Source organism: Vibrio sp. R15-SG3-ISO1B (assembly GCF_059833835.1).
Genome location: NZ_JCBDGG010000031.1, coordinates 1 through 115,343, shown reverse-complemented (window position 1 = coordinate 115,343; position 115,343 = coordinate 1). Strand labels below are relative to the sequence as shown.

General features: G+C 48.2%; 102 protein-coding genes and 3 tRNA genes (1 of these 105 running past the window's edge). 29 read left to right on the top strand and 76 right to left on the bottom strand.

Features of this window, described 5'->3' with window-relative positions; all coding sequences use genetic code 11:
* The 14 genes from ptsG to yceD all read right to left on the bottom strand — a co-directional run.
* A protein-coding gene (gene ptsG / locus AC6R0S_RS09480; RefSeq protein ID WP_500630298.1) for a PTS glucose transporter subunit IIBC crosses the window boundary here: on the bottom strand, positions 1 to 825 show its 5' portion. 606 nt of this gene lie to the left of the window's left edge; 825 of the gene's 1,431 nt are visible here — the first part of the coding sequence; its start codon is at positions 823 to 825; its stop codon lies off the left edge, out of view.
* A 444-nt stretch (positions 826 to 1,269) separates the two neighbouring features.
* Complete coding sequence (locus AC6R0S_RS09475; RefSeq protein ID WP_500626110.1) at positions 1,270 to 2,037, bottom strand: TatD family hydrolase; 768 nt, start codon at positions 2,035 to 2,037, stop codon at positions 1,270 to 1,272.
* Positions 2,028 to 2,990 (bottom strand): DNA polymerase III subunit delta', encoded by a 963-nt coding sequence (gene holB, locus AC6R0S_RS09470; protein ID WP_500632681.1) that lies wholly within the window; start codon positions 2,988 to 2,990, stop codon positions 2,028 to 2,030. The genes AC6R0S_RS09475 and holB overlap by 10 nt, the downstream gene beginning before the upstream one ends.
* A gap of 1 nt (position 2,991) precedes the next feature.
* Entirely contained in the window at positions 2,992 to 3,642 is a 651-nt protein-coding gene (tmk, locus tag AC6R0S_RS09465) for a dTMP kinase (RefSeq protein ID WP_500632682.1), read from the bottom strand.
* Entirely contained in the window at positions 3,639 to 4,655 is a 1,017-nt protein-coding gene (gene mltG / locus AC6R0S_RS09460) for an endolytic transglycosylase MltG (protein ID WP_334552531.1), read from the bottom strand. The genes tmk and mltG overlap by 4 nt, the downstream gene beginning before the upstream one ends.
* Positions 4,652 to 5,455: an aminodeoxychorismate lyase gene (gene pabC / locus AC6R0S_RS09455; RefSeq protein ID WP_500637782.1), complete on the bottom strand. Its 804-nt coding sequence runs from the start codon at positions 5,453 to 5,455 to the stop codon at positions 4,652 to 4,654. The genes mltG and pabC overlap by 4 nt, the downstream gene beginning before the upstream one ends.
* An 84-nt stretch (positions 5,456 to 5,539) precedes the next feature.
* Positions 5,540 to 6,784: a beta-ketoacyl-ACP synthase II gene (gene fabF / locus AC6R0S_RS09450; RefSeq protein ID WP_500637781.1), complete on the bottom strand. Its 1,245-nt coding sequence runs from the start codon at positions 6,782 to 6,784 to the stop codon at positions 5,540 to 5,542.
* 91 nt (positions 6,785 to 6,875) lie between these two features.
* Positions 6,876 to 7,109 (bottom strand): acyl carrier protein, encoded by a 234-nt coding sequence (gene acpP, locus AC6R0S_RS09445; protein WP_004406112.1) that lies wholly within the window; start codon positions 7,107 to 7,109, stop codon positions 6,876 to 6,878.
* A 305-nt stretch (positions 7,110 to 7,414) separates the two neighbouring features.
* Positions 7,415 to 8,149, bottom strand: coding sequence for a 3-oxoacyl-ACP reductase FabG (gene fabG, locus AC6R0S_RS09440; protein WP_334552782.1), 735 nt, complete (start codon positions 8,147 to 8,149; stop codon positions 7,415 to 7,417).
* Positions 8,150 to 8,175: 26 nt separating this feature from the next.
* Positions 8,176 to 9,102: an ACP S-malonyltransferase gene (gene fabD, locus AC6R0S_RS09435; RefSeq protein ID WP_500626105.1), complete on the bottom strand. Its 927-nt coding sequence runs from the start codon at positions 9,100 to 9,102 to the stop codon at positions 8,176 to 8,178.
* 107 nt (positions 9,103 to 9,209) lie between these two features.
* Complete coding sequence (locus tag AC6R0S_RS09430; protein ID WP_334552535.1) at positions 9,210 to 10,190, bottom strand: beta-ketoacyl-ACP synthase III; 981 nt, start codon at positions 10,188 to 10,190, stop codon at positions 9,210 to 9,212.
* Between the two features lie 5 nt (positions 10,191 to 10,195).
* A complete protein-coding gene (gene plsX / locus AC6R0S_RS09425; RefSeq protein WP_334552536.1) occupies positions 10,196 to 11,236 on the bottom strand; it encodes a phosphate acyltransferase PlsX in 1,041 nt (346 codons plus the stop codon).
* A 9-nt stretch (positions 11,237 to 11,245) separates the two neighbouring features.
* The gene (gene rpmF, locus AC6R0S_RS09420; RefSeq protein WP_014232495.1) at positions 11,246 to 11,416 is read right to left on the bottom strand and encodes a 50S ribosomal protein L32; all 171 of its coding nucleotides are present in this window, start codon (positions 11,414 to 11,416) and stop codon (positions 11,246 to 11,248) included.
* A 48-nt stretch (positions 11,417 to 11,464) separates the two neighbouring features.
* Complete coding sequence (gene yceD, locus AC6R0S_RS09415) at positions 11,465 to 11,989, bottom strand: 23S rRNA accumulation protein YceD (protein ID WP_500637780.1); 525 nt, start codon at positions 11,987 to 11,989, stop codon at positions 11,465 to 11,467.
* Positions 11,990 to 12,138: 149 nt separating this feature from the next.
* Here yceD and AC6R0S_RS09410 point away from each other — a divergent pair, with 149 nt between their 5' ends.
* Positions 12,139 to 12,720 carry a Maf family protein gene (locus AC6R0S_RS09410; protein WP_500637779.1) on the top strand — a complete coding sequence of 194 codons (582 nt, stop codon included), beginning with the start codon at positions 12,139 to 12,141 and terminating at the stop codon, positions 12,718 to 12,720.
* A gap of 46 nt (positions 12,721 to 12,766) precedes the next feature.
* Here the strand turns inward: AC6R0S_RS09410 and rluC are convergent, their stop codons facing one another.
* Positions 12,767 to 13,708: a 23S rRNA pseudouridine(955/2504/2580) synthase RluC gene (gene rluC, locus AC6R0S_RS09405; RefSeq protein WP_500637778.1), complete on the bottom strand. Its 942-nt coding sequence runs from the start codon at positions 13,706 to 13,708 to the stop codon at positions 12,767 to 12,769.
* Positions 13,709 to 14,279: 571 nt separating this feature from the next.
* Between rluC and rne the strand changes: the two genes are divergently transcribed.
* A complete protein-coding gene (gene rne / locus AC6R0S_RS09400) occupies positions 14,280 to 17,324 on the top strand; it encodes a ribonuclease E (RefSeq protein WP_500632686.1) in 3,045 nt (1,014 codons plus the stop codon).
* A 258-nt stretch (positions 17,325 to 17,582) separates the two neighbouring features.
* The gene (locus tag AC6R0S_RS09395) at positions 17,583 to 19,142 is read left to right on the top strand and encodes a SulP family inorganic anion transporter (RefSeq protein WP_334552541.1); all 1,560 of its coding nucleotides are present in this window, start codon (positions 17,583 to 17,585) and stop codon (positions 19,140 to 19,142) included.
* Positions 19,143 to 19,215: 73 nt separating this feature from the next.
* Here AC6R0S_RS09395 and rnd read toward each other — a convergent pair whose 3' ends face one another.
* The 8 genes from rnd to AC6R0S_RS09355 all read right to left on the bottom strand — a co-directional run bounded on the left by rnd (position 19,216) and on the right by AC6R0S_RS09355 (position 26,963).
* Complete coding sequence (gene rnd / locus AC6R0S_RS09390) at positions 19,216 to 20,331, bottom strand: ribonuclease D (RefSeq protein ID WP_500637777.1); 1,116 nt, start codon at positions 20,329 to 20,331, stop codon at positions 19,216 to 19,218.
* Positions 20,332 to 20,441: 110 nt separating this feature from the next.
* A complete protein-coding gene (fadD, locus tag AC6R0S_RS09385; protein ID WP_334552543.1) occupies positions 20,442 to 22,133 on the bottom strand; it encodes a long-chain-fatty-acid--CoA ligase FadD in 1,692 nt (563 codons plus the stop codon).
* 108 nt (positions 22,134 to 22,241) lie between these two features.
* Entirely contained in the window at positions 22,242 to 23,099 is an 858-nt protein-coding gene (locus AC6R0S_RS09380) for an alpha/beta fold hydrolase (protein ID WP_500637776.1), read from the bottom strand.
* On the bottom strand, positions 23,096 to 23,632 hold the full coding sequence (locus AC6R0S_RS09375; RefSeq protein WP_500630312.1) for a Slp family lipoprotein: 537 nt from the start codon (positions 23,630 to 23,632) through the stop codon (positions 23,096 to 23,098). Before AC6R0S_RS09375 ends, AC6R0S_RS09380 begins: the two co-directional genes overlap by 4 nt.
* A gap of 32 nt (positions 23,633 to 23,664) precedes the next feature.
* On the bottom strand, positions 23,665 to 23,967 hold the full coding sequence (locus AC6R0S_RS09370; protein WP_500637775.1) for a chromosome partitioning protein ParA: 303 nt from the start codon (positions 23,965 to 23,967) through the stop codon (positions 23,665 to 23,667).
* A gap of 25 nt (positions 23,968 to 23,992) precedes the next feature.
* Complete coding sequence (gene tsaB, locus AC6R0S_RS09365) at positions 23,993 to 24,709, bottom strand: tRNA (adenosine(37)-N6)-threonylcarbamoyltransferase complex dimerization subunit type 1 TsaB (protein WP_500637774.1); 717 nt, start codon at positions 24,707 to 24,709, stop codon at positions 23,993 to 23,995.
* Between the two features lie 23 nt (positions 24,710 to 24,732).
* Positions 24,733 to 26,649 (bottom strand): DNA repair helicase YoaA, encoded by a 1,917-nt coding sequence (yoaA, locus tag AC6R0S_RS09360; RefSeq protein WP_500630315.1) that lies wholly within the window; start codon positions 26,647 to 26,649, stop codon positions 24,733 to 24,735.
* A 113-nt stretch (positions 26,650 to 26,762) separates the two neighbouring features.
* The gene (locus AC6R0S_RS09355; RefSeq protein WP_500630316.1) at positions 26,763 to 26,963 is read right to left on the bottom strand and encodes a hypothetical protein; all 201 of its coding nucleotides are present in this window, start codon (positions 26,961 to 26,963) and stop codon (positions 26,763 to 26,765) included.
* Positions 26,964 to 27,229: 266 nt separating this feature from the next.
* On the opposite strand from AC6R0S_RS09355, the gene purU reads away from it, so the two are divergent.
* Positions 27,230 to 28,063, top strand: coding sequence for a formyltetrahydrofolate deformylase (gene purU, locus AC6R0S_RS09350; protein ID WP_487901103.1), 834 nt, complete (start codon positions 27,230 to 27,232; stop codon positions 28,061 to 28,063).
* Positions 28,064 to 28,131: 68 nt separating this feature from the next.
* Here the strand turns inward: purU and AC6R0S_RS09345 are convergent, their stop codons facing one another.
* Positions 28,132 to 30,135 (bottom strand): FAD-dependent oxidoreductase, encoded by a 2,004-nt coding sequence (locus AC6R0S_RS09345; RefSeq protein WP_500637788.1) that lies wholly within the window; start codon positions 30,133 to 30,135, stop codon positions 28,132 to 28,134.
* A gap of 199 nt (positions 30,136 to 30,334) precedes the next feature.
* Between AC6R0S_RS09345 and sppA the strand changes: the two genes are divergently transcribed.
* The gene (sppA, locus tag AC6R0S_RS09340) at positions 30,335 to 32,185 is read left to right on the top strand and encodes a signal peptide peptidase SppA (protein ID WP_500637773.1); all 1,851 of its coding nucleotides are present in this window, start codon (positions 30,335 to 30,337) and stop codon (positions 32,183 to 32,185) included.
* Between the two features lie 115 nt (positions 32,186 to 32,300).
* A complete protein-coding gene (gene ansA, locus AC6R0S_RS09335; RefSeq protein ID WP_334552553.1) occupies positions 32,301 to 33,317 on the top strand; it encodes an asparaginase in 1,017 nt (338 codons plus the stop codon).
* Positions 33,318 to 33,407: 90 nt separating this feature from the next.
* On the opposite strand, the gene serS is transcribed toward ansA, so the two are convergent.
* The 4 genes from serS to AC6R0S_RS09315 all read right to left on the bottom strand — a co-directional run bounded on the left by serS (position 33,408) and on the right by AC6R0S_RS09315 (position 37,440).
* The gene (serS, locus tag AC6R0S_RS09330) at positions 33,408 to 34,715 is read right to left on the bottom strand and encodes a serine--tRNA ligase (RefSeq protein ID WP_334552554.1); all 1,308 of its coding nucleotides are present in this window, start codon (positions 34,713 to 34,715) and stop codon (positions 33,408 to 33,410) included.
* 115 nt (positions 34,716 to 34,830) lie between these two features.
* Positions 34,831 to 36,177, bottom strand: coding sequence for a replication-associated recombination protein A (locus tag AC6R0S_RS09325; RefSeq protein ID WP_500637787.1), 1,347 nt, complete (start codon positions 36,175 to 36,177; stop codon positions 34,831 to 34,833).
* A gap of 2 nt (positions 36,178 to 36,179) precedes the next feature.
* A complete protein-coding gene (lolA, locus tag AC6R0S_RS09320; protein ID WP_500630318.1) occupies positions 36,180 to 36,776 on the bottom strand; it encodes an outer membrane lipoprotein periplasmic chaperone LolA in 597 nt (198 codons plus the stop codon).
* A gap of 58 nt (positions 36,777 to 36,834) precedes the next feature.
* Positions 36,835 to 37,440 (bottom strand): SEC-C metal-binding domain-containing protein, encoded by a 606-nt coding sequence (locus tag AC6R0S_RS09315; RefSeq protein ID WP_500630319.1) that lies wholly within the window; start codon positions 37,438 to 37,440, stop codon positions 36,835 to 36,837.
* 104 nt (positions 37,441 to 37,544) lie between these two features.
* On the opposite strand from AC6R0S_RS09315, the gene dusC reads away from it, so the two are divergent.
* The gene (dusC, locus tag AC6R0S_RS09310) at positions 37,545 to 38,504 is read left to right on the top strand and encodes a tRNA dihydrouridine(16) synthase DusC (RefSeq protein WP_500630320.1); all 960 of its coding nucleotides are present in this window, start codon (positions 37,545 to 37,547) and stop codon (positions 38,502 to 38,504) included.
* Positions 38,505 to 38,532: 28 nt separating this feature from the next.
* On the opposite strand, the gene AC6R0S_RS09305 is transcribed toward dusC, so the two are convergent.
* From AC6R0S_RS09305 to cysB, 5 genes are all read right to left on the bottom strand, one after another.
* Entirely contained in the window at positions 38,533 to 39,327 is a 795-nt protein-coding gene (locus tag AC6R0S_RS09305) for an ABC transporter ATP-binding protein (protein ID WP_334552559.1), read from the bottom strand.
* Positions 39,324 to 40,265 carry an ABC transporter permease gene (locus AC6R0S_RS09300; RefSeq protein WP_334552560.1) on the bottom strand — a complete coding sequence of 314 codons (942 nt, stop codon included), beginning with the start codon at positions 40,263 to 40,265 and terminating at the stop codon, positions 39,324 to 39,326. Before AC6R0S_RS09300 ends, AC6R0S_RS09305 begins: the two co-directional genes overlap by 4 nt.
* 77 nt (positions 40,266 to 40,342) lie before the next feature.
* Positions 40,343 to 41,308 carry an ABC transporter substrate-binding protein gene (locus AC6R0S_RS09295; protein ID WP_334552561.1) on the bottom strand — a complete coding sequence of 322 codons (966 nt, stop codon included), beginning with the start codon at positions 41,306 to 41,308 and terminating at the stop codon, positions 40,343 to 40,345.
* A 179-nt stretch (positions 41,309 to 41,487) separates the two neighbouring features.
* On the bottom strand, positions 41,488 to 42,714 hold the full coding sequence (locus AC6R0S_RS09290) for a methyltransferase (protein ID WP_500632691.1): 1,227 nt from the start codon (positions 42,712 to 42,714) through the stop codon (positions 41,488 to 41,490).
* Complete coding sequence (cysB, locus tag AC6R0S_RS09285) at positions 42,714 to 43,688, bottom strand: HTH-type transcriptional regulator CysB (protein ID WP_334552562.1); 975 nt, start codon at positions 43,686 to 43,688, stop codon at positions 42,714 to 42,716. Before cysB ends, AC6R0S_RS09290 begins: the two co-directional genes overlap by 1 nt.
* Positions 43,689 to 43,982: 294 nt before the next feature.
* Here cysB and AC6R0S_RS09280 point away from each other — a divergent pair, with 294 nt between their 5' ends.
* Positions 43,983 to 44,744 (top strand): DNA repair protein, encoded by a 762-nt coding sequence (locus tag AC6R0S_RS09280; RefSeq protein WP_334552563.1) that lies wholly within the window; start codon positions 43,983 to 43,985, stop codon positions 44,742 to 44,744.
* Between the two features lie 65 nt (positions 44,745 to 44,809).
* On the top strand, positions 44,810 to 45,589 hold the full coding sequence (gene miaE, locus AC6R0S_RS09275) for a tRNA isopentenyl-2-thiomethyl-A-37 hydroxylase MiaE (RefSeq protein ID WP_500637772.1): 780 nt from the start codon (positions 44,810 to 44,812) through the stop codon (positions 45,587 to 45,589).
* A gap of 56 nt (positions 45,590 to 45,645) precedes the next feature.
* On the opposite strand, the gene pyrF is transcribed toward miaE, so the two are convergent.
* The 13 genes from pyrF to tig all read right to left on the bottom strand — a co-directional run bounded on the left by pyrF (position 45,646) and on the right by tig (position 60,198).
* Positions 45,646 to 46,341: an orotidine-5'-phosphate decarboxylase gene (pyrF, locus tag AC6R0S_RS09270; protein WP_500637771.1), complete on the bottom strand. Its 696-nt coding sequence runs from the start codon at positions 46,339 to 46,341 to the stop codon at positions 45,646 to 45,648.
* Between the two features lie 69 nt (positions 46,342 to 46,410).
* Positions 46,411 to 47,580, bottom strand: coding sequence for a lipopolysaccharide assembly protein LapB (gene lapB / locus AC6R0S_RS09265; RefSeq protein ID WP_334552566.1), 1,170 nt, complete (start codon positions 47,578 to 47,580; stop codon positions 46,411 to 46,413).
* A 32-nt stretch (positions 47,581 to 47,612) separates the two neighbouring features.
* Positions 47,613 to 47,891, bottom strand: a complete 279-nt coding sequence (locus AC6R0S_RS09260; protein WP_500630323.1) for a lipopolysaccharide assembly protein LapA domain-containing protein — start codon at positions 47,889 to 47,891, stop codon at positions 47,613 to 47,615.
* A gap of 160 nt (positions 47,892 to 48,051) precedes the next feature.
* Positions 48,052 to 48,333: an integration host factor subunit beta gene (ihfB, locus tag AC6R0S_RS09255; protein WP_011080796.1), complete on the bottom strand. Its 282-nt coding sequence runs from the start codon at positions 48,331 to 48,333 to the stop codon at positions 48,052 to 48,054.
* Positions 48,334 to 48,537: 204 nt separating this feature from the next.
* Positions 48,538 to 50,208, bottom strand: coding sequence for a 30S ribosomal protein S1 (rpsA, locus tag AC6R0S_RS09250; RefSeq protein WP_334552568.1), 1,671 nt, complete (start codon positions 50,206 to 50,208; stop codon positions 48,538 to 48,540).
* Positions 50,209 to 50,311: 103 nt separating this feature from the next.
* Complete coding sequence (gene cmk / locus AC6R0S_RS09245) at positions 50,312 to 50,992, bottom strand: (d)CMP kinase (protein ID WP_334552569.1); 681 nt, start codon at positions 50,990 to 50,992, stop codon at positions 50,312 to 50,314.
* A gap of 329 nt (positions 50,993 to 51,321) precedes the next feature.
* Positions 51,322 to 51,654: a ComEA family DNA-binding protein gene (locus AC6R0S_RS09240; RefSeq protein ID WP_500637770.1), complete on the bottom strand. Its 333-nt coding sequence runs from the start codon at positions 51,652 to 51,654 to the stop codon at positions 51,322 to 51,324.
* Between the two features lie 160 nt (positions 51,655 to 51,814).
* The gene (gene ppiD, locus AC6R0S_RS09235) at positions 51,815 to 53,674 is read right to left on the bottom strand and encodes a peptidylprolyl isomerase (protein ID WP_500630324.1); all 1,860 of its coding nucleotides are present in this window, start codon (positions 53,672 to 53,674) and stop codon (positions 51,815 to 51,817) included.
* A 177-nt stretch (positions 53,675 to 53,851) separates the two neighbouring features.
* The gene (hbs, locus tag AC6R0S_RS09230; RefSeq protein ID WP_334552786.1) at positions 53,852 to 54,130 is read right to left on the bottom strand and encodes a non-specific DNA-binding protein Hbs; all 279 of its coding nucleotides are present in this window, start codon (positions 54,128 to 54,130) and stop codon (positions 53,852 to 53,854) included.
* 194 nt (positions 54,131 to 54,324) lie between these two features.
* Positions 54,325 to 56,670, bottom strand: a complete 2,346-nt coding sequence (lon, locus tag AC6R0S_RS09225) for an endopeptidase La (RefSeq protein ID WP_500630052.1) — start codon at positions 56,668 to 56,670, stop codon at positions 54,325 to 54,327.
* A gap of 129 nt (positions 56,671 to 56,799) precedes the next feature.
* Positions 56,800 to 58,083: an ATP-dependent protease ATP-binding subunit ClpX gene (gene clpX / locus AC6R0S_RS09220; RefSeq protein WP_334552573.1), complete on the bottom strand. Its 1,284-nt coding sequence runs from the start codon at positions 58,081 to 58,083 to the stop codon at positions 56,800 to 56,802.
* 82 nt (positions 58,084 to 58,165) lie between these two features.
* A complete protein-coding gene (gene clpP / locus AC6R0S_RS09215) occupies positions 58,166 to 58,792 on the bottom strand; it encodes an ATP-dependent Clp endopeptidase proteolytic subunit ClpP (protein ID WP_045975254.1) in 627 nt (208 codons plus the stop codon).
* A gap of 104 nt (positions 58,793 to 58,896) precedes the next feature.
* Positions 58,897 to 60,198: a trigger factor gene (gene tig, locus AC6R0S_RS09210; RefSeq protein ID WP_500626083.1), complete on the bottom strand. Its 1,302-nt coding sequence runs from the start codon at positions 60,196 to 60,198 to the stop codon at positions 58,897 to 58,899.
* Between the two features lie 535 nt (positions 60,199 to 60,733).
* Between tig and AC6R0S_RS09205 the strand changes: the two genes are divergently transcribed.
* Both AC6R0S_RS09205 and AC6R0S_RS09200 read left to right on the top strand, forming a co-directional pair.
* Positions 60,734 to 62,521 carry a sensor histidine kinase gene (locus AC6R0S_RS09205; protein ID WP_500633713.1) on the top strand — a complete coding sequence of 596 codons (1,788 nt, stop codon included), beginning with the start codon at positions 60,734 to 60,736 and terminating at the stop codon, positions 62,519 to 62,521.
* A complete protein-coding gene (locus AC6R0S_RS09200) occupies positions 62,521 to 63,870 on the top strand; it encodes a sigma-54-dependent transcriptional regulator (protein WP_500633712.1) in 1,350 nt (449 codons plus the stop codon). Before AC6R0S_RS09205 ends, AC6R0S_RS09200 begins: the two co-directional genes overlap by 1 nt.
* 48 nt (positions 63,871 to 63,918) lie before the next feature.
* On the opposite strand, the gene AC6R0S_RS09195 is transcribed toward AC6R0S_RS09200, so the two are convergent.
* From AC6R0S_RS09195 to AC6R0S_RS09115, 17 genes are all read right to left on the bottom strand, one after another.
* Positions 63,919 to 65,280 (bottom strand): TRAP transporter large permease, encoded by a 1,362-nt coding sequence (locus AC6R0S_RS09195; protein ID WP_500637769.1) that lies wholly within the window; start codon positions 65,278 to 65,280, stop codon positions 63,919 to 63,921.
* A gap of 3 nt (positions 65,281 to 65,283) precedes the next feature.
* On the bottom strand, positions 65,284 to 65,949 hold the full coding sequence (locus AC6R0S_RS09190; RefSeq protein WP_334552581.1) for a TRAP transporter small permease: 666 nt from the start codon (positions 65,947 to 65,949) through the stop codon (positions 65,284 to 65,286).
* Between the two features lie 91 nt (positions 65,950 to 66,040).
* Positions 66,041 to 67,036, bottom strand: a complete 996-nt coding sequence (locus tag AC6R0S_RS09185; RefSeq protein WP_500637768.1) for a TRAP transporter substrate-binding protein — start codon at positions 67,034 to 67,036, stop codon at positions 66,041 to 66,043.
* Positions 67,037 to 67,395: 359 nt separating this feature from the next.
* Positions 67,396 to 68,511: an ABC transporter ATP-binding protein gene (locus tag AC6R0S_RS09180; RefSeq protein ID WP_334568264.1), complete on the bottom strand. Its 1,116-nt coding sequence runs from the start codon at positions 68,509 to 68,511 to the stop codon at positions 67,396 to 67,398.
* Positions 68,512 to 68,516: 5 nt separating this feature from the next.
* Positions 68,517 to 69,374 carry a carbohydrate ABC transporter permease gene (locus AC6R0S_RS09175; RefSeq protein WP_334552587.1) on the bottom strand — a complete coding sequence of 286 codons (858 nt, stop codon included), beginning with the start codon at positions 69,372 to 69,374 and terminating at the stop codon, positions 68,517 to 68,519.
* The gene (locus AC6R0S_RS09170) at positions 69,371 to 70,294 is read right to left on the bottom strand and encodes a carbohydrate ABC transporter permease (RefSeq protein ID WP_500630328.1); all 924 of its coding nucleotides are present in this window, start codon (positions 70,292 to 70,294) and stop codon (positions 69,371 to 69,373) included. Before AC6R0S_RS09170 ends, AC6R0S_RS09175 begins: the two co-directional genes overlap by 4 nt.
* A 117-nt stretch (positions 70,295 to 70,411) precedes the next feature.
* Positions 70,412 to 71,662 carry an ABC transporter substrate-binding protein gene (locus AC6R0S_RS09165; protein ID WP_334552591.1) on the bottom strand — a complete coding sequence of 417 codons (1,251 nt, stop codon included), beginning with the start codon at positions 71,660 to 71,662 and terminating at the stop codon, positions 70,412 to 70,414.
* A gap of 144 nt (positions 71,663 to 71,806) precedes the next feature.
* Positions 71,807 to 73,255: an ATP-binding protein gene (locus AC6R0S_RS09160; protein WP_500637767.1), complete on the bottom strand. Its 1,449-nt coding sequence runs from the start codon at positions 73,253 to 73,255 to the stop codon at positions 71,807 to 71,809.
* 24 nt (positions 73,256 to 73,279) lie between these two features.
* Positions 73,280 to 74,008: a response regulator gene (locus AC6R0S_RS09155; RefSeq protein WP_500626076.1), complete on the bottom strand. Its 729-nt coding sequence runs from the start codon at positions 74,006 to 74,008 to the stop codon at positions 73,280 to 73,282.
* Between the two features lie 148 nt (positions 74,009 to 74,156).
* The gene (locus AC6R0S_RS09150; RefSeq protein WP_500637766.1) at positions 74,157 to 75,629 is read right to left on the bottom strand and encodes a protein adenylyltransferase SelO; all 1,473 of its coding nucleotides are present in this window, start codon (positions 75,627 to 75,629) and stop codon (positions 74,157 to 74,159) included.
* A gap of 527 nt (positions 75,630 to 76,156) precedes the next feature.
* Positions 76,157 to 76,765 carry a DUF2913 family protein gene (locus tag AC6R0S_RS09145; protein ID WP_334552598.1) on the bottom strand — a complete coding sequence of 203 codons (609 nt, stop codon included), beginning with the start codon at positions 76,763 to 76,765 and terminating at the stop codon, positions 76,157 to 76,159.
* A gap of 216 nt (positions 76,766 to 76,981) precedes the next feature.
* The gene (locus AC6R0S_RS09140) at positions 76,982 to 78,106 is read right to left on the bottom strand and encodes a M20 family metallopeptidase (RefSeq protein ID WP_500637765.1); all 1,125 of its coding nucleotides are present in this window, start codon (positions 78,104 to 78,106) and stop codon (positions 76,982 to 76,984) included.
* Between the two features lie 10 nt (positions 78,107 to 78,116).
* A complete protein-coding gene (locus AC6R0S_RS09135; protein ID WP_334552601.1) occupies positions 78,117 to 78,584 on the bottom strand; it encodes a YjiG family protein in 468 nt (155 codons plus the stop codon).
* Entirely contained in the window at positions 78,584 to 79,324 is a 741-nt protein-coding gene (locus AC6R0S_RS09130; protein WP_500637764.1) for a nucleoside recognition domain-containing protein, read from the bottom strand. Before AC6R0S_RS09130 ends, AC6R0S_RS09135 begins: the two co-directional genes overlap by 1 nt.
* 222 nt (positions 79,325 to 79,546) lie before the next feature.
* On the bottom strand, positions 79,547 to 80,629 hold the full coding sequence (locus AC6R0S_RS09125; protein ID WP_500637763.1) for a calcium/sodium antiporter: 1,083 nt from the start codon (positions 80,627 to 80,629) through the stop codon (positions 79,547 to 79,549).
* Between the two features lie 178 nt (positions 80,630 to 80,807).
* Entirely contained in the window at positions 80,808 to 81,161 is a 354-nt protein-coding gene (locus AC6R0S_RS09120; RefSeq protein WP_500637762.1) for a DUF1428 domain-containing protein, read from the bottom strand.
* Positions 81,162 to 81,349: 188 nt separating this feature from the next.
* Positions 81,350 to 81,426: transfer RNA gene (locus tag AC6R0S_RS09115), tRNA-Arg, on the bottom strand.
* A gap of 201 nt (positions 81,427 to 81,627) precedes the next feature.
* On the opposite strand from AC6R0S_RS09115, the gene folD reads away from it, so the two are divergent.
* Positions 81,628 to 82,485, top strand: a complete 858-nt coding sequence (gene folD / locus AC6R0S_RS09110; protein WP_487901080.1) for a bifunctional methylenetetrahydrofolate dehydrogenase/methenyltetrahydrofolate cyclohydrolase FolD — start codon at positions 81,628 to 81,630, stop codon at positions 82,483 to 82,485.
* Positions 82,486 to 82,503: 18 nt separating this feature from the next.
* On the opposite strand, the gene AC6R0S_RS09105 is transcribed toward folD, so the two are convergent.
* The 3 genes from AC6R0S_RS09105 to AC6R0S_RS09095 all read right to left on the bottom strand — a co-directional run bounded on the left by AC6R0S_RS09105 (position 82,504) and on the right by AC6R0S_RS09095 (position 85,064).
* A complete protein-coding gene (locus tag AC6R0S_RS09105; RefSeq protein ID WP_500632231.1) occupies positions 82,504 to 83,616 on the bottom strand; it encodes a GGDEF domain-containing protein in 1,113 nt (370 codons plus the stop codon).
* A 133-nt stretch (positions 83,617 to 83,749) separates the two neighbouring features.
* Complete coding sequence (locus tag AC6R0S_RS09100) at positions 83,750 to 84,736, bottom strand: lytic murein transglycosylase (protein WP_500632232.1); 987 nt, start codon at positions 84,734 to 84,736, stop codon at positions 83,750 to 83,752.
* Between the two features lie 37 nt (positions 84,737 to 84,773).
* Complete coding sequence (locus AC6R0S_RS09095; RefSeq protein WP_487901077.1) at positions 84,774 to 85,064, bottom strand: YcgL domain-containing protein; 291 nt, start codon at positions 85,062 to 85,064, stop codon at positions 84,774 to 84,776.
* Positions 85,065 to 85,174: 110 nt separating this feature from the next.
* Between AC6R0S_RS09095 and minC the strand changes: the two genes are divergently transcribed.
* The 3 genes from minC to minE are packed head-to-tail and all read left to right on the top strand — an operon-like array spanning position 85,175 to position 87,081.
* Positions 85,175 to 85,978 (top strand): septum site-determining protein MinC, encoded by an 804-nt coding sequence (gene minC, locus AC6R0S_RS09090; RefSeq protein ID WP_500632233.1) that lies wholly within the window; start codon positions 85,175 to 85,177, stop codon positions 85,976 to 85,978.
* A gap of 20 nt (positions 85,979 to 85,998) precedes the next feature.
* A complete protein-coding gene (minD, locus tag AC6R0S_RS09085) occupies positions 85,999 to 86,811 on the top strand; it encodes a septum site-determining protein MinD (RefSeq protein ID WP_500632234.1) in 813 nt (270 codons plus the stop codon).
* 6 nt (positions 86,812 to 86,817) lie between these two features.
* Positions 86,818 to 87,081, top strand: coding sequence for a cell division topological specificity factor MinE (minE, locus tag AC6R0S_RS09080; protein WP_334552630.1), 264 nt, complete (start codon positions 86,818 to 86,820; stop codon positions 87,079 to 87,081).
* A 199-nt stretch (positions 87,082 to 87,280) separates the two neighbouring features.
* Here the strand turns inward: minE and adhE are convergent, their stop codons facing one another.
* Complete coding sequence (gene adhE, locus AC6R0S_RS09075) at positions 87,281 to 89,983, bottom strand: bifunctional acetaldehyde-CoA/alcohol dehydrogenase (protein ID WP_500626054.1); 2,703 nt, start codon at positions 89,981 to 89,983, stop codon at positions 87,281 to 87,283.
* A gap of 625 nt (positions 89,984 to 90,608) precedes the next feature.
* Between adhE and AC6R0S_RS09070 the strand changes: the two genes are divergently transcribed.
* The gene (locus AC6R0S_RS09070; RefSeq protein WP_500629045.1) at positions 90,609 to 91,247 is read left to right on the top strand and encodes a YchE family NAAT transporter; all 639 of its coding nucleotides are present in this window, start codon (positions 90,609 to 90,611) and stop codon (positions 91,245 to 91,247) included.
* 106 nt (positions 91,248 to 91,353) lie between these two features.
* Positions 91,354 to 92,205: an ion transporter gene (locus tag AC6R0S_RS09065; RefSeq protein ID WP_500637761.1), complete on the top strand. Its 852-nt coding sequence runs from the start codon at positions 91,354 to 91,356 to the stop codon at positions 92,203 to 92,205.
* Between the two features lie 95 nt (positions 92,206 to 92,300).
* Here AC6R0S_RS09065 and asd read toward each other — a convergent pair whose 3' ends face one another.
* From asd to yejK, 3 genes are all read right to left on the bottom strand, one after another.
* A complete protein-coding gene (asd, locus tag AC6R0S_RS09060) occupies positions 92,301 to 93,413 on the bottom strand; it encodes an aspartate-semialdehyde dehydrogenase (RefSeq protein ID WP_334552638.1) in 1,113 nt (370 codons plus the stop codon).
* 322 nt (positions 93,414 to 93,735) lie between these two features.
* Positions 93,736 to 94,950 (bottom strand): Hpt domain-containing protein, encoded by a 1,215-nt coding sequence (locus AC6R0S_RS09055; RefSeq protein WP_500632236.1) that lies wholly within the window; start codon positions 94,948 to 94,950, stop codon positions 93,736 to 93,738.
* Between the two features lie 179 nt (positions 94,951 to 95,129).
* Complete coding sequence (gene yejK / locus AC6R0S_RS09050) at positions 95,130 to 96,128, bottom strand: nucleoid-associated protein YejK (protein ID WP_487901073.1); 999 nt, start codon at positions 96,126 to 96,128, stop codon at positions 95,130 to 95,132.
* An 83-nt stretch (positions 96,129 to 96,211) separates the two neighbouring features.
* On the opposite strand from yejK, the gene AC6R0S_RS09045 reads away from it, so the two are divergent.
* The 4 genes from AC6R0S_RS09045 to AC6R0S_RS09030 all read left to right on the top strand — a co-directional run bounded on the left by AC6R0S_RS09045 (position 96,212) and on the right by AC6R0S_RS09030 (position 99,524).
* A complete protein-coding gene (locus AC6R0S_RS09045; protein WP_334552646.1) occupies positions 96,212 to 96,436 on the top strand; it encodes a YejL family protein in 225 nt (74 codons plus the stop codon).
* A gap of 28 nt (positions 96,437 to 96,464) precedes the next feature.
* The gene (locus AC6R0S_RS09040) at positions 96,465 to 98,276 is read left to right on the top strand and encodes a DUF3413 domain-containing protein (protein WP_500632237.1); all 1,812 of its coding nucleotides are present in this window, start codon (positions 96,465 to 96,467) and stop codon (positions 98,274 to 98,276) included.
* Between the two features lie 51 nt (positions 98,277 to 98,327).
* Positions 98,328 to 98,404 (top strand) — tRNA-Pro (locus tag AC6R0S_RS09035).
* A gap of 118 nt (positions 98,405 to 98,522) precedes the next feature.
* Positions 98,523 to 99,524: a pectinesterase family protein gene (locus AC6R0S_RS09030; protein ID WP_500637760.1), complete on the top strand. Its 1,002-nt coding sequence runs from the start codon at positions 98,523 to 98,525 to the stop codon at positions 99,522 to 99,524.
* Positions 99,525 to 99,546: 22 nt separating this feature from the next.
* Here the strand turns inward: AC6R0S_RS09030 and AC6R0S_RS09025 are convergent, their stop codons facing one another.
* The 5 genes from AC6R0S_RS09025 to AC6R0S_RS09005 form a co-directional block, all read right to left on the bottom strand.
* Positions 99,547 to 101,214, bottom strand: coding sequence for a pectate lyase (locus AC6R0S_RS09025; RefSeq protein WP_500637759.1), 1,668 nt, complete (start codon positions 101,212 to 101,214; stop codon positions 99,547 to 99,549).
* A 94-nt stretch (positions 101,215 to 101,308) separates the two neighbouring features.
* Positions 101,309 to 102,592 carry an ABC transporter substrate-binding protein gene (locus tag AC6R0S_RS09020; RefSeq protein ID WP_500637758.1) on the bottom strand — a complete coding sequence of 428 codons (1,284 nt, stop codon included), beginning with the start codon at positions 102,590 to 102,592 and terminating at the stop codon, positions 101,309 to 101,311.
* Positions 102,593 to 102,609: 17 nt separating this feature from the next.
* The gene (locus AC6R0S_RS09015) at positions 102,610 to 103,746 is read right to left on the bottom strand and encodes an ABC transporter ATP-binding protein (RefSeq protein WP_500632241.1); all 1,137 of its coding nucleotides are present in this window, start codon (positions 103,744 to 103,746) and stop codon (positions 102,610 to 102,612) included.
* A 15-nt stretch (positions 103,747 to 103,761) separates the two neighbouring features.
* Positions 103,762 to 104,661 carry a carbohydrate ABC transporter permease gene (locus tag AC6R0S_RS09010; RefSeq protein ID WP_334552655.1) on the bottom strand — a complete coding sequence of 300 codons (900 nt, stop codon included), beginning with the start codon at positions 104,659 to 104,661 and terminating at the stop codon, positions 103,762 to 103,764.
* A gap of 2 nt (positions 104,662 to 104,663) precedes the next feature.
* On the bottom strand, positions 104,664 to 105,548 hold the full coding sequence (locus AC6R0S_RS09005; protein WP_334552657.1) for a carbohydrate ABC transporter permease: 885 nt from the start codon (positions 105,546 to 105,548) through the stop codon (positions 104,664 to 104,666).
* A 627-nt stretch (positions 105,549 to 106,175) separates the two neighbouring features.
* On the opposite strand from AC6R0S_RS09005, the gene AC6R0S_RS09000 reads away from it, so the two are divergent.
* The 7 genes from AC6R0S_RS09000 (at position 106,176) to AC6R0S_RS08970 (ending at position 113,297) form a co-directional block, all read left to right on the top strand.
* Positions 106,176 to 106,886 (top strand): oligogalacturonate-specific porin KdgM family protein, encoded by a 711-nt coding sequence (locus tag AC6R0S_RS09000; RefSeq protein ID WP_500632242.1) that lies wholly within the window; start codon positions 106,176 to 106,178, stop codon positions 106,884 to 106,886.
* Between the two features lie 75 nt (positions 106,887 to 106,961).
* A tRNA-Ser gene (locus tag AC6R0S_RS08995) sits at positions 106,962 to 107,052 on the top strand.
* Positions 107,053 to 107,143: 91 nt separating this feature from the next.
* Positions 107,144 to 108,424, top strand: coding sequence for a tyrosine-type recombinase/integrase (locus AC6R0S_RS08990; protein ID WP_500637757.1), 1,281 nt, complete (start codon positions 107,144 to 107,146; stop codon positions 108,422 to 108,424).
* A gap of 646 nt (positions 108,425 to 109,070) precedes the next feature.
* Positions 109,071 to 110,381 (top strand): hypothetical protein, encoded by a 1,311-nt coding sequence (locus tag AC6R0S_RS08985; RefSeq protein ID WP_500637756.1) that lies wholly within the window; start codon positions 109,071 to 109,073, stop codon positions 110,379 to 110,381.
* Between the two features lie 53 nt (positions 110,382 to 110,434).
* Positions 110,435 to 110,818: a hypothetical protein gene (locus AC6R0S_RS08980; protein WP_500637755.1), complete on the top strand. Its 384-nt coding sequence runs from the start codon at positions 110,435 to 110,437 to the stop codon at positions 110,816 to 110,818.
* A 42-nt stretch (positions 110,819 to 110,860) separates the two neighbouring features.
* Positions 110,861 to 111,553, top strand: coding sequence for a hypothetical protein (locus tag AC6R0S_RS08975; protein WP_500637754.1), 693 nt, complete (start codon positions 110,861 to 110,863; stop codon positions 111,551 to 111,553).
* 244 nt (positions 111,554 to 111,797) lie between these two features.
* On the top strand, positions 111,798 to 113,297 hold the full coding sequence (locus AC6R0S_RS08970) for a hypothetical protein (protein WP_500637753.1): 1,500 nt from the start codon (positions 111,798 to 111,800) through the stop codon (positions 113,295 to 113,297).
* Positions 113,298 to 113,382: 85 nt separating this feature from the next.
* Here the strand turns inward: AC6R0S_RS08970 and AC6R0S_RS08965 are convergent, their stop codons facing one another.
* Entirely contained in the window at positions 113,383 to 114,282 is a 900-nt protein-coding gene (locus AC6R0S_RS08965; RefSeq protein ID WP_500637752.1) for a hypothetical protein, read from the bottom strand.
* A 254-nt stretch (positions 114,283 to 114,536) separates the two neighbouring features.
* On the opposite strand from AC6R0S_RS08965, the gene AC6R0S_RS08960 reads away from it, so the two are divergent.
* On the top strand, positions 114,537 to 115,343 hold an 807-nt coding region (locus AC6R0S_RS08960; RefSeq protein ID WP_500637751.1), incomplete at its 3' end, for a DUF3987 domain-containing protein.

Here is a 115,343-nt window from a genome sequence, read left to right as displayed (position 1 = left end):
GCGGTTCTCTGGCTTAGCAGAGTGTGCAATCGCGATAGCCGCTGCTGGTAGACCGAACATCTTGAACATGTAGCCACCTGCAAGCTGACCGAAGCCATTACCTGCTGCGCGAGACGCTTCATCTGCCACTAGGTAACATGTCAGTACGCCGTTTTGAGTTTCACCTGCTGCGTTCACACATTGACCTGCTTCGAAGAAGAAAGGTACGTTCCACACGTGGTGTAGACCGAATGGGATCAATGAACGCTCAACGATACCGTAGATACCGAATGCAAGTTGTGGGTTTTGCTCTGCAGCCCAGTGAGAGAACGCACCGATCGCTGAACCAATTGGTGGCCAGATGATAGACAGTACGATACCCAGTGCGATAGCTGCAAAACCAGTGATGATTGGCACAGCACGCTTACCAGCGAAGAAGCCAAGGTACTCAGGCAATTGAATGCGGAAGAAGCGGTTAAACGCCCACGCAGCCACACCACCGACTAGGATACCACCGAGAACACCCGTATCGATTTTCTCAACGCCCATCACGCCAGCCATAACGCTTAGTGTTGCCGTCATGATGCCGTAACCAACGATAGCAGCAAGGCCCGCTACGCCGTCGTTGTTAGTGAAGCCTAGAGCGACACCCACTGCAAATAGCAGTGCCATCTGGCCAAATACTGAACCACCCGCTTGTTCCATTAGGTTTGATACAATCTCTGGAATGAAACCAAGGTTGGCAGCACCAACACCAAGTAGGATACCTGCAACAGGCAATACTGATACTGGTAGCATCAGTGATTTACCTACTTTTTGCAGGTTAGCAAAAAGATTCTTAAACATGTTTATGCTCCTGAAAAGTTATAAGAATTATCGGGCACTAACGGCACACCCCCGCAGCCTTAAATGTTAGCACCCAAAGAAAATGTAACCACATATGACAGTATATTTTCTGCCTCTAAATATATCTTGATGGTGAACAAACTTTCTAGCGCGTTACGAAAATAAGTTTCAAACTACTAGATAGATCACAGTAACGAAGCGCCAAACAAGGCCCTTATACCAACTTATCCCCATGAAAAATATGAAGTTTTTATTGCACAACATTAATTTTATGGCGTAAATAAAATAGAATAGATTGTTATTTTATGTAACAAAATTACATTTGAACAAATTTTGTCTCGCATCTTCAACAGATTTGGTGAACACTGGTTTGATGAGTCAGATACGTGACGCTTGTAACAAAAAAAAAGGGCGAGCGCCCCTTTTTTATACCGCCATTAATTTCTATCTTAAAAAAAGTTTTTTGAAGTTCGTCGTTGTGGCTGCGGCCACCTCATGTAGGCCGCAAGACTTAAGCTTCGCAATGTATGCGGCGACTTCAACCACATAGGCAGGTTCATTCTGTTGGCCGCGATGAGGGACCGGGGCCAAATAGGGAGAATCGGTCTCAATCAACAAGCGATCAAGTGGCAACGCTTTGACCACGTCTTTCAACTCCGTTGCTTGTCGAAACGTCACGATACCAGAGATGGAAATGTAAAAGCCTAACTCCATCGCTTGCTTAGCAAAGGTAAGATCTTCCGTAAAACAGTGGATGACACCACCGCATTTCTCTGCCTGTCCTGCTCTTAAAATAGCCAGAGTATCTTCTCGTGCGTTGCGCGTATGAATGATCAGCGGCTTATTCACATTGACCGCGAGCTCGACCTGCTGCTCAAAGCGCAGTTTTTGCAGGTCAGCGGTTTCAGGCTGATAGTGATAATCCAGGCCCGTTTCACCAATCGCGACCACTTTCGGATGACGAGCATATTCATGTAGGCGATCAAGGGCAAAGTCACTTTCGACGTCCAATGGATGAACCCCACACGACGCGTGTACGTTGTCATAAGGCTCAATCATAGCCAACATATCGGGAAACGAATCAAGCGTTACCCCCACCGAAAGCAACTCGGTGACGTTAGCAGCGTTGGCTTTCTCTATGACATCAGCCACATCATTATGTCGCTCTTGGTAATCAAGCTTATCCAGATGACAGTGCGAATCTACGAACATAATTCCTCTTTTAATGAGAACAACCAACTCATGATCAGTAACTCTGCGTTGAGCCCTGGGTGGTCACTCAGTTGATTAATAAGTTTAGTCAGTGATTGTGTATGTTGGTAGAGCTGCGCGTAAGACACTGTCTCAGCTACACGCTGACAGCCAGGTGTCATCGCCTCATCCCTCACTGAAAAATGAATTTTTTGTGCATCAGTCAGCAAGGTCCATAACCAGGGTAGAGACTCATCGGGCGCTTTCGCCAATTCCTTAGCAAGCTTCACCCCATCGTCTTGGCTGACCAAAAACGCAAGCAAGGCGGACTCTAGCTGCTGATACTGAGATTCCCCCCCCTGTTCAATAAACGCCAACGTATCGAGCGGGGAGTTCGCATGAATATGGGCGGCAAAGGCTGGCACCGCCTTTTGTGTGTGATGTGACAACCACTCTGCGACGTCGGTGGCACTCGGCGTATTGAGATACCATTGCTGGCAGCGACTGGTGATGGTGGCAAGCAGATGATTCTGACGGTGCGTCACCAAAAGGAACAGACAGTTTTCCCCTGGCTCTTCCAAGGTTTTGAGCAAAGCGTTCGAGGCGGACGTGTTCATTGCCTCAGCCGGCTCAATCACAAACAGTCGATAGCCACCAAGTTGGGACGATTCTTGTGCTAACCGGTTGCACTGCCGCACCTGTTCAACCGTGATCGCTTTGCCCTCTTTTTCAGGCACCACTCGATGAAAATCGGGATGGCTTTGCGATTGCATCAACTGGCAACCATGACAAAACCCACACGGCTCAGAATGGTCGTGTTGGCACATCACTGCTCTTGAGAGTCTGTCCACCAACTGCTCTGCCCCCATGCCACTCTGTGCAATCAACATCGAGGCGTTGGCAAAACGTTGGTGTTCGAGGCTCGATTTCCACTCCGCCCAAAGCGGTGTTAACCAAGGGTACAGCTCATTCATACTAGGCGACGCCTTGCTCAGTCTGAGCCTCTAGCCAGCCTTTCAACGCCGCAGAGATATCGGCAGCCACTTGCTCTATAGATTGCTCAGCATTGATGATCAGAACCGTTGCATCATGGCGCGCGATCTCAAGATAGCGTGCGCGAGTACGATCGAAAAAACTCATGTCCATTTTTTCAATTCTGTCGAGTTCACCTCGACCACGCGCTCGTTCAAGGCCTACTCGTGGGTCAATGTCTAAGTACAAGGTCAAATCGGGCTTAAAGTCGCCTAGTGTCGTCTGTTTGAGTGTAGACATCGTCTCAGCGGTAATCTGTCGGCCGCCACCCTGATAGGCTTGCGAGGACATATCATGACGATCACCCACCACCCACTCACCTTTTGCCAAGGCCGGCTTGATGACATTTTCCACCAGTTGGACACGCGCGGCATACATCAACAGCAGCTCCGTCATGTCTTGCAGCGCTTCACCCTCATGCTCTTGCTTGACCAAGTCACGTAACTTTTCAGCCAACGTGGTGCCACCGGGTTCGCGAGTTTGTTGAATCGAAGTAATGCCCGCCGCTTGTAACGTGGTCAATACGGCTTGAATCGCAGTGCTTTTACCCGCGCCTTCTAATCCTTCGATAACAATAAATTTTGCTTGTATCATTGTTTACTTCTTAACTGTTTTAAATAGGCTCGGACCGCGCGGTTGTGCTCAGCCAATGTTTTTGAAAACACATGACCGCCGGTTCCACTGGCGACAAAGTAGTAGTAATCCCCATTCTCAGGGTTGGTCGCCGCTGCGATAGAGGCTTCACCCGGCATCGCGATCGGCGTAGGTGGCAGACCAAAAATGACATAGGTGTTGTAAGGCGTGGGCGTACGAAGGTCTTTCTTACGTATGTTGCCGTCGTAGCTGTCGCCCATACCATAAATAACCGTCGGATCGGTTTGCAAACGCATACCTTTGTTGAGGCGATTAACAAACACTGACGCGACTCGCTCTCGCTCTTCTTCCACTGAGGTCTCTTTTTCAATGATAGAAGCAAGAATGAGGGCTTCATACGACGATTTCAATGGTAAATCACGCTGACGTTCTGCCCAGTGATAATCGAGCACCTGAGTGAGCTTACGCGATGCTCGCTCAAGAATATCCAACTCTGACGCTCCGAAGGTATAGTGGTAGGTTTCGGCTAAGAACATGCCTTCTAACTTCTCCACATCGAGTTCTAGCGCTTGGGCAATCTCCGCTTCCGTCATCTCTGTCGTATCATGCGTCAGATGCGGCGCTTGAGACAGCGCTTCACGCCACTCTTTGAACGTCGACCCTTCAACAAAGGTGATCGAAAACTGGTGCTCTTTACCCGACTTAAAAAGCAGCAACGCTTGACGTAGCGTCAGGCCAGGTTCCAACAGATAGGTGCCCGCTTTTACTTGAGTAAGCTCGGGATAAAAGCGTCGAACCAGCGGCGTTAAATCGCTCGGTTCGATAAGGTCGCTCTGAGTAAGGTCACTTAACACTCGCTGAAAGCTGGTACCGGTTTTAAGGGTAAAAATGCGTTCTTGTGTCATCGATAGGGGTTGATTGACGTACTCATTCACTTGGTTAGTGATGTAGCGGTAACCCGCAAAAGCAATCAACAATATAGCAATCAATAAATAGGTGATTTTCTTAATCACGAGGAAAGGTTCTCCTGAAATCGTCGAGTTTGTGGTCCAATGGTGAACATTTTATGCGAAATAGCGCTGACCGGTGCGACACCTAACAAAGCGTTGCAGATGAAGACCTCGTCGGCCTGTTCAATATCGCAGAGCGTGAATTGCCCCACTTCAATGTGCAATCCCATTGTCAATGCGCATTGAAGCACGCGCTCTCTCATTGTCCCCGCGACCCCCGCAAGAGTAAGGTCGGGGGTAAATAACGTGTCTTCGCGACACCAAAACAGGTTCGCCATCGTAGTTTCTATCACGAAGCCATCAATGTCGAGTGCCAAGCCATCTGCATAGCCTTGCTCGTCTAACTCTTGTTTGAGCAACACTTGCTCAAGTCGGTTGTTGTGTTTGTGACCAGCAAGGAGTGGGTTGTGGCCTAAACGCCGCTCGCACACGCCAAGTGCTACGCCATTCTGTTGCCATTGTTCATAATGGGCGGGAAATGGAAAGTGACTAATAGTAACATTGGGTGTCGTGACGTGCGCAGGGCTATATCCGCGCCCACCTTCTCCTCGGCTGACATGCAGCTTGAGACCGGCTTTCGCTGCAGGCAGTGACGCCTTCTCTAGCCATTGGCGCACTTGCTGCCAATCTGGGAACTCAATACCCAGCAAACGCAAGCACGCTTCCATTCTCGACACATGGGCTGACCACCCCTCAATCTGACCATGGCGAGTCAGTATGGTCGTAAAGCAGCCATCACCATATTGAAACGATCGATCACTTAGCGCGATTGAGTCCGCTCTCTGTCCATTGACCCAAAACATCCGTCCACCTTAGAAAACAAAACGGCTTAATACCGAAGCATTAAGCCGTTTTAACACAAATCATCCGACTACACGTAGCACGGTTTAGATCTTTTTGAACACCAACGAGCCGTTTGTACCACCAAAGCCGAATGAGTTACAAATCGCGTAATCCATCGATACTTCTTTCGCAGTGTGCGGCACAAGATCGATATCCTCTAACCCTTCTTCCGGGTTATCAAGGTTGATCGTCGGCGGCACAATTTGATCGCGCAAAGAGAGTACGGTAATGATGGCTTCTACTGAGCCCGCAGCACCCAACAAGTGACCTGTCATCGACTTGGTTGATGACACTTTGACTTGTTTCGCGCCCGATTCACCCAGTGCACGGCGGATGCCTTTCACTTCCGCGACGTCGCCTGCTGGCGTCGATGTACCGTGTGCATTCACGTAGCCAACTTGTGTGCCTTCGATACCCGCGTCACGCATGGCCGCTTCCATTGCCAATGCACCGCCTGAGCCATCTTCACTTGGCGAAGTCATGTGGTAAGCGTCACCTGACATACCAAAGCCAACCACTTCAGCGTAAATTTTCGCGCCACGCGCTTTCGCGTGTTCGTACTCTTCTAGCACCATCATGCCTGCGCCATCACCAAGAACAAAACCGTCACGGTCTTTGTCCCAAGGGCGAGAGGCTTTTTGAGGCGCATCATTACGAGTAGACAGTGCTTTCGCTGCACCAAAACCTGCCATACCAAGTGGGGTGGACGCTTTTTCTGAGCCACCCGCCACCATCGCTTCGCAATCGCCATACGCGATCATACGCGCTGCATGGCCGATGTTGTGCAGACCAGTTGTACACGCCGTCGAGATCGCAATATTTGGACCACGTAGACCACGCATAATTGATAAGTTACCCGCCACCATGTTAACAATGGTCGATGGGACGAAGAACGGACTCACTTTACGTGGACCTTTCTCGACCAATGCTGAGTGACCCGCTTCAATCAAGTCAAGGCCACCAATGCCTGAACCGATAGCGACGCCCACTCGTGCAGCGTTTTCTTCGTTAATTTCTAAGCCAGAGTCATCAAGAGCCTGAATACCCGCTGCGATACCGTACTGGATGAACAAGTCCATCTTACGTGCATCTTTCTTTGACATGTATTCTGTGCAATCAAAATCTTTGACTAGGCCTGCAAAACGAGTTGAGAAATTTTCAGTATCAAAGTGCTCGATATTGACGATACCACTTTGACCAGCTAGCAGGGCTTTCCAAGAGGATTCTACAGTGTTGCCTACCGGTGACAACATACCCATGCCAGTGACAACAACACGACGCTTGGACACGATTTTATTCTCCGGGTTTGAAATGATTCTATGGGAGGTATAGAAGAGTTGATAAAACACAGGCGGCCAGTTGGCCGCCTGAGAGAGGGGTTTACTGAGCGCTGTTTACGTAGTCGATTGCAGCTTGAACAGTAGTGATCTTCTCAGCTTCTTCGTCTGGAATCTCAGTGTCGAATTCTTCTTCTAGAGCCATTACTAGTTCAACAGTGTCTAGAGAATCGGCACCTAGGTCATCAACGAAAGAAGCTTCGTTTTTCACTTCTGCTTCGTCTACACCTAGCTGTTCAACAATGATTTTCTTTACGCGTTCTTCGATGTTGCTCATTTTTTCTTTTCCTTTACAGATTTCGCTCAATGCGATGATTCCGTAGTTTATTCGAACTATTGAAAGTTGCAAGTGGGACCTTGCTGGTCAAACCACAATTTTAGCGATTTTAACCGAAATTCAATACATTTTTGACTTAAATCATGCACAAATCTTGTGCACTTCGCTGCCAATAAACACTGACTATAGGCTATTTTTATGACATTAAATAGCCAATTTGGCGACATTGGGTACAAATTGAAGATTCAGCAAAGTTTCGAGTGATATTTGATGTAAAAGTTCACTTTCACTTGCTAAAGCCCAATTTAAACCATGTACATCCCGCCATTTACGTGCAAAGTTTCGCCGGTGATGTATGCCGCTTCTGGGGAAGCCAGAAATACCACTGCCGACGCAATCTCACGTGGGTCACCAAGACGACCCGCTGGGACGTTCGATAGTGTTGCCGCACGCTGATCGTCGTTCAATGCTTTGGTCATGTCTGTCTCAATAAAGCCAGGCGCCACAGTATTCACTGTGATGCCGCGAGACGCAACTTCACGTGCCATTGATTTAGTAAAACCAATCACGCCAGCTTTCGCTGCCGCGTAGTTAGCCTGACCTGCGTTACCCATAGTGCCAACCACAGAACCTACGTTGATGATACGGCCATGACGCTTTTTCATCATGCCGCGCAATACCGCTTTTGACATACGGAAAATCGGCGTGAGGTTGGTATCGATGATGTCGTTCCACTCATCGTCTTTCATACGCATCAGCAAGTTGTCACGTGTGATACCTGCGTTATTCACTAGGATGTCAATCGCACCAAACTCGTCATTAATGGTTTTCAGGGTTGACTCGATGGAGTTCACGTCTGTGACGTTTAACGCGAGTCCTTTACCTTTGTCCCCTAGGTATTCGCTGATCGCTGCCGCACCGCCTTCAGAGGTTGCAGTACCGATCACTGTCGCACCACGCTCAACCAATAGTTCAGCGATAGCACGGCCGATACCACGGCTAGCACCGGTAACCAGTGCGATTTTACCTTCAAGATTCATCATGTTTGTTGTTTCCTTTGAGTCGCTTATGACTTAGCTGCTTCGAGTGAAGCGACATCGTTAACGGCTGCGCCGCTAAGCGTTTTTACAATACGTTTCGTCAAGCCAGTCAATACTTTACCTGGGCCAAATTCTAACAGTGATTCGACGCCTTGCTCGCTCATGAGCTGAACACTTTCCGTCCAACGCACCGGGCTGTAAAGCTGACGCACCAGTGCTTCTTTGATTTTCGCAGGATCGGTCTCTGCCACGACATCCACGTTGTTGATGACGGGTAAAGACGGCGTCTTGAACTCGATCTCTTCTAGTGCAACCGCCAGTTTATCCGCCGCAGGCTTCATCAGAGCGCAGTGAGAAGGCACAGAGACAGGTAAAGGCAACGCACGCTTTGCGCCCGCTTCTTTACATAAGGCGCCCGCACGTTCCACCGCCGCTTTACTGCCGGCGATAACAACTTGACCTGGCGAGTTAAAGTTAACAGGAGAGACAACCTCGCCTTGCGCTGCGTCTTCACACGCTTGAGCAATCGCGGCATCGTCAAGACCGATAATTGCATACATAGCGCCCGTGCCCGCTGGTACCGCTTCTTGCATTAAGCGGCCGCGCAATTCAACCAGCTTGATCGCCTGCTGGAAATCAATCACACCTGCACACACAAGTGCAGAGTACTCACCTAAGCTGTGACCCGCTAGGTTGGCTGGCAGCTCTTGTCCTAGCTCTTGCCACACACGCCATACCGCAACCGACGAGGCTAGCAGCGCAGGCTGGGTGCGAAATGTCTGGTTAAGATCTTCCACTGGCCCATCTTGCACCAACGCCCAAAGATCGTAACCGAGTGCTTCTGAAGCCTCAGCAAACGTCGCTTTCACTACTGGGTATTGCTCGCCAAGTTCAGCCAACATGCCAACGGCTTGCGATCCTTGACCTGGAAATACGATAGCAAACTTGCTCATACTCTTTTCCTTAACTCAATTTCTTTTAAGACTTGATTCGGTTGCTCTTTCTGCTGTCAGAAAGAAAAGATGCCACTGCGGCATCTTCAATTTGAATTCTTGCGTGATTAAAACTTCACTAGGGCTGAACCCCATGTGAAGCCACCGCCAAAGGCTTCAAGCAGCAAGGTTTGCCCACGCTGAATACGCCCATCACGTACGGCTTCATCAAGTGCAGTCGGTACTGTCGCCGCAGAGGTGTTACCGTGCCTATCCAGTGTGACCACGACTTGATCCATCGACATCGCCAACTTCTTCGCGGTCGCAGAAATAATGCGAAGGTTCGCCTGATGTGGCACCAACCAATCCAGCTCGGTTTTATCCATGCCGTTTTGCTTGAGAGTTTCCGTCACGAGGCGAGACAACTGAGTCACCGCCACTTTGAAGACTTCATTACCCGCCATGTGCAACCAGCTATTGATGTCATCACTGTGCTCAAAGTCACTGCTGATTTCTTCACGGCGATTAGGGTATTTCAAGCTCAGTAGATCGCCAAAGCGACCGTCGGCATTAATGGTGGTCGACAAAATACCCGGCTCATCACTCGCGCCTACGATAACCGCACCAGCGGCATCACCAAACAAGATCACGGTCGAGCGATCACTCGGGTCACAGGTTTTGGATAACGCATCAGCGCCGATCACCAAGATGTGTTTGCAATGACCGGTTTTGATGTACTGATCGGCCACCGACAGTGCGTAAACAAAGCCGGAACACGCCGCAGCCATGTCAAACGCTGGGCAGTGTTTAATGCCAAGCAAAGCTTGCACCTGACAGGCCGCTGATGGAAATGCATGTGAACCACTGGTGGTCGCAACAAGAATCATGTCGATGTCGTTCTTGTCAATGCCTGCCATCTCGATAGCATTTTTCGCCGCTTGGTAACCCATATCTGCAACGGTTTCATTTTCCGCAGCAATACGACGCTCTTTAATACCCGTGCGAGCAACAATCCACTCATCACTTGTATCTACCATTTTCTCTAAGTCTGCGTTTGAACGCACCTGAGATGGCAGGTAGCTGCCAGTACCTAAAATTTTGCTATACATGAAGACTAGTAATGCCTCTCTTGGGGTTGCTGATCGAACAGAACCGTTTCCAAACGATCACTAATACGGCTTGGTACTTGTCGTTTGACCTCGTGTAGTGCTTCACCAATGGCATTGATGACCGCGTCTACATCAGCACTTCCATGGCTTTTTATGACAATGCCGCGCAATCCTAGCAAACTTGCGCCGTTATACTGGTCGGGGTTCAGGGTTTTTAGCTCATTAAATAAGCCAGAAAATAATTTTCTTGCAATCCAACCCTTTATAGATGAGGCCATCATGTGTGATTTCAACTTATCGATAAAGAGTTGCGCTGTCCCTTCACAGGTTTTGAGGCAGATATTGCCCACAAAACCATCACAAACGACAACATCCGCGGCATCGCGTAACAATTGGTTGCCTTCAATATAGCCGACAAAATTGACCGACTGAGTCTGAGAAAGCATTTCAGCGCAGCGTTTAACAAGATCATTACCTTTGATCTCTTCAGCGCCGATATTGAGAATAGCGACTCGTGGCGGTTTACCCAAGTATTGTTCGACTAACGCACTGCCCATCACCGCAAATTGAAACAGCGAATCGGCGTCACTCGAGACATTGGCACCTAAATCCAACATCCAGGTTTTACCGCCGGATGCCGTTGGCAACGCAGAAATTAACGCAGGACGTTCAATACCCGGTAAAAGCTTAAGCTTGAAGCGTGACAATGCCATTAACGCGCCGGTGTTGCCACCGCTGACACACGCATCCGCTTCAGCGTTGGATACCGCATCGATTGCCATCGCCATGGACGTATTCGCACTATTGCGCAGCGCTAGAGAAGGTTTTTCTGAGTTAGAAATGACTCGGTCACTGTGCACAACGCGTAACCGTGCGTTGGACTGAACACCAAGTTGGGAGAGTTGGGTTGTGATCATGTGCTGATCACCCAAGATGATCACTTTTAGCTCTGGGAAATGCGACAGTGCCTGCACGGCGGCAGGCACTGTAACGCGAGGACCGAAATCCCCGCCCATTGCATCAAGTGCAACGGTTATATTTTGCAAAGGTCAACCTTACTTGTTGATAACCTTCTTGCCGCGGTAGTAACCTTCAGCAGTCACGTTGTGACGTAGGTGAGTTTCACCTGAAGTTGCGTCAACAGAAAGTGCAGCTGTAGTTAGGGCATCGTGTGAACGACGCATACCACGCTTAGAACGTGTTTTACGGTTTTTTTGTACGGCCATTGACCCTACTCCTATGTTAGTTCTTAAAGTGTCTTGCTTACTAAAAAGTTAACGCTTTAAGCTTTTCAAAACATCGAATGGATTCGGCTTCTCTTCCACTACCTCTTCTGGAAGGTCACCAAACACCATGTTATCTGAATCAACGCTACAATCCGCTTCATCATGCATTGCTACTTGAGGCAAGTTGAGAATGAACTCGTCTTCAACTAACTGTATTAGGTCGACTTCACCGTACTCGTTCAGATCTACCAAATCGTACTCTTCCGGTGCGTCTTCTTCACTCTTCTCGCTATAGTATGGCGTGTAAGTGAATTCGACTTCGCACTCATGTGCGAAAACCTCATTACAGCGTTGACACTCTAAATCGACTTTGATGTTAGCTTTACCAGAGATAACAACAAGTCGCTGTTCATCCAACTCAAATGACAATGACACTTGAGCGTCGCGTTTAACGCCTTCGACCGATTCGCTTAAGCGCTTAAAAAGACTTTCTTGAATGATACCATCATAATCAAGACGCTTTTGAGCCGCTCTTGCGGGATCAACCGTTCGCGGTATTTTTACCTTTTGCATAGGGCGCGAATTCTATCTTCCAATTCATTTTGAGTCAAAGAAAAAGGAGAAAAAGTTGGACTTTTTTTCCTTTGCTCCACCAGGGCAATGATCTTAGCAAAAAGATCCTTTAAGCTCACCTAAATCAAACAAAACACTGATGATTTAAAATGTACTCTTACCCACTCGTCTTAGCGTCCACCTCTCCTTACCGTAAACTATTGTTGGAAAAACTCGGTCTCACGTTTAGCGCCATCGCACCAGACTGTGACGAAACGCCACTAAGAAACGAATCACCTCAAGCGTTAGTGGAACGTCTCGCAGTGGGTAAAGCGCAAGGTTGTTCACTATCGCAGCCGAGCCTTGTCATCGGTAGCGATCAAGTGTGTGTGATTGACGGCGAAATTGTTGGTAAGCCCCATACACGTGAGCGCGCCATTGAACAATTGCGTCGGCAAAGCGGCCGTGCGATCTGTTTTTACACCGGCGTTGCCTTATTCAACAGTGCCACCCAAGCGCTGCACACCCGCGTCGATACGTTTACCGTCCATTTTCGCACGCTGACCGAGCAGCAAATTGAGCACTATGTCGATAAAGAGCAACCCTTTTATTGCGCAGGGAGCTTTAAAAGTGAAGGGTTAGGTATTGCGCTGTTTGAGCGCTTAGAAGGCAAGGACCCCAACACCTTGGTCGGATTACCCTTGATTGATTTGGTTGATATGCTTGAGCAAGAGGGCGTATCCGTCCTTTAGACTGACACGCACTCTTGTTACTCATCACACGCAGGAACCACTGGGGTTAGGACCTTAGCCCGGCTAACGCCTTTTCAAGCTTTGGCTCCATCGGCGCGCTGATCTCCATCCAATCTTGCGTCTGCGGATGGACAAATTGGATCGTCGCCGCATGTAAAAACAGGCGATCCAAACCGACTTGCCCGGTATAGGCATCAAACCGGCGATCTCCATATCGGTCATCCCATGCGATAGGATGACCTGCATATTGGGTGTGCACACGGATCTGGTGAGTGCGCCCTGTAATTGGACTGGCCTGAATTAAGGTAGCCTGTTCAAACTCTTCGATTATTTTAAAGCGCGTCTCAGACGCTTTGCCATTGGGGTTGACGCGCACAATGCTGTTTACTTCGTTTTTCAACAGTGGCGCATTGACCACTTTGCAACTGCGCTTCCATTTCCCCATCACGAGAGCAAAGTAACGCTTTTTGACGGTTTTCTCTCTAAATTGCGCTTGCAGGTGACGCAGTGCTGACCGTTTTTTAGCCACAAGTAAAATCCCAGATGTGTCACGGTCGATACGGTGCACCAATTCCAAAAATCGAGCTTGGGGCCTCAATGCTCTCAACGCTTCAATCGCACCGAACTTCAAGCCACTGCCACCATGGACTGCGGTACCCGAGGGTTTATTGAGAATGAGTAAGTGATCATCTTCGAAAATGATCATCTGCTCTAGCTCCGCCACCTTACTCAGCTTTGTGCTTGGGGCAATGTCTTCGGTTTTTTCTTCGACCGTCACCGGCGGAATTCGAACCAAGTCACCCGCTTGCAGTTTGTACTCAGCTTTGACGCGTTTTTTGTTCACTCGTACTTCGCCTTTGCGCAAAATGCGGTAAACCACACTTTTCGGCAGGCTTTTGAGTTGGTTGCGCAAAAAGTTATCAATACGCTGACCAGCCATGTCGTCATCTATATCGACGAATTGGACTTTCGTTCTAATTTCGCTCATCGGGCTATTCTAACACTCTCATAACCGTGCTTGAAATCACATTTCCTCTGTAATTTAAACGCGGTTTTATCTCAAACAATGAGTCTCAGTTCTGCTACGGATACTTTTTAACCGTGGCATTTGCAAATCTGTATTAAAACCAAACTAATAACTTTAAATACAAGGTTTTATAAAAAACAAAATTTGATTTTTTAGCGTTTTATTATAAAGCAGATTGCTGTGTTTACTGGGTACTGCTATAGTTCACACCTGCAATAAATGATTTGGTTGCATTTTACACAAACCCAATCATCTTAGCGCAAGACGGTAAGTAGCCCGCTAATTTAGCAAAATGCAGCATACGGCGTAAGACATTTTCGACATTAGTAAAATTGTTGCCCTGCTTACTGCTCCATCATGTTTGAGTATCGACCGCTAATGATAGCGGCTTACACGCCAGCGCGTGTAAGACTGAAGTGCCCTGAGAGCATCCCTCCAGCCGGGAGGCTGCAACGACATAAGCCATGGGATCAGGCACCGTGATAGAGAAAAAAGGCAACAATATACAAAAGAATGACAACGAGATTTATCAATGAAAAGAATGTTAATTAACGCAACTCAAAAAGAAGAGTTGCGTGTTGCACTGGTTGATGGCCAGCGACTGTATGATCTAGATATCGAAAGTCCAGGACATGAATCAAAGAAAGCAAATATCTACAAAGGACGTATCACCCGCATCGAACCTAGTCTAGAGGCCGCCTTCGTTGACTACGGTGCAGAAAGACACGGTTTCCTCCCTCTCAAAGAAATTGCCCGCGAATACTTCCCTAACGGTTACACCTATCAAGGTCGTCCAAGCATTAAAGAAGTGCTAAAGGAAGGCCAAGAAGTGATCGTGCAGGTAGAGAAAGAAGAGCGTGGTAGTAAAGGCGCAGCCTTAACCACCTTTATCTCTCTTGCGGGTAGTTACCTTGTATTAATGCCAAACAACCCACGCGCGGGTGGTATTTCTCGACGCATTGAAGGCGACGAGCGTACTGAACTCAAAGCGGCATTGAGCACGCTTGAGCTCCCGCAAGGCATGGGACTGATTGTTCGCACCGCCGGTGTGGGCAAAAGTGCTGAAGAGCTGAAGTGGGACTTGAACGTTCTGCTTAACCATTGGGGTGCGATCAAACAAGCCTCTGATGCGAATCCAGCACCGTTCTTGATTCACCAAGAAAGTAACGTGATTGTCCGAGCGATTCGTGACTATTTGCGCCGCGATATTGGTGAAATCCTGATCGACAGCAACACCATTTACGAACGTGCACTTGAGCACATCCGTTTGGTGCGTCCTGACTTTGTCAATCGTGTGAAAAAGTACGATGGTGAAGTGCCACTGTTTAGCCACTACCAAATTGAAAGCCAGATAGAATCTGCCTTCCAACGCGAAGTGCGCCTGCCTTCAGGCGGTTCTATCGTTATTGACCCAACGGAAGCGTTGACGTCTATCGATATCAACTCGGCACGCGCCACCAAAGGCGGCGACATTGAAGAGACAGCGCTCAATACTAACCTAGAAGCGGCGGATGAGATCGCACGCCAATTGCGTTTACGTGATTTGGGTGGCCTGGTCGTTATCGACTTCATCGACATGACACCGGTGCGTCACCAGCGTGAAGTTGAAAACCGCCTTCGTGACGCGGTTCGTATGGACAGAGCGCGCGTGCAAATTGGTCGTATCTCTCGCTTTGGCTTGCTAGAAATGTCTCGTCAACGCCTAAGCCCGTCGCTTGCAGAAGCAAGCCACCATATTTGTCCTCGCTGTAGCGGTACAGGCGTGGTGCGTGATAACGAATCACTCGCCCTGTCAGTATTGCGCTTGATTGAAGAAGAAGCACTAAAAGACAACACTGCCCAAGTGTTGGCTGTAGTTCCTGTACCTATCGCTTCTTACTTGTTGAATGAAAAACGTCGCTCGGTTAACCACATCGAACGCATTCAAGAAGTTAAAATTACCGTGGTACCGAACTCTGACATGGAAACCCCTCACTTCGATGTGATTCGTGTACGTGAAGGTGAAGAGTTTGATCTGCTCTCTTATTTGCTACCACAAAAATTGGAAGCGATGAAGGAAGCAGAAAGCCGTGATGTTGCAGAAACAGAAGTGAAACCGAAGAAAATCGAAGAGCCTGCTCTTAAAGGATTTGCCTCGGCAACACCATCTGCACCAACGCCACCACCTGCTGCGCCAAAAGCGGTAGAGAAACCGGTTGAAGAGACTCCGGCTCAACCTGGCGTCGTTGCTCGCCTGTTTAAAGCACTGGCTGGCTTCTTGTTTGGTTCTAATAGCGAAGCAGAGAAGAAAGAAGAAAAACCAGTCGAAAGCGAGAAGAAAGACAACGCGAGTAACAACAATCGCAACCGTCGTGGTCGTAATGACAATCGCCGTCGTAACAACAATCGTGATGACAAACGCGATAACCGTGATGACCGCCGTCGCAATAGCAACCGTGATGACCGCCGTCGCAATAGCAACCGTGATGACAAGCGTCGCAATAACAATCGCGATGAAGTCGAAGCAACAGAAAGCAACGCGACCACTGAGCGTAAGAGCCAGAACCGCAAGCCAAAGCAAGATCGCCGCAATACCAAGCGCGATGATGCCACAAAAGGCAATGCGAAAGTTGCGGAAGAAGGATTGAAGCTTGCCGCTGATGCCCAGCAAACTGAGCCTACCAAAGCGCGTGAAGAGAAAACTGAAAAAGTGAAAGAGCGTCGCCAGCGCCGCAAACTCACCAAACAGGTTCGCGTGAAAGATCAACAAGCTCAGGCCCAAGCCGATGCCAATGCTCAAGAAGCAAAAGCTGAGGCGGTTGTTGAGTCCGTTGAACAGACGAACGACACAGCGAATGAACAAGCTGAACAGCCTAAGCAGCGCCGCAACCGCCGCTCACCGCGTCACTTACGTGCAAGTGGTCAGCGTCGTCGTCGTGGACGTGATCGTCGCCCTAACCCGTTCCGTTTGCGCAAAGGCGGTGTCGCGTCACCAGAAATGGCGATGGGTAAAGTGATGCCAAGCTACGGCATTACTAAACCAACTGCGAAGCCTAAAGTGGAAAAAGAGACCACAGAGGTAACAGTGACCCTTGGTGGATTTGCCTGCCCAGAAATGGCAATGGGTAAAGTGATCATTCGTCGCGAGCAACCTGTCCAGGCTCAAGCTGAGACCGTGCCTTCACCAGTGGAAGCCGAAGTGGTGAACGTCACTCCTGAAGCACCTAAAGCGGTCAAAGCCGAAACGGTAGAGGCTCCAGCGCCAGTTGAAGCCGTTGCAGACAAGGTGGTTGAAGAGACCGTCGCGACGGAATCAGCGCCAGCGGACGTCTCTGAGCTAGTGACCCCAGCTGTTGAACCCGTAGTTGAACAGGCAGAAGTCAAACCGGAACCGAAAGTAGTTAAGCCAGCGAAGGCTTCTCCTCTGAAAGGATTTGCTTCTGCGCCGATGGCTAAAGCCCCTGGCAGCGATGAAATGAAAGAGATTTCAGTGGTCGCCGCGCCTCTTCGTCAAGAGCGCTATCAGCCTAAAGGAGCCGGCAGTCAAGTCGCGCGCAACCAGGCAAGCGCAGCGATGGCAAAGCCACAAGGTTACTAATACAACCTTAATCCCTCAGTAAGACAGCCCCTTTTTGGGGCTGTTTTTTCTCTGTGATACACCCTCACTGTGTCACACACCACATGCTACACTCTAGTCATTATTGAACTTAATCACACTTTTAGGTAGCATTCGCGGTCACGAACTGAATTAACGTTTTAGCAACCCTTTCGATACCCATATCAAAAGTATCATCGCATTTTGCGCACTATGACGTCATTCAGACTAGGCCTAACTCATGAGCAGAACAAAATAAGTATGTTTGAATTTCCTCAATTTTCTAAGCACTCGGTGAAAAACGATGTGCTCTCTGGCCTAACGGTCGCCCTGGCTTTAGTCCCAGAAGCCGTCGCTTTCGCGTTTGTCGCCGGCGTTGACCCTATGGTTGGCCTGTACGCCGCCTTTATTGTTGGTTTAATTACGTCCATTTTTGGCGGTCGTCCAGGTATGATTTCAGGCGCGACGGGTGCCATGGCCGTGGTTATGGTTTCACTGGTTGCCAGTCATGGCGTACAGTATTTATTCGCTGCCATCATGCTTGCCGGCATCTTACAAGTCGCCGCGGGTATCTTTAAGCTAGGTAAATTTATTCGCATCGTACCTCACCCTGTGATGATCGGCTTTGTGAATGGATTGGCGATCGTTATCTTCCTCGCTCAGTTAGGCCAATTTAAAGCCCCGGATATCAACGGTATGCTGACTTGGCTACCACAAGGTCAAATGATGCTGATGTTGGGCTTAGTTGCGCTGACCATGGCCATCATCCATTTCTTGCCTAAAATCACTACAGCAGTGCCCTCTTCGCTCGTGGCCATCGTGACCGTCACCGCTTTGGTGGTGGGTTTAGACCTCGAAACACGTACCGTGGTTGACTTTCTTCGTACCATGTCTGGTGATGATGCTGCGACACTGGCGGGCTCACTGCCCACCTTCTCCATCCCTATGGTGCCGTTTACCCTTGAGACGCTGCAAATCATCCTACCCTACGCCATCATTTTAGCGGCGATTGGCCTGATCGAATCACTATTAACCCTGACGGTTCTCGATGAAATGACCAATACTCGCGGTCAATCTAACCGCGAATGTATCGGCCAAGGTATGGCGAACATGACTTGCTCCGTCTTTGGCGCGATGGGTGGTTGTGCCATGATTGGTCAATCGATGATTAACGTCAATTCGGGTGGTCGTGGCCGCCTTTCCGGTATTGTTGCTGCGGTTGCCTTGCTGATGTTTATTTTATTTGCGTCGGCTCTGATTGAGATGATTCCGCTGGCGGCTCTGGTTGGCGTCATGTTTATGGTTGTGATCGGTACCTTTGAATGGGCAACCTTCAAACTAGCACGCCGCGTACCAAAACAAGATTTCTTCGTGATTGTTCTCGTCACTGTGGTCACGGTATTAACTGACCTGGCCGTCGCCGTTGCGGTCGGTGTGATCGCTTCTGCCTTAATGTTTGCATGGCAGCACGCCAAACACATTTATGCTGATACGCGCATCAATGACGAGGGGTCAAAAGAGTACAAGATTCATGGTCCGGTGTTTTTTGGCTCTACCGCCAACTTCCTCGAGTTGTTTAACGCACAAGATGATCCAAGTGATGTGATCGTCGATTTTGCCGACTCTCGCGTCACTGACCACTCAGCGATTGAGGCCATTGAAACCTTGGCGGATCGCTACGCGACCGTCGGTAAGACATTGCACCTGCGCCATCTCAGTCCAGACTGCCGTAAGCTGCTACATAAAGCCGGTAGCTTAGTGGAAATCAATGTCAAAGAAGACCCAAGCTACAAGGTGGCCACCGACGTCTTAGCAGGCTAACGGTTCGCTTTTATCGATAGCACAGAAACAGTAAGGGCTTCCACTTGGAAGCCCTTTTTATTAACCGCGATGATTACATCAGTTGATTCAACTTTTCGCCCACTAAGGACTTACGCCATCCTTGCATCACGTCCGGTAAGGCCGCAGGATCTCGGTCTTTTTTCCACACCCAAGTGATGATCTGATTGAGCTGTTTTTTCGAGGCAATGAATTCAGTCGCCAGACCTGAGCTTTGTCCAGCGTGTTTAACTTCATCCTTTAGACGTTTAAACACCTGCTTGTAGCCTGGTAAATCCATCAAACGTTCAATTTTCTCTGGGTACTCGTCGACTGGCGTCATTTTGGCTTCTTTCACCAACGAAATGAGTCGCGTAGCATGACGTTGCACGGATCTTGGGTCCATGCCTTCTTGCTCCATACGCTGCTTGTTTTGCAAACCCAGTCTCGCGACGTTGAGCAAATCATTTTCTTTAAACACAAAGTTTAACGCTAAGTCACGACGCAGCGCTTCTTTATAACGCCAAGTGGCCAGAGGCTTCAATATGGCCAGCTCTTTAGGTTTCAGTTGCCATGCGCCCTTGATGTCTAAATAAGCGTTAGCTGGATCGATACTTTTGATTCGCTTTGCGGCCAGCATTTCGCTCTCCTGCTGCGCTGCGTCCCACCAGCCTGCTTGAGTCACTGCATCAAGCAGTTTTTCATACAGTGGCAAGAGGTAGAACACGTCTGCCGCCGCGTAGTCGAGTTGCTTATCTGAGAGTGGACGAGCTAACCAATCGGTGCGTGATTCACTTTTATCGAGCTCTACACCTAAGTAGTGATCAACCAGGGCAGCAAAGCCGGTTGACAGGCCATGGCCGAGAAACGCCGCCATCACTTGCGTGTCTACCATGGGAAACGGCAAGCAATCGAAGCTATTGTTAAACACTTCTAAATCTTCACCACAGGCGTGGAGCACTTTCAGCACCGAGCTGTCTTTGAGCAGAGCCACAAACTCACTCATGTCATCAATCACGGTTGGATCGATTAATGAGAGCTGCTCGCCATCGAACAGTTGTATCAGCCCTAGCTGCGGGTAGAAGGTGCGCGTTCTGACAAACTCGGTATCGAGCATCACTACATCCACCTGGCGTGCTTGCTGGCAGATAGAGTTTAGTTGTTGGGTATCGGTAATGATTTGGTAATTCACAAAGGTCTCGCTACGCCTATAGAGTGGCGTTCTAGTTGCGGCACATAAAAAATGCCGACCATGGTTATGTCGGCATTCTAACATCAAAGCTTACGATCTGCTTAGCGAGTTTAGCTATCGTGCTTGGCCAGATTCGCTTCGTTTTCCTCTCGCAGAACGCGACGTAAAATCTTACCAACGTTGGTTTTAGGTAAGTCTTCTCTAAACTCAACCAATTTTGGCACTTTATAGCCGGTCAGATGCTTACGACAGTGAGCAATCACTTCCTCTTTGGTGAGGCTTGGATCTCGCTTGACAACGTACACTTTGACCACTTCACCAGAGACATCGTGAGATTGTCCGATTGCCGCCACTTCCAGCACCTTGCCATGCAGAGCAACCACATCTTCTATCTCATTCGGGTAGACGTTGAAACCGGAGACCAGAATCATGTCTTTTTTACGATCGACAATATAAATCATGCCGTGCTCATCGAATTTGACGATGTCACCCGTTGATAACCAACCTTCGCTGTTGATCACCTCTTTAGTCGCTTCCGGACGCTGCCAGTAACCTTGCATCACTTGAGGGCCACGTACTTGTAGTTCTCCAACCTCGGTGGTTGGTAATACCTGTCCGGCATCATCCACAATACGCACTTCCGTTGAAGGAACAGGCAATCCAATCGCACCTGTGTAGTCTTTCAAATCGTAAGGGTTCCCCGTTACTAGCGGCGAGCATTCGGTCAGACCATAGCCTTCAAGTAAGTGAATGCCAGTTGTCTTCTTCCATTGGTCGGCAACCGCGCGCTGCACCGCCATGCCACCACCAACGGCGAGCTTAAGCTTGCTGAAATCAAGTTCGTGGAAATCTTCATTGCTCACCAAGGCATTGAACAAGGTGTTCACCCCAGTGATCGCGGTGAAAGGGTGCTTTTGCAACTCTTTGACAAAGCCTGGAATGTCTCTTGGGTTGGTGATCAACAGGTTCTGGCACCCCAGTTCAACAAACAGCAAACAGTTCACCGTCAGAGCGAATACGTGATACAGCGGCAGCGCTGTTACCACTAATTCACGCCCTTCTGTCAAGACAGGGCCGTAAGCACCTTTCGCCTGCAAAACGTTAGCAATCATATTGCGGTGGGTTAGGATTGCGCCTTTCGCCACCCCTGTCGTCCCGCCCGTGTATTGCAAGAATGCAATGTCATCCCCCGACATAAACGGCTTCACGTACTGTAGACGACGGCCTTTGTGGAGGGCTTTGCGCATCGAGATCGCCCCAGGCAAGTCATATTTTGGCACCATGCCTTTGACGTACTTAACGACAAAATCGACCAAGGTACCTTTCGCTCGAGGCAGCATTTGCCCAAGGCTCGTCAACACCACGTGCTTAACAGGCGTGTTCTCCACCACTTGCTCAAGCGTACTGGCAAAGTTGGAGACAATCACAATCGCTTTGGCACCAGAGTCATTGAGCTGATGCTCCAACTCACGTGGCGTGTAAAGCGGGTTAACGTTGACGGCGATCAGCCCAGCTCGCAATACACCAAACAGGGCGACCGGATATTGCAGCAAGTTTGGCATCATCAACGCGACGCGATCACCCTTTTGCAACTTAAGATCGTTTTGTAAATAGGCGGCAAACGCTCGGCTGCGTTCCTCCAATTTACGGAAGGTCATCACCGACCCCATATTCACAAAAGCAGGTTGATCCGCGTATTTTTGTACGGACTGCTCAAACATCTCAACCAGAGATGGATACTGGTCCGGGTTAATGTGCTCAGGTACATCGCTTGGATAGCGTGACAACCAAGGTTTATCCACGTTAATACTCCTCGAAAAAACAGCGTGCGCGCGCCGATATCGTTATGTTGTTATTGGCCTATTACAGCACAGGCGCAGCGCCCGCGCACGGAAGACTCAAACACTTGTTTAAATTTTGTTAACTAAGCCAAAAATTAGGTCAGATACTCTAGAAGGATGCTCTAAATGGCAGTGATGTCCGCCCGAGAGGGTGACAAACTCGCGCACCGGATTTGCCTCTGACGTCATGGGCTTCAAATGAGAAAAGCCTTGCTCTCCCAGCACAATGATCTGAGGGCAGACTATCGCATCGCGGATCGCTTGAGCATGCTGATGAGACATCCGGTAGAGGGAGTCACTTTGCAAAGCGGTGTCATGGCGCCAAGCCCAGCCCTGTTCGGTTTGCTTAATTCCGCGCAGCACAAGCGGCGTAATTTGTGCCTCCGTCAGCGAGTTGACCGAGGCACGCCGGGCTACCGCATCGTCCGCTGAGCTCATCAAACGCACAGGCTTACGACGAATACGTTGGCGGCTCATCACCCCTTGGCGCAATCTTGTGACCGCACACTCCGGCGTCTCCGCAAGCGGCCCATCGCCTTCAATCTGGACTAATCCAGCCACCTGTTCTGGAAACGCGGCACTATAGCAACTTGCGATCAAAGCACCAAGCGAATGTCCAACCAATACGGTTCTGTTTGGCGATAACTTAGCCAAAACTTGGTAAACATCGTCGATATAGTCATGAAACGAATAGAAATGAGGAGAGGCTTTATGAAATGAGAGCCCATGTCCAGGCAAGTCTACGGCGCACAAGTGGGCGTGAGGTAACTGATGCGCTAGTGCTGTCATTACAGTAGTGAAACTGGCGGCGTTGTCTAACCAACCGTGCAAAAAAACGACCGAGACACCGGCCGTTTGTTTATCTCCTAGCTCAAGGGTGGCGACCTTGCCGCCGTCAATCTGGTAGTGGCAATGTTCAAACGTCATTTGACTTCCTGAATCACGCGCCCTTCTCTTGGTCGGTACCCCACATCACGACAGTAGTAGCCTCGGCAAGGGAACATATAGCTGCCAAAGTCATCCACAATCACACGCTCTTCAATACGCCACAAGTGAAGGGTCGCTTGTTTCATCACTGGAAACTGATGTAAGTAATCACCGACTTTACCCTCTTCGACACCCGCAGATTGCCCCAGCGTCGTGATCAAGCGTCCTTCAGCTAAGCTAACAGGGTCCACAAAACCGGGCACATAGGCGACGTAGCGACCGTTGGGCTCTTGCGTGATGTCAGGCTTGCCACTACTTGAGATAGGCAGATTGACTATTTCTATCCGCGTTTGTGAATCCAGATTCTTCACGTCGGCAATCACGCCGCCAAGGCGCACAGGGTGAGATTGTGAGGCGTCCCACTGCGCGTAATCTGTCACGAGCGCAGGGTCGTCATTCACTAGCTGTGTGGGTAGTGTGCTGCATGCCGTCATGAGAAACGTAGTCGCAAAAAGGAGTAGTGCTGATTTCATCGGAGACTCTTTATCGGTAAAAGGAAAGTGTGCTAGATATAGAGATCGACACCAAGCATCTGCGAGAGTTCATCGCGCTTCGCCTGATGCATCACATTCATATACTCTTCCATCGCTTTACGGCTCTTGCCTTCTGGAAGATCATATTGAACCTTCGCCCGTTCGACGTCAGATTCTGTGATGGGGCGAATAGAATTCGCAACGGCGTTTGCCACCTTGGTCGGCTGCGAAACCTCGTTACCCTTACTTTGCTTGTTTACCCCCTGTTTTTTATTGGCTTTATTCGCACGATTCGGTCCGGGGACCGAGGGGGGTAAACCGTTTATAGACACCATACTATTCACTCATTTCGCTGTGCGCTCACTGGGCAGAGTATAATTCACGCCCAGGAAGCTTTTTCCACGCAACCGTATCGCGAAGATAAACAGGGCTGGCTTCTTCTGCACTGACACTGCGTCCCTCTCGCCAAGCTTGCTCGGCCAAGATCACCATATCCTGCGCATCCGGGAACAGCACATCACCCGCTTTCAGCGTTAATGGGAGTTCCGCCAGCGGCGCTTGATAGGTTTGCCACCCCGTTCCTGCCGTGTGCCAGCACTGCGCATCAGAAGGCGTGCGTTGAACGAGCTCATCGGGAGCAATCACGCACTCCTCATCCACATTGGCCCAGCTGCCATCTTCTTGACGCTGAAAACGTCCCCAATACACTTCACTCATGCGAGCATCAATGGCGCACGCAACTTGCTCCGCTTGGTGGAGACGGTAGCTACCTTGAGCCATCGCGGCGAGTGTCGACACACCAATCATGGGCAGATCCGCACCAAACGCTAAACCTTGTGCAATACCAATGCCAATACGTACGCCAGTAAAACTACCCGGGCCTTGACCAAAGGCTAACGCGTCTAAATCTTGTAGCGTAAGCCCGGCTTCTTTTAGCACTTCATCGACCATAGGAAGAATCTTCTTGGTGTGATCACGCGGGGCGACTTCACTGCGAACAAACACTTTGTCGAAGGCTAATAGGGCCACAGAGCAGTTCTCTGTAGCGGTATCTAGGGCAAGAATTTTTGCGCTCATGATGTTCTCTAAATCTAATTTCATTAATCTTTATTGGGCTGGAGGAACTGCTTTATCGCTTCAATATCCCGTGTACGAGGAATTGGAGGTAAACTGGCTAAGAACACACCACCGTAATCACGTGTTACTAATCGATTATCACAAATGATTAGCGCTCCCCTGTCCGTTTTATCACGAATCAATCGCCCTACGCCCTGCTTTAACGTAATCACCGCATCAGGAATTTGTACCTGTGCAAACGGGTCTCCCCCTTTTAACTGACAATCCTCAATACGTGCTTTAAGCAGTGGGTCATCGGGCGCGGTAAACGGCAGTTTGTCGATAATAACACAGCTCAGCGCGTCGCCTCTAACATCTATCCCTTCCCAAAAGGCCCCTGTCGCCACCAGCAGTGCATTACCCAACTCCATAAACTCCGCCAAGGTCTTTTGTTTACTTGTCTCACCTTGCATAAGAACCGGGACATTGAGTACCGCGCGAAATCGCTCAGTCAACTCTCGCATCATCGAATGGGAGGTACACAAGAAAAAGCAGCGACCTTGGTTTTGTTCAATGACAGACGCGAGTAAAGCAACCAGTTTGTCTGGTAAACCCGCCGAATTTGGCTCGGGAAGATAACGGGGCACGCAAAGTCTCGCCTGCTGTTGGTAATCAAATGGGCTAGGTAGCGACATCTGCTGAGTGGGCTGTATACCCAAACGAGACGTGAAGTGCGCAAAATCTTGATTAACCGCTAACGTTGCAGAGGTAAATACCCACGCACCGGGTTTGAGCGTCATTTGTTCATGGAACTTATCCGCCACACTCAAGGGCGTAATGTGCAAACTGAAATGACGAGGCGTCGTGTCATACCAGTAGGAGTAGCCCGTGATAGAGACATCACACACGCGCTCCAAGCGCGCTTTGATGGTACTCGCTCGCTCAAAAGCGCTATCAAGCAACTGGCTGCGGCCAAGGGCTAATTTCAACACTTCAACGGTAAAATCAAGGCTCTCTTCAAGACGGTTCAACTCTCGAGCGATCGACGGTGATTTGATCGCTTCACGCCAATTGCCACGAAACCCAGGTTCACCCAGAGTAATGCGCAGATCCATCGCACATTGACCCAGTTTTTCCGCGACCTTTTGCAGTTGACGCATGTCTTTTGCTTCGGTGCGATAGGCGATCTCAATATCTTTGCACAGCTCCTGTATTTGGCGACTGGATAACGACTGACCAAAATACTGGCTAGCAATATCCGGCAGTTGGTGTGCCTCGTCGAATATAAACACGTCCGATTCTGGGATCAGTTCACCAAACCCCGTCTCTTTAATGGCTAAATCGGCCAAAAAGAGGTGATGATTGACGACAACCACATCCGCTTCCATCGCTTTTTTACGCGCTTTGAGTACAAAACAGTCTTGGTAGCTAGGGCACTCTTTTCCCAAGCAGTTATCGTTGGTGGACGTAATGGTCGGAATCACAGGGCTGTCTTCCGCAATCGCATCACAATCGCCCAAATCTCCGGTTTTTGTTTCTGAAGACCAGCTGCGCACTTTGACCAACTGACTGAGTAAGGTCGGATCCGAACTTTGATGGTGACTCTCGAGCATTTGTCGACTTAGACGATCTAGACAGAGATAGTTAGCACGACCTTTCAGCAAGGCCACTTGTCCGTAAAACCCGAGCGCTTCGACCATCAGTGGTAGATCGCGGTGGTAGAGCTGCTCTTGTAAGTTCTTTGAACCAGTACTGATTACGGTTTTCTTGCCGCTTTGCAGCGCGGGCACCAAGTAGGCGAACGTTTTTCCGGTTCCCGTTCCCGCTTCAACCACGAGCTGCGAACCATCTTGAATCGCTTGATGCACCGCCTCGGCCATATCTAACTGTGCTTGGCGAGGCTGAAAGCCTGGGATGGCCTTGCCCAAGGCGCCATCTTGAGTGAAGGTTTTTGCAATCATTCGACAATACGATAAGAGGGGTTATTGGGGATTATGTCAGTTTTTTAAAAAGGGCGCGAATGTGTTTCGCGCCCTAAGTTGGTAGATAAGCAAGTAGAGAGGTAACGAGTGGATTAGCGTTTGTTGAGGTAACGCGCTAACCACGCAGGACCGGAAAATCCAGTGTGCTGATCAAGCATGGCTCTGGCCGCTTCACTTGGCGACGCTTTGCATTCCCACATTTCTCCTAAAATTTGTTCATCAATTTCATGATCACCGAGCAGCGCATGAACACGCTCAGAATACAGTTTGCGGGCGAGGAGTTCTTTATCCATACATACCACCTTAAACAACTCTTTGAGAGTAGAATGAGTCAACCTTGAGCTTATTCGTATTGCCCGAACAGTGCGCCCTCATTTCACTGGCCTGCGACCTTCATTGACGATACAGAGAAGCAGATAATCAATTAACTCAGATTAATTGTTGAAACCAATCTGATATTAGTTTAATTGTAGCTTCAATATTGCGTGTGGCTTCACCGTTCGAAGCGGCGCAAAAATTTTACTTTTAAAAAAAAATAATTCTCGGAAGTATCGACTTAATGGAAAAGAAAACACTACTGACGCACTGTACAGACGCTGCGGGCCTGATTTCTAAAATCACTAACATCTGTTATAAGCATCAACTCAACATCATTCACAACAACGAATTTGTCGACAATACCAGCGGCCACTTCTTCATGCGTACCGAATTGGAAGGTTACTTTAATGATCAAACCTTGTTGGCCGATCTAGACCAAGCGCTACCTGCCGGTACGAAACGTAAATTGATTGGCTCTGAGCGCAAACGCATTGTCATTTTGGTCACCAAAGAAGCGCACTGCTTGGGTGATATTCTTATGAAAAATTACGATGGTAGCCTAGATGTTGAGATTGCGGCCGTGGTCGGTAACTACGACAACCTGCAAAGCCTGACAGAAAAGTTTGACATTCCTTATCACTGCGTCTCTCACGAAGGGTTAAACCGTGAGGAGCATGAGCAGAAAATGCTGGAAGTGATTGAGCAGTATGAACCGCACTACTTAGTGCTCGCGAAATACATGCGCGTTCTTACTCCCTCTTTTGTCGAAAAGTACAACCATAAGATCATCAACATTCACCACAGCTTCTTGCCTGCGTTTATTGGCGCGAAACCATATCAGCAAGCGTATGAGCGCGGTGTCAAAATCATCGGCGCAACGGCGCATTTTGTCACCAACGACCTCGATGAAGGCCCGATCATTAAGCAGGACGTAATTCCAGTCGATCATAACTTCAACGCCCAAGATATGGCGCAAGCAGGTCGCGATGTGGAGAAAAACGTTCTCAGCAAAGCGCTAACCAAAGTCCTTAATGACCATGTATTTGTCTACGGAAACAAGACGGTCATTTTGTAACGCTTTCTCAGTGGGAATAAAAAAACGCCAGATGGAGCGACTCCATCTGGCGTTTTCTATTGAACACATTAGAGCTTAATCGCCAGCTCGACACCTTGTTTAATTGCACGCACCGCATCCAACTCACCGGCATAATCCGCGCCGCCAATCACATGCAGTTTGTCGCCAAACTTCTCCCACTCATTCTCAAACGGACGAACGGATTCTTGGCCCGCGCAGATGATCACTTTGTCGGCCTCGAGTAACTGCTTTTGTTCATCAATCGCAATGTGCAGTCCTTGGTCGTCAATCTTCTCGTAACTCACCCCACCGAGCAGGTGAACCCCACGTTTTTCCAGTGTCCGCTTATGAATCCAACCTGTGGTTTTGCCCGGACCTTTGCCGACACGCCCTTTACGACGTTGCAACACCCACACGGTTTTATCACTGAGCGAATCTGGGTAAGGGAACAAGCCGCCCGGATGTGAAATCGCTTTGTCGATACCCCACTCATGCAGCCAATCGTCAAGATTGTGTCCTTGAGGCTCGGTGAGCATGGTGGCAACGTCGACACCAATGCCGCCGGCTCCCACAATCGCCACCTTGTCGCCAACGTAGGTTTTTTCGCGAATTAGAGTTTGGTAATCCACCACTTTCTCTTGGTTATCAATCCCCTCAATAGTCACTTTACGAGGTTCAACACCACTGGCCATGACCACTTCATCGTACTCCGCCAATAGATCGAAATTCGCTTCCGTCTCTAAATGGAGTTTGACGCCCGTTTCATCAATGCGGTTAGCAAAATAGCGGATGGTTTCACGAAACTCTTCCTTGCCCGGGATCTGCATGGCAAGACGGAACTGACCACCGATACGGTCACTGCGTTCAAACAAATCCACTTGATGGCCTCGCTCGGCCAAAGTCGTGGCACACGCCAGGCCAGCAGGACCTGCGCCCACCACGGCAATGTTTTTCGCCTTCTGCACCGGAGAGACAATCCACTCTTCCTCTCGACAGGCGAGCGGGTTGACTAAGCAGCTTGCACGTTTACCTTTGAAGACATTGTCCAGACAGGCTTGGTTACAACCGATGCAGGTGTTGATGAGCTTCGCCTTGTCCTGCTCGGCTTTGGCGACGAAATATGGGTCTGCTAAGAATGGACGCGCCATCGAGACCATATCCGCATGGCCACTCTCTAAGATTCGCTCCGCTTCATCGGGCATATTGATTCGGTTACACGTCACAATCGGCACATTGACATGCGGCTTCACTTTCTCGGTCACCCACGTAAACGCGCCTCGCGGGACTTGCGTCGCAATGGATGGAATCCGCGCTTCGTGCCAGCCGATGCCGGTGTTGATGATGGTGACCCCAGCCGCTTCTAGCGCTTTGGCGAGCATCACCACTTCATCAAATGTGCTGCCCTCTTCCACCAGATCCAGCATCGATAGACGGAAAATGATAATGAATTCTTCGCCAACTGCTTTTCGAATGGCTTTGACGATCTCTAGGGGAAAACGCATACGATTTTCGTAACTACCGCCCCAATCGTCGTAGCGCATATTGGTTCGTTTACAGATGAACTGGTTAATGAGATAACCTTCCGACCCCATTACTTCCACGCCATCATATCCTGCCAACTGAGCTAACTGCGCACTGTTTGCAAACGCATCGATGGTTTTCTTGATTTGACGAGCACTCATTTCACTCGGCGCAAAACGCGCAATGGGCGCTTTAATGGAAGAGGCACTTTGGGAGAAGGGGTGCATTGCATAGCGACCTGCGTGCAACAGTTGCAACGCAATCTTGCTGCCATGTTGGTGGACCGCTTCGGTCACGACCTTGTGTGCTTGTGCATGTTTCGGCTTACTGAATTCAGCCGAAAATGGATGAAGACGACCGCGCAAATTGGGCGAAAAGCCGCCCGTCACAATTAAACCGACACCGCCTTTGGCACGTTCAGCGTAGAAAGCGGCAAGTTTTCCAAGGCCTTCTTTCTGTTCTTCAAGGCCGGTGTGCATAGAGCCCATCAAGACACGGTTTCGAATCTGAGTAAAGCCGAGATCTAAGGGCTTGAGTAGGTTTGGGTACATGGCAGACATCACTATACTGTTTATTATTGTGGTCTGACCACGATATGAGCTTCTTTATAAAAAATCAAACAGGCGTTTACATTTTTGTAACACCGATCAATCTTACAGTTGTTCCACTCCACGAGTTTCAGTAGGATGGAGGGTGTCCGGACATCTAGGGTAACCCCATCACCTGCGTTGACGTCGCAGCGGAGATAGAATGAAAAAAATATTCAAAATCATAGGGATGATTTTCAAGGGAATGTGGAAACTGCTCACCTTCCTACGCATCGCCCTAACCAATCTGATCTTTTTGGCGAGCATCGCTGTTATCTACTTCCTCTACACCGCTACGGATGCCCCGCCGCCATCGGTGCCAAAAGAATCCGCACTCGTGCTTAACCTCTCTGGCCCGATTGTTGAGCAGCCTCGCTACATCAACGCGATGGACTCTTTGACCGGCTCCCTATTTGGCCAAGAGATGCCAAGAGAGAATGTCCTGTTTGAGCTGGTGGACACCATTCGCCACGCCAAAGAAGACAACAGCATCAGCGGCCTAGTGCTCGCGCTGCGTGACATGCCGGAAACCAATCTCACGAAACTGCGTTACATCGCCAAAGCCTTGAATGAGTTTAAAGCATCGGGCAAGCCCATCTATGCGGTCGGGGACATCTACAACCAAAGCCAGTACTACCTCGCCAGCTACGCGGATAAGATTTATCTTGCCCCGGATGGCGCTGTGATGCTCAAAGGCTACAGCGCGTACTCGCTGTACTACAAAACCTTGCTTGAAAAGCTGGATGTCAGCACACACGTTTTCCGTGTCGGCAGCTATAAATCGGCTGTGGAACCGTTTCTGCGTGATGATATGTCCGATGAAGCGCGTGAATCCGCGTCACGTTGGCTCGGTCAACTGTGGGGCGCGTACGTTGACGATGTGGCGACCAACCGCCAAATCAGTGCAGAAAAACTCAATCCAGATATGGATAGCTTCCTAACACAGCTTGAGCAATACCAAGGTGATTTAGCGGCGCTCTCTAAAGGATTAGGCTTGGTGGATCAACTAGCGACACGCCAACAAGTGCGCAGCGAACTGATCGACGTGTTTGGCAGTGATGGTGACGATAGCTACAACTACATCACTTACTATGAATACTTACCGACCATGCGCATGCCGCTGAACCTTGCGCAAGATGATATTGCCGTCGTGGTGGCAAGCGGCGCGATCATGGACGGCTCACAGCCGCGTGGTACCGTCGGTGGCGACACCACTGCTGCCTTACTTCGTCAAGCGCGCAGCGATGACAAGGTGAAAGCGGTCGTGTTGCGCGTTGACAGCCCCGGAGGCAGCGCCTTCGCCTCAGAAGTAATTCGCAATGAAGTCGAAGCGCTACGCGCGGCGGGCAAGCCTGTGGTGGTGTCGATGTCGAGCCTAGCGGCCTCTGGCGGTTACTGGATATCAATGAGTGCCGACAGCATTGTGGCGCAGCCAACGACGCTCACCGGGTCAATTGGTATCTTCAGTGTTATCACGACATTTGAAAAAGGGCTCAACAAACTCGGCATTTATACCGATGGCGTTGGCACATCACCCTTTTCTGATGTCGGTGTGACCACCGGTTTGTCAGACGGCGCCTCGCAAGCCATTCAGATGGGTATCGAGCATGGCTACCATCGCTTTGTCGGCTTGGTCAGCGACGCTCGAGATATTCCGCGCAAAGATATGGACGCGCTGGCACAAGGTCGCGTTTGGACGGGTCAAGACGCCCTAAACCTAGGCCTTATCGACAAAATTGGTGATTTTGACGATGCGATTGCACTCGCGGCTGAGCTTGCCAACGTCGAGGACTACAACATTTACTGGGTTGAAGAGCCACTCTCGCCAGCGCAGCAGTTCTTGCAAGAGATTATCAACCAAGTGGAAGTGCGCGTTGGCTTAGACGTAAGCGCGCTGCTACCCGCCTCACTCTCTCCCGTGATTCGTCAATTGAGTAGTGATGCCGACCTATTGCAAAGCTTCAATGATCCTAAAGGTCACTATGCGTTTTGCTTGAACTGCCAAGTGCAATAGGACAAGCACTCCTCTGACCTAGGGCATGACAGCGCCACTCACGCTGCCATGCCCTTTTTTCTGCGAGTAATTGATATATAATCGCGCACACTTCCCTACATACGGTTTCTGAGTCATGGCTAGAAAACATATCTACATCGCCTACACAGGCGGAACAATTGGCATGAAAAAGTCACACGATCACGGTTACGTGCCGGTGGCTGGATTTATGGAAAAACAGCTCGCAAGTATGCCGGAGTTCCACCGCCCAGAAATGCCTGAATACACCATTCACGAATACGACCCGCTGATTGATTCGTCCGACATGACCCCGGCCGACTGGCAACAAATTGCTGACGACATCCGTGATAACTACGACAAGTACGACGGTTTTGTCATTCTTCACGGCACCGACACCATGGCGTACACCGCGTCCGCGCTCTCTTTCATGCTGGAGAACTTAGGTAAACCCGTGATTGTGACAGGCTCACAAATTCCACTGGCAGAACTGCGCTCTGACGGCCAAGCGAATTTGCTCAATGCCCTGCACATCGCTGCCAATTACCCCATCAACGAAGTGACGCTGTTTTTTAACAACAAACTGATGCGCGGTAACCGAAGCACAAAATCTCATGCCGACGGCTTTAATGCTTTTACATCACCCAACTTACCTCCTCTGTTGGAAGCAGGTATTAATATTCAAGTGAGCAAAGATGTCACGGTAGGCCAAATGCCGAGTGGCGAGTTTAAAGTGCATGATATTACCCCTCAGCCGATTGGCGTCATTACCATGTACCCTGGCATCTCGCATGAAGTCATTCGCAACACCCTGCTACAACCTGTGAATGCGATGATTCTGCTGACTTTTGGTGTTGGCAACGCGCCGCAAAACCCACAGCTTCTGGCTCATCTTCAAGAGGCGTCTGAACGTGGTGTGATCGTCGTGAACTTAACCCAGTGTTTGGCGGGTAAAGTCAACATGGGCGGTTACGCAACAGGCTGCGCCTTGGCTGAAGCAGGCGTGATCAGCGGTTTTGATATGACGCGCGAAGCGGCGCTAGCCAAACTGCATTATTTGCTCAGCCAAAACCTCTCTTACGACGAGGTAAAAGTGCAAATGCAACAGGTGCTGCGCGGCGAGATGACGCTCTAGTCCGATGTGACTCAAATCAAATCATAAAAAAGGGGCTGATGTTCAACATCAGCCCCTAGCTATTTCAACGATGATGACCCCGATAGGTCATTAACCAATGTGCGTCGCGCCGCCCATGTAAGGTTGCAGCACAGCAGGAATCTCAATACGGCCATCAGCTTGCTGGTTGTTCTCAAGAATCGCCACCATAGTACGACCCACTGCGAGGCCAGAGCCATTAAGTGTGTGGACCAACTCAGGCTTCTTCTCGCCTTTACGACGGAAACGCGCCTGCATCCGACGAGCTTGGAAGTCCCACATGTTTGAACAAGATGAAATCTCACGGTAGGTCTGCTGCGCCGGTACCCAGACTTCCAAATCGTAAGTCTTACGCGCACCAAAGCCCATGTCACCGGTACATAGCACTACTTTACGGTAAGGAAGTTCAAGCAGTTGCAGGACTTTCTCAGCATGACCCGTTAGCTCTTCCAGTGCATCCATTGAATCTTCTGGTTTGGTGATTTGAACCAGCTCAACTTTGTCAAATTGGTGCATACGAATCAAACCACGCGTATCACGACCGTACGATCCCGCTTCAGAGCGGAAACAAGGGGTGTGAGCCGTCATCTTTAGAGGCAAATCCGCTTCATCAGAGATGGTGTCACGCACCATGTTGGTCACTGGCACTTCTGCCGTAGGAATCAATGAAAGACGACGTAGCTCTTCGTCGCTGGCTTTCTCTTCAAGCGGCTCGGTATGGAACAAGTCTTTACCAAACTTAGGTAGTTGTCCTGTGCCAAACAAGCTGTCAGAGTTAACAAGGTACGGCACGTACATTTCCGTGTAGCCGTGCTGCTCGGTATGCAAGTCCAGCATGAACTGTGCGATCGCACGGTGAAGGCGAGCAAACTGGCCTTTCATGACAATAAAGCGCGCGCCGGTGATCTTGGTGGCGCTAGCAAAATCAAGACCGCCTGCAATCTCACCTAAATCGACGTGATCTTTCACTTCGAAGTCGTAAGTTTTAGGTTCACCCCAACGTGAGATTTCCACGTTGTCGTTTTCGTCTTTACCGTCTGGCACATCCTCTGCTGGCAAGTTAGGCACAGATAACGTAATGTCATCGAGCTTCGCCATAATCACGTCCAGTTCCGCTTTTTTCGCGTCAAGATCGCTACCAAGAGAACCGATTTGCTTTTTGATCTCTTCTGCGCCGGCTTTGTCACCTTTCGCCATCAATTGACCGATCTGCTTGGAGATGGAGTTACGAGTGGATTGTAAATTTTCAACTTCGACTTGAATCGACTTGCGTTGCTCTTCAAGTGTACGGATTGTCTCAACGTCAAGGTTAAAGCCTCGGCGCGCTAGTTTTGCAGCTGTGTCATCCAGCTCTGTACGAAGTAATTTAGAATCCAGCATTGTTAACCCTATGCTTATCAATAATGTGCTTTAAGAATGTGCGTTTCTGATTTTGGCCTGCCACTGTGGTGCTTGACCAAAACCACAACCGAATAAATGTATCTAAAATAGGCGCTTATTCATAGCGCTTTTGTGGGCTTTTTGCGTCTAAACTAGCCAAGTAATCTAACTTTTCGCCAATTTTCGTTTCTAAGCCACGATTGGTCGGCTGATAGTATCGCGTTTCACTCATTTCTGGTGGCAAGTAGCGCTCGCCTGCGGCGTAGGCACCTGGCTCATCATGCGCGTAGCGATACTCCGCGCCATAACCCAAGTCTTTCATCAAGCTAGTGGGCGCATTGCGTAAATGGACAGGCACTTCGTACTCAGGCAGGTTGTGTGCATCGGCCAAAGCTTGTTTCCAGGCACTATAAACCGCGTTACTCTTTGGCGCACAAGCGAGGTACACCACCGCTTGCGCGATAGCTCGCTCACCTTCGGCAGGCCCGACTCTGGTAAAGCAATCCCAAGCCGATAGCGCCACTTGCATGGCTCTTGGATCCGCATTACCAATATCTTCCGACGCAATCGCCAACAGGCGTCTTGCGATATAAAGAGGATCGCACCCTGCGGCAATCATTCTCGCCGACCAATAAAGCGCAGCGTCGGGGTTAGACCCTCGGATGGATTTATGCACCGCAGAAATCAGGTCGTACCAAATATCGCCTTTGTTATCAAAACGGGAGACTTTTTCACCCGCGACTTCGGCAAGCAGCGGCAAGGTAATGGCTTTGCGCCCCTGCGCATCATCTTGAGCCATGTCGTACAACAGCTCGAGATAATTGAGTGACATTCGTGCATCACCATTCACTAGCTCAGAAAGCCGTTCTAACACACCTTCGCCAAAGTCCGCGTCAATATGGCCGAGTCCGCGCTCGGTATCGTTAATCGCTTGATCCAGCGCTTGGCGGATTTCCGCTTGAGAAAGCGAAGTCAGTTTGTACACGCGAGCTCGTGATAACAGCGCGTTATTGAGCTCAAACGAAGGGTTTTCTGTCGTAGCACCAACAAATGTGACAGTGCCATCTTCAATATGTGGCAGAAAAGCGTCTTGTTGTGATTTGTTAAAACGGTGCACCTCATCCACAAATAGGATGGTGCGTCTACCTGTCAGTTTGTTTTCACGTGCTTTTTCAATCGCAGCGCGAATCTCTTTCACCCCAGAGGTAACGGCCGAGACTCGCTCCACTTCAGCATTGGCGTAATTCGCCGCCACTTCCGCTAAGGTGGTTTTTCCGGTGCCCGGTGGCCCCCATAAAATCATAGAGTGAATGTGACCAGCCTCCAATGCACGGCGCAGCGGTTTACCTTCGCCGAGAATATGTTGCTGGCCGATGTATTGCTCCACCGTTTGCGGGCGCATCCGAGCGGCAAGAGGACGAAAATCTTCGTCCCCTGAGAAGTCTAACGAGTAATTACTCACCATTAGTTCCTTTGATCGTCCACTTCCACACCCTCTGGGATTTTGAACGTAAACTTATCTGCCGACGGCTTGCCAAGGCGAATATCATCAAAGACAAAATTGCTGGTTTGCCCATCTTGCTCCACCACGCTAAACCCTTTGACCGCACCTTTCGAGTTAATTTCTAAGCGAAACTGGCCTTGGTTTGAATCCTCAGCAGTTGGAATAAGGGTAAACTGGTCGCCCTCTTGACTGACACGATAGTTATCCCAATCACTGGCTCGATTGCGGGTAAGCAACACGAAAGGTGTCTGCTCCGTCGCCTGCTCTTGCGAATAAATGCTCACCTGCTCGATAAACGGGCTGTAGTACCACAAGCTCTCGCCGTCAGAGATCAATAAGTTCTCATCGGGTAGCGTCGTTTCCCAACGAAAGAGGCTGGGTCGCGAAATATCGACTGTCCCCTCACCTTGCATAACGACGTCGCCCTCTGGGCTGACCACTTTTTGACTGAAATTGGCACTGAAGCCTTCGGTTTTTTGTAGGCGCGCGTTGAGCTCATCTTTCGGCGCAGCAAGGACAGAACAACTCATCAAAAATAGAGCGGCTAATTTTTTCATTTAGGTTCCTTTTTTACACGTAGACCCAGTCTTTCGACCTACATCTCGGTATTTTGTTCTATTGACCACAGCACTGTTTGAATTTTCGGCCGCTTTCACACGGACAAGGATCGTTTCTACCGATCGATTTGTAAGGATTGACGCTTTGCGCTTTCGCGCCGACTAATTGCTCGTCGGCCGCTTGTGCCACTTCGATCAGCATCAGATCTAATTGGTCAACCAAATCCTCTAACGCTGGCGGCGTATCGATGCCCGCTTCACGCATTTGCTGTTGGGTTTGTTCTTGATCAATGGCCAGCATCATGGTGGTCAATAGTGCCTGTAACATGCGCTCCGTGCCATCGCTCAAGGTCAGGCCTTGCCACTGGGTTTCAATCGTCGGCCACAAGGTCATGAAGCCTTCTGCCACATCGGCCAGCTGCTCATCTCGCGGCTCAGCCAGTAACGCAAGCAGTGAGTAATCATTACGTTTGATCGCACTGTACTGCGCGGTGATATGTGACTCGATAAGATTCGCATCAACCTGATCAGACAAGATCTCACCCACCCACTGCAGCGGGGCAAGTGGCTTGGTCGCTAGGTTAGCGGCCAAGGTAAGTCCTTCAATAAACAAAGGCGATTCTTCACAGGTGGCGGGGTCAAGGATTAACAATTGATAGGTCATCTAGCTTCTTTTGGATTGGGAGAAACCGTCGCATTATACCCCTAGCTAGTGACAATCGAAAGCGAACCCACTAGAATCACGCCTCCCGCAAAGAGGTGAGTGTTATGCGCGTTGTTCTTGGCCCGATGGAGGGCGTCCTTGACCATTTAATGAGAGAAATTCTCACAGATATTAATGATTACGATCTGTGCGTCACCGAGTTTGTCCGTGTCGTGGACCAATTACTACCAGAGCACGTTTTTCATCGTCTTTGTCCAGAATTACAACAAGGCTCTCAAACCAAATCAGGCGTGCCTGTTCATGTCCAACTGCTTGGGCAAGATCCGCATTGGATGGCGGAAAATGCCTTGCGTGCAGTAGAGTTGGGTGCAAGAGGGATTGACCTTAACTTTGGTTGCCCGGCCAAACTTGTGAATAAAAGTAAAGGTGGCGCCGCCTTATTGCAGCATCCTGAATTGATTCACAATGTCGTCAAAGCCTGCCGCGACGCAGTGGATCCGCGCGTTCCTGTCAGCGCTAAAATCCGTTTAGGTTGGGAGAACCCGGAAGATTGCTTCGAGATTGTTGATGCCATTCAATCGGCCAACGCCGATGAGCTCACTGTGCATGCGCGCACCAAAACAGGCGGCTACAAAGCGAGCGAAATTAAGTGGGAATACATTGACCAGATTCGACAACGTTTTTCTATCCCACTGATCGCCAACGGCGAGATCTGGAACTATCAAGATGGCCAAGCGTGTATCGAGACGACTGGAGTCGATTCACTCATGGTTTGCCGAGGCGCCTTCAACGTGCCCAATCTTGGCAACGTGGTCAAACACAATCACGCCCCCATGCCGTGGGAAGACGTCGTCAAGCTGCTACTGGTCTATTCTCAGTATGAGATGAAAGGCGATAAAGGGCTCTACTACCCGAACCGCGTGAAGCAGTGGTTCTCCTATTTGCGTCAGCAATACCCACAAGCTGATGCGCTGTTTCGCGAAATTCGCACCTTCAACAAAGCTCAGCCTATCGTTGATCATATTGAGCGTTATCAAGCAACGCTGTTAGAAAATGCATCCTAGAGAAACACACTCTCTAGGATGCATGCCGTTAATTGAGCAGTAGACTGTCGTCGGCCAGTTCTTCGCCCCGTACTTTGGTGAACATCTCGAGCAAATCAGGCACTGTCATGCCCGCTCGTTGCTGACCTTGAACATCGAGTACAATTTCACCTTGGTGGAGCATCACAGTGCGATCGCCACACGCAAGTGCATCTTTCATCGAATGCGTTACCATCATGACGGTCAAGTTGAACTCACTGACAATGGTTTTGGTCAAATCAATAATGAACGCGGCCATACGTGGGTCCAACGCGGCGGTGTGTTCATCAAGCAAGAGTAACTTGCTGTCCGATAAAGTGGCCATCACCAAGCTGACTGCTTGCCTCTGCCCGCCAGACAAAAGACCAATGTTATCACCCAAGCGGTCTTCCAACCCTAAGCCCAAAATGCTGATGCGCTCTTGAAACAGACGACGCCGTTTGCTCGACAAGGAAAGACTCCAACCGCGCTTTTTGCCTCGCATATAGGCTAGCGCCATGTTCTCTTCAATGGTGAGCTCACCACAAGTGCCTGCCAACGGATCTTGGAACACGCGCGCACATTGACTGGCGCGCTGGGAAACCGTTTGTCTTGTCACATCCAGTTCATCAATCACTACTTGTCCACCCACCATAGGTGTTTCACCGGTGACGGCACCAAGCAGCGTCGATTTACCCGCACCGTTTGAGCCGATCACGGTTAAAAACTGATGCTGAGGTACCTCAAGATCGACACCTCTTAGCGCGCGATTTTCCAAAATGGTCCCTGGGTTAAAGGTGACTTGAATATCTTTTAGCCGAATCATGCGACGCCTCCATTGCTATCGTTTTGCTTTGACGCCCGTGGTGCCTCGGCAGGACTAGGCTTTTTTGCCTTTATGTTGCCTTTCAACTTCGGTGCAATCAGTGCTAGCGCAACCAATACTGCTGTCACTAAGTTAAGATCAGAAGCTTGTAAACCGAACATGCCAGAGCTGAGCGCAAAGGCGACAGCCAAACGGTAGAGCACAGAGCCGACGATCACCGCTACCACCGCGACCCAAATTCGTCGACCCGGGATCAAAGTTTGACCAAGAATCACCGCCGCGAGACCGACAACGATCGTTCCGACCCCGGAGGTCACGTCGGCAAAGCTATTGGTCTGCGCAAACAAGGCCCCCGCGAAACCCACGAATCCATTGGATAGAGCAAGGCCAAAATAGGTGTAAAAGGAGGTGCTTGCACCTTGTGCTGAGACCATGCGCGCATTGACACCCGTCGCTCTCAGCCCTAAACCGAAATCACTGTTGAGCAGTCGAATGACGAACCATGCAGATAACAGAACCAACACGCCCACTAACAGCGGTCGAACCAACATGGGATCGCCCATCGTTTCGAACGGTGTCAGAATGGTATCTTCACCCAACAACGCCATGTTAGGGCGACCCATGATGCGAATATTGATCGAAAATGCGGCGATCATGGTGAGTATCGACGCCAACAGATGCAAGATGCCACAGCGCACGGCAAGAAAGGCCGTGACCCACCCTGTCATCGCTCCGGCAACAATAGCCATAAAGGTTGCAACCCAAGGGTTAATGCCCGCAACTATCGCAGTCGCCGCCACGGCGGCTCCCATAGGAAAGCTACCATCAACACTTAGGTCAGGAAAATCAAGTACACGAAAGGTAAGGTACACGCCAAGTGCCACAAGGCCGTAGATCAATCCAATCTCAAGTGCACCAAAAAAAGCGAAAGCAGACATAAAAACTCCCTTTTCTGCTAATACTCTCCGTTTTTCAGGTGAGAGGTGAGGGAGAACGCGCCTCCCTCGTCAGTGAATTACTTCACGCTTGTCGCTCGTTCAATCACGGCGCTAGGAATCGTGACGCCGAGTTTATCAGCCGCCGTTTTGTTAACCACGAGATCAGAGCCTTTCGCCACTTTGACATCCAATGTCCCTGGCTCAGCGCCTTCTAGAATCGCGGCGACATAATCGGCAGTTTGCACGCCGACTTGGTAGTAATCAAAGCCCAAGCTTGCAATCGCACCTTTTTCTACATAGGAAGTTGCTCCGCCTAACACGGGTGTTTTCGCTTGGTTTGCCGCCACGATCATACCTTCGATCGCGCTGGCAACGGTGTTATCGGTCGGTGCGTAAATTACGTCAGATTTGGCCGCAATGGCTTGTGTCGCTGACTGAACGTCCGCACTTTTCAGCGCCGTCGCTTCGACCACCGTTAGGCCTTTTTCCGCAGCGGCCTCTTTTAACAGCTCGACTAACGTCACCGCATTGGCTTCACCTGGGTTAAACACCACACCAATAGACTTGGCTTCAGGTAAGATCTCTTGGATAAGCTCAACATGCTGCTTGACAGGCGAGAGGTCGGAAAGACCGGTGACATTCTTGCCCGGTTGTTCCAGTTGCTTAACCAGTTTCGCGCCCACTGGATCCGTGACCGCCGTAAATACCACTGGAATGTTACGCGTTGCCGACACCAAGGCTTGCGCCGTCGGCGTTGCAATGCCTACCAATACATCTGGGTTTTCACCAACAAACTGACGAGCGATCTGAACGGCAATCGCTGGGTTACCTTGTGCGGTTTTATAATCGAATTCTAGGTTTTCGCCCTGTTTGTACCCTTTCGCTGCCAAACCATCTAATAGACCTTGACGAGTCGCATCAAGCGCTGGGTGTTCAACGATCTGTGAAACGGCAACCGTAGCAGTTTTCGCTGCAATAGAGGTTGCATTAAGAAGCGCCGCACTGGCCAGTACTGCGGTGGCAAAGATTTTACCTGCTTTCATCTTAACTCCTTGATATAAGCAATAACGATGTTGTGTTTGTAATTAATGAGGGTGTGCTTGTAATAGTTATACCCATGCTTCATGTATGAGCATGGTATTCATTATTACCAACAAGGTGATGAAAAAGGAAGCAACTTTTAACAGTGCAGTAACAAAAAAGAGAGGCGGGTAGACTTCAGTCACGACTGACGTTCAGCATGGATTAAAATGTTGCGCGGCGTGGTTTCTCTCGAACAAAATTCGCCTACGTAGACACGGTATCCGTTCTGCTCTAGGTAGAGCGCTTTGTCCATCACTAGCCACAGTTCAAGCACACGGCGAAAAACTTGCTGACAAAGACTCAATCGCTCCATCTGCCAATAACGCCTCATCCCCTGCTGTTCATAGTCAGCAAAGTCAACGCTCGGTAATTCTATCCCCTTTTGTTGACATGCCCAGTGACAAAACGACTCAAAGCCTTCGGATAACTGTGATTTTTTTACACTGGGGATCGGCTCATAGTGACGATAATCCAACGCTTGACGAAACAGACAATCGAGACCTAATCGATACCTCATTTCCAGTTGGCGATGGCGTTTGACTCGCTCGCCGCCAGTCACGGTTTCTTGTAGCGGGATCCGCAGTTCTTGCTGGGTTAATCCAAGGCTTGATGCCTTTCCTTGAGCCGAGAGAGCTTGATAGGTCTCACCTTCGATTAAATGATAACAGCAAGGTGATAAGGTTATAGCGGGCAGCTTTGCGGCAATGGACTTGTGCATGAGTGAAACGTGTAAATCACCACACGCGTGAAGCGCCACCGCGTGTTGATTGGGCTTTAGTACCGATTGGCTTTCGTTGCTCAATGCATCGCCTTGAACAAACGTCATCGTCAAGCCCATCTGATCCGCTTCCGTTTGCCCAGATAGACAGAGAGCCGCTTGGTACTCGAAACTGGTGACGTTTTGCTGAGACTGACTCGCCAATATACGGCCAAGGTAACCCTTGCCCGAACACCACTCCAACCATTCATCACCTTTATGATGCGTTAGCGCTGCAGTGCCCATTAAGGTGATCTGTCGAAGTTTTCTGCCGGGGATCCCTTTCTCTAATCCGCGAGGCAGTGACACGCTCTCAACGTCTGTCGATAGATGGCTCGCGGTAGGTAGTGAATAGAGCGATAAATCGGTAAGCGCTTTGATACTGCCTAGCTCAGGAAAATGTAGCGTCATCGCGGCGAGCAGCGCATCGGTATCCGATTTGTACTGCTCAATTTCTTCTTCCGACAAGGTATCTAACCAATGGCAAAGATCGGGGTTAATCGCTTGCCAAGGTAGAGAAGAGGCGCTGCTCGCGAGAAAAGGCTCAAAACGCCAATAGACTTGATGTTGGCGTAAATAGTCATCCAGCGCTTGGAAGTGCCTCTCGATCATCGCACTGGCAGTTCGATGTCTTTAAACATCTCTTCAATTTCGGCGTTGGATTTTAACGTCAGAGCTTGCTCAACCACAGGGCGAGTCAAGTGCGGCGCAAAGCGCTCCATAAAATCAAACATGTAAGAGCGCAAGAAGGTACCACGACGGAACCCGATACTGGTGGTGCTGGCGCCAAAGATGTGGCTTGCATCGATGGAAACCAAATCGGTATCCTGAGTTTTGTCAATCGCCATGCTGGCAATCACGCCGACTCCCATGCCCATTTTTACATAGGTTTTAATCACATCTGCATCGGTCGCAGTGAACACGACTCTTGGCGTTAAACCAACCTTATTAAAGGCCGTGTCGAGCTCAGAGCGGCCTGTGAAGCCGAAGACGTAAGTCACCAGAGGGTATGAGGCAAGATCTTGAATGGTCACCTGAGCTTTCTGCGCCAATGGGTGATTTTTAGGTACCACAATAGAGCGATTCCAGTGGTAACACGGCAACATGATAGCATCTTGGTAAAGGTGCAGTGCTTCCGTCGCAATGGCAAAGTTGGCAGTGCCTTTCGCAATCGCTTCTGACATTTGCGAAGGGGTGCCTTGGTGCATGTGAAGGGAGACTTTAGGGTATCGCGCCGTAAACCCTTTGATCACATCCGGCAAGGCATAACGCGCTTGGGTATGGGTCGTTGAGATATTGAGCGTGCCCATCTCCGGGTGAGTGTGCTCACCGGCGACCGCTTTGATGCTTTCAACACGCGCGAGGATCTCTTGAGAAATACGAATAATGTCTTGGCCCGCGCCCGTTACCTGGGTAAGGTGTTTTCCGCTGCGCTCAAATATTTGAATGCCGAGCTCATCTTCAAGTAATCGTACTTGTTTACTGATGCCAGGCTGCGATGTATAAAGACTTTCCGCCGTCGCGGAGACATTCAAATTGTGATTGACCACCTCAACAATGTACTTCAATTGTTGTAATTTCATTCTCGACCTCGTATTCCCTTACCTACGCACGGCATGTGCCAACATATTTTATAATATTTAGTTATAACGCCTCTAGGCTTAAAATAATAGTCCTATGCTTTAAATGCGACGCAAAAGCATAACCAAATTGGATTCAAGCGGATGTTTTGCAAGCAGAGGCACAGATTTGCTCAGCAGTTGATGTTTTTCATTACTTTAAATAATCTGTTGAGTAATAATATAAAAAAGTGTCTAGCGGCGATGGATCATGTATCCTTAACTGCTAACCATGACGGAACATAAGATACGGAATTTATGAATATTGGTTTAATCATAGCGCTCGTTGCCATCTTGTTGGTTCTCGTTCTTGGCTACAACATTATGCTTCAGTATAAAGTGAAAGTTGAAACGGCCAAGAAACAAGAAAGCTCACGTTACCTGCAAATCATTGATGCAACAGAAGAACTTATCGGTCACGCGCACCACCTTCCTTATAGTAAAGAGCTACTCGTTTGCTTAAACAATCGTATCTTAGATTCATTGCAAAGCATGTATGAACTGGATCCGAAGAACAAACAATTGGAACAGCGTGTTGAATCCGTCAAACAACAAATTGCTCAATTGAAAAATAGTGAGTCAGGTGAGAGTACCGCTTTCAAGGTGCCAACCAGTGACAAACAAGCCATTGTGATGCTTAAGCTAGTGAAACGTCTTCGTGATACCGTTCGCAGCGAACATAACAAAGGACGCCTAGACACTCAGACTTTCGTCACTGAGAACGCGCGTCTGGAAACCATTCAGATTCGCATCAATATCGAAAATGTTATCAAACGTTCCAACGATGCCATCGTACGTGGCCAACCGGGTACCGCGATTCAACTGCTGCGCAAAGGCTTGGATGCATTAAGCACCAAAAATGACGCTTACTCCAACCAAGCGAGAGAAAAGCTGCAGGAGATGTATGATCAGCTTGAGCAGAAACGTCAATCACGCAACGCGGAAGAGTTACACCAAATCGAAGAGAAAGAACGTCAAGACGATATGGACGTGCTCTTTGGTGCCAAGAAAAAATGGTAATATAATCAGTTATCACCCTTTTCAAAGGTCGCGGTTGCGACCTTTTCTATTTAAACAGATACCCCATGTCAGATTTAGCTCAATACCAGGATTTACTCTCTCCCATCCATCAATTTCTTCATTGTCACACCCCGGACGAGTGGGTCAACGAAGCAAGTAAACCAGAGAACCTAAAAACCGTGTTGATCGACCACTTGCTTTGCGAGCTAAAGGCAGGTCAGTCGGCGATGTACTTGATTCGAAAGTATGCGGTCGACCCATCGAGTGCGACTGCGTTACTTGAATGGTTCAAGCCCTATGAAGATTTCGCCTATCGTCAAACGGGTAACCTAGAGACACTGAAAGGCAAAAGCAACATTACCAAGTCAATCATGGCGAAATCGGATTCAGCCTACAGCCAAGCGCTGATCGATAAGATGGTGTTACTGATCAAAGAAGAGTTGCACCACTTCTATCAGGTGCTGGAAATCATGGAACAACGAGGAATCACGTACGAGCCGATTCCTGCCAGCCGATACGCAAAAGGCCTTATATCAGAGATGGCAACGCATGAGCCGCAAACACTGATCGATAAATTGATCATTGGCGCATATATCGAGGCGAGATCGTGCGAACGTTTTGCCAAACTGGCGCCATTAATGGATGAAGATATTGGTAAGTTTTATATTTCCCTGCTCCGCTCAGAAGCGCGTCATTATCAAGACTATCTCGTGCTCGCTGAGGAGATCGCAGGCAAAGACATCTCAGATCGCATTCACTATTTTGGTCAGAAAGAAGCCGCGCTTATTTCATCACCCGATGTTGATTTTAAGTTCCACAGTGGCGTACCACTTTGCGCCGAATAACCCCAAGAACGCACAAGGCCAGCAATTTGCTGGCCTTGTTAGTCATACACTATGATTTAAGCCAATGTGGCGTTGATCTCTGCCAACACCGCCGCAGGGTCGCTCGCCTGCGTGATAGGGCGACCAATCACCAGATAATCTGACCCTGCTTGAATGGCATCAACAGGCGTCATAATACGCTTCTGATCCCCCACTGCTGCGCCCGCTGGTCTAATGCCTGGTGTGACCAATTTAAAGTCACGACCCAACTCACTCTTAAGCATGCTCGCTTCTTGCGCCGAACAAACAACACCGTCCAGCCCAGAATTTTTAGTGAGCGTTGCAAGGCGTACCACTTGCTCTTTAGGCGCGACATCCAATCCAATGCCCGCGAGATCTTGCTGCTCCATACTCGTTAGTACAGTAACTCCGATGAGCAGCGGGCGATCTTTGCCATAAGGCTCCAGTATCTCGCGTGATGCCGTCATCATGCGTTCACCGCCACTGGCGTGAACATTGACCATCCATACCCCCATCTCAGCAGCAGCGCGAACGGCCTTGGAGCAGGTGTTCGGAATGTCGTGAAACTTGAGGTCGAGAAAAACAGAAAAGCCGCGCTTGTGCAGCTCATTGACGAAATTGGGACCAAAGAGAGTAAACATCTCTTTACCAACTTTGAGTCGGCAAGACGCTGGGTCGATTTTATCAACAAAAGCCAGTGCGTCAGCTTGGTTGTCATAATCCAGCGCAACTATCACTTTTTGGTCGATCATTTCATCTCCTAATGTATCTATAAGTCGAAAAAAAGCAGCGGGATCGCCGCTGCATTTAAAAATTTATGGCTATTCGCCATCCAATCCTCGAATGGGCTTAATCGTGCCCCACCCTTTACATGATGGACAATGCCAATAGAGGGAGTGGGTTGAAAATCCGCATTTACGGCAACGATAGTGAGGCTTCACTTTTAACTGTTCACCCACCAACTTTTGCAGGGTTGCCAAGCTCGCTTTCGCGCGGCCCTCTTCTGCCTCCGCTAGATGATAATCCATCAAGCGATAAAAACCTTTCATTGTTGGGTTTTTAACCAGCTGCCTTGTGAGCAATTCTTGCGCAGCTCCTGCGCCTTCATGCTTGGCCACCAACTGAGCCAGCATCAGTTCCGCTGACACACCCGCTTTGTTGGTAATACAACGGCGCAAAAAATCCAATAGCGCTTCTTGATCACCAATATGGTGATAGCACTCCGCCAACGTCGGCAACACTTCACTGACAAAGTCGCTGTCTTGTTCAAGCACTTGTTCAAGGTAGTGAATGGTTTCAGCGTAATTTTCAGCATCAAGAAATAGACGCCCGAGCGCCAAAGAGGCTCGTACGCATTTGGGGTCTTCAGATAAAGCGCGCTTATAATGTTGCGTGGCTTTGTCGATGTTCCCCTCGAGCTTTTCTTGCGCTGCAAGCTCACACCAAAAATGCGCGATGCTACTGCGCATACGCTTACGCCCCATCTTAACGAGAAGCGTGGCGTATTCTATTGCTTTGCCCCACTCTCGTGTCTGCTGATAAATCGCGACCAGTTGGCCTAATGCCGCTTCTCTATGATCGGGCTCGTCCACGAGTTGTTCAAAAATCTTTTCCGCTCTATCGAGAAAACCCGACGCCATGTAATCTTTGGCTAACTGCTGCAACGCGATATTTTTCTGGTCGATGGTCAGCCCTGAACGTGAGATAAGATTTTGGTGAATACGAATCGCTCTATCCACTTCACCACGAGAGCGAAAGAGATTACCTAATGCTAAATGGGTATCTATGGTTTCATTGTCAACTTGGAGCAGTTCGATAAAGTGGTCGACCGCCTTATCGGACTGATCGGACAGCAACAAGTTTAGACCCGTCACGTACTGACGGGAAATCTGATTGGACTGTTTCTGCTTGTCTTGCTGGGCACTACGGTTACCCATATACCAACCGTAAGCGGCGGCAATTGGCAATAACAAGAAGAGTATTTCTAACATCGAGTGAAGAGCCTACCTAACGACTAAGTGTATTATGCGTTTGACTGCTCTGGTGTCGATTCAGCCGGAGAGAGTTTCTTGACCTGGCGTTTGAGTTTACGAACTTCAAGCTGAGAGCGTAAATGTAAACTGCCAAAGATGATCCAAGCAATCACAAAGCCAACGACAAATACCACGCCAAGTAGGGTTGAAAGATGGAATTCACCTTGAGCTAATAAGTAATTGAAGTTCACAACCTCTTGGTTTTGCGAACCTAATGCCAGCGCGACAAGAAACAGAGCCAGTACGATAACAATTTTTATAATTTTCATCTTCTATCACCTGAATGGACAAACGCTGCTACGATTATGCAGTAAAACCACTGAACAAACCATGGTTATCTCGGGTTTTCATTTTATAAAAAAACGGCATACCTAATGTATGCCGTTTTTTTATACTGCCTTCATCCGCTATGAATAAGGCAGTGAAAATCTATCCAATATTTACGCGTTCACGTAATTCTTTGCCCGGTTTAAAGTGGGGAACATACTTACCTTCGAGTTCCACTTTATCGCCTGTCTTTGGATTGCGACCCACACGAGGCTCACGGTAGTGCAAAGAAAAACTGCCAAAACCACGAATTTCAATGCGGTCACCACTTTCCAGTGTTGACGCCATGTGCTCGAGAATATCTTTTACCGCATCTTCAATTTCTTTTGCTGAAAGATGGGTCTGCTCAGCACAGAGTCTTTCTATCAATTCAGACTTAGTCATAGTATCCCTCGTAGAGTAATTTATCATTTATTATAGTTACTAATAGTAGTTCCAACAAACACTTGCTATCAATTTTAGACAAGATTTCGTCAGTTTGTGTAGTCTTCGCGACAATTTCGTACGATTTCTACAAATTGGACACTAGGTCACTGATAGGCAATAAAAAAGGAGCCTTTCGGCTCCTTTTTCTAACTATCGACGAGATTACTCGCCTTTAGCTGCTTTGAAAGCGTCAGCCATAGCATTACCGAATGAAGCATCGTCTGCTTTGTTCAGTGTAGCCATTGCTTCTTGCTCTTCAGCTTCGTCTTTCGCTTTGATAGACAAGTTGATTACGCGGTTCTTACGGTCAACGCCAGTAAATTTCGCTTCAACAGTGTCACCAGCGCTTAGGATTAGAGAAGCGTCTTCTACGCGGTCACGTGAAACTTCAGATGCGCGGATGTAACCTTCTACGCCTTCTTCAAGCTCGATAGTTGCACCTTTAGCGTCTACTGCAGTTACAGTACCGTTAACTAGAACGCCTTTCTTCTTCTCTGCAACGTAAGCATTGAATGGGTCATTTTCCATTTGCTTAACGCCTAGAGAGATACGCTCACGCTCTGCGTCTACTGCTAGAACAACTGCAGAGATCTCGTCGCCTTTCTTGTACTCACGAACCGCTTCTTCACCAGCAACGTTCCAAGAGATATCAGATAGGTGAACTAGACCGTCGATGCCGCCTTCTAGACCGATGAAGATACCGAAGTCAGTGATAGACTTGATCTTACCAGTTACTTTGTCGCCTTTAGCTTGCGCTTCAGCGAAAGACTGCCAAGGGTTAGCTTTACACTGTTTCAGACCTAGAGAGATACGACGACGCTCTTCGTCGATTTCAAGAACCATAACCTCAACTTCGTCGCCAACATTAACAACTTTAGATGGGTGGATGTTCTTGTTAGTCCAATCCATTTCAGAAACGTGTACTAGACCTTCAACGCCTTCTTCGATTTCAACGAAACAGCCGTAGTCAGTTAGGTTAGTTACGCGACCAGATAGTTTGTGACCTTCTGGGTAACGCTTAGCGATTGCTACCCATGGATCTTCGCCTAGCTGCTTAAGACCTAGTGATACGCGAGTACGCTCACGATCGAACTTAAGAACTTTAACTTGGATCTCGTCACCAACGTTTACGATCTCAGAAGGGTGCTTAACGCGCTTCCAAGCCATGTCAGTGATGTGTAGTAGGCCGTCAACGCCGCCTAGGTCTACGAATGCACCGTAGTCAGTAAGGTTCTTAACGATACCTTTAACTTCTGCGCCTTCTTGTAGAGTTTCTAGAAGCTCATCACGCTCAACGCTGTTCTCAGACTCGATTACCGCACGGCGAGAAACAACAACGTTGTTACGCTTCTGGTCAAGCTTGATAACTTTGAACTCTAGCTCTTTGTTTTCTAGGTGAGCAGTGTCACGGATAGGACGTACGTCTACTAGAGAACCTGGAAGGAAAGCACGGATACCGTTTAGTTCAACAGTGAAACCGCCTTTAACTTTACCGTTGATGATACCAACAACAGTTTCAGCTTCTTCGTAAGCTTTCTCAAGTACGATCCAAGCTTCGTGACGCTTCGCTTTCTCGCGAGAAAGTTGAGTTTCACCGAAACCATCTTCAACAGCGTCTAGCGCTACGTCTACTTCAGCACCCACTTCAACTTCAAGTTCGCCAGCAGCGTTCTTGAACTGTTCTGCAGGGATAGCAGACTCAGACTTAAGACCAGCGTCAACAAGAACGAAACCGTTCTCGATAGCTACTACAGTACCTTTAACGATGCTGCCTTGTTGGAATTCTGTTTCGTTTAGAAACTCTTCAAAGAGTTGAGCAAAAGATTCAGTCATTTAGTTAATCTTCAATAAATTAAACGTCCACGGGTGTCCTACCACATGGGGTTATTAAATTCGCTAGTCATCATCCATGCGACCAACGCTCTTACCTAGCCGCCTAAGCGACTAGCTTCGATTCGATATATTGTAGTGCCTTTTCTACCACTTCGTCGATACTCATCGAGGTAGAATCGAGCAAAAGCGCATCCTCTGCCGGGCGCAATGGCGCCACAGGGCGATTACGATCTCTGTCGTCTCGCTCTTGGATCTCGCTCAAAAGGTCGTCAAATTTAACATCTAAGCCCTTGCCTTGCAACTGTTTGAGGCGACGATTCGCTCGCTCTTCAGCGCTGGCATCGAGAAAAATCTTCACCTCAGCTTGAGGAAAAACGACAGTGCCCATGTCACGGCCATCGGCCACTAAACCCTTGCCCTCAGCAAAGGCGCGTTGGCGTCTCAGTAGCGCTTCTCGTACACGTGGTAAAGCGGCCACTTTTGATGCGGCCATACCTGTCTCTTCTTTGCGAAGTTCGCGAGAAACATCTTCCCCTTCAAGAATAACGCGCACCAAATCGCCTTCTGCAACGAACTGGACATCAAGATGAGTCGCAATCGGCACCAGTGCATCTTCAGATTCTAAATCGACACCATGATGAATAGCAGCCAAGGCTAATACGCGATAGATCGCGCCAGAATCGAGAAGATGAAAGCCTAATTTTTTTGCTAACAGCATGCAAAGCGTGCCTTTACCCGCACCACTTGGTCCATCAACGGTCACGACCGGTGTATGAGACGACATGTTTTACTCCAAGTCTATTGACGGTCACCGCGGTGATCTCCACAAAACACACGTTCAAATGGCAATGGCTCATGATTAAAACGTGACAACGTTGAAGTGAAGAGCAAAGTGCGTTGACCTTGAAATTCGGCGACAAATTATATACTCATACGCGTATTTTCGCTAGGCGGGATCGGGTGATAGTGCATTTAATTGGATATTGTTACAGAATGAAAATCTTTATCAGCTATAAAGAAGTGAATTAAAACCTACTAGAACTGCTGAGAGTGGGCATTCCTCTCTAGTAGGTTATTGATGCTTAAAAGGTCACATCGGTTGAACGATCACGCTCAAAGCTTTATGCGATCCGCATTTTTTGTCACGATCGCCTCACCAATCCCTTTTACCTGGGTGAGATCATTGGCTGCACTAAACTTTCCGTTTGCTTGTCGATACTCTACGATAGCCTGAGCTTTCTTTATCCCAACCCCTGAGAGCAAATCGGCCAATTCTTCTGCACTGGCTTGATTGATGTTAACCGTTATTTCTATTCCCTCATACTTATCTGGTTGCTTTTGCTCATTGGCAAAAGAGAGTGGACTGGTCACAAAACACAGCGTAATCGCTGCGACAGAAAAGACGCTTTTCAAGCGTACTAAAAGTGGGGATGCTTTCCCTCGCATAGGATCTCCTTAGTTCACTGAATTACCGCTACTAGAGTAACGTGCGTATCCTCAGGAGAAAGTGCGAAAAGTAGAAAACATAACGGGCTGCAGATGCAGCCCGTTATGATGAGATTATCAATTACACGGTTAGCGTGCGATGCCTCGCACGCCAGCGGGATTATTGAGCCACCGCGTAATACTCGATATCGTAGGTTTTACGAAGAATACTCACCAGTCCACTGAGTTCTTGTTGTGAACTCGTCTGAAGCAGTTGATTACCAATTTGAGTATTAAATTGAGCGTCGTACTCACTCGAGACTTGGCTTAATTCAACGATCACAATGTCGCCATTAAGGTCTTTGGTCTGAGCGTAATGAACTTCACCCGCTGCAGGTTTTGGCAACGCAAATACCGTCTGAGCATAAGGAGAACTGCGATCGATGGTTTCTACGTCTGAGAACGCCAGGCCATTCTCTTCCAATAGTGATGCGTCGCCTTGCTCTAACTGTTCGGTCATCGCTTTAGCAAGTTCAATGGCATTTTGTTCACCTTTGACTTTAGCTAGCGACACCATCAACTGTTCGCGGACTTCACTAAGCGGCAGCAGTGTTTCATCACGACTCTCTTCAACACGCACCACGATAATGTGCTCTGGAGCAATCTCAATCGCTTCTGAGTTGAGGCCGTCTTCTTTCACTTCAGGGCTCATGATGGCTTGCATGACGGCTGCCGATCTTAGCACCTCAGGCGCGTCCACTTGCGAGATGAAATCCGTCGTTGTGATTGTGGCGCCAATCGCTTTTGCTGCATCATCCAGTGAATCTGGGTACTCAAAGGCGACTTTTTCTAACTCACTTTGCAGTTCGTAGAATTGATCGATGGCCTGCTGATCGGTGAGCTCTTGCTTAATAGACGCACTAACCTCTTCGAATGGCTTAGCGACCGCGTCTTTTCGCTCATCAAGCTTAATGACGTGGTAACCAAAATCTGACTTCACTAAACCTGAAATTTCACCTTCATTTTCCAAAGCAAAGGCCGCTTCTTCAAAGGCGGGATCCATCACATCACGCTCGATGAAACCCAGTGAACCGCCCTCTTCTGCACTGCCAAAGTCGTCTGACTTTTCTTGTGCCAAAGTAGCAAAATCTGCACCCGCTTGTAGCTCGTCTAAAATTGCCTGCGCTTTGACTTCATCATCACCTTGGATAAGGATATGACTCACTTTACGCTGCTCATCAGAAGAGTATTTATCGAGATGCTCTTCATAGTACTGCTTCGCTTGCTCATCGCTGATCTCAATCGATTCCTTAAGCGCCTGAGCAGACAGTTCGATGTACGCAACTTTTACTTGCTCTGGGCGAGTGTAACGCTCAGGGTTTTGTTCGTAATAGGCCTGAATCTCTTCTTCAGACAGATTCGCTTTGTTGGCAAACTCTTCTAGAGAGAGTGTGACCTTTTTAATATCACGAGTTTGAGTCAACAGTTGGCCCTGTGCTTCCATTTCATTATCAAGCACAAAGTCACTGCTCTGGATGGCAGTCAGTAACTGATTACGCACTAAGTCACGACGCAAGTACTCAGCAAAACTTTCAGCACTGAAGCCCGCACGACGCAACGCAGATTGGTAGATGTCCTGATCGAACTTGCCATCAATTTGGAACTGAGGCATGTCCAAAATGAGCGTACGAACCTGAGCATCGCTCACGCGTAGCCCCAATGACTCAGCATGCTGCTCTAGCAACGCATCGTTGACCATTCGATCCAACACAGATTTGCGGAAAGATTGCACATAACTTGGGTCAGCCAACAGGTTTGAGAAGTAATCGCCAAGCTGAGCTTGCATTCGGTTACGTTCGTTTTGGTAAGCCTGTTCAAACTCACCACGACCAATCTCAACATTCCCTACTTTTGCTGCTGAATTGTTTGAGCCACCGACAATGTAGCTACCCACACCTGCAAAAACGAAAGATAGGATGATAAGCCCTAGGATAATTTTAACCGCGATGCTGTTCACGCCCTCGCGTAATCGGTCCATCATACTGAAACTACTCTCCGCTTGTACTCTGCCCAAGATGCTTATATTTTGAGCAGCAAGTACTTAATTGAACTAAAAAAACTATTAGCGCGATAATACCAGAAAAAGAAATGCGCATCAGTAGGATGCGCATAATTTAAAAAGGTTCGAAAAAACTGCAAATGCAGTCAAATTTCTGAATTAGTTACAAGCGTCTTTTAGAGCTTTACCGGCTTTGAATGCGGGTACTTTCGCTTCTGCGATTTGGATTTCTTCACCCGTCTTAGGGTTACGACCTGTGCGAGCTGCACGAGTACGTACGCTGAATGTGCCAAAGCCAACTAATGCGACTTGATCACCAGACTGTAGAGTGTCACCTACAGCTTCGATGAAAGCGTCTAGTGCGCGACCTGCTGAAGCTTTAGATAGGTCTGCGTTTTCTGCGATTTTTTCTACTAATTGTGTTTTATTCACTGTGATTCCCCTTTGTGCCGCCTGTTTTATTTTTAATGAGACAGCTGTGTTCCATTTTCATTTCCAAATATAAGCGCAAGCCTTATCAGACAAGGGCTGGCGCTTTAAGAGCTAACGTTAGCGCCCAAAAAAAACGCTGACAAGCCTTTTTCGGCTAATCAGCGTAATCTTTTACTTATTTTTGCTGCACATCACTCTTTTTAGTGAGCAAATTCAACACCTGACGGGTCTTTTTCGAGTGCGACTTTCAGGACTTCATCAATCCATTGAACCGGAATCACTTTCAGATCCGCGATGACGTTACTTGGAATCTCTTCCAAATCGCGTTCATTGTCTTTTGGAATAAGAACCGTTGTAATACCACCACGGTGCGCCGCCAGCAGTTTTTCTTTCAAACCACCAATCGGCAAAACTTCACCACGCAGCGTGATCTCACCTGTCATGGCCACCTCAGCTTTGACTGGGTTGCCCGTCAAGCTAGACACCAAAGCGGTACACATCGCGATACCGGCGCTCGGACCATCTTTAGGCGTGGCACCTTCAGGTACGTGGACGTGAATATCACGCTTTTCGTAAAAGTCAGAGTTGATACCCAAGCTTTCAGCGCGCGAACGTACCACGGTCATCGCAGCTTGAATCGATTCCTGCATGACATCACCCAATGAACCGGTTTGAGTCAACTTACCTTTACCTGGCATCGATTGGGTTTCGATGGTTAACAGGTCACCGCCGACTTCCGTCCACGCTAATCCTGTTACCTGTCCAATACGATTACTGTCTTCCGCTTTACCGTAATCATGGCGCTGAACACCTAGATACTCTTTGAGGTTATCCATGCTCACCGTCACTTTCTTCAAATCCGGTTTGAGCAGAATGTTCTTCACCGCTTTACGACAGATCTTCGAAATTTCACGCTCTAAGCTACGCACACCCGCTTCACGCGTGTAGTAGCGAATAATGCCGATGATCGCTGAGTCTTCAATGTCAATCTCACCCGCTTTCAAACCGTTTCGCTTGATCTGCTTGTCGACCAAGTGACGTTTCGCAATGTTAAGCTTTTCATCTTCGGTGTAACCCGACAAACGAATCACTTCCATACGGTCAAGCAGTGGCCCCGGAATGTTCATTGAGTTCGAGGTGGCAACAAACATCACATCGGACAGATCGTAATCCACTTCTAAGTAGTGGTCATTGAATGCGTTGTTTTGTTCAGGGTCGAGAACCTCAAGGAGCGCCGATGACGGATCACCACGCATATCCGATGACATTTTGTCGATTTCATCCAGCAAGAACAGCGGGTTTTTCACCCCCACTTTGGACATTTTCTGAATCAACTTGCCTGGCATGGAACCAATGTAGGTTCTGCGGTGACCACGGATTTCCGCTTCATCACGTACCCCACCTAACGCCATACGCGTGTATTTACGCCCGGTAGCCGCTGCGATAGAGCGACCTAGCGACGTCTTACCCACACCTGGAGGACCAACGAGACACAGGATAGGTCCTTTCAATTTATTGATGCGATTTTGCACCGCCAAATATTCAAGAATGCGCTCTTTCACTCGCTCTAAGCCGTAGTGATCTTCGTTGAGCACTTCTTCTGCTTTGGCGAGGTTTTTCTTCACTTTCGAGCGCTTGTTCCATGGCACACCAATCATCCAATCGATGTAACCACGAACCACGGTCGCTTCTGCCGACATTGGCGACATCATCTTCAGCTTTTGCAGCTCTTGCTCAGTCTTCTCACGCGCTTCTTGCGGCATTTTCGCTTCAGCAATTTTTTGCTTGAGCGTCTCAAATTCGTCAACACCGTCTTCAGACTCGCCCAGCTCCTTCTGAATCGCTTTCATTTGCTCGTTCAGATAGTATTCGCGCTGCGACTTTTCCATCTGCTTCTTAACGCGTGTACGAATACGCTTTTCAACTTGAAGCAAATCGATTTCTGATTCCATCTGCCCCATCAAAAACTCTAGACGCTCAGTGACATCAAGAATTTCCAACACACTCTGTTTTTCAGCCAGCTTGAGTGGCATGTGCGCTGCAATCGTATCCGCCAGACGAGCGGCTTCATCGATGCCACTTAACGAGGTTAGAACTTCAGGTGGGATTTTTTTGTTGAGCTTGATAAAACCTTCGAACTGGTTGATCGCGCTGCGAACGATCACTTCTTGCTCTCGCTCGTCCAGTGGCTCAGTCAACAAAAATTCTGCATCTGCAGTGAAAAACTCTTCTTCATAAAACTGATGAATTTTCGCACGCTGCTGACCTTCGACCAGTACTTTCACCGTACCGTCAGGGAGTTTAAGCAACTGCAAAATGGTGGCGACCGTTCCTACCTCAAACAGATCGTCTTTCGTGGGTTCGTCGGTGTCAGCTTCTTTTTGCGCCACCAACAAGACTTGCTTGTCGTTGTCCATTGCAGCTTCTAGGCACGCAATCGACTTTTCACGACCAACAAACAAAGGAATTACCATATGCGGGTAAACCACTACATCTCTTAGAGGTAGTACGGGGATCTCGATACGTTCGGAACGTTCCAAGTTCATATTCTTCTCTCTTCCGCTTAGTCTTATGAGCAGTATATGGGGGCTAATTGGTTGGATTCAATGGAAGAATAAAAAAAAGGGAGTAATTGATTACTCCCTTTCTTACACCATCTTAGTTTGTGAATCCGATTAAGATTCAGCGCCAGCGGCTTGGTTATCGGCGTTGCTATAAATCAGCAACGGATCCGACTCGCCTTTAATCACTGACTCATCAATCACGACTTTGCTGACGTCGTTCATTGATGGCAATTCGTACATGGTCTCAAGCAGAACACTCTCGAGGATAGAACGAAGACCACGAGCACCTGTTTTACGCTCCATGGCTTTCTTCGCAATCGCACGCAATGCATCTTCACGGAATTCAAGCTCAGCATCTTCTAGCTCGAACAGTGCCGCGTACTGCTTAGTTAATGCGTTCTTAGGCTCGCACAAGATCTGAATCAAGGCTTCTTCGTCAAGCTCAGTCAACGTCGTCGTTACAGGAAGACGACCAATGAACTCAGGAATTAAGCCGTATTTAACCAAATCTTCAGGCTCCACTTGAGTGAACAGCTCACCCACAGTTTTGGTTTCATCTTTTGAACGCACTTCTGCGCCAAAACCGATACCTGTACCTGTTGCGACGCGCTGCTCAATCACTTTATCCAAGCCGGCAAATGCGCCGCCACAAATAAAGAGGATTTTGGAGGTATCCACTTGCAAGAACTCTTGTTGTGGATGCTTACGGCCCCCTTGAGGAGGAACGGATGCGACCGTGCCTTCAATCAATTTAAGCAACGCTTGCTGCACACCTTCACCCGACACGTCGCGGGTAATTGAAGGGTTTTCCGCTTTACGCGAAATTTTATCGATCTCATCGATATAAACGATACCACGTTCTGCTTTCGCCACGTCGTAGTCGCATTTTTGCAGCAGTTTTTGGATGATGTTTTCTACGTCTTCGCCCACGTAACCCGCTTCTGTCAGCGTAGTCGCGTCAGCCATAGTAAATGGTACATCAAGGAAACGCGCTAACGTTTCTGCAAGCAATGTTTTACCACTACCCGTTGGACCAATCAGAAGGATGTTACTCTTACCTAGCTCAACACCTTCACTGGTCGTGTCCCCATTACGTAAACGCTTATAGTGGTTATAAACGGCTACTGCTAACACTTTTTTAGCGTAATCTTGGCCAATCACATAATCATCAAGGTGGGCACGGATCTCGCGCGGCACCGGCAGTGCTTCTGACTGTTTTTTCGGAAGCACGTCTTTGATTTCTTCACGGATGATGTCATTACATAAGTCGACACATTCATCACAGATGTAAACTGACGGACCAGCGATCAGCTTGCGAACTTCGTGCTGGCTTTTGCCGCAGAAAGAGCAGTAAAGAAGCTTACTACTACCGCTCTCTTTGCTTTTATCTGTCATTCGCTAACCTCTTAGCCTTTACTCTTTATGATTTGAGTGTACATCAAATCATTCATAATTGCGCAGAACAATTTGCTCTGGCTTATTCACCGCGATGCGTCAATACCGCATCCACCAAACCATATTCAACGGCTTGTTCGGCTGCCATAAAGTTGTCACGGTCGGTATCACGTTCAATCACTTCAAGCGGTTGACCCGTGTGCTCTGCTAGCAACTTATTGAGCTTCTGCTTGATGGTCAAAATTTCTTGCGCATGAATTTGGATATCTGACGCTTGTCCTTGGAACCCGCCCAGCGGTTGGTGAATCATCACGCGTGAGTTAGGCAATACATAACGCTTGCCTGGCGCACCACCAGCAAGCAGGAAGGCCCCCATAGAACACGCTTGTCCCATACAAACGGTACTGACGTTAGGCTTGATGAACTGCATGGTGTCATAGATTGACATACCTGCGGTCACACTGCCGCCTGGCGAGTTAATGTAGAGGAAGATGTCTTTATCAGGATTTTCAGATTCTAAGAAAAGCAGCTGTGCCACGACAAGGTTTGCCATATGGTCTTCCACTTGACCAGTCAGGAAAATTACACGCTCTTTAAGTAGACGTGAATAAATGTCGTAGGAACGTTCACCTCGGGAAGTTTGTTCAACCACCATGGGTACTAGCGCGTCTAGAATCGGCGACATTGCATTTTTTTCTTGGTAGCTCATATTCTTATGTCCCTAAAATAAATGGCCCGGATGATAATATCATACGGACCATTGTTAGCAGAATAGTCGACGCTTAGTCAACTACCTACGCAAGATATTGCCTATTAAGCTGGCTGCTGGTTCATAAGCTCGTTGAAGCTTACTGCTTTCTCAGAAACCTGAGCTTTAGCGATGATAGCGTCGATTGCTTGCTCTTCTAGAGCAACGTTGCGCATGTTGTTCATCATTTGCTCGTTTTGCTCGTAGTAAGCAACCACTTCAGTTGGATCTTCGTACGCTGTCGCCATCTCTTCGATCAGTGCTTTCACTTTCTCGTCGTCAGCTTTTAGCTCTTCAGACTTGATCACTTCACCTAGAAGAAGACCAACGACAACGCGACGCTTCGCTTGTTCTTCGAACAGTTCACGTGGAAGCTGTTCAGCGGCTTCTGGGTTGCCACCGAAACGTTGAGCCGCTTGCTGACGTAGAGTACCAATTTCTTGGTCGATCAGCGCTGCTGGTACGTCGATGTCGTTCTCTTTCACTAGACCGTCGAGCGCTTGCTCTTTGATGCGGTTTTTAACCGCTTGCTTCAGCTCACGCTCCATGTTCTTACGAACTTCCGCTTTCAGAGCATCAACACCGCCTTCTGCTACACCGAACTTAGCAACAAACTCGTCGTTTAGCTCAGGCAGTTCACGCGCTTCAACTTTGCTCAGTTTGATAGCGAATTTCGCTGCTTTACCTTTTAGGTTTTCAGCGTGGTAATCTTCTGGGAAAGTCACGTCGATTTCGAATTCCATACCTGCAGTCTTACCTGCGATACCGTCTTCAAAACCTGGGATCATGCGACCTGCGCCCATTTCTAGAGGGAAGTTCTCTGCTTTACCGCCTTCGAACTCTTCGCCGTCGATAGAACCAACGAAGTCGATAGTCGCACGCTTGCCTTCTTCTGCAGCTTCGTCAACTTCTTTCCAAGTTGCCTGTTGCTTACGCAATGTGTCGATCATCTCTTCAACATCTGCGTCTTGAACTTCAGTTGTTGGTTTTTCAACAGTGATGTTCTCTAGACCTTTCAGTTCAACTTCTGGGTAAACTTCAAACGTTGCAGTGAAAACTAGGTCTTCGCCTTCTTTTGCTTCTACTGGAGCGAAAGTAGGAGCGCCTGCTGGGTTGATCTTCTCTTTAACGATCGCTTCGATGAAGTGGCGTTGCATCACTTCACCCATTACGTCTTGACGTACCGCTTTGCCGTACATCTGAGCAACCATTTTTAGAGGCACTTTGCCTTTACGGAAACCATCGAAACGACGGTTTTTTGCGATGTTGCGTAGTTCAGCTGTTACAGCATCTTCGATGTTAGCAGCAGGAACAGTAATGTTTAGACGACGCTCTAGGCCCTCTAGCGTTTCAACAGTAACTTGCATTATTCAATAACCTCAATACAGGCTCAGCTAAGCTGAGCTTATGTTCCTTATTAGCAGAGCAGAGTGTCACCACCGCACGCCACTAATTCGGTCCATCCTTTGTGTGCTCGATGAACACATTTCGTAATTCGAGTATCGGTAACCAACAATGTGGACTACCGGACTAATCAGCGATCTCTTCTCACCACACTAAAAAAGCGAGGTCAAAGCCATCTCCAATTAGTCTCAGGACAAAAATTTAGACGCAGCATTCTACCGACCCGATGCATAGCTGTCGAGCTAATCGCAGTGATACGGGCTGCATTCTCCTAAAAACCCACTTAAGTGCTAAAAAAAGCATCAATATGACGGCCTTTGTTAGCAGAAATGGGGACATTAATTGGTTTTTCAAGATTCACTAGCGTTTTTTTATTTATAGACTGAAAAACTAGATCCAAGTCCGGTTTTGCTGCGCAATTTCGTTAATAACTTAAACACTCCAGTAACAAAAAACAGTACGATAGAGAGGCGTAATTTTAAGAGTTGTCAGGGTATTATGTCGTCGTTTCGCCGCGCCAATCTGTCTGTGTTTATTCTTTATCTGCTGACGTTACTTGCCGGCTCACAATGGATGTGGGAGTATCGTTACCATGCCCAACATGCGGAGCAGCAAGAGCAGCTTGATCGCTTTGCCAGTCACATTATTAACAAACTGGACAAATACGCGCATTTGCCCAAGTTAATTGCCCAAGATGGTGAATTGCTCGCGGCACTGAAACAACCGAACAACCCCGCTCAAGTCGAACTCACTAATCGCTTTTTGCAAAACGTTAACGATACGATTCTCGCCGCCGACACCTATCTATTGGATCGTTGGGGCACCACCATTGCTGCCAGCAACTGGAACTTAGATCGCTCCTTTGTCAGCCGAAACTTCGCCTGGCGTCCCTATTTTTTTGAAGCTATTCAAGGTCGAGCGAGCCAATACTTCGCCTTGGGATCCACCTCTGGGCAGCGCGGTTACTACTATTCCTACCCTGTCGTCTATGCCGCTGAAGTCGTGGGAGTCATCGTGGTCAAGATGGACCTCTCTGCCATCGAAGAGAACTGGAGCAGCAAAGTAAACACCTTTGTCGCCACCGATCAGAACCATGTCATTTTTATGTCCAGCAACCCTCACTGGTTGTTTAAGAGCTTGACCGATTTAGGCGATGCGACGCGGCAGGCGATTCGCGACAGCAGGCAATACCTCGATACTGACATTCAATCGCTGGGCCTCAACGGCGCCATTGACCTTGCGCAATCGGAACTGACTAACCGGCGTCTCGGTTGGATTCAAGGGGACTATTTAGTCTCCAGCCGCCCTTTGCCTGAACTTAACTTAACCATTCGTGTTCTATCGGAAAAAGTGACCGTATTTTGGTCAGTGTTGAGTTTTGGGCTGGTTTGGTCGTTGCTGTTTGTGATTGTCTTTTTAACCATGCAATTAACCTATCAGCGCCGACTCAAGCAACGTCAATTTGAGCGCCTCCAAGCGGAAGCCAAACAAAAACTTGAGTTCTTAGTGATGGAACGCACCGCCGAGCTCCACGCCGAGGTTCTTGAACGCTCACGCACGGAAGCCGCGCTGCGCCAAACGCAAGATGAGCTCATTCAAGCAGCAAAACTGGCGGTACTCGGTCAGATGTCGGCCAGTATCAGCCATGAGCTCAATAATCCGTTAGCGGCGATTCGCAGTTTCGCTGACAACGCTCGCCGCTTTCTGGCCAAAAGCCACCTCGATCGCGTTGATGATAACTTGCAGCGTATCTCCTCACTGACCGACAGAATGGCCAAAATCAGTAGCCAGTTGAAATCCTTTACGCGCAAATCTGACAGCAATGATGTCTCCATTGTGGCACTCACCCCCGTGATCACCTCGGTGAAAGAGTTGGTCGCACCGCAAATCAAATCGTATCGAGTCGACTTCGAGGTTGAACTGGCACCCGAACTGGGCAAAGTGGACATTAACGCTATCCAGCTTGAGCAAGTGCTGATCAATTTGATCACTAACGCCGCGCAGGCGGTCGAATCTCTCGATACGCGTAAGGTTCGCCTTAGCGCCAACGTAGTGGATAAACAGGTGCAGATTGCCATAGACGACAATGGCCCTGGCATCGATCAACAAACGGCCCTTCACCTCTTCGAACCGTTTTACACCACCAAGAAAAACGGACTGGGTCTTGGGCTCTCTATCTCTCAGCACATTGTTGAGACCATGCACGGTGAGCTCACCGTTGGGACCTCTCCCCTTGGCGGCGCACGATTTACTGTTTCGCTCCCTCTTGTTGAAAAGGAACTCTAATGCACGACGTATTCTTTATTGATGACGAAAGTGACATCCGCATTGCCATTGAACAGAGCTTCGAGCTCGAGGGGATCTCTGCCGATTTTTTTGCCTGCGCAGAAGATGCTCTTTTGGCCATCAAAGAGCATGGCATGCCAAAGGTGCTGATCACCGACATCTGTTTGCCCGGTCTATCCGGGGAAAACTTACTGACTTCAGTTTTGCATCAAGACAAGGATGTGCCGGTGATCCTGATTACCGGCCATGGTGACATCACCATGGCAGTCAATGCGCTGCATAACGGCGCTTATGACTTTATTGAAAAACCTTTTGCCATTGACCGTTTGATTGACACCACCAAGCGCGCCCTGGACAAAAGGGCCTTAACGCTCGAAAACCAAGCACTAAAGCGCAGCCTTAGGGCCAGTAATACACTGGGCCCAAGGATTATCGGCGACACCCCTAGCATCCAAACACTGCGCGATACCATTGCACACATCGCGGACACCAACGCCGATATTCTGCTGTTTGGCGAGACAGGAACCGGTAAAGAGCTGGTTGCGCGCTCCATTCACGAGCAAAGCTCTCGTCGTGAGGCAAATTTCGTCGCCATCAACTGTGGCGCCGTCCCTGAAAATTTGATTGAGAGTGAACTCTACGGTCACGAAAAAGGCGCGTTTACTGGCGCAGAGGCCAAACGCATCGGTAAGTTTGAGCACGCGCAAGGTGGCACGCTGTTTCTTGATGAGATCGAATCCATGCCGATGCAGGCGCAAATTCGTTTACTGCGCGTGCTGCAAGAGCGAGTGATTGAACGAGTTGGCTCAAATACCCTAATCCCGGTGGATATTCGCGTCATTGCCGCCACCAAAGTGGATTTAAAGCAAGCGTCAGCTCGAGGGACGTTTCGTGAGGATCTCTACTACCGACTCAATGTTGTTACCTTGGATTTACCGCCTTTACGCCAACGAAAAGAGGACATCCCTGCCCTATTCCACCATTTTCTCCTGGTTGCCGCCGCGCGATATGGCAAAGCCGCGAATGCCTTGCCCGATGCCGATCTGCAAACACTGATGTGCCATGATTGGCCGGGTAACGTGCGTGAACTGCGCAATAGCGCCGAGCGCTTTGTGCTGCTTGGTAACCTTGGTCACCTCAATCCGAGCCAGTCGAGTGCCGAAGCAACACCGCTTGCCCTGCAAGTGGCAGAGTTTGAGAAAGCAGTGATTGAACAAGCGCTTGCCAGCACTTCCGGACGCATCAATGACACCATGACCTTGCTGCAAGTGCCAAGAAAAACGCTCTACGATAAAATGCAAAAGTATGGGATAGACAAGAGCGTCTACAAAAGTGACCAGCCAGAATAACATCGCCCCGGCATCGTAGCCGGGGCGACAACATGACAAGAGACGGTTCTATTTGGTGATGATTTCCGGCCCCATCAGTGTGGTCGGTAGCCAAGTGGATACCCAAGGCACATAAGTGACGATGATTAAGAACAAGAACATCACCGCTACCCACGGCAACGCCGCTTTGACGACTTGCATCATCGACATCTTCGCCACCCCGGCAGTAACAAAGAGGTTGAGCCCCACTGGCGGTGTGATCATCCCTATCTCCATGTTCACTACCATCATGATGCCAAGGTGAATAGGGTCGATACCCAGTGCAATGGCGATCGGGAATACCAGCGGCGCGACGATAATCAACAGACCCGATGGCTCCATAAACTGACCACCAATCAACAGCAGCAAATTGACCACAATCAAGAAGGTGATCGGCCCAAGCCCTGCCGAGAGCATGGATTCAGTGATCATTTGCGGAATGCGCTCTTCGGTCAACACATGCTTAAGGATCAACGCATTGGCGATGATGAACAACAGCATAATGGTCAGCTTACCGGCATCATATAGGGTGTGCTTGGTATCTTTATGAACAAACGCTTGCAACACTTTCACCAATACTGGTTTCTTGTTGGTTTTGTCGGCAAATGGTCCCATGTCTTTGTAGACAAAGTTAGCGATAAAGAAGGAGTATATCGCCGCAACGGCCGCCGCTTCTGTTGGCGTGAACACGCCGCCGTAGATACCGCCAAGGATGATCACCACCAGCAACAAGCCCCAGCTGGCCTCTTTCGCAGCGGCAAGCATCTCGCCCCAACCGACGAACGGTTGTTTCGGTAAGTTCTTCACGCGCGCAGCAATGTAAATGGCGATCATTAACATCACACCGGCTAACAAGCCTGGGATCACGCCACCAAGGAACATACGTCCCACCGAAACATCGGTCGCCGCCGCATACACCACCATCACAATCGATGGCGGGATCAAAATGCCGAGCGTACCCGCGTTACAAATCACGCCAGCTGCAAACTCTTTGGAGTAGCCGTTTTTGATCATACCGGCAATCACGATACTACCGATCGCAACCACCGTCGCAGGCGAAGAACCCGACAAGGCCGCAAACATCATACACGCGACTACCGACGCCATCGCCAAGCCGCCGCGGAACCAACCCACCATCGCAATCGCAAAGCGAATAATGCGTTTTGCCACACCGCCGGTAGACATAAAGCTCGAGGCGAGGATGAAGAACGGAATCGCTAATAAGGTGTAGTGGCCCGCAAAGGCGTTAAATAGGGTTTGTGCTACCGACGCTAGGGAAGCATCAGAGTGCATCATCAAAAAGAGAATACTCGATAGGCCGAGTGAGACTGCGATAGGCACACCAATCAGCATGAAGCCAATCACCATCACGAACAAAAACAAAATATCCATGGCTTAGCTCTCCTTGCCGTTTTTCTTGGTGGGCTCCATGGCCTCTCCCGCTTCACTGAGTTCTTCTTTCAGTGCTTCTAGCTCTTCTTCCGCTTCGTGACCTGCGATCAATCGATCCAACTTGCCGGTGGCAATTTGCAGCGTCAGTTGCAAAAAGCGGAACGTCATTAGCGCCATGCCAATGGGTAGAGCCATGTAGGGGATAAAACGCGGCAGTTTTTCATAGCGCTCGCCTTCATTGAGCCAATCGGCTAAAAACTGCAATATCTCAGGCATTGGGATATCGTCCGTCTCATACCAAGCTCTCTCGGTGGCAAACGGATACCAGTAGTTCCAAGAGCCGACCAAGAGCAGAATCGAGAAGGCCAAACAGCAGCCTGCAGCCATCAAGGCGTAGGTTTTGCGCATGCCCGGCGATACCATGTTGATGATGACGTCAACGCCGATGTGGAAGTGTTTTTTGACACCGTAAGAGGCGCCGACCAGCACCATCCAGGCAAACATAAATACGGTCAGTTCGAGGGCCCAAAGAATATTACTGTTAAAAACATAACGAAAGACGACGTTGGTGAACGTCAGCAGGGTCATAGCGCCAAGGAAAAAGGCAATCAAGGTTTCCTCAATCGCATCGGTCACTTGTCCTATTTTGGCAAAGATTGACTGTTCCATAGTGTGATCACTTTTGGTTCCACCCTTTTGCAGCAGGCTCCTCCTATAGAAGGAGCCTGTATAGGGTGTGTATTGTTATCTGTAGAGTGGATTATTTGTTCGACGCCAACGCCGCTTCAATCAGATCGGCACCGATGTCTTTTTCAAACTTCTTCCATACGGGCTGAAGCGCATCTACCCATTTTTGTCGTTGCTCTGGTGTTAATGTTCTCACCACACCACCTGCTTCTATTACGTTGTTTTTGTTGGCAAGATTAACCTTCGTTGACTCCGCGTTTCGAGCTTCAGTCACCTCTTTAATGATGGTCGCCAGTTGGTCTCGCTGATCATCAGGTAACCCATTCCAGAAATCGTTTGAGGTCACGACTAAGTAATCAAGAATGCCGTGGTTGGTTTCTGTAATGCCATCTTGAACTTCGAAGAATTTTTTACCGTAGATGTTTGACCAGGTGTTCTCTTGGCCATCAATCACTTTGGTTTGCAAGCCGCCATACACTTCTTTAAACGACATTTTCTGTGGGTTAGCCCCTAGCTGCTCAAACTGAGCGACAAGGACATCAGACGCTTGTACGCGGAACTTCAACCCTTTTGCATCTTCAGGGACAAGCAGCGGTTGGCTCGCTGACATCTGCTTCATGCCGTTATGCCAAAACGCAAGACCTTGAACTCCACGACGTTGCATCGCGTTTTTCAGCTTCTCACCCGCTTCTGAGTTCTGGAAGCGATCCACCGCTTCCACGTCTTCAAACAAGAACGGCAGATCGAAGATGCGGTACTTTTTGGTGAATTTCTCAAACTTTGAAAGAGAAGGGGCTGCGAGTTGGACATCACCATTGAGTAGCGCTTCAAGTACCTTGTCATCATCGTAAAGGGTCGAGTTTGGGAAGACCTGCATACAGACTTTGCCATTCATCTCTTCATTGACACGCTTTTCAAGCAGCGACGCCGCAATCCCTTTCGGGTGCTTGTCGGTATTGGTCACGTGACTGAACTTGATCACCGTCTCGCCAGAATCGCAGTTTGCAGCGGCGTTGAAACTGGTGACAGCAAGAATTGAGGCAGATAGTAGGGTCAAAGGCTTTAACATTATTATTCTCCTTGTGGATTGAGCAACCCCATCACTGGGTGTTGTATCAAGTAAAGAGCAATAAACTGGCCAACTTAGAGAGAAAGATTAAAAACAAACAAAAACATATACTTATATAAAAAGAAAGAGTCAGAGATGCGTTCCCAGCGCCAAATCGAATAATAAATGTGTGGAAATCCACCCAAGAGAAAAAGCGTAATGGGTCAGTTTACACACCATTAACAAAATAGACACAAAAAAGGCAGCGTCATGCTGCCAAAACGTCCCTATAAAGAGGAGCACACTCTTCACCTCAGACTGCAAGCCTAGCCTGAATTCCCCCCCGTGAATATGACCGAAGAGTGTGCTCAATACGTGTATCAATGAAAATCGATACGTTGCTCTGTGTCGGCGTCAAAGAACACCGCTTTGGATAGGTCAAAATGCAACGGCGCAACCTGACCGACCTTGGCATCAAACTCAGGTGAAAGGCGACACGCCACTTCCTGATCGTTGACCTTAATCATCGCAATCGTATCTGGACCTGTCGGCTCTAGCACTTCAAGTTGCAGATTCAGCGCAGTGGTGGCGCTTGAGTCCGCATTTTCACTTTCAGTAATGTGCTCAGGTCTAAGGCCAATCACGATCTCTTTGCCGTCTTGCTCACGCATAGAGGCCGGCAGCTTGATGTGGTGCTCCTGACCATTGCCCCCTTTCACTTTAATCACCGGCTGATCATCACTATCGAGATCCACCATGGTTTTGATGAAGTTCATTGAAGGCGATCCCATAAAGCCGGCGACAAACATATTGTTCGGCTTGTTGTAGATCTCTTTCGGGGTGCCCAGTTGCTGTAACTCACCGTCTTTCATTACCGCGATACGATCGGCTAACGTCATGGCCTCGATTTGGTCGTGCGTCACGTACACAATCGTGGTATTGAGCTGCTGATGCAGACGTTTGATCTGGTGACGCATCTCAACACGTAACTTAGCATCAAGGTTTGAAAGCGGTTCGTCAAAGAGGTAAAGCTTAGGTCTGCGAGCCAGTGCACGTCCCATCGCGACACGTTGACGTTGGCCACCAGAAAGTTGCGACGGTTTACGGTCCAATAGATGGTCGATTTGCAACATTTTCGCCACTCGCTGCACTTCCGCTTCAATTTCATCCGCCGGCATTTTGCGGATTTTCAACCCAAAGGCGATGTTACCATGCACCGTCATATTGGGGTAAAGCGCGTAAGACTGAAACACCATCGCGATGTCTCTGTCCTTTGGCTCAACGCTGGAGACATCGCGCCCATCGATGACGATTTCACCCGAGCTGATCCCTTCAAGACCGGCTATAGTGTTCATCAATGTCGATTTACCGCAGCCCGAAGGACCCACCAGAATCAGGAATTCACCTGAATCAATACTGATATCAATACCCTTAAGTGTTTCTTGCTCCGCCTTAGGGTAGGTTTTGCGGATCTGTTTAAGTTCTAGTGTTGCCATTGTAATTATCCTTTTACTGATCCTGCCGTCAGGCCTCGAACAAAGTATTTTCCTGCCAGTACGTAAACAAGCAGTGTCGGCAATGCCGCAATAATCGCTGCCGCCATATCCACGTTATATTCCTTCACCCCGGTACTGGTGTTGACCAAGTTATTAAGCGCCACGGTAATAGGCTGGGTTTCTGAGCCCGAATAGACCACCCCAAACAGGAAGTCGTTCCAAATCGCCGTGAACTGCCAAATCACCGTGACCATGATGATGGGCGTAGAGAGCGGTAAGAGAATTTTAAAGAAGATGGTAAAAAAGCCTGCGCCATCGAGCTTCGCCGCTTTGACCAACTCATCAGGAATACCGATGTAGAAGTTGCGGAAAAACAGCGTGGTAAAGGCCATCCCGTAGATGACGTGAACGATCACCAAACCTGTCGTAGTGTTGGCTAGACCCAATTTGCCCAATACCGCGGCCATTGGCAGCAAAATCACCTGGAATGGAATAAAGCAACCAAACAGCAACAAGCTAAAGAATAAGTTTGAGCCTTTAAACTGCCACTTTGTCACCACGTAACCGTTAAACGCCCCCAGTAAGGTTGATATCGCCACCGCGGGAATCACCATCTGGAACGAGTTCCAGAAGTAACCTTTGACGCCTTCACATTTTACGCCCGTACAAGCGCTGTCCCACGCTTTGTACCATGCGTCCCATACCCACTCGGTCGGCAACGACATCAGGTTACCGGCCTTGATGTCTGGCAAGGTTTTAAACGAGGTGATCACCATGACAAACAGCGGCATCAAGTACACTAAGCAGAAGAATAGCAACCCGGCATAAATCATCAGGCGAGCCATGTTCATGTTTTTGGTCATGACTTCTTCTCCCTAAGTTCTGAGTACAAATATGGCACCAAGATGGCCAATATCCCGGCCAGCATCATCATGGCACTGGCAGCACCTAGGCCAATTTGGCCACGGGTAAAGGAGTGCGCGTACATAAAGAGCGCAGGTAAATCTGAGGAGTAACCCGGGCCACCGGCCGTCATGGCGGTAACGAGGTCAAAACTCTTGATCGCAATGTGCGAAGTAATAATCACGGCGCTGAAGAACACCGGACGTAAACAAGGCAAAATAATTTTCATGTAGATGGTCGGTAGGTTCGCGCCATCAATTTGCGCCGCTTTGATGATCGATGAATCAATGCCGCGCAAGCCCGCTAAAAACATCGCCATCACAAAGCCTGAGGATTGCCACACCGCTGCTATCACCAGCGTATACACCGACATTTCAGAATTGACTAACCAGTCAAATTTGAAGCTGGTGAAGCCCCAGTCTTGCATCAGTTTTTCGATACCCAGACCTGGGTTGAGAATCCACTTCCACGCGGTACCCGTCACGATAAAGGACAGGGCCATTGGGTAGAGGTAAATAGTTCGGATCGCCCCTTCTTGGCGAATATTCTGATCCAGCAAGATAGCCAGACCAACGCCCAACACAATGGCGACCAACATAAACATCAGGCCAAAAATGCCTAGATTGGAAATGGACGTAATCCAACGATCATTTTCCATTAGCCTTTCATACTGAGCAAAGCCGACAAACTTATAGCTCGGTAGGAAACGCGAGTTCGTCAATGACAATGCCGCCGTCCAAAAAATGTAGCCGTAGATACACACCACGGTCACTAACATAGTCGGCGCAAGTACAATTTTCGGCAGCCAGCGTTGCAACCTGTCTGCAAAGCTGAGCTTTGGTGCAGACTTGTTTGCATTCCTAGATACAACATGCTCCATAACGATTCCTTACGTCTTCTCATCTGACACCATCACCGTCAGATGGTTAAGGAAAGGGCGCTTGGCTCCCCACAAGCCGAAGCGCCCTTTGGGGTGTGAAGTAATGCTAAGCGAAGGTTAGAAAATCGCCGCTTTTACCGCTTTTGACAGTTTCTGTGCCGCTTCTTTTGGATCCGCATTCGCGTCGTTGAAGAAGTTGGTCACGACGTCATAGATAGCACCTTGCGCGTAGCTGGTCGTCGCTAGGCCGTGCGCCATACTTGGCACTAGGTCACCCGACTCTGCACTGGCTTTAAACGTTGCCATCGAATCCAATGCACACTGGTCAAACGCGCTCATGTCCATATCCAGACGCACTGGAATCGAACCTTTGTTGAGGTTGAAGACTTCTTGGAACTCTTTGGTCAAGATGGTTTTCGCCAAATCTTGCTGCGCTTTTTGGTTATCAGCATTGCTGAGCTCAAAGAACGCAAAGCTATCGATGTTGAAGGTGAACTGACCGTCAGTACCTGGCGCTGGAGCACAGATGTAATCCTTACCCGGTACTTTACCTGCAGCAGAGAACTCACCTTTCGCCCAGTCACCCATGATTTGCATGGCGGCTTCACCGTTGATCACCATAGAGGTGGCAACGTTCCAGTCACGACCTGGTGAGTTGGCGTCGATGTAATCGCGCATTTTCTTAAACTTGGTGAACACCTCGACCATTTTGTCGCCAGCGAGCACATCCATATCTAAGTCGACAAACGCTTTGTTGTAATCTTCACTGCCGAGCACATCGAGCGCCACCGCTTCAAAGACTGTCGCGTCTTGCCATGGTTGGCCGCCGTGCGCCAATGGAATGTAACCTGCCGCTTTGATCTTGTCGGCTGCAACGAAGAACTCATCCAATGTCTTTGGCAGTTCTACGCCGGATTTTTTCAATACTTCTGGGTTTGCCCATACCCAGTTAACACGGTGAACGTTCACTGGCACGGCGACGTATTCGCCATCAAACTTCATCACTTTAGTGACCACCGAAGGCAAGATGCTGTCCCACTTCTCTTGATTGGCCGTGTCATCGAGTGAGGTCAAAAAGCCTAGGCCGCCCCATTCTTGAATGTCGTGACCTTTGATTTGTGCCGCTGACGGTGGGTTGCCCGATACTGCGCGGGTTTTCAACACGGTCATCGCGGACTCACCGCCACCACCAGCAACCGCAAAGTCTTTCCAGCTGTGGCCTTGCTCTTCGAGCATCTGTTTCAATACCGCTGCAGATTTTGCTTCACCGCCGGCAGTCCACCAGTGGAGTACTTCGACTTCGCCCGCTTGGGAGAAAGCAGAGGCAGCAAGGAGGGATAAGGTAAGTAGGGTTTTCTTCATTTTCATTGTTATCTTCCATGTTTTTGGATTAGACATCTGGGTCGACGTCAAACTGACCCGTTCACTTCGTGCTTGAACGTTATTGAGTCTATCCGACTAGAAAAAGAAGATTGAAACAAATCGTAAAGCCAATGTAACAATTCAGTTACATTACACTTCAAGGCCAGGTGGAATAAAGAGTTGCGCGCGTAAACCACGCTGCGGGAGATTACTAATAATGAGATCTCCGCCGTGTCCGTGCAAAATGTTGCGGCAGATGCCAAGCCCAAGGCCGTGACCTTGATCATCTTCTGCCAAACGAAAGTAAGGTTCAAACACCGCTTCCAACTTATCTTCTGGAATACCCGGGCCGCAGTCATCAATCGTCACCGTGATCCACTCGCGCTGAACTTCTATCGTGACAGACGCACGCTTACCATATTTCACTGCGTTATCGAGCAAGTTAGTAAGCACTCGCTTAATCGCCAATGGTTTCGCGACGATCGGCTCCATAGTCATAGGAGTAAAGTCGACGCAATGTTGCTTGTGGTTCATGGGCTCAATGACAGAGAGGATCATCTCATTGAGGTCAATGTAGGCATTATTCTCGTGCAAGTCGGTATCGCGCACACATTGAAGCGCGCCTTTAACCATCATTTCCAACTCGTCGAGGTCTTTATTGAATTTTCTGCGTTTCACGTCACTTTCCAGTAGCTCGGCTCGCAGCCTTAGACGCGTAATGGGTGTTTTTAAGTCATGTGAAATGGCAGAGAACAGATGCTCACGGTCGGCAGTGTAGCGCCGAATACGCTGCTGCATACGATTGAACGCACGCGTCGCCACCACCAGCTCACGAGCGCCATCTTCGGCCAAAGGCGGCTGATCGACATCCATACTCATGTCATTGGCGGCTTTGGCCAAACGCTTCAAGGGTTTCACTTGACGGCGCATCAGTAAATAGGTCAAGGCAAGCAGCAAGGTGGTGGAAAAGAAGAGGAATAAAATCTGCTCTCGGCCAATCAAGGTGTCATCCAACGTCACGTATGGCGCAGGCAACAAGGCGGCGATGTACAGCCACTCGTGCTCATTCAGTTCGATTTGTACCACCAATACCGGAGGATCAATCGGTGACAATGTGAGCGTGTGATGCGCCCACGATTTGGGTAAATCGTGCAAATAAATGTCGTTTTTTAGCAAGCGCAGGTTTTCTGGCTGGGAGAAGTTGACGTCTATCGAGCGAGCGCGAGGCAGCTTCTGTTTGAGCACCGTTGTCACGGCATTGAGTGAGGCGCGTTTTAGGCGTGTATCGTCAATCGGGTCGACAATCAATCGCTCTTTGTTGAACGAGACAAAAAAGCGCGTGCCGCCCATATTGCGAATTTGATCAAGCACGATATGGCGATAGCCAGTAGGCAGAGACTGAAAAAAGGTCACCGTAGAGGCAAACATGTTGGCCATGCTTTGCGAGGCGTCTCGGATCCCTGCAAGCTCTTTGTGCTTGGACTCGGTATACCAAATGGAGGTGGCAATACCCTGCGCGATCACCACCGCCAACACGGTAAGGCCGAGTGTCCGGGTCACCAACGAATTGGGTTTCAGTAAGCGTAATAACCACTTCATCACGTTGTCTGACTCAAAGAAGTATTAATGTTCAACGCTAACGGGGACAGCAAGAATATAGCCGTTGCCACGCATGGTTTTGATGTACTGAGGGTATTTGGCCGAGTCACCCAACCGATGGCGCAACCGGCTGAGCTGCACATCGATACCACGCTCAAAAGGCAGCGCTTCTCTGCCGCGGGTCGCAAAGGAGATGGTGTCTCTATCTAGCACTTCATTGGGGCGAGTAAGAAACAGCATCAGCAGGGCAAAATCACTCCCAGATAAATCGTGTTGTTCCCCTGTCGTGGTATGGGTAATTTTGTGTGCCAAGGTATCGAGCTGCCAATCGCCAAATACGATGGTTTTGGGTAGGCTGGTCGGCTCCGAGCCTTTCTCTTCGACCACTTGGGCGCGGCGCAGTACCGCTTTGATTCTCGCCATCAACTGACGTGGATTGAACGGCTTAGCGATGTAATCGTCGGCACCAAGCTCAAGACCCACCACCTGATCCATATCATCCGACACCGCCGTTAGCATAATGATGGGCACATTGGATTCACGACGAATCGCCTGGCACAATGCAAAGCCATCTTCGCCGGGCAACATCACATCCAACAAAATCAGATCAGGGTAACCTTTTGCATCGAGATGCTGCTTAAGTGCTTGTCCTTCTGCCACAGCTTCCACTTGGAAGCCCGATTTAGACAAATACTCATCCAAAAGCTCTCGGATCTCTTGATCATCATCCACAACAAGTATTTTACTGTTCATTTCGCCAATCACTGCCTATGGTGTTAGCTCACAGTCTAGACAGTTCTCACCCGCGGTGTGACCGATAAATCCTTATTTTTTGAACAGAAAACAAATGGAGCTCACAATTTTTTAACATTAAGCGAGTCATCTATCAGTAGATGGTCAATTAAGAAGAACAACTGATTTCAAGCCGTTTGCCCCAATCCGGTGGCAACGCCGCAAAATGTTCAAAATTCGGGTGCTCGTCGTACGGAGATTGAAGCACCAGCGCGAGCTCGTTGACCAGTTGATAATCCCCCTGTTCGGCGTTGTCGATTGCCATCTGCGCCAAGTAATTTCGCAGAATGTATTTGGGATTGACCTGACGCATCGCAGCGCAGCGATCACGCGCGCTAACAGGTGCTCCGCTCTCATCCACTTCACATTCACAACGCGCTAAATAGAGCGACAACCATTCACTCGCAGCCGCTCTATCAACAAATAAATCGATGACGTTCTGCTCTGGTTCACTATCGAGCATCGACAATGCGCGCATAAAGCGGCAATAGTCGACGCTCTGCTGAGCCAATAACTCAAACATGGCGCTAAAGAGCTGGGGGTCTTGCTCTAATTTGGTCTTGAGGCCTAATTTTTTGCGCATGATGGCGCTAAATTCCCTGTTTAGCACTGACTCAAATTGACCGAGCCCCTGCTCCAGATCGGCTTTATCGACCAGCGGTGACAACGCATGGGCAAGCGCGGACAAATTCCACAATGCGATGCGCGGCTGCTGATCAAACGCATAACGCCCTTGGTAGTCAGAGTGGTTGCAGATAAGTTGCGGATCATAATCATCCAGAAAACAAAATGGCCCGTAATCAAACGTCTCACCAAGGATCGACATATTGTCCGTGTTCATGACGCCATGCGCAAAGCCCACCGCTTGCCACATAGCGATCATGTGGGCGGTGCGTTCGACGATCTGTTCAAACATCGCCAAATAAGGCTTAGTGGTGGTTCGACACTCTGGCCAATACCACTCAATCGCTTTGTCTGCCAACAGACGCAGTTCACTCAACTGATTGGTGTAAAAGAAGTGCTCAAAGTGACCAAAACGTAGGTGGCTGCGCGCCACACGCAGCAGCAATGCACCGCGCTCCTGTTTCTCTCGATAGACGGGGGTATCGCTGGCGAGCATACCTAAAGCGCGAGTGGTTGGAATGCCCAAACCCGCCATCGCTTCGCTGCCCAAATACTCACGAATGGTTGAGCGTAGGACCGCTCGTCCATCGCCCATCCGTGAATACGGCGTCAATCCCGCCCCCTTAAGGTGTAAATCGTAGACTTCACCTTTGGCGTCCTTTAGCTCTCCGAGCAACAGTCCACGACCGTCACCTAAATCAGGATTGTAGACCCCAAACTGATGCCCCGCGTACTTCATGGCTAATGATGGCCAATTTTCAACGCGTTGCTCGCCCGCCAAAAACGCTTTTAGATCGCCCGATGGCAGGGACTCATCCAGTGAAAACTGTGCGGCGAGTGATGCGTTCCAACTTACCCAACGCGTGTTGTTAAGTGGCGTTGCTTCAACAGGCGTGTAAAACACCTTAGGCAGTTGATAAAAACGGTGAGTAAGCGCTAAAGATGACAACGAGGACATAGACGGCCCAATGTAATGAGTGTTGTCGCCGACGTTAGCAAAATGTTGCAGAGAGTAGCAAGAGAAAGTGTGAGCGGGATTGAAAAAGAGCGCTCGAGATAAGAAAGCCTGAGATGGCCGATAGCATGGGTGATAGAGAGAAAGGCTGCCTTAATCGAAGACTAAGGCATCGCCTCTATACTGTATCGGAAGTACGATATCGATCGCGTAACGAAATACAGCCCGATAATCGACTAGATCAGTGCGAAAACACCGAGAATACCGACCAATGAGAACAGGCAAGTACGGCTAATCACACCAAAGTTAGTGGGTTCGATCATTTCATGATGTTGCATAGATTCTCCTCGTTATTTCTTCTCTTTATGACAACTTAATTACAATATGATGAAATCTTCGTTTTATCTCAAGCCCAATCTGTGTGAATTTTTTGTGACAAGATCGCGAAACCCTCTTCATTATCACGAAGAAAAACAAGGCGTTAAAAACAGATTGTAGGAGAAAAAGCGCGCTGAAAGAAAATCAGGCGCTTAGCGCAAAGAAAGCGTGATTCGCACGAAGTCTTCGTCTTCGTAATCCATTTGGTGATCAAAAATCGAAGACGTGTAGATAGTGCGCAAAAACGCGTGCTTTTCACCGTGCGCACCGCGCATTAGCATAGAGACGCTTTGTACCAAGCGATTTCGGCGGTCAAAGTGACCATTGAGATCGGCAGACAACACACACAGCAGACACCCTGTCGGGTTATACGCTAAGTCTACCGCTTCAGGGCTTGAGACGAGAACGGTGGTATTAAGCTCTTTTTCTAACTGATTAATCAGCAGCAAGAAGCTATCAAGATGAGGTAACTCGTCGCCACTCATCGGGCTCAATAAGTTATCGAGCATGGCTTCCATATCGAGGCGCTGCGAGCGCGCATGGGTCACCATAGAGCGCACTTTCTTCTTGAACGGCTTGTATTTCTTACTGTTGGCGGCTTTATTCAGCCATGCAGAAAGAATGTCGTTGATGTCATTGCGCGATTTTCGAGCCAGTACTTGTCCGTTGTGGTTGGTGCGTAGATGCAACAATGCATGCAGCGCCAATTCAGACAGGAGAGGTTCAAACTCGGGTTTAATTTTGGAATGAATACTGCGCATTATGACTGGAAGCTAACTGAAACTCGCGGAGAAAGTGGTCGTTTGAAACACGAAAAGGACCGCTATGCTACCGAAAACCCTTCGCCATGTACAGATGCGAAGCGGCACAAGCACGCAAAAATAATGCCAATCTAAAAAAAGCCCCACACCCAAGAGTGTGAGGCTTAAGCTCGTCAACCGTTGTGCGAATCCCGATCACGCACAACAATTACTTCGCTATTTGGCGAGCTTACTCAGTACGCGCTGTAACAGCTGGATACGTGGCTCGATAGACTCAAGCAGTAAGTACTCTTGATCGCTGTGGAATCCCGCACCAATCGGACCTAATCCATCAAGTGTAGGTACACCTAGGATGGCTGTGCAGTTGGCATCTGAGCCGCCACCTACCGCTTGCCAACCCATTTGGATTGACAACTCATCGGCCGCTTCCTCTACCAACGCCATCAAACTCTCGGTTTTGTCACTCGGTACCATGGATGGCTTGTAAACTTCACGCTCAAAGGCAACACGCACACCGTCAACAAATGGCGTCACGGTTAAGCCATTCAGGCGTGTATCGACATCGTCATACTCTTCGTTGCTCCAAAAGCGTACATCCACGATAACTTGCGCAAAATCTGGAACAATGTTTGCGCCTGCGCCACCGGAAACCACACCGGCGTTCAAAGTGGTGCCTGACTCAAAATTGGTCATCTCGTTCATGGCGAGAATCCAGTTTGCCATTTCCGTCACGGCGCTACGGCCTTTCTCTGGCTCATTGCCCGCGTGTGCCGCGATACCATGAAAATCAATCTTGTAACGCGCCATACCTTTACGAGCTTTGACCAAGCTGCCGCCGGCGCGCGCCGCTTCCGCCACAAGAACGTGTTTGGCGTTTTTCGCGACCGATTGCAACCAATCTTGCGAGTAAAGTGAACCGGTCTCTTCATCTGGGTTCATGCAGATACAGATCGACAGCGAATCCAATACGCTTGCCTCAAGGTCACGCATCGCATACACCACATTGAGCAAGCCTGATTTCATGTCAGACACACCTGGGCCGTAAGCTTTCTCTGCATCAACCGTCATCGGACGCTGCGCAGCGGTGCCGACAGGAAAGACGGTATCCATATGACCAATCAGCATCACATCGATCTGCTCATCGTCAGGTTTGTTGCGAATTTCAAGCCCGACACCCGCTTTGGTGCAGTCAATGCGTTTGACGTTCCAGCCACCCATCTCGAGGAACTTCTGCTCAAACTGCTGAGCGATGACCTCAATGCCCTCAGTCGTGTACGTGCCGCAATCGACATTGACTAGCGGGCGTAGCTCATCTAAATACGTTTGGAGAGAAAATGACATCGCCTCCCCCTTACACAAATAGGTTCATGACAAGCATGGCGCCAAATGCGTTGAGTACTGAAATGGCAATCATCACTGGGATGTAACGTCCTTCAGTGCCAATTGGGCCAAGGATACGACCCATGTATTGGATCTGTGAACCCATCAAGTAGATAGCAGGCGCAAGAATCGCAATGTGCGCGCCATTGAGAATGCCTTGGTCAAATAGGGTGATCACGACACCAACCGCGCCGCCCATCGACATCCATGCACCAATCAGTACCGCTGCCGCTTCACCAGGCAGACCAAATACCGCCATCACAGGCGCAAACACAGTACCCATCAGATCCAAAGCACCTGTGATTTGCAACGCCGCAATGATCACAAACGCCATCAATACGTTTGGCACCGTCGATGTGGTTGCAATCACCCAGCCTTTTTTCGCGCCTTCGACGAAGATGTCCGTCACCATTGGCTTTTTCGCTTTTACGTCACCCATTATGCGGTCTCCTCGGTCAGGGTTTCTTTGTTTTGCTTGTCGTAAGATTTCTCTTCTTTGCCTTCCGTCAGATTGACGTAAATGCGGAATAGGTTCGCGCCAATGATCTTGAATGCGAACATGACTAATACCGCAAGGCCGATAGACGAAGTCACCGCGAGAGAGCCGTCCGCGAGCGTTAACGTAAATAGAACCGCACCAGATGAGAAGAAGTTGACAATGGTCGCGCCTGCGGTGAACTGGAACATAGTGAACACATCGGTTTCACGTTTGGTCAGTTGGCCTTCGTCTTTCAGCTGACGTGTCATCGCCGCGCCGGCATCCGTACTTTGCAAAGAGGCGATCAACGCCAAGCCCGTGTTACCCGGAATGCCCATGATTGGACGAAGCAGTGGCGTCAGCAGCTTACGCGCCGCTTCCAGTGCACCGTAGTGCTCAAGCACATTGATCATGCCAAGCGCGAACATCACAGTAGGAATAAGAGTTAAAGCGAAAATGAAGCCATCACGCGCACCACTACCACCGACACCACGGAAAGAAGTGGTCGCGGCTTGAACGCCATCCGCGGTTTCTGTCACGCCGTGCGCAACTTTACCGAAAGAGCCATTGAGCGTTGTAAAGTCCAACACGCCATACCATTCATTGGATTGCATCAGACCAGAAAAAAACACAACCGCAAACGCCAGCGCAATGTAGCAGCCGATCGTTACCTTGCGTTCAGATTGAACCGGAGTCGTCATCAAGATACCTATCTATTGGTTGGGGAAAAGCGCGGCGAATGTACTCCCAAGCAACGTGCTAGATAGATGATCAAAATCAAGTAGAAGGCGGAAGGTGAGCGTAATCATTCTGTCACATTTATGATTGTGACATTGATCACATTTGGAATATTTAGCCAGCAATTAGATACCAAATAGGCATTTAATCCGCCAATCAGTGATAACAAGTTGGCAATGAGGATATTAGCTCCTTTTCTGCTTTTGCCTCCACCAGTCTTTGAGTAAAGAAATCACAATAATGGAAAGCCCAATGGGGAAAACCACATTCCAAGTGACCATTGACAAAGTGGGCAGCCAACCTGCATCACTCACGTCACCAATCAGGAAGGCGCTATACAGGAAGTACAAGCCAAAAAAGAGCCCTCCTTCAAGTCGACTGACTATCGCACCTGTCAACATCAGAGGTAAGCACAACAAAGCGACACCAAGCATGATCGGAAAGTCCTGTGAGACGAGCTGCTCGTTGCCAACAAGTCCTTCACCACTAAATAGACCGGATATACCCAAAACCGCCAACAAATTGAACGTATTACTGCCAACGACGTTCCCGACAGCGATGTCTCTTTGCCCTTTGAAGCTTGCTACTATCGACGTCACGACCTCAGGAAGAGAGGTGCCGATGGCTAGAATCGTCAAACCAATCATCGCTTCGCTAACCCCAAAGGCTCGCGCAATGTTCACAGCGCTACTCACCAACAGATTCGCGCCCGCAATCAGTAGGATTAAACCAACGACGAGCCATAACGCACTCTGCCATACTGGTTGGTGCCCTTGTGTCAATGAAGCGACTTCATCGTCACTCGCCTCTGCCGCTTCGGTCTCACTGCGCTTCCCCTGGACAAAAAGAAATGCGGTGTAAACAACCAATAACGCGACTAAAATCCCACAATCCAGTAGGCTTAACCGCCCATCTGTCGCCATATAGAAGACCAACGCACTTAAACCAACCATGATGGGAACATCTTGGCGAATCAACTGCTTTGAGATGGTGAGTGGCGTAATGACGGCCGCTAAACCTAGGATAAACAGAACGTTAAAAATGTTACTGCCGACAACGTTGGCTATTGCCAATTCGGTCTTATTGGAAACGGCAGAATTGATACTCACAGCCAACTCGGGCGCACTGGTGCCAAAAGCGACAACCGTTAGACCAATAACCAGACTTGGAATACCCACTTTGGCGGCGAGTCTCGCTGCCCCTTTTACCAACCCGTCAGCTCCGGCAATCAACAACATCAAACCCAAAACTAAAAGAAGATAATCCATGTTTACCTCACCCACTCGAAGGCCAATTCACACCAAGAACGCATTCAGCGTTGAACAAGCTAAAATAACTCGAATTAATGAATAAAGCTCGATCAATTCGAGTCTTATCGCTTAGTACAATCGAGTGGCAACACATGGCTGGTAACTGCGCCTTAGATATGGCCTACACAGTCGATGATTAGTGGTCCAAAATGACCTCAAAACCACCATAAATAATTCGTTTACCATCGAACGGCATAGGATTTTGCTCTGGGCTCATTCGCGGATCATCCGAGATCTGTTGCCATGCCAGATCTCGAACTTCTTTTGATGGCCACACAACCCATGAGAACACCACGGTTTCGTTGTCTTGAGCTTTCACAGCCATAGGAAACGACGTCACCTCTCCATCCGGCACTTCATTCCCCCACGTTTCCACCACCCTTAAGGCACCGAAATCTTTGAACATTTCGGCGGCGATTTCTATGTGTGCCATGTATTTTTCTTTGTTCGCTGTCGGTACAGCCGCTACAAATCCATCAACGTATGTCATGATCACTCTCCTCTTATGTGGAGTAATAACCATAGCCCACCAATGCAGAAGTAGATCACTTGTTGATCACTGGCTCCGCCCCGTCAGCTGTAGACGCTCAGATACTGATTAGCGTGCAATGAGATTTGGCACAATAGAAACGCAAAAGCCCCGACAACTCATTGAGTTATCGGGGCTTTCTAAAGAAATGGCACGCCCTGTAGGATTCGAACCTACGACCACATCCTTAGAAGGGACGTGCTCTATCCAGCTGAGCTAAGGGCGCGCTACAGGGACAGGATTATACGAGTTCGAGGTCTTAACACAAGACCTTTTCGTATCATTATGATCTAAGTGACTAAAAAAGGGGCATTGGCGATTGAGGTGTTTAAAAACAACCCGAAGCAAACGTTTGCTTATGGATGTTCATTCAATTATTTGCGACAATGCGCCACAAATTATTCGCCATTGTGATTAAAGGAAAGTCATGACTGCTCAAAATATCGATGGAACACTGATTTCTCAAACCGTCCGTTCCGAAGTGGCGGCTCGTGTGAAAGCGCGCCTAGACGCAGGGTTACGTGCCCCTGGCTTGGCTGTGGTTCTCGTTGGTGAAGATCCGGCGTCTCAAGTGTATGTCGGCAGCAAACGCCGCGCGTGTGAAGAGGTGGGCTTTGTGTCTAAATCATTCGACCTCCCTGCCACCGCAAGTCAAACTGAGCTGCTTGCACTGATTGACACACTGAACGCAGACGATGAGATTGACGGCATCTTGGTTCAACTTCCGCTACCAGCGGGAATCGACTCTACCGCCGTGCTCGAACACATTCATCCGGAGAAAGATGTCGATGGCTTCCACCCTTACAACGTGGGCCGCCTAGCGCAGCGCATTCCAAAACTGCGCTCTTGTACGCCGAAAGGCATCATCACCCTGCTTGATCGCTACAACATCGATCTTCGTGGCAAACACGCAGTGGTAGTAGGCGCGTCCAACATTGTCGGTCGACCAATGACATTGGAGCTTCTGCTTGCGGGCTGTACCACCACGACTTGTCACCGTTTTACTCAAGATCTAGAAGGTCATGTGCGTCAAGCGGATCTGGTGGTGGTTGCGGTAGGTAAACCTAACTTTATTCCAGGTCACTGGATCAAAGAGGGTGCGGTCGTGGTCGATGTCGGTATCAACCGCTTGGAGTCAGGCAAGTTGGTCGGCGATGTGGAATACGATAAAGCCAAAGAGCGCGCCAGCTTTATTACGCCAGTCCCGGGTGGTGTTGGGCCAATGACGGTGGCGAGCTTGATTGAGAATACAATGCTAGCGTGTGAGCAATTTCATACCAAATAACTAGCGCTCTATCCTTCCTCAGAGCAGCGCTTCTTCTCGCCGCTCTGAGGCTGTTTTAGCCACATTAACATTACCCGACCCGGCTTCTTTGGCGAGATACATCGCTCTGTCCGCCACTTTCAAACACTGACTTAAAGTCATCGTCTCATTGTTAAATGAGATACCCGCACTGGCGCCAATCTCGACGTGAATATTGTTCAGTGATTGCAAATGGTGACCATAAAAGAGCGCGACCACTTGCTCTGCCAAATCAACCACCTCTTGCTCCGACTCATAATCGCGCACAAAAATGGCAAACTCGTCACCGCCCAAGCGGGCAATGTCGTATTTTTGCAGTCGCTCGCCCAACGCTTGCTGCGCGATGGCTTTGGTTTGCTTGGCAAAATCGTACAGTACGTTGTCACCGACATCGTGACCATAACGGTCATTGACCGCTTTAAAGTTATCTAAGTCGAGGTAAATGATCGCGGTGTGTTTGTTTTCATCAAGGCGTGTCGCGTGAGACAACACCGACATAAAGCTTGCTCGATTCGCCAGTTGGGTGAGCGAGTCAATGTAAGCCAGTTCTTGAATGCCCTCTTGATCCATTTTCAAAATATAGTCGTCCATTTGACTTTGAAAATAGATCACGATGTGACACATACCTGACATCGCGACCAAGGTTAATACCAAGCGAAACCCTACATGGTATGGGTACGGAAACTGCGTCAAGCCAAAGGCGAAGATCAAGGAAGTAAGGACAATATTCAGTACCGAGAGCCCCACTCCAACACGAAAACTATTGATGAATATGCCGATGGCAGACAGTGGGTAGACCCACATAATGCCAGTACCTTCATACCCTCCAGTAAAAATAAGATACAAACTCAAGGAGTAGATCATAAAAGATAGCCCAGCAAGACCAAAGCGATGTTGCAGGTTAATCATTTTGATGGTGACGATGCCAACCAAGGAGTAAAAGGCCAGCGTTGTGCCCAGCTCAATATCGCCGCGATAAAAACTATAGACAGAGAAGGCCGCAAGGAAGGAGACACCTAAGACAGCGAGCACCCGAATCATCATCATCTGGCGCTGCTGTTTCATTAAGACGACTTCGGATAATTTATCCGCTACAAAGTGGTGTACGTTCATCGCGCTCCAGTCATTGCTACAAAACCAATCACTTATTTAGATAATGCTACATTATTTATTGTCAATCAAATATAGACACCGTCAAGCTAAGCGCAACTGAATGTAGGAGGATTCGTCGTTTTTGTTTACCGCATCACATCACAATTGCATCCGCAAGGTGTGAAACAGCCAGCGCAAAGTAGTAAGACCGGTTCCATTTCATTAGTACGTTATAGTTATTGTAGACCAAATAAACACGCCCATTCCCATCATCGGGTGCGATCAACCAGGCTTGGATATCTTGGTCGAGCTTAGGTAGCGGTCGGCCATCAAAACGGTTAATCCCCATTGACGCCCACTGTTGCAAATATTTGGCTTTGTCCGGCGCTCGCCCTTGAATTGACGTATCAAACCCAGCGGGAAGCGTCACTTGACGTCCCCAGGTGTAGGTATCGTCCCAACCGGATTGACTTAAATAATTGGCCGCCGAAGCAAACACATCCGCTTCTGTCGTCCAGATGTCTTTTTTACCATCACCGTTACCATCCGCAGCAAAGGCTAAAAACGAGCTCGGCATAAACTGGCACTGGCCCATCGCCCCTGCCCATGAGCCTTTAAAGTCATCAAAAGCAATATGGCCCTGCTCTAAGATCTGTAACGCGGCCATGGTTTCACTGCGAAAGAAGGCCTCACGGCGGCCGTCGTACGCCAAGGTCGCGAGTGCATCAATGACGGGGTAATTGCCGGTAAATTTTCCGAAGTTACTCTCAACGCCCCACAGCGCAACAATAAAGCGCGGCTGCACACCATATTGCTCGCCAATGCGAGTCAACTCAGTGTGGTGCTTTTGGTAAAGAGCTTTGGCTTGATCGATTTTCCATTTTGGTACGGCACGTGGAATGTACTCATCTAAGGTCAGTTTTCTCTCTGGCTGATTCTTATCGGCCGTCACGGCGCGTGGTTTATGAGTCACATTGGCAAATGCCTCATCGATGACGGGCTGAGCAATCCCCATCGCTTTGGCTTCATCTCTGAGTGTTTGGATGTAATCATCAAATGACACCTCACTCGCAGACACTGACGTTGCCAACACAGTGCCTGAAAGTGTCAATCCTAGAACAGCTGACAGTATTGTTTTCACATTGCCCTCCTTGAGCAATTTTAGCGAGTCTTTAGAACTATGAATTATTCGACTGCTGGCGAGCTTTTTTCTGCTCTTTGTATTCATCAAGCAGGTTTTTCGGTGGGGGTGGCAGTTGCAAAAAGAAGCCCTCATCTTGCATGGATTGCTTCACTTTTTCGATGTCGACTTGTGCTAACTTGCGCCCGTCAAGCTTCACCATCATCACCATTGTAGGTTTACCGAACATCTGCATCAGTGTGTCAGGAACTTGCGAAAAATCGTCCTTTTTCGGTAAGTAGAGGTACGCGCCCTCTTTTTTTGAACTCTTATAAATTGCACAAAGCATGTCTATGTTTTTATCTCATTGTCATTAAACGTCAATGTTTCGCTATTTTTGAGAGCAAAACACCCAATTGAGCGCAAGATAACTTGCTGAGCTTAGGGAGGGAATATAACATGAGTCCCCTAGTCCCAAGCAACGCCCTTAAGAGGTTGCCACTTACCTATATGTCGAATATGACCGAGCCCAATACAAGCAGGCCACAGACCATTGGGTCAGAGAGCGTCACCGCTCCATCCAAACCGTCCCAATCATCCAGCGCCGCTTCGCCTGACTTGAAAGGCAGTAGTTTCACCTTGTCCGTTTTGCACCTTAGCGATAACGATGTCGACAAATGCATCGACTTTTTACAACAGAAAGTGCAAACGGCACCTGCGTTTTTTGCTCACGCACCTGTGGTGATCAATATTTCAAAGGTGGCGGGCGAATTGGACTTTGTAAAGCTAAAGCAAGGCATCGCCCAAGCGGGCATGATACCTGTTGGGGTGACGGGATGCCCAGACAAACGTACACAAAACTTAGCGTCTGACGCTAAGTTCGCCGTGATGACGGCAAGCAAGTCCCCCACAAAAGCGCCCGCGACCTTAGCGCCCACCAAAATTGTTCGCACCCCGGTGCGCTCTGGGCAACAGATTTACGCCAAAGACGCGGATTTAGTGGTACTCAATCATGTCAGTGAAGGTGCCGAGGTGATTGCCGATGGCTCGATTCACATCCATGGCACGTTGCGTGGTCGCGCTATTGCAGGGGCCAGTGGCAACACGGGCGCCGTCATCATCTGTAACAAACTCAATGCAGAATTGATGTCTATTGCTGGGCACTACTGGCTTACGGAACAGTTTGCCGAGGAATATTGGCAACAGAAAGTGATGTTCAGCTTGAGCGACGATTCACTTAAATTCGAGCTGTTAACAATTTAATAGTTTAAAGGAACCAACGAATGGCACGCATTATTGTTGTCACATCAGGAAAAGGCGGCGTAGGGAAAACCACCTCTAGCGCTGCTATCGCTTCAGGCCTTGCGATGAAAGGCAAAAAAACCGCTGTGATCGATTTTGATATTGGTCTGCGTAACCTTGACTTGATTATGGGTTGCGAACGTCGCGTCGTGTACGACTTTGTTAACGTCATCAATGGCGAAGCAACGCTCAATCAAGCGCTGATCAAAGACAAACGTACCGACAACTTGTTCATCTTGCCCGCCTCTCAAACTCGTGACAAAGACGCCCTCACCATAGAAGGCGTACGCCGAGTGCTCGATGACATGGATAAGATGGGTTTTGAATTCATTATCTGTGACTCACCAGCAGGCATCGAGCAAGGCGCTTTGATGGCGTTGTACTTTGCTGATGAAGCAATTGTCACCACCAACCCAGAAGTCTCTTCTGTACGTGACTCCGACCGTATCCTGGGTATTCTCGATTCTAAATCCCGTCGCGCAGAAGAAGGCTTAGAGCCGGTGAAACAGCACCTGCTACTCACGCGCTACAACCCTGCGCGCGTAAATCAAGGTGAAATGCTCAGCGTGGAAGATGTCGAAGAGATCTTGCACATTTCCCTGCTCGGCGTGATCCCGGAGAGCCAAGCGGTTTTGAATGCCTCTAACAAAGGGGTGCCGGTCATCTTCGACGACGAGTCCGACGCCGGTATGGCCTATAATGATACGGTTGAGCGTCTTCTCGGTGAGCAAGTGGATTTCCGCTTCCTCACAGAGCAGAAGAAAGGCATTTTTAAACGACTATTTGGAGGCTAATTAGGCATGTCATTACTTGAGTTTTTCCGCCCGCAGAAAAAGAGCTCTGCGAATTTAGCCAAAGAGAGACTGCAAATCATTGTGGCCGAGCGTCGCAGTCAAAACGACCCTGCGCCGTCTTATCTGCCTCAGCTTAAAGAAGATATTCTGAAGGTCATTGCGAAGTATGTCGACATTGACCCATCGATGGTCGACCTGTCGTTTGAGCACAAAGATGACGACATCTCCGTTCTCGAGCTCAACGTCAAACTGCCAGACGAAGAGAAATAGCCTGATTGGGTAGGCTATTGGAGATGAGTAATGAGCCGATGCAATTGCATCGGCTTTTTTACGCCACCAATATGAATAGCACCAACATGGATAGCACAAAATATGAGCAGACAAACAAAAGCCCCAGCACAGGGCTAGGGCTCGATTTCAAAGCGTAGGTTTCGTGCTAGCGAAAACCTATCTCAACGTGACGGCTTACTTATGCGTCCGCTTTTTCTTTCTTCGCTTTTGGTGCTGCTTTCGCTGCTTCTTGATCCGCTTTCTTCTTGATAACAGTTGTACCTTCGAAAGTTTCACCTTCAACGAATGCTTTACCGTAGTAAGAAGCTTTTAGAACTTCTTTCAGCTCAGAGATTAGAGGGTAGCGTGGGTTCGCACCAGTACATTGGTCATCGAACGCTTCAACCGCTAGCTCATCTAGCTTCGCTAGGAAGTCAGCTTCAGCAACACCCGCCGCTTGGATTGACGCTGGAATGTCTAGGTCTTGTTTCAACTCATCCATCCACGCTAGTAGACGTTCAATCTTCTGAGCAGTACGGTCACCTTCTTGGCTTAGGCCTAGGTGGTCAGCAACCTCAGCGTAACGACGACGTGCTTGTGGACGGTCGTATTGAGAGAATGCAGTCTGCTTAGTTGGGTTGTCGTTCGCGTTGTAACGTACCACGTTAGAGATCAGTAGTGCGTTCGCCAGACCGTGTGGTAGGTGGAACTCAGCACCAATCTTGTGCGCCATAGAGTGACATACACCTAGGAATGCGTTCGCAAATGCTACACCAGCGATAGTTGCCGCGTTGTGTACTTTCTCACGAGCGATTGGGTCGTTTGCACCGTTCGCGTAGCTTGAAGGTAGGTACTCTTTAAGCATCTTAAGTGCTTGTAGAGCTTGACCATCAGAGTACTCGTTCGCAAGAACTGATACGTAAGCTTCTAGAGCGTGAGTCACAGCATCGTAACCACCGAATGCGGTTAGAGACTTAGGCATGTTCATGACTAGGTTAGCATCAACGATCGCCATCTGAGGTGTTAGCTCGTAGTCAGCAAGTGGGTACTTAGCACCAGTTTCGTCATCAGTTACTACCGCGAATGGTGTCACTTCTGAACCTGTACCTGAAGTTGTGGTGATACAAACAAGCTCAGCTTTTTTACCCATTTTAGGGAACTTGTAGATACGTTTACGGATGTCCATAAAGCGCATTGCAAGCTCTTCAAAGTGCGTTTCTGGGTGCTCGTACATTACCCACATGATCTTCGCCGCATCCATTGGTGAACCACCACCAAGTGCTAGGATAACGTCAGGCTGGAAGCTTTGCATCGCTTCAGCACCTTTCTTAACCACTGATAGCGTTGGGTCAGCTTCAACGTCGAAGAACGTTTGTACTTCCATACCTTGTGCTTTCAGTAGTTGTACTACGTCATCTGCGTAACCGTTGTTGAATAGGAAACGGTCAGTAACAAGGAATGCGCGTTTCTTACCTTCTAGGTCGCTAAGCGCGATCGGAAGGCTACCACGACGGAAGTAGATAGACTTAGGTAGTTTGTGCCACAACATGTTTTCAGCTCGCTTCGCTACAGTTTTCTTGTTGATTAGGTGCTTAGGACCTACGTTCTCAGAGATAGAGTTACCACCCCATGAACCACAACCTAGAGTTAGAGAAGGTGCAACGTTGAAGTTGTACAGGTCACCGATACCACCGTGAGTCGTCGGGATGTTGATTAGGATACGAGCTGTTTTTAGCTTGTCGCCAAAGTAACGGATACGGTCTGCGTTTGTGTCTTGGTTAGTGTATAGACCAGAGGTGTGACCGATACCGCCGATTTCAACCATAGTCACTGCTTGAGCAACCGCATCTTCGAAGTTGTCTGCACGGAACAAGCCAAGCGTTGGAGAGAGTTTCTCGTGAGCAAATGCGTCCTCGTAAGACACTTTACCAAGACCTTCACCAACAAGCACTTTCGTGTCAGCAGGAACTTTCACGCCCGCCATCTCAGCGATTGCTGCTGCTGGCTGACCAACGATCTTCGCGTTCAATGCGCCGTCGATAAGTAGAACTTTACGTACTTTATCCGCGTCAGCTTTGCTCAGTACAACCGCTTTGTGCGTTGCGAAACGCTCTTTCACTTCGTCGTAAACTTCGTCAACAACGATTGCTGCCTGCTCAGAAGCACACACTACGCCGTTATCGAATGTTTTAGACATTAGGATAGAAGCCACTGCACGTTTAACGTCAGCCGTTTCATCGATAACGACAGGAACGTTACCTGCACCAACACCGATTGCTGGCTTACCAGAAGAGTAAGCGGCTTTAACCATGCCTGGACCACCAGTAGCAAGGATAAGTGCGATGTCATCGTGCTTCATTAGCGCGTTTGATAGCTCAACAGATGGTTGGTCAATCCAACCGATGATGTCTTTTGGCGCGCCCGCTGCTACTGCTGCTTCTAGAACCAGTTTCGCTGCATCGTTGGTTGAGTTTTTCGCACGTGGGTGTGGTGAGAAGATGATGCCGTTACGAGTCTTCAGAGAGATAAGAGATTTGAAGATCGCTGTAGAAGTTGGGTTTGTGGTAGGTACGATACCACAGATGATGCCCACAGGCTCAGCGATAGTCATAGTACCTAGGTTGTCATCCTCTTCTAGGATGCCACAGGTCTTTTCGTCTTTGTATTTATTGTAGATAAACTCAGAAGCGAAGTGGTTCTTGATTACTTTATCTTCAACAATACCCATACCAGATTCTTCGACCGCTTGTTGTGCTAGCGGGATACGAGCTTGGTTCGCAGCAAGAGAAGCAGCACGGAAGATTTGGTCAACTTGCTCTTGAGAGTAAGTTGCGAACTCTTCTTGCGCTTTCTTAACGCGTGCAATCATTGCATCTAGCTCGGCTATATTAGTAACAGGCATAGGGAAATCTCCTAAAATTAACAAATATTAAAAACTTTTTATTAAGCCAACTGCATGCTTATCTTGGGCAGTCAATCACAGCTTTCTTAGTAAATTGCTTTCAGGGCTGAGTATATTATTTCAGGTTGTGAAAAAAATTGACCCAGATCAGTTCTGAAAAACTATTTACCTAGTTAGTGGTACGCGAATCGCACAAATCACCATAAACCACTAATTTATAAAGACTTAAATCACAAATTCGAACTGAATAAAATAACAGCAATCAATCAATCGAACTCGTTGAACAAGCATAGATTGTAAAAAAGTTTCATTTTTTGACCACAAACTTACATGTAATTCACAAAATTCGTGCTACTCACACTACAAGTTACGTCATTTTTAGATGAAATGGCGTCTTGAAGACATGATTTTGTGGCAAACTTAACAACATCGTAAAACTGTAGCTCATCTTACGCCTCTTTTGGTTAACAAAACATGTCAGGCACGATCCCTTTGTCAGGAATAATTAGAAATTCTCAGTCATGGTATAGGCGACAGATTAGCTTTTTTCATTCGTTATCTGCGTGAATTTAGACTATATTCCGCGTGACTTTTTTACCCCTTTGCCTAATGTGGACATGCTTAGATGCAAACCTTTGAATTAGCGATTTTTTTACAGTTTTTTCTCGGTTTAGTCGCCGCCGTTAACCCGGTGGGGATCATGCCGGTGTTTGTCTCGTTAACCGGTCATATGACCCTCGAAGAGAAACACAAAACCGCAACCACAGCCAACGCGGCGGTCGCGGTTATTCTGATCGTCTCTCTACTCGGCGGGCAGATGTTGCTCGATATGTTCAGCATTTCTCTAGATTCGTTTCGTGTGGCAGGCGGTTTACTGCTGCTGAGCATCGCCTTTTCGATGATGAGCGGTAAGCTCGGTGAAGATAAGCAGAACAAGCAGGAAAAATCGGAGTACGTCAGCCGCGAACAAATCGGTGTTGTGCCATTAGCGATGCCGCTAATGGCCGGTCCTGGTGCGATCAGTTCAACCATCGTTTATGGTTCACGCTACCCGGGCATGATGGATACCACAGGTATCATCATTACCATCGCGGTGTTTTGCTTGTGCTCTTGGCTGCTGTTTCGTTCTGCGCCTTTGATCGTGAAATTCCTTGGCCAAACCGGCATCAACGTGATTACGCGTATCATGGGCTTGATTCTTGGTGCTCTGGGCATCGAGTTCATTGCCAACGGGTTACGCAATCTATTTCCTGGCCTCGCCTAATCCCTTAGAATCCCACTAAGGCGTTGATCAAACATACATTGAGCAAGGTTGACGCCTTTCAGCTTTGCTCATACTCTGACCTTGTCGTTTGTCACTAGGCTAGGTCATGAAATCCGATCCCTTAAAACACCATCTCTATGTCATCATCTTTGGCACGCATACCAAGGCGGGTCGACGCTTCGATTTGGCGCTTATCGTAGCGATTTTTGCCTCGCTGATCGTTCTATTGCTTGAATCACTGCCTAGCGTGCCGCAGGAATGGAAAAGTACATTAAGAGTGCTGGAATACTCGTTTACTGCGCTGTTTACGCTCGAATACCTTGTGCGGCTCTACTGCTCGCCAAAGCCCCTCGCCTATGCGAAAAGTTTTTATGGGGTGATTGATTTATTGGCTATCTTGCCCACTTACGTGGCGTTTTTCTTTCCTTCGGCGACCTTTATGGGCGTGATCCGACTGCTCAGAGTGATGCGTATTTTCCGCATTCTTAAGTTGGTTCGCTATCTGCAAGACTCCAACATCTTGCTGCGTTCTCTGCTCACTTCTCGGCGCAAAATCTTTATCTTTTTCTCCAATGTCGCCATCTTGGTCACCATCTTTGGCGCCCTCATCTACGTCATTGAAGGACCAGATAACGGCTTCACCAGCATTCCCATGAGCATCTATTGGGCCATCGTGACCATCACCACCGTAGGTTATGGCGACTTAGTGCCGCAAACCGGTCTAGGTAAAACCATCGCGGCCATTACCATGCTGCTGGGTTACTCGATCATTGCGGTGCCCACTGGCATCATCACCGCTGAAATCAACCAAGAGATGAAATCACACAAGACCTTGGTCAAATGCCCAAACTGCTCAAAATCGGGGCATGAGTCTGACGCGCTCTATTGCAAGCATTGTGGCAGTGAACTCGCCGATCCCGATAAGCGCGTAACCGCCCCAGTTCAAGAAAAAGTCTAAGCACTTTGTGAATCACCGATAAAACAATCACCAATAAAAAAAGCGCCTGCAAAGAGGCGCTTTAGGATAGGGAACCAACACTCGGGTTTGAGGGTTTATTTCTCCGCTAGAATGATACGCAACGTACGACGCAACGGCTCTGCCGCGCCCCATAGCAGCTGGTCACCGACGGTGAATGCGTTGAGGAAGTCATCACCCATTGCCATCTTACGTAGACGGCCGACAGGAATCGATAAGGTACCCGTCACTTTCGCTGGAGTCAGCTCTTTTGCCGTGATATCACGGTCATTCGGGATCACTTTCACCCAGTCATTGTGCGTGGCGATGATCTCTTCAATCTCATCCATCGGCACGTTTTGTTTGAGCTTGATGGTCAACGCTTGTGAGTGACAACGCATCGCACCGATACGAACACATGTGCCATCAATAGGAACAGGTGACGCTTGGAAACCTAGGATCTTGTTCGCTTCGACACCCGCTTTCCACTCTTCTTTGCTCTGACCATTGTCGCGTTTCACATCGATCCAAGGTATCAATGAGCCCGCAAGCGGCACGCCAAACTTATCCGTTGGGAACGAATCGCTGCGCATGGTATCCGCCACTTTTTGGTCGATATCCAGAATGGAGCTTGCAGGGTTGGCCAGCTCTGAGCTCACTGAGTCGTTGATCACGCCCATTTGCGAGATAAGCTCACGCATGTTTTGCGCACCCGCACCAGACGCCGCTTGATACGTCATCGCGCTGGTCCACTCCACCAGCCCTTTTTCGAACAAGCCACCTAGGCCCATCAACATCAAGCTTACCGTGCAGTTACCACCAACAAACGTGTTGGTGCCCGCGTGGATACCTTGTTGGATTTGCGCCAAGTTGACCGGATCCAACGTGATGATTGAATCTTGAGCCATACGCAGTGTTGAGGCTGCATCAATCCAGTAGCCTTTCCAACCTGCTTGGCGCAGTTTCGGATACACTTCTTCCGTGTAGCTGCCACCTTGACAAGTAATGACGGCATCAAGCTGTTTTAGGCTCTCTAGATCGAACGCATCTTGCAGCAAACCCGCGTCTTTACCAAAGTTTGGAGCTGGGATACCGACTTGAGAAGTGCTGTAAAAAACCGGTTCAATGAGATCAAAATCTTTCTCTTCCACCATGCGCTGCATGAGGACAGAACCTACCATGCCACGCCAACCGACTAAACCTACTCTCATTCTCAACTCTCCATGTAATCTAAAAAAGGAATCACTCATCTTTCAATGTTCAGCTCAAAATCTCAAGCAAAAAATGCCATATTTTTGTAAGTTTTGTCTCGCTAAGCGCTAGAATCGCGTTAGCTGACTGTTTTCTCACTTTTTCTCAACGACGACACTACTGATCGTTCAAACCGAACAGAAAGAAAACAAAGCATCTACGGGGGAAGTAGTCGACAAGTCAGAACCAAACTTAACACGGGGCTTCTGATTGACGTATGATCTTTTCCATCGCTAAGGCCACCACTTGGAATGGCCATTTTTGTTGACTCATCGCTCTCAATTAAAGCTGATTCGCTTTTAAGAACTGTTTCGCCTCGTCAATCGCCTGGCCAAGGACATGCTGTAGCTCGTTGAGCTCATCAGACAGGTCGGTTTGCGTCTCTTTGATCGCTTTTTCAACGTGAGCAGCGGCTTGTTTGAGTAGCGGCGCACCTAAGTTTCCCCCCACACCTTTTAAACTGTGCGCTTTGCGCAGTGCAGTCTCGGGGGATTCAACAATCAACCGTTCAATGGTACTGACGTCATCTTGATGATCTTCCACAAATACTTCCAGCAGCATGCATACTGACTCTGTATCACCATTGAGCGAGCTCAACATAGCTTGTGTATCGATAATCGGCTCTGGTTCCATAGGACTCTCTACTTCCTCGAGTTCATTGTCTTTTTTGTCAACCTCAACCCTGTTGTGATGATCAACCATCGGCTCATTTGACGCTAAACGTGAACGCGCCGCCGTTCGTGCGCTCATCACTAGTAAAACCAGCGCCGTGATGGCGAGAGCTGAACTGACTAATCCAAGCTGCACATGACGCTCCAAGCTTTGGTGGTACGCCTCGCCCAAGGAAGCAATTTGAATATTGACATCATGCCCGACCAGCCCTTCAACCAAGTGCAGACCTTTCGCGTACGTCCCCAACACCTGAGCCACCAACGCGAGTACACGCTGCAATTCTTGTTGCTGTGTGCCCTCTAGTTCCGTTGACCAAACATAAATACTGTCCATTTCACGCGATAGACGTGGGCTATCGTCATGCGTACCAAACACTTCTTCAAGCACCAACGCACTCAACCGGTAGTAGGTTTGCGTCAACAGTGGCGAATCGGCCTGTTTGCCCCTCGCTTGCTTGATGGTTTCAATCAGCTCTTGAATAAGGAGGTCGTTGTCGAGGTAGGCTTTCGCTTGTGCAATGTATTTATCCAGTGAAAAAAGCAGTTGGCTAACATCAGGGGAGTACCAACTTTGCTCATAATTGGCTTCAATCTGCAATTGCAGCGCATAAATCAGTTGCAGATTCAGCTCTTGCTGATCCGTCGCTTCTGGCCGATACGCGGAGGAGAGGTGAAAGGTGCTACGCAGCTCTTCAACCGCGTTACGCAATTCGGTGATCCGCTGATGAGATTCGCCCAGGACTCGATAGTTGCTCACTAAAATTGCTGTTACTGCAATCCACAGTAAGACGACCATCCCACCTAGCCTGAGCCTGCTACTATCCATGTGTATGCCCTAAACAATGTCCGTAAATACAATCATATACCGATTTTTTACATTCTGCTGAAGAAAGCGGCTTTGCACTCGCTCTTTCCTCTTGTCTGTGGCACAACGCAACAAAAAGCCCGCGACATACGCGGGCTCATAGATAGGGATTGAGCTAAGCTCTGCTCTTTACCGATGCATCATTTGCGATTGAGTTGCTCGCGCAAGTTCGGCGGTGTGCCTTTGATGGTCAGGGTGTCGGTTTCCGGGTCATAGAAAATACGCTCGCCAAGCAGCAAACTGTCGAAGTTAATACTCAGGCCACCGCCAGCGCCAACGTACTTGGTCAGCTTACGAACTGCGGTTCTATCTCCTGGGAAACTCTCCTCAAGTTGGTAGCCTTGCTCTTGGGTGTAATCCAAAAAGCTTGTGCCATCATGCGAGGGGGACAACTCACCAGACAACTCTTTCACGTAGACTTCATCGCCGGCTTTAATTTGCTCGCTGCAGTAATCCGCCACTTGCTTTTTAAAACTCAGTACTTCGTCTTTTTCTAACTTGGAATCAGCACAGAAATCATCCACAGCCTGCATCAACACTTGGTTTTGCTGCTTGCTGTCGAGCCCGACCTCTGCCTGCAGGAAGTCCAAGAAGAAGTCTGCCACTTTGCGCCCTACTCGCCCTTTGATGTAGGCAAGATAGCGGTTGGACTCTTTATCGGTCTCATAAGCCGTCAAGTCGATACGCGCGGCAATGTCCATTTTGCCAAGATCGAGATAATCGGTGGCGCTAATGTCCAGCCCTTCGGTGACCTTTAAGCTCTGATTAGACGGAATGATGGCGACAAACAAGTAATCAGTCGCGAGTGATTGATACTGTGCAATCACCAAGATGCCTTCATCGGCAAAGGGGTATTTCGCTAACTCATCTTTTAAGCGCTTGGCGCTGACTTGTGAGAAGTCGTAAAAATCGCGCTCCCCTTTACGCAGTTCATGCAACCAGTGCTGAAATTCGCTGTCTGATTTGAAGCAGCCAAAGCCTTTTCCCGCTTTAGAATGAAACACGCGATGCAGCTCTGCGACGAGGTTTTCTGTCGACGCATCATTGGCAAGAGAAGCACTGCGGTAATTGACGATGAGCTCGTCGGAATCATTTTTCTGAAGTTGATGTAAGATTACGTGAGAGAGGTGCAAACTCATGTGATTTTTATCGCTGGGTAGGTTTCAGTTGCATCGCATTGTAGGGTATCATAAGCCGCTTTACTATCATCATTAGAGTCTTTATGCCGATTACATCTAAATACAGCGACGAGAAAGTAGAACAGATCTTAACTGAAGTGGCTGCTATCCTAGACAAACATGCCGCGGGTCCAGAACTGGCGCTTATGATCGCAGGAAATATCGCAACCAATGTCTTAAATCAGGATGTTGCGCCTTCACAACGCAAAGCAATTGCTGAAAAATTTGCTCAGGCGTTGATTTCTTCTATCGAAGAAAAAAGCCATTAAAAAATAAACGGATAATAGATAAAGATACATGGTAGATAACGGAAATACATATGGTGAGCGCGTATCGCGTCTCGTCGGCTGGGGTCACTGGTTTGCGTTTTTCAACATCATCGCTGCGATGTTGATTGGTACCCGTTATATCACTCAATCACCATGGCCTGAGACTTTGCTCGGTCAATTTTATCTGGCCGTTTCTTGGGTCGGGCATTTTGGCTTCCTCGTATTTGCCCTGTATCTCCTTGTTCTCTTTCCGCTGACGTTTGTCCTTCCGTCACGCAAACTGTTCCGCCTGGTGGCGGTCTGTTTTGCAACGGTGGGACTCACCGTATTGCTGATTGACACTCAAGCGTACCAGACCATCAATTTGCATTTAACGCCCGTGGTGTGGGAAGTGCTGTTCAACGATGACAGCTCCTCTGCCCTCAGTGCCGATTTGCAACATTTGTTTGTGGTGTTACCGCTCATCTTTTTGCTCCAATTGGCGTTATCTGAATGGGTGTGGCGCAAGCAGCGTAAACTCTCTCATAAGCACGTCGGCCGCCCAATTTCGGCGCTGTTCTTTATCAGCTTCATCACTAGCCACTTAATTTATGTGTGGGCGGATGCGTATTTCTACAATCCGATCACCTCTCAACGTGCGAACTTCCCGCTCTCCTACCCGATGACCGCTAAATCCTTTATGGAGAAACACGGCTTGCTGGACCGAGAGCAATATCTCAAACGCCTAGAGAACAACCAAACCAGCAACCAACTGGTCAGCTACCCGCTTGAGCCACTGGAGTTCAATCGCCGCGCCAACCAGTTGAACGTATTGGTGGTGAGCGTCAACAACCTCAGAGGCGATGCTTTGAATGAGCAGTTGATGCCAGCGACGGCGCAATTCGCCGCGCAAAACCTGAACTTTACCAATCACTACAGCTCAAGTAATGACACCTTTGGTGTGTTTGGTCTGTTTTATGGTCTACCGAGTAGCTACGCCAGCAGCATTAAAGCGCAGGGTTCCAAGCCGATTGTGATTGATACGTTGGTCGACAAAGAGTACCAATTTGGCCTATTCAGTAGTGATAACTTCGATGATGCGCTGTACGGCGAAACCGTTTTCCGCGGTATGAACTTCCACGGCGTTGCCTTCGATTCTGATCACTCTGCCGAAGAGCAAACCATTAACGCATGGGCAACTTGGGTACAAGAGCAGAAAAAGTCACCTTGGTTTAGCTACGTTGAGCTCACCCCTGTCGAAAACTTCAGTGCTTACAGCAGTGACAACAACGACAAACAAACCTCGACGGAAAAGCTCATCGCCGGTTACCACAAATCCGTTCAGCACGCCGACAAACAAGTCGCGCTGCTGATTGACGCGCTCGATACCCTAGGTCTCGAGGAAGACACCATTGTGGTGATCACCTCAAACCACGGCGCAGAGTTCAATGAAACCCAGACCAACAGTTGGGGCGCGAACAGTAATTACAGCCGATACCAACTTCAGGTGCCGATGGTGATCCATTGGCCAGGTAAGGTCGCGGCCACCTTTACTCACCGCACCAGCCACCTCGACTTCTCGGTGACGCTGCTGCAAGACATGTTAGGGGTATCGTCAAACCCAAGTGACTTTAGTAGTGGTCGCAATTTGTTTGATGAGCGTTCTCGCAAATGGATTTTAGCCGGTGATTCGCGTGAGTTAGCCCTGATTACCAACAAAAACACCACGGTGATCGACAAGTTCGGCAACTACAAATTGTACGATGCAAACTACCAGCGATTACAAGACGACAACCCTACACTGCCGGTGTTAATGCAAGGTTTAACCGAATTGCAGAGATTTTATACAAAGAGCAACTAAATCATAATGTTATAATTGACGCTTACGTTGAATATGGTAAATTAAGCGAATCGGACTGTAGCGCAGCTTGGTAGCGCACTGTCATGGGGTGTCAGGGGTCGCTGGTTCAAATCCAGTCAGTCCGACCATTTATCCCTAAAGGGCTTATCTTCGGATGAGCCCTTTCTCGTTTATACGGCGACGCATCACAGAACCTCAGTATCAAAATCCATAAAATAAACCAACGGTTCATTTTATGGATTTACTATGACTCAATACCATGCCATCGTCGATAGCGCAGGTGGCGCTGATTTTACCTCTATTCAAGCGGCGATCGAGGCTGCCCCCGCGAATGATGCTCCGTATCGGATTTTTATTCGCAAAGGTCACTATCCAGAGCGGCTGACAATTGCACGCGCCAAAGTGTCGCTAGTCGGTGAATGCGCACGTGAAACCGTGATCGATAGTAAGATCGCCAATCAAATGGTGTTGGACGATGGCTCTATAGGCGGCACCTACGGTAGCCGCGTCGTCATCGTCGATAACCAGCACTGCACATTGGCTCATCTCACGATTCGCAACTCGTTCGACTTTATTGCCAACCAAGCGAAAAACGATAGTGATCACAGTAAACTCACGCACACCCAATCCGTCGCCCTATTGGTTGGCCATCACGCTGACTATTTCATTGGCCACGATCTGATACTCGATAGTTATCACGACACCCTGTACGTGAGCGCAGGACGCAGCTACTTCTCTACATGTCATATTCTGGGCAGTATTGATTTTATCTTTGGTCGCGGCAGCGCTTTATTTGAACAGTGCCGAATCACTTGCCGCGCCAGAAGTGACAGACCCAAGGACGCGCTATGGGGTTACATCGCTGCGCCGAGCACACCTCATTGTGTACCCCTGGGTTTGGTCTTCTACCGCTGCGTTATCGATGCCGAAGCTGACGTCCCCAAAGGCAGCTATGCACTCGGCCGCCCTTGGCACCCCACCACGCACTTCTCTGATGGCCATTACGCCGACCCGAATGCTATTGGGCATTGTGCCTACGTAGAGTGTGAACTTGGCGAACATGTCAGCGATTGGACATCCATGAGTGGCCGCGGTCGAGACGGCAAGCGAGTGTGGTTTACCCCAGAGCAAAGTCGATTTGAATTGGTAGGTAATCGAGGTGAAGGCGCTCACGCACTGCCGCAGCAACAGCGTGAGATTGACGAGCACAGCGAACTTGGCTGGAAACCGCAGCAGCCCTTCAGCTAACGAAGGGCTGCAAGATTGACGGTTATTGCGCCGTCATCGCCATCTCATTGTGACGCTCACCATAGATGACATCTCGGTCATAGACGACGTGCACCTGATCACCCATTTGACGATCGCCATGCAAGTAGCCACCGCTTGAAACCAAAGTAGGCAGTTCATCGTAAATCCCCTGATGCGCCGCTTCAAGACAAAGCAGCGCATAGGGAATCGGGTCGTCAAAACGGGCGTACTTGACCGCTTTATTGGCAACAAACAAGCCACTTTCGCTGTGCCAATGCTGCTCAATCAGTTGCGTTGCCGCGCTGTCTGCTAACGTCAACCAACGATGATCGCCGTCGATGTGATGCATCTCTATCAGCGCCAATAGCAAGTAGCTCGAACAGAGTGACGTCTCGCTAGCTACCTCAATCAAGGGCCCTGCTGAGGACTCAAAACGGGCGAGTTCAAAGCGCGTCAGCATGCGTTTTAATAGGCGCTCAACACGCTCGTTTTGGCTGGCTCGATAGGCGCGCGTCAGCGTCAATGAGTAGGCAGGATCGGCATCACGACGCGCTAATGTGGTGCCTTTGTCGCCATAATAGCCATCTCGCACAAACTGATAGCCCGTTAAGTCGGTCCCATCAGCCCAGCACGGCTTCATTTGATTGGTTGCCTCATCCCAAGCGTGAGTAAAGTAGCCCTCAATGCCATCAATGATCCAGCCAAGCCACTCTTTGTCTTCACACACTTCAGGGCAAGCTAACAGAGCCAGCGGATTATCCACCACCAGCGCCCAGCAATCACGAAACAGCGCATTGGCTTCAAGCGCAATAGGGCCAAACTCAGGTCCGAATTGACGCCGCGCGCGATCGCCAAACCAAGAGTAGGTCAAACGATCATCCTCAGGCACAGGCTCTCGCTGCAAGGGTGAAGAGAATTGATAGACCGGCATACGGGTCTTTGGATGACGGGCGAGCACAAATTGTCGATAGAGGTGCTTAGCCCAAGTCAGCGCCGCTTGGTCGTGCGTGTAGCGATAGGCGTGACACGCGGCGTAAATCAGATCGGTTGAGGCATTAACAAACGTCAGCCCGACCGTTTCCGGCAACGTAGGCCATGCGCTCGCATCAACGGCGTCTTTAGGCGTATGGCGGGAAAATATCGATTCCGGTTGCTCTCGGCCATATTCGCCATGTCGCGTAAGATCGCATTTGTCCCAATCCATCACGTGTGACGCCCAAAAACCACTCAAATAGCGCTCAGTCACCGCCGGCTCGGTCTGATACATCAAATCGTAAAATGGGAAGTGGTTTTTAAGTTCGTGGACACACTCTTTGCTTGCCGGGCCTTCGATGGCACCACTGGCCCAATCGACAAATCGATGCCCTCCCCAATGCAGTAATCCACTGGGTTTGTCGTGGTAACGGGTCAAGATGCTTTCGCTCAGTTCGCTGGCGTGCGTAAAGTAGTGATTATCACCGGTGAGCATGCTGTAGCCGATGTATCCGCGCATCAGATTTTGTTGGCTGGCAAAGTTGCTCATTGGGGCTTGGCGCCCGTCGGGGTAGGTCCACATCACAGGCTGTAAGGTGGTGACATCCAGGCCGTCAGCCATCAGGCCCGTCTGGGGGTGATTCCCTAGCTCTAAGCTACGGGCATAAAACAGATCAATATAGGGGCGAAAGGTGCGACGATTGGCAGTGTCCGTCATAGAGAATCCTTAATAGACAGGTCCTTATTAACCGAAAAAGTTGACCAAAAGAAAAAGGCGCGAAGCCATCTGACTTCGCGCCCTACTCTAGCGATTACTTCGCCATGCGTTTCAAGATGCGGTCGCCGCGACGTAGGAAGTCTTTGGCAGCACCAGACGCATCAGTTTGGCCGTAATCCAGTTTTTGCATCACTTCACTAAACAGCTCCATCAACTGAGCGTTGTCTGTGTATGTGGTTGGCAGCACTTCTTTTGGCAACGATTGCGCTTGCAAGTAACCTAGGTAAGACAAGCCTTCTTGGTCGATTTCGCCTTTGGCATCCAACGTTGTAAGGCCAGCGGTGCTCAATGGAATACCACGAGCGAGACCTAGCGCCTCAACACCCACAGGATCGTTTAGCAAGAAGTCGACCAATTTCGCCGCTTCTTCTGGGTGCTTAGTGTTACGACCAATCGAGAACATCATCGAAGGACGCGCCAACAGACCTGAGTCAGTTGCACCCGGCGCCATTGGGTAAGGCGCTAGCTCCAATGTCATTGAAGGATCAAGGTTGGCGGTGTATTTCGCGATAGCTGTATCCCACATGTATAGACCACCGAAGCGACCGTCAATCCAAGGGCGCATTTCATACAAGTTGCCTTTACCGTACGAAGCGAACTCTTTGGTTGATGGGAACACGTGATTGCTGACCTGATCCACATAAAGCTGGAAGAAGGCTTCCATCTCTTTTTGCTCGTAGTTGAGCATGTTGGTCTCAGCGCTGATGATGTCTTTACCCGTGGTTTGCAGCATGTAAGAGCGGTTCATCGCAAATACGTCGCGCGCTTCAATAACCAGTGGGTAGTGATCCGCGCCGAGGTTTTTCTCAAACGCTTTACCCGCGGCCATCAACTCGTCCCAGTTAGTTGGGTAATCCACCCCAGCTTGCTCCCACTTCTGCTTGTTGTAGTAGAACACGCGGGACGTCATACTGACTGGTAAGCCATTGATTTTTCCGTTGACTGTGGTCATGTCCATCGCCGTTTTCGGGAAGTTCGCAATGTGCAGCGCATCCGCCTTTTGGCTCATGTCGTAGAAACCACCGCCATCACGAGAGAAGATAGGCAGCCAGTTCCAGTTGGTTTGCATCACATCAGGTTCAGTGTTACCCGCGATCTGTGTGGTCAAGCGAGACAAGTGACCATCCCAACCTGTGTATTCTGCTTTGACCTTGATGTCTGGGTATTTTTGTTGGAACTTCTCAATCGCTTCCAACGTCGCTTGGTGGCGTGAGTTACCGCCCCACCAAGACATACGCAGTTCAACGTCAGCAAAAGACGGTGCAGAGGTGGCGGCAATCGCCGACGCGATAAGAGTAGTCAGTACCTTTTTGTTCATGGATGTTTCTCCAATTATTATCGTAATAAAGAAATATTCTGTTCAGTTTCTTTGTTAAAGATGTGCGCTTTTTGCATATCAACAACGAATTTAACATTACTGCGCGTTTCCATGCCCAGCTTGTCTTTCACATCGTCAATCGGCACACGAGCGGTAAATTCTTGATTATTCACTCTAAAGTACACAAACACCTCATGGCCCATGTTCTCCATACGCACCACATCGCCTGTGATCGTCGGTAGAGCATCATCTTCAGCCATCTGCAAGGTAATACTGTCTGGGCGAATACCGAGCACTGCTTTCTCACATTTGTGTGAGCGAATTTGCTCCGCTTTCGCTTGTGGCAGTTTCAAACGCTGGTCGCCGATCGCCACGTACAAGCCATCTTCTTCATCGTGCAATTGAACATCACGTAGGTTCATCTCCGGTGCACCGATAAAGCCAGCCACAAACATATTGACGGGGTTGTTGTAGAGCTCATCCGGTGTATCGACTTGCATGATCTCACCGAGCTTCATCACACAGATGCGATCGCCCATGGTCATTGCTTCGGTTTGGTCGTGCGTCACGTAAACCGCCGTCGCAGAGCTGCCCTCTTTCTTAAGGTGACGGTGCAGATCCGAGATGCGCACACGCATTGACGCGCGAAGCTTGGCATCTAGGTTTGACAGTGGCTCGTCAAACAAGAATACGTCCGGCTTTTTCACGATAGCGCGGCCTACTGCCACACGCTGTGCTTGGCCCCCTGACAACTGACGCGGTAAGCGGTCGAGCAACTCTTCAATCTCCAAGATTTTGGCTGCTTCATTAACGCGCGCTTCGATTTCGTCTTTGGGCAGCTTTTGCAACTTAAGACCAAAACCCAAGTTCTCTTTTACTGTCATGTGTGGGTAAAGGGCGTAGTTTTGGAACACCATCGCAATGCCGCGATCTTTGGGTGCCAAGTTGTTGACCACTTTGCCGCCAATGGTGACTTCACCACCGGTGATGTTTTCCAAGCCCGCCAACATACGTAGCGTGGTTGATTTCGCGCAGCCAGATGGCCCAACGATGACGAGGAACTCACCGTCTTTGATGGTCAAGTCGACACCGTGTACCGCCTTGAAACCGTTTGAATATACTTTCTCTAGCTTTTTAAATTTCACTTCAGCCATTGTTCTTACTCCAAATTAACCTTTAATACCGCTACTGGTGACGCCTTCAACAAAGTATTTTTGAGACATGAAGAACACCACGATGGATGGGATGATGGCGATAGAAGCCATTGCTAGAATTTCGTTCCACTTCGCCCCTTCAGTGACGTCAATTGACATCTTCAGAGCCAGTGCAATCGGGTATTTTTCGACACTTGAGACATAAATCAGTGGACCCAAGAAATCGTTAACCGACCACATGAACTGGAACAGCGCTACCGAGATAATCGCAGGACGAATCACCGGTACGACAACATGCCAAAGTACCTGAAGTGAATTACAGCCATCGATCATCGCTGCCTCTTCCATATCTGTTGGTACGCCGCGAAGGAACTGAACCAACATGAAAACGAAGAAGCCTTGCGTTGCAAATGCCAAAGGCAAGTACAGCGGTAAGTAGCTATCGAGCAGACCCATCTCACGGAACATCACGTATTGAGGAATAAGCAGAACCGATTGAGGGAGTAACACGGTCGCAATCAATGTCGCAAACCAGAACTTCTTCCACGGGATGTCAAATCGAGCGAAGCCGTAGGCCACGATGGTCGAAGAGACAACCGTAAAGAATACTTTTGGTAGCACATAATAGAACGTGTTTAAGATGTAGTGACCGAAGGTAAATTCAGTCCCTGTTTTCCAGCCATTGATAAACCCTTCCAGACTCCATTCAGAGGGGATAAGGCTCATCGACGAGAAAATTTCATGGTTGGGCTTCATGGCTGCCGTGAACATCCACAGCAGTGGGTAGAGCATCAAAAAGCCCACACCAATCAACACAACATAGCGAATAAAGGCATTGATTTTTTCGCGGCGAATCGTGCGTGCATTCTCTGCACCATTGTCAACCGCTTGATTTTCAACCGTAATAACTGACATGATTATTTCCCTCCCTTATCGCCAGAGTAGAAGACCCAGTACTTCGATGAACGGAACGTAATGCCCGTAAAGATGGCCACAACAACAAACAATGACCAAGCCAAAGCACTGCCGTAACCCATGTCAAAGAACTTGAACGCGGTTTCGTAGATGTAGAGAGAGATTAAATAAGTGGACTTCATTGGTCCGCCACCGGTAATCACGTACGGAGCGGTAAACTCTTGGAACGCCTGAGTGGTTTGCATAATGAAGTTAAAGAAGATAACCGGCGTGATCAGTGGCACCGTCACTTTCAAGAACATTTGCCATTTGCTCGCACCATCAATCAACGCCGCCTCGTATTGAGACTGAGGCACGTTTTGTAGCGCCGCGAGGAAAATAACCATCGCCGAACCAAACTGCCAAGCACGTAGCAAAGTGATGGAGAAGAGTGCAAATGCCGGTTCACCTAACCAGCTGATAGGCTCCACACCAAAGAAGCCAAGCGCACCATTGAGCACACCGTCGATCGCGAACAACGCGCGCCACAGTACGGCAATAGCGATACTTGAACCTAGAATGGAAGGGATGTAGTACGCGGTTCTGAAAAAGCCAATTCCTTTGAGTTTAAAATTCAGGATAAAAGCTATGAACAACGCGAACGCCAGTTTGACTGGGATGGTCAAGAAAACGTACAAGAATGTAACGCTCATTGACTTCCAGAACACATCATCTTCAGTGAGCATGTACCGATAGTTCTCAATCCCAACGAATTCAGGCGAATTCATGAGATCGTAATCGGTGAAGCTCATCAAAAATGATGACACAAATGGAAAGGCGGTAAACACTATCAACCCGATGATATAGGGAGACAGGTACGCCAATCCAAGCTTACGATTTTCATACATTTTCTCGTCCTCTTTAGAGTTATATGCCAGCCGGTTAGACACTTCCCTTAGCAATACGCCTGCTGGCTTCACTATTCATTTAACGCAACTCTGTGAGGGATTTCACGTCGAAAAAATGTAATTGTGATCTTAAATAACATTTTTAATGATATACACACAAAAAATGTGAAACGCAGTTCTATTTTCATTTTTTTAAAACAAGCGAACTGTAAATTTTTACAAAAAACGGTACCTAAGCGCCAATCTCACACATCAGAATAACTGTCCAAAAATACGCTAAATACAGCGAAAAAGCAGATACAAAAGCCACATAAGATAGAAAATATGGATTATTAATCCTAAAAAATTATCAGAAACTGATTTGGTAAGGATAAAATTGATTCAAATCAAATAAATAAAATAACACAAGGAAAAGGATACATCGGGATGATGAATGATTTTATTTTTAGGGCATAAAAATAAATAACAAAAGCAAAACATCGAATAATTTACAAAATTTAAACGTTATTCCCATCAAAATAAAACATCGTTTCATAGATCACGATTTGAGTATTTTAATGTTCATTTTATTAAGAAAGATCACTACATTAGCCGCCATCAAAACTACAGCTACAAAGGCGTTTCTAGATGAAGAAGATCCTAACCACCGCCATCCTACTTGGCCTAACCGCAACAGCAGTGAATGCAACGACACTGAACCTACGTCATGAGTACATTGCTTCTGAAGGCGATATGGACGCGAGACATCGTGACCGACTCGCCATTTCGCATGGATTCGACAACGGTATTGGCTTGAGCGCAGAAGTAAAATGGGGTTACGGCGATGACAGCTTCGACCTGTCTAAACTGAAAGACGTGGGCCATGAGACCAAAGTCAGCTACAACTACAAAGTCACCGATAGCTTTACGTTACAGCCTGCCTACGCCATTGACGCAAGCTCTTCTGCCGCAACACATAAATTCGATCTACGCGGTACACAAAAGATTACCAGTGATTGGAACGTGGCACTTCGCTACCGTTACGGTTACAAAAACGAATCAAAAAGCAGTGATTCAAGCCACTACAACCAGTTGAACCTCACGTCTGGCTACAAAATGGGCGACTTTGGCTTTGGTATCGATATCGAAGGTAAATTCGAACAATCGGACAGCAAAGGCTACAAAGGCGACAACAACTATCTCAACCTAGTGAACTTTACAGGTGAGTACTCAGGCTTTGATCACGGCTGGCGCCCATTTGGTGAGCTCGGTATGGTCGCACAAAACACCGATGACGCAAGAGACGGTAAAGACTCTTACGAGCCTCGTTTCCGTGTTGGTGTGAAATACTCGTTCTAACCGCTCACAAATAAAGCAAACAGTTTTTATAGGGGTTTACAAGCCCAACCAACCCCTATACTATGCGCCCCACACGGAGAGATGGCTGAGTGGTTGAAAGCACCGGTCTTGAAAACCGGCATACGTTAATAGCGTATCTAGGGTTCAAATCCCTATCTCTCCGCCACATTTATGAAGCCCGAGCCCTTGGTATACAAAGGCTCGGGCTTTTTTCTTATGTGTTCGTTTTTGGCATGATACTGCCAAGTGATACGATCATGTTTCTACTCAAAGACCGCAACGCCACATACTACGCTCGCTACTGCTTTTCTCAGCAACGAATATTGCAAGGTTTTCCCAAAGAACTTCGTTTCTCCCTAAACACTAAGCGGCGAGCCGTCGCGATAGATCGCTTAATGGTTGTCATCGGACATATTCGCTCCCACATCGCATCATGCTCTGAAAGTGATGATTCCCAATTTATAATCAAACACTTGAAATATGAGTTAGCTCGTCTTCGAAAGAACGATTTTGGCACTACAGCTATCCAAATGGGGAGCATACCTGCAACACCTGCATCCCCTGCACAAAAAACAAAATTGGCAGAGAGTCGAGCGACCAACCGCAACGTGTTGGATAAGTTCATCCAATCCAAACAGGCTACGGGAATACTTCCCCGATCAATTCAACAGTTAGAGTCTCGCATCCACTCTTTCATCACGTTTTCTCAAGTTCATGTGTATGACGCCACACCAAAGCTTGCGATGGAGTTTAGAGATAAGTTACTCAGCGATGGCAAAGCTGAAAAATCCGTCGTTGAATACATGGCTGCGCTTAGGCAGTTTTATAAGTGGTTATGTTTAAGAGAGGATGTGGCTAAGAATGTCTTTCAAGGCGTCACCGTTCAGCGTAGACAGTTAAAACACTCACAACAGCGTCAGAGGTGGTCAAAACAAGACCTAACCAAGTTATTCAAACATAAAAGCCTTAGCCCGCCAGATAAAGGGATTGAGCTGACACAGAGTGAGCTAGAGGACTACTGGATCCCCCAATTGCTTCTATACTCAGGCGCTCGTGTCTCTGAGATATGTCAGCTAGATACTGGGGACATAAAGTGTATTGATGATATCTGGTGTATCGACATTAATGGTAGTGGGGATTACAAGCGAATGAAGTCCCCATCTGCTAATCGTTTAGTGCCGCTTCACCCTTACTTAATCAATCGAGGTTTCCTTCGATATGCTCAAAACAGATACGAGAATGGGCAGATAAAGCTATTTAGTTTTAAACCGATGGGAACCAACAAGGATTGGTCGAAAGCATTTATTCATCGCTTCAGCAAACTGCTTGATGAGCTGGGGTTCATGGCTAACCATCGACCAACGCTGCATAGCTTTCGGCATACTTTCATTGACGAGCTTCAACAACTGGGGATTGCAGAAAATATTGTTGCAGATCTCGTAGGTCACGCAAAACCCACAATCACTTTCGGTAGATATGGCAAACAGATTAACTTAGGAAGTCTGCAAATGGTGGTTAATCGAATCAGTATCGTTTGAACAAGAATTGGGTGCTAATAGGCACCCTAACCGATCGCTTAACGTCGTCGGGGAAAAGGTTGATGCTGGCTCATGAGCCTTTCTACAATGTCTCGAATTATCGATTTTAACAGTTCACAGTTATCGTTAGGTTCGGCGTGTTTGAAAATCAACTGCTTTAGTATTCCTGTACCAACGAGATGGTCATCAACGACGTTTTTAACCCATTCATATTGCCTAGAATGGGTGAAAACATCATGTGACGTGAGAAAACCTTCTTTTAAACAAATATCTTGTACTTGCTTTAACATCAATGCTCGTTTGATTTCTTTGTTGTTAAGCAGGGCTTTTCCGAGTGAAGTGTACGAAATGTTCATGTGTTTTTTATTTAATATACACAATTTCCCATTAGTTCACGATTTTATCTTTGTTGGCTTTTTCTGTGTTTAAATCGTACAGCGCCCCTCAAATGATGTGAAGTTAATCACAATAAATTGGCTGAATGTCGGGCTTTTCTTTTATTACACCTCTTTATCATTATCCTGTTTGGCGCATATAAGCTCATGATTAAGTTGAAAGTTTATTCTTTGATCATTAGAGGCTTATCTAGAGGCACCTCTCTTTTAATACACATAATAATATTTAAAGATACATACGGCTTAAAAAAGTGAACGTCAAAAACCATTCAATATTTCTTTATGGGGCGGCTATTGCCACTCTAATCGTCATCTTCACTTACGGTCTTGGCGTCTACTTCTTTAGCATGGAAGCTGGGCACATGATCGATCTTGGTGTCTCCGATAGAATTCGTTACCAAGTAACCATAGATGCGTATTGGGAAAGCTTCCCGCTGCAGTTGCGTCTTTGGGGTGATCTCGTTCCTTTCCTTCTAATAAGCCTCGTTTTACTCGGCGGTATTGCTTATAAACGAAATCCAGACATTTCAACATACTCGATGAAAGTCAAGCTTAGTCTTTTGGCTGAAGTGCTGACTAGTAGCTACTTCCTTTCAAATATGATGCTTTGGATGAATACTGGCATCGAGCCTATCTCTTATGGGAGGGCATACCTTTCGCACTACGAAGAAATGGAACTGATTGCGAATGGAGTCTTAAGTAACGCCTCTTACTTCCGAGAGTTTGCCACGGATATGATCATCGATTACGTGGTTATCGGCTTTACCTCTCTCATTGCTTTGTTGTTAACCAAGCTGATATTGCGAAGCGCTTTGACACACAAAGAGAGTGCTAGCCAACCAGTGCCGTTCTCATCAATGGCAACAGGAGAAAGCAGAGCTCCACTCAACGTAGGCGTTGTAGCGAGCGGAGAAAACGAAGTACCCAACAATGAAAGCAATAATCCTAAAAAGAAAAAACGAACAGGATTTAAGCGCTTCCTCATTATTCTGCGCAATATCTTCATCACTATTGTTGCCTTTGTCATTGTTGCTTTTTTAGTTGCGGCTTTTATGACCACTAAGGAGAAAATCGAGCGAGGGTTTTATGGTGATCTTGGTTGGCATGCTGTGGTAAATGGAGAAGGGACTTACCCCGTCACGCTTTTTACACGGGGCATTTTTGATAGTGGCTCCACTGCGAGAGTTCGAGTGAAGTTAATTAGCCTAGCCGAAGGCAGCATCAAAACCGACATTCATAAAACCGAGTTTGACATCAATCGCGTGTTCCCACTGCACCCGCTCCACGCTTTTCAGCAAGACTACTACATCAAATTAAAGAGAGATGGGCTTCGCGTTGAGCTGTGTACACACTTACCTGTTCGTGACCGTCATAGTGTCGTCGCTGATGAAGATGGGTATCCAATGACTAAGGAAAAGTGCACAGCAATGAAGCCTGTTGGTCGACATCGCAATACTCTAAGCAATATCGCGAACATGTGGTGGTTCTTGGAGTACACAGCCGTCGACCTCAAAGAAGAGCCCTCGATATATCAAGAATGGTACAGGCTGAAAGATCTATAAGAAACATATTTCTAGTTAGTTGGTTACAACACCACATTTTAAAAGGTACTAACATGAAAGCAGTAAAAGTTATCGCATTAGCAGTAGCTGCAGCAGCAAGCCTAACAGTAGGTGCTAGCTATGCAGTCGGTGAGGGTATCAATAGCCTCAAAGCTCTGGCAATGGGTGAGTTTAAGGAAGTTAAAAAAGCATCTAGTGCTACCACAAGTGAGTTCAAAGATAATGGAATGATTGTAGAGGTCGTTACATTTAAGGGTAATGAAAACGAATCTTTCTACTATGAGGTGTCAAACGATGAAGAATTCAAATTCCTATCCCCATCAAAAGGCATGACAGTCACTTACCATCGAAATTTATCTGCATCAGTTTGCGGTTATTTCGTGAAAGAGGTTGGTGATCTGACTGGTGGTGGAAAGCAATGCTTTAAAACTTACTAACACAAATCCTAAGACACCGACTATCGGTGTCTTTTCTTTTTCGTGAAAACGGATTTCACGGCAGTGCGGCAACTGCTGCAACGATTCATACACACTAAACATATTAAATGCATTATGATTTTCAGACTTTTACCACTATTTCTTCCATTCTTGTTGCATTTCATCGCGGCACCGTATGGACAACTTTACGTCGTTCCACTGGAATTTATTTCCAAATTGTGGCCTTTGGCTGTTTTATATGTGTTGGTGGTTTTTGTATTTCGCTCCAAAGCAACTAAGACAGTCTTTACTGGACGAAGAACAGAGATTACATACAGTGATGGCACAACAACAACGGAATACGATACAGCGACGGTGGATAAATCATCTACTGAGTTAAGGGAAGAATATGAAAATCAAGAAAGAACATCTCTGGGAATAGAGAACTTAAATTTCTTCAATGCATGTTTTGTTTCCTTAGTTTTGTTTTACCTCTATACCAACCACCGTGATCTGAGTATATTTTCGCCACTGGATAACATGGATGGATATTGGTCTGTTATCCCATTGTTGTTTTTAGCATTGCTGTGCGTATTTTCAGCGGTTAGTCAGTTGCTCTATGTATTTGCAGGTCACAAATCGAGTGGCTGGTTTGTGTCGTCGCTCGTGATCATTTTTAAGGCACCTTATCGAATATCAGAGATGGTGACTCTCGCACTAGTTGGATTTCAGTTGTGTAGGCTTATGCTTGGATAAAACAATTCAGACACAATCAAGCATTGCCAGAAAATGAATAAGATATTCTCATTCTAAAGTTGAGCTGTGACACTACCTATGTGAAGGAATCAAAAGTTATCTGGGTAAAATACTTTCAGATAATCTCAACAGAGCATGGGTTCATGGTTTACTTTATTGATTAAGGAAAGGCTCTTCAAATTGAAGATATTGATATAGCAAATGTAAGAAATATTTTAATTACAACACTTATGGAGTTTAAGAAGTGAAAAAGTTGGTGATGGCCACTATGCCTATTGTTGTTTCTACTGTTTTAATTGGCTGTGGTAGTGAAACTATTGTAAAAACCAGATCAGATAAAAGCTTAAAAAATTCACAAATAATTATAGTGAAACCTTCAGAGAACTCTATTTTCGACTCGAAGGTTCAGCTTGATCTGCAAAGTAATATATTATCAACCTACAATCATCATGGTGTTATGTATGATAAAAGTGGTGTTAATAAAAGACCTGATGAAATCGCCAGTATAGAGTCGCGAATTAATTATATTGAAGGCCTTGGGTTAAGTGATAAGGTTGAAGAGCAAATTGTTACGAAGTTCAATAAAATTATCACTTACCACGGAAAAATGACTGAAATTGAGAATAGTATTTCGGACGAGGTTCTTTGGGATATATATAGCAATCGTAAATATAACGGTAGTTTAGCAGAGTATGTCCCTCACTTAAAAAATGCATTAGACCTTAGGGAAAAATACGACGACTATATTAAACCCTATAATGATCTTGTTGATAATGCCAAATTGGATATGAATAAATCTCGCGATGCTTACAGAAGTCAAGTTAAGGCAGTAAAAGATAAGATGTTTGAGTATGTACTTGATAACGAAATACCTATTCAACGTAACAAATTATATGTTTTTAATGCAACTCACAAATATTCTATTTCTGATAATGCTTGTCCAATATCTGACTATTATACAGGAATCTCAATGCAGACTATTCTTAATAAAGAAAATGGTACCTGTCATTATTCTATGCATATAAACAACACAGACGCAGTCCTAACAAAAGAACAGAATGAAGCAATTAATGAAATTGTTGTAAATAATAACGATACTCTGTCTAAAGCGTATGTAAATATGCTAGAGTCTGACGCCATTCTCGACGCTGCGAAAGAGCAATTGAATCAACGTAAAGTTATAGCAAATAATAAGTTCGATAATATTGGACGTAGTATCACTGGTAGCCGACTGCATAAAGTCGCTAGAGCATTGAGCAAAAAAACAGGGGGGTATTTTAATGCTGAAACGCTCCGTTGGGGAAATACTGGTGAAAAAGGATTCGGTTATGTTGTTAGTGCATTTATTATGAGTAATGGTTTAGAGAGCGATGTCGCCCTTCCCATCGAACTGCTAAGTAGCAAAGATCTATTCTTAGCATATGACGACCTATTAATTAAGGAATTAAACAACGCTACATTTAATGATAGCGTAGACAGTGATGGCAATACGGATATTGTTAAGTCAGATTTTGTTAATGCTATCAAGTTTCTAGAGACGAATAAGGATTCAGATGATAAGTCATATATTATTTTATCTGAAAGTAAAGATGACGAAGGTGTACGTATCTTAAAAGAAGCTAAAGTAGCACGTAGCCTTCATGATGTCCCATTATTAGTCTCTGGCTTGCCTGATTATCAAAAAGAACCTTATAGAAGAGCAATAAGCTATTGTGCATATAGTACAAGCGAGTGTTTAAATTAAAAAAATTATTAGACTAAATTAAACCCCAAGACACCGCCTATCGGTGTCTTTTCTTTTGCCAAAAGGTTTCCCGATAGCAAGGCAACTAATTAGCACCTTTAGTCGCAGATATACGTCGAGACAGTGAGTCACGTCGCCTACATGTCAGTTGCCCTTTCATCTCTACTTTGCAAACTAACTGCTGCATCAGTTTATACAACGAGTGGGTTTCACCATTACATTCACCTAACGTGTCCAGTTCTTTCATAAGGCGATTGTACTGCCTGCTCATTTGCTTTTTGTCATTGGCCTCAAACGCGCAGATCCATTTTTTAGCTTGGTTTATCATACGCTTGAGTTGCTGTTCTTGTGATGCGATCTCTTCCTGTTTGCGGGCAGCTTTTACTTTCCAATTTGGTGCCTTCTTCTTTGCTGTACCGATATAGCTTTTTTGCAGTTGATATGATTGATGGCTGATCCCCGTGGTTTCATAGACAGCGTTATTAAATGCGGTTTTAAGTAGTCTCGTCGTCGACTTACGCTGAAGATCTGCGAGGTACGTAAGGTTGTTCGTGAACTTGCCAATGATCAGATGCATATGATCACCGCTGCCTCTTACGTGTGAATCTTGTTCCTGTTGGTGTAGGACTGCACGAGCAATCGGAGCTAATTGACCAGTTCTTACATCAAGATGCGACGCCAAATTTATCATGAGTGTATTAAGAATTTGACGCCACTTCTCAGGTGAAGGACGGATTGATTTTGGTAACGTAAAGCAAAACTCGACCGCTTCTTTAGGAGGGCGTCCCCCCCGTCTTGCTGCAGCTTGTTTTAATTTGTACCGCTCGCAGTTTCTCAGCATATTCAGAGACTGTACCTCTGAGCCGTAGATATTTATTATTTCTTGTGTGTGCACATGATTCCTATGTTTTTTATTCAATAGGTAGTGCTCCCTCGCCATAATGTTGCGAGTTGCTTGAGTGATAACCGTCCAGTTTTTCAACATGCTTTTTCTAAACTATATGAATTTTTCTCGCTGAAACAAAACCTTGCCTAGAGCCTGATGTAGTCAAGATAGGGAAACCTCCACATTACTTCGTATGTTGGTTTCGCCACTTGCAAGAGGGTGAGCCCTCTTAACTCCCCTAAAAAAATCTTCGCCGTTATTTCAATTGCATAGATTGATTCTGTGAAATTTCTTTTTGTCAGCACTTGCGTTGCACTTTCAAATAAATGATGTTTGATCGAAACAAAGAAACTATGAAATCAAATAAGCATACAGCTCAATTAGAGCTACCCAATATAGAACCAAGCCAAACTAAAAAAAGAAGCACCAAAACAGAGGTCATCGATTCAACTCAAGATGTGAAACGCACACCTGATGAATTAAATGAACGACAACTTGAGCTACCAAACCTAGAGCCCTCTCTCCACTCGGCAGGTAATGCAGGTGTTGCAGGTGGGGGGGATACATCAACAAAATGGGAGCTAACTCGACCTCTCATTGAGGATGACCTTCCCCCAGCATTAAAACTTCTTGATGTAATGTTGCCTAAATCATTACGCGCATTTGTGAGAGAAAAGGCGTACAGCATTGATAATATGTCACCTGATTACCTCGCTGTTGCGCTTATTACAATGATTGCTGCCATAATCGGTAGTAATGTCGAGATCGAGCCAAAGAAACATGATAATTGGAGAGTCGTCTGTATTCTTTGGGCAATATTAGTCGGTAAGGCTTCTGAGAAAAAAACACCAGCAATGTCTGCAGCGATGTCTTTTGTTAATAAAGTCAAAAAAGAAGTTATTACTCCAATCACTAAACGCAATGCCACTATAAATGCTTTAAAGAAGAAGCGTTTAAATGTAAAGCGCCAAGAACTAGAGCAAGAATTAGAAAGTGCTTTCGACATTGAAGATGAGGCACTGCAGATAGCGGTAGCAGATAAAATAGCTCATCTGGAAGAACCCCCAATTTTGGATCAGAAAGAAGTTTATATAAATGATAGTACGATTGAAGCCTTGACTATATGTGCACAAACATCACTGTCGGGACTGACGATTGTT

What these genes read in the sequence shown, in the direction of transcription:
- AC6R0S_RS09205 (WP_500633713.1), top strand. Translation starts at nt 60,734, where the DNA reads ATGTCGTCGTTTCGCCGCGCCAATCTGTCTGTGTTTATTCTTTATCTG.
- AC6R0S_RS09355 (WP_500630316.1), bottom strand. Translation starts at nt 26,963, where the DNA reads ATGGATAAAGAACTCCTCGCCCGCAAACTGTATTCTGAGCGTGTTCAT.
- AC6R0S_RS09055 (WP_500632236.1), bottom strand. Translation starts at nt 94,950, where the DNA reads ATGGATAGTAGCAGGCTCAGGCTAGGTGGGATGGTCGTCTTACTGTGG.
- yejK (WP_487901073.1), bottom strand. Translation starts at nt 96,128, where the DNA reads ATGAGTTTGCACCTCTCTCACGTAATCTTACATCAACTTCAGAAAAAT.
- AC6R0S_RS09195 (WP_500637769.1), bottom strand. Translation starts at nt 65,280, where the DNA reads ATGGATATTTTGTTTTTGTTCGTGATGGTGATTGGCTTCATGCTGATT.
- AC6R0S_RS09160 (WP_500637767.1), bottom strand. Translation starts at nt 73,255, where the DNA reads ATGAAGTGGTTATTACGCTTACTGAAACCCAATTCGTTGGTGACCCGG.
- rpsA (WP_334552568.1), bottom strand. Translation starts at nt 50,208, where the DNA reads ATGACTGAATCTTTTGCTCAACTCTTTGAAGAGTTTCTAAACGAAACA.
- AC6R0S_RS09105 (WP_500632231.1), bottom strand. Translation starts at nt 83,616, where the DNA reads ATGAACGTACACCACTTTGTAGCGGATAAATTATCCGAAGTCGTCTTA.
- miaE (WP_500637772.1), top strand. Translation starts at nt 44,810, where the DNA reads ATGTCAGATTTAGCTCAATACCAGGATTTACTCTCTCCCATCCATCAA.
- AC6R0S_RS09140 (WP_500637765.1), bottom strand. Translation starts at nt 78,106, where the DNA reads ATGTCATTTTCTCTCCAAACGTATTTAGATGAGCTACGCCCGCTAGTC.
- ppiD (WP_500630324.1), bottom strand. Translation starts at nt 53,674, where the DNA reads ATGATGGACCGATTACGCGAGGGCGTGAACAGCATCGCGGTTAAAATT.
- AC6R0S_RS08980 (WP_500637755.1), top strand. Translation starts at nt 110,435, where the DNA reads ATGAAAGCAGTAAAAGTTATCGCATTAGCAGTAGCTGCAGCAGCAAGC.
- AC6R0S_RS08965 (WP_500637752.1), bottom strand. Translation starts at nt 114,282, where the DNA reads ATGTTGAAAAACTGGACGGTTATCACTCAAGCAACTCGCAACATTATG.
- AC6R0S_RS09240 (WP_500637770.1), bottom strand. Translation starts at nt 51,654, where the DNA reads ATGCGAGGGAAAGCATCCCCACTTTTAGTACGCTTGAAAAGCGTCTTT.
- AC6R0S_RS09020 (WP_500637758.1), bottom strand. Translation starts at nt 102,592, where the DNA reads ATGAACAAAAAGGTACTGACTACTCTTATCGCGTCGGCGATTGCCGCC.
- AC6R0S_RS09185 (WP_500637768.1), bottom strand. Translation starts at nt 67,036, where the DNA reads ATGTTAAAGCCTTTGACCCTACTATCTGCCTCAATTCTTGCTGTCACC.
- AC6R0S_RS09125 (WP_500637763.1), bottom strand. Translation starts at nt 80,629, where the DNA reads ATGGATTATCTTCTTTTAGTTTTGGGTTTGATGTTGTTGATTGCCGGA.
- AC6R0S_RS09165 (WP_334552591.1), bottom strand. Translation starts at nt 71,662, where the DNA reads ATGAAAATGAAGAAAACCCTACTTACCTTATCCCTCCTTGCTGCCTCT.
- dusC (WP_500630320.1), top strand. Translation starts at nt 37,545, where the DNA reads ATGCGCGTTGTTCTTGGCCCGATGGAGGGCGTCCTTGACCATTTAATG.
- AC6R0S_RS09180 (WP_334568264.1), bottom strand. Translation starts at nt 68,511, where the DNA reads ATGGCAACACTAGAACTTAAACAGATCCGCAAAACCTACCCTAAGGCG.
- AC6R0S_RS09175 (WP_334552587.1), bottom strand. Translation starts at nt 69,374, where the DNA reads ATGACCAAAAACATGAACATGGCTCGCCTGATGATTTATGCCGGGTTG.
- minC (WP_500632233.1), top strand. Translation starts at nt 85,175, where the DNA reads ATGAGTCCCCTAGTCCCAAGCAACGCCCTTAAGAGGTTGCCACTTACC.
- AC6R0S_RS09190 (WP_334552581.1), bottom strand. Translation starts at nt 65,949, where the DNA reads ATGGAACAGTCAATCTTTGCCAAAATAGGACAAGTGACCGATGCGATT.
- minE (WP_334552630.1), top strand. Translation starts at nt 86,818, where the DNA reads ATGTCATTACTTGAGTTTTTCCGCCCGCAGAAAAAGAGCTCTGCGAAT.
- AC6R0S_RS09030 (WP_500637760.1), top strand. Translation starts at nt 98,523, where the DNA reads ATGACTCAATACCATGCCATCGTCGATAGCGCAGGTGGCGCTGATTTT.
- fabD (WP_500626105.1), bottom strand. Translation starts at nt 9,102, where the DNA reads ATGAGCAAGTTTGCTATCGTATTTCCAGGTCAAGGATCGCAAGCCGTT.
- AC6R0S_RS09045 (WP_334552646.1), top strand. Translation starts at nt 96,212, where the DNA reads ATGCCGATTACATCTAAATACAGCGACGAGAAAGTAGAACAGATCTTA.
- pabC (WP_500637782.1), bottom strand. Translation starts at nt 5,455, where the DNA reads ATGTTTTGGGTCAATGGACAGAGAGCGGACTCAATCGCGCTAAGTGAT.
- AC6R0S_RS08990 (WP_500637757.1), top strand. Translation starts at nt 107,144, where the DNA reads ATGTTTCTACTCAAAGACCGCAACGCCACATACTACGCTCGCTACTGC.
- folD (WP_487901080.1), top strand. Translation starts at nt 81,628, where the DNA reads ATGACTGCTCAAAATATCGATGGAACACTGATTTCTCAAACCGTCCGT.
- AC6R0S_RS09305 (WP_334552559.1), bottom strand. Translation starts at nt 39,327, where the DNA reads ATGATTCGGCTAAAAGATATTCAAGTCACCTTTAACCCAGGGACCATT.
- AC6R0S_RS09150 (WP_500637766.1), bottom strand. Translation starts at nt 75,629, where the DNA reads ATGTCCTCGTTGTCATCTTTAGCGCTTACTCACCGTTTTTATCAACTG.
- AC6R0S_RS09295 (WP_334552561.1), bottom strand. Translation starts at nt 41,308, where the DNA reads ATGAAAGCAGGTAAAATCTTTGCCACCGCAGTACTGGCCAGTGCGGCG.
- ihfB (WP_011080796.1), bottom strand. Translation starts at nt 48,333, where the DNA reads ATGACTAAGTCTGAATTGATAGAAAGACTCTGTGCTGAGCAGACCCAT.
- clpP (WP_045975254.1), bottom strand. Translation starts at nt 58,792, where the DNA reads ATGAGCTACCAAGAAAAAAATGCAATGTCGCCGATTCTAGACGCGCTA.
- AC6R0S_RS09095 (WP_487901077.1), bottom strand. Translation starts at nt 85,064, where the DNA reads ATGCTTTGTGCAATTTATAAGAGTTCAAAAAAAGAGGGCGCGTACCTC.
- AC6R0S_RS09370 (WP_500637775.1), bottom strand. Translation starts at nt 23,967, where the DNA reads ATGGTGTCTATAAACGGTTTACCCCCCTCGGTCCCCGGACCGAATCGT.
- lolA (WP_500630318.1), bottom strand. Translation starts at nt 36,776, where the DNA reads ATGAAAAAATTAGCCGCTCTATTTTTGATGAGTTGTTCTGTCCTTGCT.
- AC6R0S_RS09395 (WP_334552541.1), top strand. Translation starts at nt 17,583, where the DNA reads ATGTTTGAATTTCCTCAATTTTCTAAGCACTCGGTGAAAAACGATGTG.
- AC6R0S_RS09475 (WP_500626110.1), bottom strand. Translation starts at nt 2,037, where the DNA reads ATGTTCGTAGATTCGCACTGTCATCTGGATAAGCTTGATTACCAAGAG.
- AC6R0S_RS09120 (WP_500637762.1), bottom strand. Translation starts at nt 81,161, where the DNA reads ATGACATACGTTGATGGATTTGTAGCGGCTGTACCGACAGCGAACAAA.
- AC6R0S_RS09155 (WP_500626076.1), bottom strand. Translation starts at nt 74,008, where the DNA reads ATGAACAGTAAAATACTTGTTGTGGATGATGATCAAGAGATCCGAGAG.
- rne (WP_500632686.1), top strand. Translation starts at nt 14,280, where the DNA reads ATGAAAAGAATGTTAATTAACGCAACTCAAAAAGAAGAGTTGCGTGTT.
- cmk (WP_334552569.1), bottom strand. Translation starts at nt 50,992, where the DNA reads ATGTCGTCTCATACACCGGTCGTGACCGTTGATGGACCAAGTGGTGCG.
- rluC (WP_500637778.1), bottom strand. Translation starts at nt 13,708, where the DNA reads ATGAGCGAAATTAGAACGAAAGTCCAATTCGTCGATATAGATGACGAC.
- AC6R0S_RS09410 (WP_500637779.1), top strand. Translation starts at nt 12,139, where the DNA reads ATGTACTCTTACCCACTCGTCTTAGCGTCCACCTCTCCTTACCGTAAA.
- AC6R0S_RS09145 (WP_334552598.1), bottom strand. Translation starts at nt 76,765, where the DNA reads ATGCGCAGTATTCATTCCAAAATTAAACCCGAGTTTGAACCTCTCCTG.
- sppA (WP_500637773.1), top strand. Translation starts at nt 30,335, where the DNA reads ATGAAAAAAATATTCAAAATCATAGGGATGATTTTCAAGGGAATGTGG.
- pyrF (WP_500637771.1), bottom strand. Translation starts at nt 46,341, where the DNA reads ATGATCGACCAAAAAGTGATAGTTGCGCTGGATTATGACAACCAAGCT.
- acpP (WP_004406112.1), bottom strand. Translation starts at nt 7,109, where the DNA reads ATGAGCAACATCGAAGAACGCGTAAAGAAAATCATTGTTGAACAGCTA.
- AC6R0S_RS09170 (WP_500630328.1), bottom strand. Translation starts at nt 70,294, where the DNA reads ATGGAGCATGTTGTATCTAGGAATGCAAACAAGTCTGCACCAAAGCTC.
- fabG (WP_334552782.1), bottom strand. Translation starts at nt 8,149, where the DNA reads ATGAATCTTGAAGGTAAAATCGCACTGGTTACCGGTGCTAGCCGTGGT.
- holB (WP_500632681.1), bottom strand. Translation starts at nt 2,990, where the DNA reads ATGAATGAGCTGTACCCTTGGTTAACACCGCTTTGGGCGGAGTGGAAA.
- AC6R0S_RS09025 (WP_500637759.1), bottom strand. Translation starts at nt 101,214, where the DNA reads ATGACGGACACTGCCAATCGTCGCACCTTTCGCCCCTATATTGATCTG.
- AC6R0S_RS09200 (WP_500633712.1), top strand. Translation starts at nt 62,521, where the DNA reads ATGCACGACGTATTCTTTATTGATGACGAAAGTGACATCCGCATTGCC.
- AC6R0S_RS09375 (WP_500630312.1), bottom strand. Translation starts at nt 23,632, where the DNA reads ATGAAATCAGCACTACTCCTTTTTGCGACTACGTTTCTCATGACGGCA.
- AC6R0S_RS09010 (WP_334552655.1), bottom strand. Translation starts at nt 104,661, where the DNA reads ATGTCAGTTATTACGGTTGAAAATCAAGCGGTTGACAATGGTGCAGAG.
- lapB (WP_334552566.1), bottom strand. Translation starts at nt 47,580, where the DNA reads ATGTTAGAAATACTCTTCTTGTTATTGCCAATTGCCGCCGCTTACGGT.
- clpX (WP_334552573.1), bottom strand. Translation starts at nt 58,083, where the DNA reads ATGACAGATAAAAGCAAAGAGAGCGGTAGTAGTAAGCTTCTTTACTGC.
- tmk (WP_500632682.1), bottom strand. Translation starts at nt 3,642, where the DNA reads ATGATACAAGCAAAATTTATTGTTATCGAAGGATTAGAAGGCGCGGGT.
- tig (WP_500626083.1), bottom strand. Translation starts at nt 60,198, where the DNA reads ATGCAAGTTACTGTTGAAACGCTAGAGGGCCTAGAGCGTCGTCTAAAC.
- AC6R0S_RS09015 (WP_500632241.1), bottom strand. Translation starts at nt 103,746, where the DNA reads ATGGCTGAAGTGAAATTTAAAAAGCTAGAGAAAGTATATTCAAACGGT.
- ansA (WP_334552553.1), top strand. Translation starts at nt 32,301, where the DNA reads ATGGCTAGAAAACATATCTACATCGCCTACACAGGCGGAACAATTGGC.
- AC6R0S_RS09380 (WP_500637776.1), bottom strand. Translation starts at nt 23,099, where the DNA reads ATGACGTTTGAACATTGCCACTACCAGATTGACGGCGGCAAGGTCGCC.
- AC6R0S_RS09065 (WP_500637761.1), top strand. Translation starts at nt 91,354, where the DNA reads ATGAAATCCGATCCCTTAAAACACCATCTCTATGTCATCATCTTTGGC.
- asd (WP_334552638.1), bottom strand. Translation starts at nt 93,413, where the DNA reads ATGAGAGTAGGTTTAGTCGGTTGGCGTGGCATGGTAGGTTCTGTCCTC.
- AC6R0S_RS09135 (WP_334552601.1), bottom strand. Translation starts at nt 78,584, where the DNA reads ATGGGTGACGTAAAAGCGAAAAAGCCAATGGTGACGGACATCTTCGTC.
- AC6R0S_RS09300 (WP_334552560.1), bottom strand. Translation starts at nt 40,265, where the DNA reads ATGTCTGCTTTCGCTTTTTTTGGTGCACTTGAGATTGGATTGATCTAC.
- AC6R0S_RS09345 (WP_500637788.1), bottom strand. Translation starts at nt 30,135, where the DNA reads ATGTACCCAAACCTACTCAAGCCCTTAGATCTCGGCTTTACTCAGATT.
- lon (WP_500630052.1), bottom strand. Translation starts at nt 56,670, where the DNA reads ATGAACTTGGAACGTTCCGAACGTATCGAGATCCCCGTACTACCTCTA.
- yoaA (WP_500630315.1), bottom strand. Translation starts at nt 26,649, where the DNA reads ATGATTGCAAAAACCTTCACTCAAGATGGCGCCTTGGGCAAGGCCATC.
- adhE (WP_500626054.1), bottom strand. Translation starts at nt 89,983, where the DNA reads ATGCCTGTTACTAATATAGCCGAGCTAGATGCAATGATTGCACGCGTT.
- AC6R0S_RS09130 (WP_500637764.1), bottom strand. Translation starts at nt 79,324, where the DNA reads ATGACGACTCCGGTTCAATCTGAACGCAAGGTAACGATCGGCTGCTAC.
- tsaB (WP_500637774.1), bottom strand. Translation starts at nt 24,709, where the DNA reads ATGAGCGCAAAAATTCTTGCCCTAGATACCGCTACAGAGAACTGCTCT.
- AC6R0S_RS09070 (WP_500629045.1), top strand. Translation starts at nt 90,609, where the DNA reads ATGCAAACCTTTGAATTAGCGATTTTTTTACAGTTTTTTCTCGGTTTA.
- AC6R0S_RS09280 (WP_334552563.1), top strand. Translation starts at nt 43,983, where the DNA reads ATGAATATTGGTTTAATCATAGCGCTCGTTGCCATCTTGTTGGTTCTC.
- AC6R0S_RS09000 (WP_500632242.1), top strand. Translation starts at nt 106,176, where the DNA reads ATGAAGAAGATCCTAACCACCGCCATCCTACTTGGCCTAACCGCAACA.
- minD (WP_500632234.1), top strand. Translation starts at nt 85,999, where the DNA reads ATGGCACGCATTATTGTTGTCACATCAGGAAAAGGCGGCGTAGGGAAA.
- AC6R0S_RS09260 (WP_500630323.1), bottom strand. Translation starts at nt 47,891, where the DNA reads ATGAAAATTATAAAAATTGTTATCGTACTGGCTCTGTTTCTTGTCGCG.
- AC6R0S_RS09430 (WP_334552535.1), bottom strand. Translation starts at nt 10,190, where the DNA reads ATGTATAGCAAAATTTTAGGTACTGGCAGCTACCTGCCATCTCAGGTG.
- rpmF (WP_014232495.1), bottom strand. Translation starts at nt 11,416, where the DNA reads ATGGCCGTACAAAAAAACCGTAAAACACGTTCTAAGCGTGGTATGCGT.
- purU (WP_487901103.1), top strand. Translation starts at nt 27,230, where the DNA reads ATGGAAAAGAAAACACTACTGACGCACTGTACAGACGCTGCGGGCCTG.
- AC6R0S_RS09315 (WP_500630319.1), bottom strand. Translation starts at nt 37,440, where the DNA reads ATGACCTATCAATTGTTAATCCTTGACCCCGCCACCTGTGAAGAATCG.
- AC6R0S_RS09040 (WP_500632237.1), top strand. Translation starts at nt 96,465, where the DNA reads ATGGTAGATAACGGAAATACATATGGTGAGCGCGTATCGCGTCTCGTC.
- yceD (WP_500637780.1), bottom strand. Translation starts at nt 11,989, where the DNA reads ATGCAAAAGGTAAAAATACCGCGAACGGTTGATCCCGCAAGAGCGGCT.
- cysB (WP_334552562.1), bottom strand. Translation starts at nt 43,688, where the DNA reads ATGAAATTACAACAATTGAAGTACATTGTTGAGGTGGTCAATCACAAT.
- serS (WP_334552554.1), bottom strand. Translation starts at nt 34,715, where the DNA reads ATGCTGGATTCTAAATTACTTCGTACAGAGCTGGATGACACAGCTGCA.
- AC6R0S_RS09005 (WP_334552657.1), bottom strand. Translation starts at nt 105,548, where the DNA reads ATGTATGAAAATCGTAAGCTTGGATTGGCGTACCTGTCTCCCTATATC.